The sequence below is a fragment of the Rubellimicrobium mesophilum DSM 19309 genome, assembly GCF_000600335.2.
In the GTDB taxonomy this organism is placed as follows: Bacteria; Pseudomonadota; Alphaproteobacteria; order Rhodobacterales; family Rhodobacteraceae; genus Rubellimicrobium; species Rubellimicrobium mesophilum.
The window spans coordinates 1-103018 of the sequence record NZ_KK088555.1 but is presented as its reverse complement, the minus strand read 5'-3'; the positions used below and the strand labels follow the sequence as shown (position 1 = coordinate 103018).

Annotated in this window: 104 protein-coding genes, 7 pseudogenes and 1 riboswitch; of the genes and pseudogenes, 73 read left to right on the top strand and 38 right to left on the bottom strand. The window is 71.6% G+C overall.

The genetic code is table 11. The features are described 5' to 3' along the window. The coding region (locus RUMESO_RS04865) for an AAA family ATPase (protein ID WP_037278496.1) at positions 1-790 on the bottom strand (790 nt) is incomplete at its 3' end. Between the two features lie 28 nt (positions 791-818). Beyond that, complete coding sequence (locus RUMESO_RS04860) at positions 819-2033, bottom strand: SAM-dependent methyltransferase (protein WP_342670723.1); 1215 nt, start codon at positions 2031-2033, stop codon at positions 819-821. 115 nt (positions 2034-2148) lie between these two features. Continuing rightward, positions 2149-2370: riboswitch (cobalamin riboswitch) on the top strand. Between the two features lie 35 nt (positions 2371-2405). Between RUMESO_RS04860 and RUMESO_RS23935 the strand changes: the two genes are divergently transcribed. Both RUMESO_RS23935 and RUMESO_RS04855 read left to right on the top strand, forming a co-directional pair. After that, the gene (locus tag RUMESO_RS23935) at positions 2406-2573 is read left to right on the top strand and encodes a CbtB domain-containing protein (protein ID WP_082483362.1); all 168 of its coding nucleotides are present in this window, start codon (positions 2406-2408) and stop codon (positions 2571-2573) included. Between the two features lie 13 nt (positions 2574-2586). Continuing rightward, the gene (locus RUMESO_RS04855) at positions 2587-3303 is read left to right on the top strand and encodes a CbtA family protein (protein WP_037278494.1); all 717 of its coding nucleotides are present in this window, start codon (positions 2587-2589) and stop codon (positions 3301-3303) included. Here RUMESO_RS04855 and RUMESO_RS04850 read toward each other — a convergent pair. Next, on the bottom strand, positions 3300-3611 hold the full coding sequence (locus RUMESO_RS04850) for a DUF1636 family protein (RefSeq protein WP_037278525.1): 312 nt from the start codon (positions 3609-3611) through the stop codon (positions 3300-3302). The genes RUMESO_RS04855 and RUMESO_RS04850 overlap by 4 nt on opposite strands. Before the next feature lie 25 nt (positions 3612-3636). Here RUMESO_RS04850 and cobW point away from each other — a divergent pair, with 25 nt between their 5' ends. Together cobW and RUMESO_RS04840 are read left to right on the top strand one after the other, a co-directional pair. Next, positions 3637-4656 (top strand): cobalamin biosynthesis protein CobW, encoded by a 1020-nt coding sequence (cobW, locus tag RUMESO_RS04845; RefSeq protein WP_037278492.1) that lies wholly within the window; start codon positions 3637-3639, stop codon positions 4654-4656. Continuing rightward, on the top strand, positions 4653-5120 hold the full coding sequence (locus RUMESO_RS04840; RefSeq protein ID WP_037278490.1) for a GNAT family N-acetyltransferase: 468 nt from the start codon (positions 4653-4655) through the stop codon (positions 5118-5120). Before cobW ends, RUMESO_RS04840 begins: the two co-directional genes overlap by 4 nt. A 227-nt stretch (positions 5121-5347) precedes the next feature. Here RUMESO_RS04840 and RUMESO_RS25660 read toward each other — a convergent pair whose 3' ends face one another. Further along, positions 5348-5524, bottom strand: coding sequence for a hypothetical protein (locus RUMESO_RS25660; protein ID WP_037278488.1), 177 nt, complete (start codon positions 5522-5524; stop codon positions 5348-5350). Positions 5525-5580: 56 nt separating this feature from the next. Between RUMESO_RS25660 and cobN the strand changes: the two genes are divergently transcribed. The 6 genes and pseudogenes from cobN to RUMESO_RS04815 all read left to right on the top strand — a co-directional run bounded on the left by cobN (position 5581) and on the right by RUMESO_RS04815 (position 11270). Further along, positions 5581-8514 (top strand): cobaltochelatase subunit CobN, encoded by a 2934-nt coding sequence (cobN, locus tag RUMESO_RS04830; protein ID WP_281177537.1) that lies wholly within the window; start codon positions 5581-5583, stop codon positions 8512-8514. Further along, on the top strand, positions 8511-9245 hold the full coding sequence (locus tag RUMESO_RS27690) for a cobaltochelatase subunit CobN (protein WP_281177536.1): 735 nt from the start codon (positions 8511-8513) through the stop codon (positions 9243-9245). The genes cobN and RUMESO_RS27690 overlap by 4 nt, the downstream gene beginning before the upstream one ends. Further along, positions 9242-9682: a GNAT family N-acetyltransferase gene (locus tag RUMESO_RS04825; RefSeq protein ID WP_037278486.1), complete on the top strand. Its 441-nt coding sequence runs from the start codon at positions 9242-9244 to the stop codon at positions 9680-9682. The genes RUMESO_RS27690 and RUMESO_RS04825 overlap by 4 nt, the downstream gene beginning before the upstream one ends. Next, positions 9679-10062 (top strand): annotated as a pseudogene (locus RUMESO_RS28065) (GNAT family N-acetyltransferase); the annotation flags it as partial. The gene RUMESO_RS04825 and the pseudogene RUMESO_RS28065, both read left to right, overlap by 4 nt. An 81-nt stretch (positions 10063-10143) precedes the next feature. Further along, positions 10144-10776 (top strand): cob(I)yrinic acid a,c-diamide adenosyltransferase, encoded by a 633-nt coding sequence (gene cobO / locus RUMESO_RS26130; protein WP_037278524.1) that lies wholly within the window; start codon positions 10144-10146, stop codon positions 10774-10776. Positions 10777-10841: 65 nt separating this feature from the next. Next, positions 10842-11270, top strand: coding sequence for an NUDIX domain-containing protein (locus tag RUMESO_RS04815; RefSeq protein WP_037278484.1), 429 nt, complete (start codon positions 10842-10844; stop codon positions 11268-11270). A gap of 22 nt (positions 11271-11292) precedes the next feature. Here RUMESO_RS04815 and RUMESO_RS04810 read toward each other — a convergent pair whose 3' ends face one another. The 3 genes from RUMESO_RS04810 to RUMESO_RS04800 form a co-directional block, all read right to left on the bottom strand. Next, entirely contained in the window at positions 11293-11865 is a 573-nt protein-coding gene (locus RUMESO_RS04810) for an NADPH-dependent FMN reductase (protein WP_037278482.1), read from the bottom strand. A gap of 296 nt (positions 11866-12161) precedes the next feature. Continuing rightward, positions 12162-13820, bottom strand: coding sequence for a thiamine pyrophosphate-binding protein (locus RUMESO_RS04805; protein WP_037278480.1), 1659 nt, complete (start codon positions 13818-13820; stop codon positions 12162-12164). A 561-nt stretch (positions 13821-14381) separates the two neighbouring features. Beyond that, positions 14382-15371, bottom strand: coding sequence for an NAD(P)/FAD-dependent oxidoreductase (locus RUMESO_RS04800; protein WP_037278478.1), 990 nt, complete (start codon positions 15369-15371; stop codon positions 14382-14384). Between the two features lie 50 nt (positions 15372-15421). Between RUMESO_RS04800 and mnmC2 the strand changes: the two genes are divergently transcribed. From mnmC2 to RUMESO_RS04785, 3 genes are read left to right on the top strand one after another with little or no spacing between them, the layout of a single operon-like run. Further along, positions 15422-16087, top strand: coding sequence for a tRNA (5-methylaminomethyl-2-thiouridine)(34)-methyltransferase MnmC2 (mnmC2, locus tag RUMESO_RS04795; protein ID WP_037278476.1), 666 nt, complete (start codon positions 15422-15424; stop codon positions 16085-16087). Further along, positions 16084-16980 carry a DMT family transporter gene (locus tag RUMESO_RS04790; RefSeq protein ID WP_037278473.1) on the top strand — a complete coding sequence of 299 codons (897 nt, stop codon included), beginning with the start codon at positions 16084-16086 and terminating at the stop codon, positions 16978-16980. The genes mnmC2 and RUMESO_RS04790 overlap by 4 nt, the downstream gene beginning before the upstream one ends. Further along, the gene (locus tag RUMESO_RS04785) at positions 16977-17909 is read left to right on the top strand and encodes a 2-hydroxyacid dehydrogenase (protein WP_037278471.1); all 933 of its coding nucleotides are present in this window, start codon (positions 16977-16979) and stop codon (positions 17907-17909) included. Before RUMESO_RS04790 ends, RUMESO_RS04785 begins: the two co-directional genes overlap by 4 nt. Positions 17910-18025: 116 nt before the next feature. On the opposite strand, the gene RUMESO_RS04780 is transcribed toward RUMESO_RS04785, so the two are convergent. From RUMESO_RS04780 to RUMESO_RS04765, 4 genes are all read right to left on the bottom strand, one after another. Then, a complete protein-coding gene (locus RUMESO_RS04780) occupies positions 18026-18778 on the bottom strand; it encodes a PRC-barrel domain-containing protein (protein WP_051521032.1) in 753 nt (250 codons plus the stop codon). Positions 18779-18896: 118 nt separating this feature from the next. Continuing rightward, on the bottom strand, positions 18897-19865 hold the full coding sequence (gene denD / locus RUMESO_RS04775; RefSeq protein ID WP_037278469.1) for a D-erythronate dehydrogenase: 969 nt from the start codon (positions 19863-19865) through the stop codon (positions 18897-18899). 2 nt (positions 19866-19867) lie between these two features. Then, positions 19868-20605: an SDR family oxidoreductase gene (locus RUMESO_RS04770; protein WP_037278466.1), complete on the bottom strand. Its 738-nt coding sequence runs from the start codon at positions 20603-20605 to the stop codon at positions 19868-19870. Positions 20606-20660: 55 nt separating this feature from the next. Next, complete coding sequence (locus RUMESO_RS04765) at positions 20661-21590, bottom strand: glycosyltransferase family 2 protein (protein WP_037278464.1); 930 nt, start codon at positions 21588-21590, stop codon at positions 20661-20663. A 216-nt stretch (positions 21591-21806) separates the two neighbouring features. Between RUMESO_RS04765 and RUMESO_RS04760 the strand changes: the two genes are divergently transcribed. Further along, a complete protein-coding gene (locus RUMESO_RS04760) occupies positions 21807-23402 on the top strand; it encodes a KpsE/RkpR family capsule polysaccharide export protein (RefSeq protein WP_245639149.1) in 1596 nt (531 codons plus the stop codon). Positions 23403-23474: 72 nt separating this feature from the next. Here the strand turns inward: RUMESO_RS04760 and efp are convergent, their stop codons facing one another. Next, complete coding sequence (efp, locus tag RUMESO_RS04755; protein WP_037278462.1) at positions 23475-24041, bottom strand: elongation factor P; 567 nt, start codon at positions 24039-24041, stop codon at positions 23475-23477. Between the two features lie 189 nt (positions 24042-24230). Between efp and epmA the strand changes: the two genes are divergently transcribed. Next, entirely contained in the window at positions 24231-25265 is a 1035-nt protein-coding gene (epmA, locus tag RUMESO_RS04750; RefSeq protein WP_037278460.1) for an EF-P lysine aminoacylase EpmA, read from the top strand. A 647-nt stretch (positions 25266-25912) separates the two neighbouring features. Then, positions 25913-26179 (top strand): annotated as a pseudogene (locus RUMESO_RS04745) (YciI family protein); the annotation flags it as partial. Positions 26180-26878: 699 nt separating this feature from the next. Here the strand turns inward: RUMESO_RS04745 and RUMESO_RS04740 are convergent. From RUMESO_RS04740 to RUMESO_RS04700, 9 genes are all read right to left on the bottom strand, one after another. Further along, positions 26879-27346: a PTS sugar transporter subunit IIA gene (locus tag RUMESO_RS04740; protein WP_037278458.1), complete on the bottom strand. Its 468-nt coding sequence runs from the start codon at positions 27344-27346 to the stop codon at positions 26879-26881. A 3-nt stretch (positions 27347-27349) separates the two neighbouring features. Next, complete coding sequence (hpf, locus tag RUMESO_RS04735) at positions 27350-27955, bottom strand: ribosome hibernation-promoting factor, HPF/YfiA family (protein WP_037278456.1); 606 nt, start codon at positions 27953-27955, stop codon at positions 27350-27352. Positions 27956-28093: 138 nt separating this feature from the next. Beyond that, positions 28094-28900 (bottom strand): LPS export ABC transporter ATP-binding protein, encoded by an 807-nt coding sequence (lptB, locus tag RUMESO_RS04730; RefSeq protein WP_082483360.1) that lies wholly within the window; start codon positions 28898-28900, stop codon positions 28094-28096. Further along, positions 28897-29379, bottom strand: a complete 483-nt coding sequence (locus RUMESO_RS04725) for an LptA/OstA family protein (protein ID WP_037278454.1) — start codon at positions 29377-29379, stop codon at positions 28897-28899. The genes lptB and RUMESO_RS04725 overlap by 4 nt, the downstream gene beginning before the upstream one ends. Next, positions 29376-30026 (bottom strand): LPS export ABC transporter periplasmic protein LptC, encoded by a 651-nt coding sequence (gene lptC / locus RUMESO_RS04720; RefSeq protein ID WP_051521031.1) that lies wholly within the window; start codon positions 30024-30026, stop codon positions 29376-29378. Before lptC ends, RUMESO_RS04725 begins: the two co-directional genes overlap by 4 nt. Before the next feature lie 2 nt (positions 30027-30028). Next, complete coding sequence (locus RUMESO_RS04715) at positions 30029-30640, bottom strand: ribonuclease D (RefSeq protein ID WP_037278451.1); 612 nt, start codon at positions 30638-30640, stop codon at positions 30029-30031. 123 nt (positions 30641-30763) lie between these two features. Next, positions 30764-31663 carry an acyl-homoserine-lactone synthase gene (locus RUMESO_RS04710; protein ID WP_082483359.1) on the bottom strand — a complete coding sequence of 300 codons (900 nt, stop codon included), beginning with the start codon at positions 31661-31663 and terminating at the stop codon, positions 30764-30766. Positions 31664-31801: 138 nt separating this feature from the next. Continuing rightward, positions 31802-32506 carry an autoinducer binding domain-containing protein gene (locus RUMESO_RS04705; RefSeq protein WP_037278518.1) on the bottom strand — a complete coding sequence of 235 codons (705 nt, stop codon included), beginning with the start codon at positions 32504-32506 and terminating at the stop codon, positions 31802-31804. Positions 32507-32549: 43 nt separating this feature from the next. Continuing rightward, positions 32550-32969 carry a helix-turn-helix domain-containing protein gene (locus tag RUMESO_RS04700; RefSeq protein WP_037278449.1) on the bottom strand — a complete coding sequence of 140 codons (420 nt, stop codon included), beginning with the start codon at positions 32967-32969 and terminating at the stop codon, positions 32550-32552. A 576-nt stretch (positions 32970-33545) separates the two neighbouring features. On the opposite strand from RUMESO_RS04700, the gene RUMESO_RS04695 reads away from it, so the two are divergent. From RUMESO_RS04695 to RUMESO_RS04590, 24 genes and pseudogenes are all read left to right on the top strand, one after another. After that, complete coding sequence (locus RUMESO_RS04695) at positions 33546-34202, top strand: cytochrome c3 family protein (RefSeq protein ID WP_037278447.1); 657 nt, start codon at positions 33546-33548, stop codon at positions 34200-34202. After that, a pseudogene (locus RUMESO_RS28360) lies at positions 34186-34341 on the top strand (TAT-variant-translocated molybdopterin oxidoreductase); the annotation flags it as partial. The gene RUMESO_RS04695 and the pseudogene RUMESO_RS28360, both read left to right, overlap by 17 nt. A 2045-nt stretch (positions 34342-36386) precedes the next feature. Next, positions 36387-36677 (top strand): annotated as a pseudogene (locus RUMESO_RS28355) (4Fe-4S dicluster domain-containing protein); the annotation flags it as partial. Between the two features lie 33 nt (positions 36678-36710). Further along, positions 36711-37091: a 4Fe-4S dicluster domain-containing protein gene (locus tag RUMESO_RS25655; RefSeq protein ID WP_169791132.1), complete on the top strand. Its 381-nt coding sequence runs from the start codon at positions 36711-36713 to the stop codon at positions 37089-37091. Continuing rightward, positions 37084-38448: an NrfD/PsrC family molybdoenzyme membrane anchor subunit gene (gene nrfD, locus RUMESO_RS04680; protein WP_037278444.1), complete on the top strand. Its 1365-nt coding sequence runs from the start codon at positions 37084-37086 to the stop codon at positions 38446-38448. The genes RUMESO_RS25655 and nrfD overlap by 8 nt, the downstream gene beginning before the upstream one ends. Then, entirely contained in the window at positions 38445-38648 is a 204-nt protein-coding gene (locus RUMESO_RS04675; RefSeq protein ID WP_051521028.1) for a quinol:electron acceptor oxidoreductase subunit ActD, read from the top strand. Before nrfD ends, RUMESO_RS04675 begins: the two co-directional genes overlap by 4 nt. Next, on the top strand, positions 38615-38974 hold the full coding sequence (locus tag RUMESO_RS04670; RefSeq protein ID WP_051521027.1) for a DUF3341 domain-containing protein: 360 nt from the start codon (positions 38615-38617) through the stop codon (positions 38972-38974). Before RUMESO_RS04675 ends, RUMESO_RS04670 begins: the two co-directional genes overlap by 34 nt. After that, positions 38971-39483 (top strand): c-type cytochrome, encoded by a 513-nt coding sequence (locus tag RUMESO_RS04665; protein WP_037278442.1) that lies wholly within the window; start codon positions 38971-38973, stop codon positions 39481-39483. Before RUMESO_RS04670 ends, RUMESO_RS04665 begins: the two co-directional genes overlap by 4 nt. Next, positions 39480-40544, top strand: coding sequence for a hypothetical protein (locus RUMESO_RS04660; RefSeq protein WP_037278439.1), 1065 nt, complete (start codon positions 39480-39482; stop codon positions 40542-40544). The genes RUMESO_RS04665 and RUMESO_RS04660 overlap by 4 nt, the downstream gene beginning before the upstream one ends. Next, positions 40534-40971 carry a hypothetical protein gene (locus RUMESO_RS04655; RefSeq protein ID WP_037278438.1) on the top strand — a complete coding sequence of 146 codons (438 nt, stop codon included), beginning with the start codon at positions 40534-40536 and terminating at the stop codon, positions 40969-40971. The genes RUMESO_RS04660 and RUMESO_RS04655 overlap by 11 nt, the downstream gene beginning before the upstream one ends. Beyond that, on the top strand, positions 40968-41684 hold the full coding sequence (locus RUMESO_RS04650) for an SCO family protein (protein WP_051521026.1): 717 nt from the start codon (positions 40968-40970) through the stop codon (positions 41682-41684). Before RUMESO_RS04655 ends, RUMESO_RS04650 begins: the two co-directional genes overlap by 4 nt. Continuing rightward, a complete protein-coding gene (gene coxB / locus RUMESO_RS04645; protein ID WP_037278436.1) occupies positions 41681-42613 on the top strand; it encodes a cytochrome c oxidase subunit II in 933 nt (310 codons plus the stop codon). Before RUMESO_RS04650 ends, coxB begins: the two co-directional genes overlap by 4 nt. After that, complete coding sequence (locus RUMESO_RS04640) at positions 42610-44226, top strand: cytochrome c oxidase subunit I (RefSeq protein ID WP_037278435.1); 1617 nt, start codon at positions 42610-42612, stop codon at positions 44224-44226. The genes coxB and RUMESO_RS04640 overlap by 4 nt, the downstream gene beginning before the upstream one ends. Next, positions 44223-44873 carry a cytochrome c oxidase subunit 3 gene (locus RUMESO_RS04635; RefSeq protein WP_051521025.1) on the top strand — a complete coding sequence of 217 codons (651 nt, stop codon included), beginning with the start codon at positions 44223-44225 and terminating at the stop codon, positions 44871-44873. Before RUMESO_RS04640 ends, RUMESO_RS04635 begins: the two co-directional genes overlap by 4 nt. After that, a complete protein-coding gene (locus RUMESO_RS04630) occupies positions 44870-45130 on the top strand; it encodes a cytochrome C oxidase subunit IV family protein (RefSeq protein ID WP_037278433.1) in 261 nt (86 codons plus the stop codon). Before RUMESO_RS04635 ends, RUMESO_RS04630 begins: the two co-directional genes overlap by 4 nt. Positions 45131-45197: 67 nt before the next feature. Next, complete coding sequence (locus RUMESO_RS04625) at positions 45198-46346, top strand: aminotransferase class V-fold PLP-dependent enzyme (RefSeq protein WP_037278432.1); 1149 nt, start codon at positions 45198-45200, stop codon at positions 46344-46346. Positions 46347-46629: 283 nt separating this feature from the next. Next, a complete protein-coding gene (locus RUMESO_RS04620) occupies positions 46630-47703 on the top strand; it encodes a transporter substrate-binding protein (RefSeq protein ID WP_037278430.1) in 1074 nt (357 codons plus the stop codon). Then, positions 47700-48299, top strand: coding sequence for an ANTAR domain-containing response regulator (locus tag RUMESO_RS04615; protein WP_037278429.1), 600 nt, complete (start codon positions 47700-47702; stop codon positions 48297-48299). The genes RUMESO_RS04620 and RUMESO_RS04615 overlap by 4 nt, the downstream gene beginning before the upstream one ends. Beyond that, positions 48277-48369, top strand: a pseudogene (locus RUMESO_RS28060) (hypothetical protein); the annotation flags it as partial. The gene RUMESO_RS04615 and the pseudogene RUMESO_RS28060, both read left to right, overlap by 23 nt. A gap of 94 nt (positions 48370-48463) precedes the next feature. Further along, positions 48464-49156, top strand: a complete 693-nt coding sequence (locus RUMESO_RS04610) for an ABC transporter permease (RefSeq protein ID WP_342670721.1) — start codon at positions 48464-48466, stop codon at positions 49154-49156. Then, positions 49156-50076, top strand: a complete 921-nt coding sequence (locus RUMESO_RS04605) for an ABC transporter permease (RefSeq protein WP_037278427.1) — start codon at positions 49156-49158, stop codon at positions 50074-50076. The genes RUMESO_RS04610 and RUMESO_RS04605 overlap by 1 nt, the downstream gene beginning before the upstream one ends. 22 nt (positions 50077-50098) lie before the next feature. Next, entirely contained in the window at positions 50099-51730 is a 1632-nt protein-coding gene (locus RUMESO_RS04600; RefSeq protein WP_037278426.1) for an ABC transporter substrate-binding protein, read from the top strand. 45 nt (positions 51731-51775) lie between these two features. Beyond that, positions 51776-52735, top strand: coding sequence for an acetamidase/formamidase family protein (locus tag RUMESO_RS04595; RefSeq protein WP_037278424.1), 960 nt, complete (start codon positions 51776-51778; stop codon positions 52733-52735). Positions 52736-52752: 17 nt separating this feature from the next. Then, entirely contained in the window at positions 52753-54495 is a 1743-nt protein-coding gene (locus tag RUMESO_RS04590; protein WP_245639148.1) for an ABC transporter ATP-binding protein, read from the top strand. Between the two features lie 236 nt (positions 54496-54731). Here RUMESO_RS04590 and RUMESO_RS04585 read toward each other — a convergent pair whose 3' ends face one another. Continuing rightward, a complete protein-coding gene (locus RUMESO_RS04585) occupies positions 54732-56519 on the bottom strand; it encodes a thiamine pyrophosphate-requiring protein (protein ID WP_037278421.1) in 1788 nt (595 codons plus the stop codon). 177 nt (positions 56520-56696) lie between these two features. Here RUMESO_RS04585 and RUMESO_RS04580 point away from each other — a divergent pair, with 177 nt between their 5' ends. From RUMESO_RS04580 to RUMESO_RS04565, 4 genes and pseudogenes are all read left to right on the top strand, one after another. Beyond that, positions 56697-57947 (top strand): sarcosine oxidase subunit beta family protein, encoded by a 1251-nt coding sequence (locus RUMESO_RS04580; RefSeq protein WP_037278419.1) that lies wholly within the window; start codon positions 56697-56699, stop codon positions 57945-57947. A gap of 9 nt (positions 57948-57956) precedes the next feature. Beyond that, positions 57957-58238, top strand: coding sequence for a sarcosine oxidase subunit delta (locus RUMESO_RS04575; RefSeq protein WP_037278416.1), 282 nt, complete (start codon positions 57957-57959; stop codon positions 58236-58238). A gap of 71 nt (positions 58239-58309) precedes the next feature. Beyond that, positions 58310-61244, top strand: a pseudogene (locus tag RUMESO_RS04570) (sarcosine oxidase subunit alpha family protein). Continuing rightward, entirely contained in the window at positions 61237-61800 is a 564-nt protein-coding gene (locus RUMESO_RS04565) for a sarcosine oxidase subunit gamma (protein ID WP_037278414.1), read from the top strand. Before RUMESO_RS04570 ends, RUMESO_RS04565 begins: the two are co-directional and overlap by 8 nt. A gap of 12 nt (positions 61801-61812) precedes the next feature. Here the strand turns inward: RUMESO_RS04565 and RUMESO_RS24920 are convergent, their stop codons facing one another. Further along, positions 61813-62061 (bottom strand): type 1 glutamine amidotransferase family protein, encoded by a 249-nt coding sequence (locus tag RUMESO_RS24920; RefSeq protein ID WP_156362688.1) that lies wholly within the window; start codon positions 62059-62061, stop codon positions 61813-61815. Between RUMESO_RS24920 and RUMESO_RS04560 the strand changes: the two genes are divergently transcribed. Continuing rightward, positions 62060-62737: a helix-turn-helix domain-containing protein gene (locus RUMESO_RS04560; protein WP_037278412.1), complete on the top strand. Its 678-nt coding sequence runs from the start codon at positions 62060-62062 to the stop codon at positions 62735-62737. The two genes, RUMESO_RS24920 and RUMESO_RS04560, sit on opposite strands and share 2 nt — an antisense overlap. Here the strand turns inward: RUMESO_RS04560 and RUMESO_RS04555 are convergent. The 6 genes from RUMESO_RS04555 to RUMESO_RS04535 form a co-directional block, all read right to left on the bottom strand. Further along, positions 62715-62984: a hypothetical protein gene (locus tag RUMESO_RS04555; protein WP_037278408.1), complete on the bottom strand. Its 270-nt coding sequence runs from the start codon at positions 62982-62984 to the stop codon at positions 62715-62717. The two genes, RUMESO_RS04560 and RUMESO_RS04555, sit on opposite strands and share 23 nt — an antisense overlap. After that, on the bottom strand, positions 62981-63655 hold the full coding sequence (locus RUMESO_RS04550; protein ID WP_051521024.1) for a hypothetical protein: 675 nt from the start codon (positions 63653-63655) through the stop codon (positions 62981-62983). The genes RUMESO_RS04555 and RUMESO_RS04550 overlap by 4 nt, the downstream gene beginning before the upstream one ends. Before the next feature lie 50 nt (positions 63656-63705). Beyond that, complete coding sequence (locus RUMESO_RS04545; protein WP_245639147.1) at positions 63706-64746, bottom strand: APC family permease; 1041 nt, start codon at positions 64744-64746, stop codon at positions 63706-63708. A 375-nt stretch (positions 64747-65121) separates the two neighbouring features. Beyond that, positions 65122-65289 (bottom strand): hypothetical protein, encoded by a 168-nt coding sequence (locus RUMESO_RS25650; protein ID WP_037278407.1) that lies wholly within the window; start codon positions 65287-65289, stop codon positions 65122-65124. Between the two features lie 4 nt (positions 65290-65293). After that, positions 65294-65674: a hypothetical protein gene (locus RUMESO_RS04540; protein WP_037278405.1), complete on the bottom strand. Its 381-nt coding sequence runs from the start codon at positions 65672-65674 to the stop codon at positions 65294-65296. 2 nt (positions 65675-65676) lie between these two features. Then, positions 65677-65934, bottom strand: coding sequence for a hypothetical protein (locus RUMESO_RS04535; protein ID WP_082483363.1), 258 nt, complete (start codon positions 65932-65934; stop codon positions 65677-65679). A 253-nt stretch (positions 65935-66187) separates the two neighbouring features. Between RUMESO_RS04535 and RUMESO_RS04530 the strand changes: the two genes are divergently transcribed. From RUMESO_RS04530 to RUMESO_RS04510, 5 genes are all read left to right on the top strand, one after another. Further along, the gene (locus RUMESO_RS04530) at positions 66188-67084 is read left to right on the top strand and encodes a class II glutamine amidotransferase (protein ID WP_037278400.1); all 897 of its coding nucleotides are present in this window, start codon (positions 66188-66190) and stop codon (positions 67082-67084) included. Positions 67085-67139: 55 nt separating this feature from the next. After that, positions 67140-67871: a GltB/FmdC/FwdC-like GXGXG domain-containing protein gene (locus RUMESO_RS04525; RefSeq protein WP_051521023.1), complete on the top strand. Its 732-nt coding sequence runs from the start codon at positions 67140-67142 to the stop codon at positions 67869-67871. A gap of 10 nt (positions 67872-67881) precedes the next feature. Then, positions 67882-69213, top strand: coding sequence for an FMN-binding glutamate synthase family protein (locus RUMESO_RS04520; RefSeq protein ID WP_037278399.1), 1332 nt, complete (start codon positions 67882-67884; stop codon positions 69211-69213). A 92-nt stretch (positions 69214-69305) separates the two neighbouring features. Further along, positions 69306-70655, top strand: a complete 1350-nt coding sequence (gene glnT, locus RUMESO_RS04515; RefSeq protein ID WP_281177535.1) for a type III glutamate--ammonia ligase — start codon at positions 69306-69308, stop codon at positions 70653-70655. A gap of 126 nt (positions 70656-70781) precedes the next feature. Next, positions 70782-71804, top strand: a complete 1023-nt coding sequence (locus tag RUMESO_RS04510; protein WP_051521022.1) for a TIGR03885 family FMN-dependent LLM class oxidoreductase — start codon at positions 70782-70784, stop codon at positions 71802-71804. On the opposite strand, the gene RUMESO_RS04505 is transcribed toward RUMESO_RS04510, so the two are convergent. From RUMESO_RS04505 to RUMESO_RS04490, 4 genes are read right to left on the bottom strand one after another with little or no spacing between them, the layout of a single operon-like run. Then, positions 71744-72028 carry a hypothetical protein gene (locus RUMESO_RS04505; protein ID WP_037278398.1) on the bottom strand — a complete coding sequence of 95 codons (285 nt, stop codon included), beginning with the start codon at positions 72026-72028 and terminating at the stop codon, positions 71744-71746. The genes RUMESO_RS04510 and RUMESO_RS04505 overlap by 61 nt on opposite strands. Further along, the gene (locus RUMESO_RS04500) at positions 72018-73067 is read right to left on the bottom strand and encodes a hypothetical protein (RefSeq protein WP_037278397.1); all 1050 of its coding nucleotides are present in this window, start codon (positions 73065-73067) and stop codon (positions 72018-72020) included. The genes RUMESO_RS04505 and RUMESO_RS04500 overlap by 11 nt, the downstream gene beginning before the upstream one ends. Beyond that, complete coding sequence (locus RUMESO_RS04495) at positions 73064-73504, bottom strand: DUF4383 domain-containing protein (protein WP_037278396.1); 441 nt, start codon at positions 73502-73504, stop codon at positions 73064-73066. Before RUMESO_RS04495 ends, RUMESO_RS04500 begins: the two co-directional genes overlap by 4 nt. Position 73505: 1 nt before the next feature. Further along, the gene (locus RUMESO_RS04490; protein WP_156362686.1) at positions 73506-74981 is read right to left on the bottom strand and encodes an FAD-binding oxidoreductase; all 1476 of its coding nucleotides are present in this window, start codon (positions 74979-74981) and stop codon (positions 73506-73508) included. Positions 74982-75218: 237 nt separating this feature from the next. Between RUMESO_RS04490 and RUMESO_RS04485 the strand changes: the two genes are divergently transcribed. From RUMESO_RS04485 to phoB, 6 genes are all read left to right on the top strand, one after another. Further along, complete coding sequence (locus RUMESO_RS04485; protein WP_037278394.1) at positions 75219-76256, top strand: substrate-binding domain-containing protein; 1038 nt, start codon at positions 75219-75221, stop codon at positions 76254-76256. 63 nt (positions 76257-76319) lie between these two features. Continuing rightward, positions 76320-77744 (top strand): phosphate ABC transporter permease subunit PstC, encoded by a 1425-nt coding sequence (gene pstC, locus RUMESO_RS04480; protein ID WP_037278393.1) that lies wholly within the window; start codon positions 76320-76322, stop codon positions 77742-77744. Continuing rightward, on the top strand, positions 77741-79105 hold the full coding sequence (gene pstA, locus RUMESO_RS04475) for a phosphate ABC transporter permease PstA (RefSeq protein WP_051521020.1): 1365 nt from the start codon (positions 77741-77743) through the stop codon (positions 79103-79105). Before pstC ends, pstA begins: the two co-directional genes overlap by 4 nt. Positions 79106-79118: 13 nt before the next feature. Further along, positions 79119-79916 (top strand): phosphate ABC transporter ATP-binding protein PstB, encoded by a 798-nt coding sequence (gene pstB / locus RUMESO_RS04470; RefSeq protein WP_051521019.1) that lies wholly within the window; start codon positions 79119-79121, stop codon positions 79914-79916. 10 nt (positions 79917-79926) lie between these two features. Beyond that, positions 79927-80649 (top strand): phosphate signaling complex protein PhoU, encoded by a 723-nt coding sequence (gene phoU / locus RUMESO_RS04465; RefSeq protein ID WP_037278392.1) that lies wholly within the window; start codon positions 79927-79929, stop codon positions 80647-80649. A 14-nt stretch (positions 80650-80663) separates the two neighbouring features. Next, positions 80664-81365 carry a phosphate regulon transcriptional regulator PhoB gene (gene phoB / locus RUMESO_RS04460; RefSeq protein ID WP_037278391.1) on the top strand — a complete coding sequence of 234 codons (702 nt, stop codon included), beginning with the start codon at positions 80664-80666 and terminating at the stop codon, positions 81363-81365. A gap of 287 nt (positions 81366-81652) precedes the next feature. Here the strand turns inward: phoB and tal are convergent, their stop codons facing one another. After that, positions 81653-82618: a transaldolase gene (tal, locus tag RUMESO_RS04455; RefSeq protein ID WP_037278504.1), complete on the bottom strand. Its 966-nt coding sequence runs from the start codon at positions 82616-82618 to the stop codon at positions 81653-81655. Positions 82619-82752: 134 nt separating this feature from the next. Between tal and RUMESO_RS04450 the strand changes: the two genes are divergently transcribed. The 3 genes from RUMESO_RS04450 to RUMESO_RS04440 all read left to right on the top strand — a co-directional run bounded on the left by RUMESO_RS04450 (position 82753) and on the right by RUMESO_RS04440 (position 85532). After that, the gene (locus tag RUMESO_RS04450) at positions 82753-83520 is read left to right on the top strand and encodes a sulfite exporter TauE/SafE family protein (RefSeq protein WP_051521018.1); all 768 of its coding nucleotides are present in this window, start codon (positions 82753-82755) and stop codon (positions 83518-83520) included. Between the two features lie 69 nt (positions 83521-83589). Beyond that, positions 83590-84378: a ThuA domain-containing protein gene (locus RUMESO_RS04445; protein WP_037278389.1), complete on the top strand. Its 789-nt coding sequence runs from the start codon at positions 83590-83592 to the stop codon at positions 84376-84378. Then, positions 84375-85532: a Gfo/Idh/MocA family protein gene (locus tag RUMESO_RS04440; protein ID WP_245639146.1), complete on the top strand. Its 1158-nt coding sequence runs from the start codon at positions 84375-84377 to the stop codon at positions 85530-85532. Before RUMESO_RS04445 ends, RUMESO_RS04440 begins: the two co-directional genes overlap by 4 nt. A gap of 502 nt (positions 85533-86034) precedes the next feature. On the opposite strand, the gene RUMESO_RS04435 is transcribed toward RUMESO_RS04440, so the two are convergent. Together RUMESO_RS04435 and RUMESO_RS04430 are read right to left on the bottom strand one after the other, a co-directional pair. Then, positions 86035-86367, bottom strand: a complete 333-nt coding sequence (locus tag RUMESO_RS04435; RefSeq protein WP_037278388.1) for a hypothetical protein — start codon at positions 86365-86367, stop codon at positions 86035-86037. Further along, positions 86357-86632 carry a rod-binding protein gene (locus RUMESO_RS04430; protein ID WP_037278387.1) on the bottom strand — a complete coding sequence of 92 codons (276 nt, stop codon included), beginning with the start codon at positions 86630-86632 and terminating at the stop codon, positions 86357-86359. Before RUMESO_RS04430 ends, RUMESO_RS04435 begins: the two co-directional genes overlap by 11 nt. A 104-nt stretch (positions 86633-86736) precedes the next feature. Between RUMESO_RS04430 and RUMESO_RS04425 the strand changes: the two genes are divergently transcribed. After that, on the top strand, positions 86737-88356 hold the full coding sequence (locus tag RUMESO_RS04425; protein WP_037278386.1) for a flagellar hook-length control protein FliK: 1620 nt from the start codon (positions 86737-86739) through the stop codon (positions 88354-88356). 9 nt (positions 88357-88365) lie between these two features. Beyond that, positions 88366-89037, top strand: coding sequence for a flagellar hook capping FlgD N-terminal domain-containing protein (locus tag RUMESO_RS04420; protein ID WP_245639145.1), 672 nt, complete (start codon positions 88366-88368; stop codon positions 89035-89037). Between the two features lie 130 nt (positions 89038-89167). On the opposite strand, the gene ubiB is transcribed toward RUMESO_RS04420, so the two are convergent. Together ubiB and ubiE are read right to left on the bottom strand one after the other, a co-directional pair. Next, entirely contained in the window at positions 89168-90694 is a 1527-nt protein-coding gene (ubiB, locus tag RUMESO_RS04415; RefSeq protein WP_037278384.1) for a 2-polyprenylphenol 6-hydroxylase, read from the bottom strand. After that, the gene (gene ubiE / locus RUMESO_RS04410; protein WP_037278380.1) at positions 90694-91449 is read right to left on the bottom strand and encodes a bifunctional demethylmenaquinone methyltransferase/2-methoxy-6-polyprenyl-1,4-benzoquinol methylase UbiE; all 756 of its coding nucleotides are present in this window, start codon (positions 91447-91449) and stop codon (positions 90694-90696) included. The genes ubiB and ubiE overlap by 1 nt, the downstream gene beginning before the upstream one ends. A 121-nt stretch (positions 91450-91570) precedes the next feature. Between ubiE and mutM the strand changes: the two genes are divergently transcribed. The 12 genes and pseudogenes from mutM to RUMESO_RS04355 all read left to right on the top strand — a co-directional run. Further along, positions 91571-92428: a bifunctional DNA-formamidopyrimidine glycosylase/DNA-(apurinic or apyrimidinic site) lyase gene (gene mutM / locus RUMESO_RS04405; protein WP_037278378.1), complete on the top strand. Its 858-nt coding sequence runs from the start codon at positions 91571-91573 to the stop codon at positions 92426-92428. Between the two features lie 78 nt (positions 92429-92506). Next, on the top strand, positions 92507-92797 hold the full coding sequence (gene rpsT, locus RUMESO_RS04400) for a 30S ribosomal protein S20 (RefSeq protein WP_037278376.1): 291 nt from the start codon (positions 92507-92509) through the stop codon (positions 92795-92797). Positions 92798-93362: 565 nt separating this feature from the next. Beyond that, positions 93363-94744, top strand: a pseudogene (gene dnaA, locus RUMESO_RS04395) (chromosomal replication initiator protein DnaA). Positions 94745-94823: 79 nt separating this feature from the next. Then, entirely contained in the window at positions 94824-95942 is a 1119-nt protein-coding gene (gene dnaN, locus RUMESO_RS04390; RefSeq protein WP_037278372.1) for a DNA polymerase III subunit beta, read from the top strand. Next, positions 95939-97048: a DNA replication/repair protein RecF gene (recF, locus tag RUMESO_RS04385; protein ID WP_037278371.1), complete on the top strand. Its 1110-nt coding sequence runs from the start codon at positions 95939-95941 to the stop codon at positions 97046-97048. Before dnaN ends, recF begins: the two co-directional genes overlap by 4 nt. 14 nt (positions 97049-97062) lie before the next feature. Beyond that, on the top strand, positions 97063-97491 hold the full coding sequence (locus RUMESO_RS04380; protein ID WP_156362692.1) for a VOC family protein: 429 nt from the start codon (positions 97063-97065) through the stop codon (positions 97489-97491). Between the two features lie 4 nt (positions 97492-97495). After that, complete coding sequence (locus RUMESO_RS04375; protein WP_037278369.1) at positions 97496-98116, top strand: LysE family translocator; 621 nt, start codon at positions 97496-97498, stop codon at positions 98114-98116. 113 nt (positions 98117-98229) lie between these two features. Beyond that, positions 98230-100668: a DNA topoisomerase (ATP-hydrolyzing) subunit B gene (gene gyrB, locus RUMESO_RS04370; protein WP_037278368.1), complete on the top strand. Its 2439-nt coding sequence runs from the start codon at positions 98230-98232 to the stop codon at positions 100666-100668. 52 nt (positions 100669-100720) lie between these two features. Continuing rightward, the gene (gene pncA / locus RUMESO_RS04365; protein ID WP_037278366.1) at positions 100721-101326 is read left to right on the top strand and encodes a bifunctional nicotinamidase/pyrazinamidase; all 606 of its coding nucleotides are present in this window, start codon (positions 100721-100723) and stop codon (positions 101324-101326) included. Between the two features lie 34 nt (positions 101327-101360). Next, positions 101361-102653, top strand: a complete 1293-nt coding sequence (gene pncB, locus RUMESO_RS04360) for a nicotinate phosphoribosyltransferase (RefSeq protein WP_037278364.1) — start codon at positions 101361-101363, stop codon at positions 102651-102653. A gap of 43 nt (positions 102654-102696) precedes the next feature. Continuing rightward, entirely contained in the window at positions 102697-102843 is a 147-nt protein-coding gene (locus tag RUMESO_RS25645; RefSeq protein ID WP_169791133.1) for a hypothetical protein, read from the top strand. Beyond that, positions 102830-103018, top strand: a 189-nt coding sequence (locus tag RUMESO_RS04355) for a transposase (RefSeq protein ID WP_211262752.1), incomplete at its 3' end; no start/stop codon positions are given. The genes RUMESO_RS25645 and RUMESO_RS04355, both read left to right, overlap by 14 nt.

Sequence of the window (103018 nt, the reverse complement as noted above, 5' to 3'; positions counted from 1 at the left end):
CCTCCCGCGCCAGCGCCGCCCGCGCCGCCTCCTCCTCCGCCCGCGCGGCGAGACCCCCGCGAGTCCGCGCCGCCCCCTCCGCCGCCGCCAGCGCCTCCTCGGCCGCCGCCCAGCCGCGCCAGAGGAGCTGCCCCTCCGCCACCCGGATCGCCGCCGCGACCTCCCGGAACCGCTGGGCGTTCCGTGCCTGCCGCTCCAGACCCCGCAGCCGCTCGGCCAGCCCCGCCGTCACCTCCGCCACCCGCGCGAGGTTCGCCTCGGCCGCCGCCAGCCGCTGCGAGGCCTCTCCCCGCCGCGCCTGAAGCCCCGCGACGCCCGCCGCCTCCTCGATCACCCGCCGCCGGGCGTTGGGCTTCTGCCCGATCAGCTCCGAGATCTGTCCCTGCCGCACCAGCGCCGGCGACTGGGCACCCGAGGCCGCGTCCGCGAACATCACCTGGATATCCCGCGCCCGCGCCTCGCGCCCGCCCAGCCGATAGGCCGAGCCCCCGTCCCGCGCGATCCTCCGGACGAGCTCGGTCTCCTTCCCCTCCCTCTCGAAGGCGAGCGCCACCTCCGCCCAGGCCCGCGCGCCCCTCCGCGAGGTCCCGGCGAAGATCACGTCCTCCATCCCCGACCCACGCATCTGCGTGGGCCGCGTCTCCCCCATCACCCAGCGCAGGGCCTCGAGGAGGTTCGACTTCCCGCAGCCGTTGGGACCGACCACGCCGGTCAGCCCCGGCGCGATGCTCAGCTCGGTCGGGTCGGCGAAGCTCTTGAAGCCGTTGAGGCGCAGCCGGGTGAGGCGCATGGGGGCTCCGGTGGGATGCCCCCTTCTGTCAGCCCACCAGCCGGTTCGTCAATTCGTAGAGGTAATCCCGGGTGATCGGCACCGAATCGGCCTTCCGCGAGAGCTGGAACTGCCACACGTCCTGGTTCCCCCAGCGGAACGTCGCCTCCGAGGCCGCGAGGTAGAACTTCCACATCCGTACGAAGCGCGCGTCGTGCATGGCCTCCGCCTCCGCCGCCCGCGCGGTGAAGCGGTCGAACCAGTTCCGCAGCGTGTGCGCGTAATGGAGCCGCCAAGCTTCGAGGTCGCAGAGCCTGAGCCCCGCCCTCTCGATGGCGGGGGTGATCTCGGACAGCGCCGGGATGTAGCCGCCGGGAAAGATGTATTTCGTGATCCAGGGGTTCGTGGGCGACGGCGTGCCCGGGTTGCCGATGGTGTGGATCAGCGCCACCCCGTCCGGCGCGAGCCTGTCGTGCACCGCCTGGAAGTAGGTCCCGTAGTTCGGCCGCCCCACGTGCTCGAACATCCCGACCGACACCACCCGGTCGAAGGTCTCAGTCACCAGCCGGTAGTCCTGCAGCCGGAACTCGATCCGGTCCGAGAGCCCCGCCTCCTCCGCCCGCCGCCGCGCGACGGCGAGCTGCTCCTCCGACAGCGTGATCCCCACCACCTTCGCCCCGAAATCGCGCGCGAGGGTGAGCGCGAGGCCCCCCCAGCCGCAGCCGATGTCGAGCACGCGCATCCCCGGCCGGATCAGCAGCTTGCGGGCGATGTGCGCCTTCTTCTGCGCCTGCGCCTGCTCCAGCGTGTCGTCGGGCGTGCGGAAGTAGGCGCAGGAATACTGCTTGTCCGCGTCGAGGAAGAGGTCGTAGAGCGCCGGCGTCAGGTCGTAGTGCGCCGCCACGTTGGCCTTGGACCTCCGCAACCCGTTGATCTGCCGGAACCACCCGGTCATGTTCCCGATCGCCTGCCGCGCGCGGAACCAGCCGGCTTCCCTGGCCGCCGTGTTGGGCACCACCTGCGCCAGCACGCCGTGGAGGTCGTCGCCCTCGATCTCGATGGCGCCCTCCATGTAGCCCTCGCCGAGCGCGAGCTGCGGGTTCGTCACCAGCGCCCGGACGGTCGCCTCGTCCCGCAGGGCGACGACGGGCCCTTCCCCCGTCCCGTAGCGCCGGACCGTCCCGTCAGGATAGCGGACCGCCAGCCCGCCGCGGCGCATGAGCGACCGGAGCATCCGGTCCAGAAGTCCTTGCCAGATCGTCATCTTAGGCTCGTTCCGCTTCCCGTTCCCAGCATCCGCCCGCCGCCCGAGGCAAGTCAACGGCCGGTCGCGGCATCCGACATGTCGGAATCGCGCTTGACCCCCGGTCCCCCGGCGCGCAGAACGGACCGTGCATGGTTCCCCGACACCGCCCCAGGCGGCAGGGGACGAACAGGGAATGCGGAAGGACCCGACCCAGCCCGGGGGGACCCGCCCGCAGCCGCCCCCGCGACTGTCAGCGGAGAGCGCCCGTCAACGTGCCACTGGGCCCCAGGCCCGGGAAGGCGGCGAGGCGCAGCGATCCGCGAGCCAGGAGACCTGCCATGCGCGATGAAACGCCAACCCCGTCGGTGGGACGGGAGCAGGAGCCTACTTATGTTCTTCTCGATCGCGCGCGCCCGTTTCGACGCCGAGACCCTGTCCATCGCCTTCGCCGCCGTCCTCGGCCTGTCGCTGGTCTTCGTCGCGGGCTTCGCCAACGCGACGGTGATCCACGACACCGCGCACGACCAGCGGCACGCCATCGCCTTCCCCTGCCACTGACGCCCCCACGCCAGTGACATCGCGGATCCTGACCGGCGCGTTGATCGCCGGCCTCGCGGCGGGATTCCTCGCCGCGCTCCTCAACCTTTGGATGCTCACGCCGCTGATCCTCGAAGCCGAGGTCTTCGAGGGCGCCGCTGGCCACACCCACGCCGGCGAGGCCGAGACCCACACCCACGAGGACGGGACCGAGCACGCCCATGAGGCCACGGAAGAGCCCGGGGGCCTGGCCCGCACCTTCGGCACCGTGACGATGACGCTCGTCGCCTATGCGGGCTTCGGGCTCGTCCTCGGCGCCGCCATGTCCGCCGCCGCGCGGACCGGCCATCGCATCGATGCCCGCGCCGGCCTCCTTTGGGGCTTCGCGGGCTTCGCGGCGGTGCAGCTCGCCCCCGCCGTGGGCCTCCCGCCCGAGCTACCGGGCATGGAGGCCGCCGGCCTCGGCGCGCGGCAGGCCTGGTGGGTGCTCTGCGTGGGCTTCACGGCGCTGGGCCTCGCGGCGATGGCCTTCGGGCGCGGCCTGCCCTGGCTCGCGGTCGGGGCTGTGCTGATCCTGCTGCCCCACGCCTTCGGCGCGCCACAGCCGCCCACGCATGACGGCCTCGTCCCGCCCGGGCTCGCGGCCGCCTTCGCCACCCGCTCCCTCGGCGTGGCCGCGCTCTCCTGGGCCTTCCTGGGCGTCCTCTCCGGCGCCCTCTCCGAGCGGGCCCCCGCCCGCCGGACCGCCTAGGCCGGGATGCGCCCCCTCAGGCAGAATCGCAGGTTCCCGCAGGGCCGGGCATCCGCGACCTCGCCGCGGGGCGCATCCCGATACAGCGCCGCAAAGGCCACGACCTCCTCCGCCTGGGCCTCCGGGTCCACACCCGTGAAGAGGTACGTGGCCTTTCCCTCGCCCGTCACCGCCAGCGCGAGTGGCGCCGAGCAGGCGTTCAGGCACTCCACCAGCCGGACCGCGACGCCCTTTTCCCTCAGGTGATCCGCCAAGGCCCGGCCCGCCCCCTCGCGGCAGGTCGCGCAGACTGTTATGCGGTCGCCCAACGTCCCTCCTGACCCGGAGCCCACGATGCCCCAGAAGATTCCCGCCACCGTCATCACCGGCTTCCTCGGCAGCGGCAAGACGACGATGATCCGCCACCTCCTCGACAACGCGGAGGGCCGCCGCATCGCCCTCGTCATCAACGAGTTCGGCGAGACCGGGGTGGACGGCGACCTTCTCAAGGGCTGCTGCGCCGAGGACGACATCATCGAGCTGTCCAACGGCTGCATCTGCTGCACCGTCGCCGACGACTTCCTCCCCACCATGGAGAAGCTCCTCGCCCGCCCCGACAAGCCCGACCACATCGTCATCGAGACCTCCGGCCTCGCCCTCCCGCAGCCCCTCGTGCGCGCCTTCGCCTGGCCCGGCATCTCGACCCGCGTGACCGTGGACGGCGTGGTGACGGTCGTGGACGGCAAGGCCGTGGCCGAGGGCCGCTTCGCCGAGGACGAGAGCGCCATCGAGGCCCAGCGCCAATCGGACGACAGCATCGACCACGAGACGCCGCTCTCCGAGCTCTTCGAGGACCAGATCGCCTGCGCCGATATGATCGTCCTCAACAAGGCCGACCTCCTGAGCGGCACCGAGGCGGCTGATGTCGCCCGGCAACTCGCCGAGGAGGCCCGCCCCGGCGCCCGCGTCCTCGTCGCCCAGAAGGGCGCGCTGCCGCTCGACGTCATCCTCGGCATCAAGGCCGCCGCCGAGACCGACATGGAGACCCGCTCCGCCCCCCACCACGACAACGAGGAGGAGGGCCACGACCACGACGAGTTCGAGTCCTTCGTGCTCGACCTCCCCGAGGTCCCCGACGTCGCCGCCCTCACCCAGCGCCTCGCAAGCGCCATCGAAGCCCACGACATCCTCCGCCTCAAGGGCTTCGTCGCCGTCGCCGGCAAGCCCCTGCGCCTCACCGTCCAAGCCGCCGGCCCCCGGATCGAGACCTACTTCGACCGCCCCTGGGGCACCTCGCCCCGCGAATCGAAGCTCGTGGTGATCGGCGAGGCCGGCCTCGACCGCACCGCCATCGAGGAGGCCATCCGGGGATGACCCCGACGGTCCGCGAGATCACCGTCAGACTGGGCGACCCCTGCTCCGAGGAGGCCCGCCGCCTCCTCGGCCAAAGCCACGCGCTGCTCGCGTCGCTCTACCCGCCCGAGCACAACCACTACCTCTCGGTGGACGAGCTCGCGCAGCCCCACATCGACTTCTGGATCGCCGAGGCGGACGTCCAGCCCCTCGGCTGCGTCGCCCTCGCTAGGCTCGATGGCTACGGCGAGGTGAAGTCGATGTTCGTGGACCCCGCCGCGCGAGGTCGGGGCGTCGGCGCCGCCCTCATGGCCGCCCTTGAGCAGCGTGCCCACGCAACGGGCCTGCCCCTCCTCCGCCTCGAGACCGGCGACGACCTTCACGCCGCCCACCGCCTCTACCACCGCCACGGCTTTTCCGATTGCGGCCCCTTCGGCGACTACGAGGAGGGTCCCCACTCCGTCTTCATGGAGAAGCGGCTGTGACCGGACCCGTAGGGCGGGCTTCAGCCCGCCAGACCTCGCCGGCCATGGTCCTGCCAGCGGCCGATATTGCATGGCGGGCTGAAGCCCGCCCTACGGCGTCCCTGACGGGGCGCAACTCCACGAGGCGCCGTCATCGATCCGTAGGGTGCGCTTCAGCGCACCATGACCCGGCCATTGCCCGGAACGCGCGGCGCGCTGAAGCGCACCCTACTGCCGACGTGCGTCCCTCACTCCTGCCCAGCGTCCTTCCCCTTCTGCGCATTCGCCTTCATCCGTTCCAGCAGAGCCGCCTTGTCGTCCTTCTTCCCGAAGGGGTTCGCCGGGCCGCCGGGCTGGTTGTGCTCCCTGTGCCGGGGCTGGTTCTTCTGCGGCTTGCCACTCTTCTGCTTGCTGTAGTCGGCCATTCCTGCCTCTCCTTCGTGACCCGCTTGGGCCACCCATATAAGCCAGCCGCTACCTGATGCACCTCCTCGCCGCCACCCCCGGCGCGCTCGACACCGGAGCGCAGCCCGTCGATCCCCGCCAGACGCCCGCCGACCTCGTGGTCCTCTCGGCGGCCGACAGCGAGCTCGCCCTCCTCTCCGCCGCCCACGCCGACCTGGGCGAGGACTCCCCGAGCCTCCGCCTCTGGAGCCTCCAGAACCTCGCGCACCCGATGTCGGTGGACCTCCACCTCGCCCAATGCGCGTCCAGGTCGCGCATGGTCGTCGCCCGCATCCTCGGCGGCCAGAGCTACTGGCCCTACGGCCTCGCCCAATACTCCGCCGCGCTCCACGCGCGCGGCATCCCCTTCGTCGCCCTCCCCGGCGACGACAAGCCCGACGCCGAGCTCCGCGCCCTCTCCACCGTCTCCGACACCGACTACGCCGCCCTCTGGTCCCACCTCGTCGAGGGCGGCCTGGAGAACGCCCGCCGCTTCCTCCTCCATGCCCGCTCCATGCTCGACGGCACCGAGGCCCCGCCCCCGGCGAAGCCCCTCCTCAAGGCCGCCCCCTTCTGGCCCGGCCTCCCCGAGGCCGACCTCGCCACCATCCGCCAGCTCTGGACCGAGGGCGCCCCGGTCGTCCCCCTCGTCTTCTACCGCGCCCTGGTCCAGTCCGGCGCGACCGCCCCTGTGGCGCACCTGACCCGGGCCCTCCTCCGCCAGGGCCTCAACCCGCTGCCGATCTACGTCGCCTCCCTCAAGGACCCGCTCAGCCGCGCCACCCTCGCCGCGCTGTTCTCCGAGGCCCCGCCGACCGTCATCCTGAACGCCACCAGCTTCGCCGTCGGCACCCCGGAGAATCCCGGCGACAACCCCCTCGCCTCGCCGGAGGCCAACGCCGCCCCCGTCCTCCAGGTCGTCTTCTCCGGCTCGTCGGAGGAGCAGTGGGCCAGCGGCACGCGCGGCCTCTCCGCCACCGACATCGCCATGAACGTGGCGCTCCCGGAGATCGACGGCCGCCTCCTCACCCGCGCGGTGTCGTTCAAGGACGAGGCCCACTTCGACGACGCCACCCAGTGCCCCATCGTCACCTACGTCCCGAAGTCCGACCGCATCCGCTTCGTGGCCGACCTCGCCGCCAACTGGACCCGCCTCCGCACCACCCCCCCGAGTAACCGCAAGGTCGCCCTGGTCCTCGCCAACTACCCCAACAAGGATGGCCGCCTCGCCAACGGCGTGGGCCTCGACACCCCCGCCTCGACCGTCCACGCCCTCCGCCTGATGCGGGACGCGGGCTATGCCGTGGACGCCCCCGAGGACAGCGCCGCCCTCATGGCCCGCCTCCTCGCCGGCCCGACCAACTGGCTCCCCGACCGCAAGGACAAGCAGGGCGGAGAGCGCCTGCCCCTCGCCACCTACCGCGCCTGGTTCGACAGCCTCCCCTGGGAGACGCGCCTCCAGGTCACCGACCGCTGGGGCGCGCCCGAGGCCGACCCCTACCTCGACGGCGACTCCTTCGCCCTCTCCATCCACCGCTTCGGCCACGCCGTCGTCGGGCTGCAGCCGTCGCGCGGCTACGACATCGACCCCAAGGCGACCTACCACGCCCCCGACCTCGTCCCGCCGCACCACTACCTCGCCTTCTACCTCTGGCTCCGCGAGGAGTTCGGCGCCCACGCCCTGATCCACATGGGCAAGCACGGCAACCTCGAATGGCTTCCCGGCAAGGCCGTCGCCCTCTCCGCCGACTGCTGGCCCGAGATCGCCCTCGGCCCGCTCCCCCATCTCTACCCCTTCATCGTCAACGACCCCGGCGAGGGCACCCAGGCCAAGCGCCGCGCGCAGGCCGTCATCCTCGACCACCTGACGCCCCCGCTCACCCGCGCCGAGGCCTACGGCCCCCTGCGCGACCTCGAGGTGCTGCTGGACGAACTCGCGCAGGCCCAGTCCACCGACCCCCGCCGCGCGGATCACCTCAAGCGCGAGATCGTCACCACCGCCCAAGCCACCGGCATCGCCGCCGACGCCGGCCTTTCGGATCAAGGCGACATCCAGAAGCTCGACGCCTGGCTCTGCGACCTCAAGGAGGCACAGATCCGCGACGGCCTCCACATCTTCGGCCAGTCGCCCACCGACGATCAGGAACGCGACCTCGCGCTCGCCCTGGTCCGGGTCCCGCGCGGCGACAAGCCCTCGCTCCTCCGCGCTCTGGCGAGCGACATGGACCTAGGCTTCGACCCCCTCGACTGCGACATGGCCGAGCCCTGGACCGGCCCACGCCCCAAGGGCCTCTCAGCCATGTCCATCACCGAGCCCTGGCGCACCACCGGCGACACCGTCGAGCGTCTCGAATGGCTCTCCAGCCAGCTTCTCGCCAGCACGCGCGACCTCGACCACCGCTGGCCCAAGACCCGCCCGGTCATCGAGGAGTTGCACGGGAGCATCCTCCCGAACTTGCGTGCCTGCGGCCCCGCCGAGTCCGCCGCCCTCCTGACGGCGCTCGACGGCAAGGCCATCCCTCCCGGCCCGTCCGGCGCGCCGACCCGAGGTCGCCCCGACGTCCTCCCCACAGGGCGCAACTTCTTCTCCGTCGACGCCCGCGCGCTGCCCACCCCCGCCGCCTGGACCTTGGGGCGCGCCAGCGCCGAACTCCTCGTGGAGCGCCACCTGCAGGACCAAGGCGACTACCCCAAGTCGCTCCTCCTCACCGCCTGGGGGCACCGCCAACATGAGGACCGGGGGCGACGACATCGCCCAGGGCCTCGCTCTTATGGGGGTGAAACCCCAGTGGGAGCCCATGTCCAGCCGCGTCACCGGCTTCGAGGTCCTCCCCTCACCCTCCTCGGCCGCCCGAGGGTGGACGTCACCCTCCGCATCTCCGGCTTCTTCCGCGACGCCTTCCCGCAGCTCGTGGCCCTCTTCGACAGCGCCGCCCGAGCCGTCCAGGCCCTGGACGAGCCCGAGACATGAACCCCGCCGCCGCGAAGGCCCGGCAAGGCGAGTCCCAAAGCCGCGTCTACGGCTCCAAGCCCGGCGCCTACGGGGCCGGCCTCCAGGCTCTCATCGACGAGCGGGTCTGGTCCGACCGTGCCGACCTCGGCAACAGCTACCTCGACTGGGGCGGCTACGCCTACGGCGCCCACGCCGAGGGCAAGCCCGACCGCGACGGCTTCGCGACCCGCCTGAAACACGCCGACGCCGTCGTCCAGAACCAGGACAACCGCGAGCACGACCTGCTCGACTCGGACGACTACTACCAGTTCGAAGGCGGCGCCCTCGCCGCCATTGAGACGCTCAAGGGCCAGCCCGTCCCGGCCTACCACAACGACCACTCCCGCCCCGAGCGGCCCGTGATCCGCACCCTGGACGAGGAGGTCGCCCGCGTCCTGCGCTCGCGCGTCGTGAACCCCAAGTGGATCGCCGGCGTCATGCGCCACGGCTACAAGGGCGCCTTCGAGATCGCGGCGACGGTGGACTACCTCTTCGCCTTCGCCGCCACGACCCACGCCGTCCGCAACCACCACTTCGACGCGGTGGAGCAGGCCTTCCTGGAGGACGACGCCGTCCGCGACTTCATCCGGGACAACAACCCGAGCGCCCTGCGCGAGATCGCCCAGCGGCTGTCCGAGGCCATCGACCGCGGTCTCTGGACCCCTCGCTCGAACTCCGCCCGCGCCCGGCTCGAGGAGCTTTCCGCATGACCGTCGAGATCCGCCCCGCCCCCTCCGACATCTCGGCGGCCCGCGACCGCATCCTCGCCGTGATCTTCGAGCAGGCCCGCGACGCCGCCCTCCCCTTCACGCCCAAGGAACTCGCCTTGGAGGCCTGGGACGGCGACCGCTGGCTTGGCGGCCTCACCGCCCGCATCACCCAGCGCTGGATGTTCCTCCACCTCCTCGGCGTCGCCAGGCACGCCCAGGGCACCGGCGTCGGCAGCAGGCTCATGCAGGCCGCCGAGGACGAGGCCCGCGCCCGCGACCTCATCGGCCTCTGGCTCGACACCTACAGCTTCCAGGCCCCCGGCTTCTACGCGAAGCTCGGCTACGAGGAGGTCGGCCGCATCCCCGACTATCCGCCTGGCCAGGCCCGCATCTTCCTCGCCAAGCGCCTCGACGGCCGCCCGGTCCAGGCCCCATGACCCCGCGCCGCCTCCTCCCGACCGACCCCGCCCTCCCGCAGGTCCTCTCCCTGATCCGCACGGCCTTCGCCGAGCTGGAGAGCGTCATCGACCCGCCCTCCTCCATGCACCTGATGACCGAGACCGACGTCCTGCGCCTCGCCACGGACGGCGAGGTCTGGACCATCGGCGACCCCCTCGCCGCCGTCATCATCCTGACCCCCGAGGAGGGCGGCCTCTACGCCGGCCGCCTCTCCGTCCACCCCGACCACCGCCGCCGGGGCCACGCCCGCGCCCTCCTGCGCCTCGCCGAGGCCCGCGCCAAGGCCCTGGACAAGCCCCGCGTCACCCTCGGCTGCCGGGTGGAGCTCACGCAGAACCACGCCCTCTTCCGCTCCGAGGGCTACGTCGAAACCCACACCAGGACGCACGAGGGCTACGACCGCCCCACCTCCGTCTGGTTCGAGAAGCGAGTGACCCCCATGACCGACGCGACCCCCGAGGCCCCCGAGCACGACGACGCCCGCCACGCCGCGAAGATGGCCAAGAAAAAGGCCGCCCGCGACAAGATCATGTCCACCAAGACCGAGGAGAAGGGCCTCGTCATCGTCCACACCGGCAAGGGCAAGGGAAAATCCTCCGCCGCCTTCGGCATGATCTTCCGCTGCATCGCCCACGACATGCACTGCGCGGTCGTCCAGTTCATCAAGGGCGCCATGTCCACCGGCGAGCGCGACCTCATCCAGGCCCACTTCGCCGACCTCTGCGAGTTCCACACCATGGGCGAGGGCTTCACCTGGGAGACGCAGGACCGCGCCCGCGACGTGGCCGCCGCCACCCGCGCCTGGGACAAGGCCAAGGAGCTGATCCGCGACCCCGCGAACCGCATGGTCCTCCTCGACGAGATCAACATCGCGCTGCGCTACGACTACATCCCGCTCGACGACGTGCTGGCCTTCCTCGCCGCCGAGAAGCCCCCCACCACCCATGTCGTCCTCACGGGCCGCAACGCCGCCGAGCGCCTGATCGAGCAGGCCGACCTCGTGACCGAGATGGAGCTCGTCAAGCACCCCTTCCGCTCCGGCGTGAAGGCTCAGGCGGGGGTGGAGTTCTGAGCTCGCCCGCGCCGCGCCCGCGCGGCGCCGTTAGGCGGGCCGCCGCGCTCGCGCTCCGGGCGGCGATGTCCTCCTTCCAGGCCAGTCGCCGCGCCGTCTGGTTCGTCACCCGTCCCCTCTCGCCCGGCGCCCACGCCGTCCCCCTGACCGCCGGTGGCGAGCTTGTCCTCGTCCGCCTCACCTATGCGCGCGGCTGGCGCCTGCCCGGAGGCGGCCTCAAGCGCGGCGAGGACGCCCAGGCCGCCGCCCTGCGCGAGCTGCGCGAGGAGATCGGCCTCTTCCGTCACGGCGCCGTCACATGGATCGGCGAGTTCCACCATAGGCCCGACTTCCGCCGGGGCATCGCCCAGGTCTTCCTCGTCAGGGACGTCGCCTACGCCCCGCCCGCTTGGTCCCTCGAGATCGCGGAGGTCCGCGCCTTTCCGCTCTCCGCCTTGCCCGACCTGCCCGAGGTCACGGCCGCGCAGCTTCGCATGGCGGGCCTCCTGCCGTGACCCGCCCGCAGGTCGCCCCCGCTCACGCCGACCGGGGCAGCGCCGTGTAGACCCGGCCGATGAAGTCGCTGAACTCCTGCATGTAGTTGGTCAGGAAGTCGCGAGTGGAGGCGTCGCTCACCTCGCCGTCCTCCGAGATCAGGTCCGGGGTGAACTGGATGTAGGCCTCAATGGCGTTCATCATGGGCGAGTTGCAGAAGCTCAGGATGCTCTTGAGGTGCTGCTGGCCCACGGCGGTGCCGATCTTGCCGGGCGAGGTGCCGATGATGCCGCTCGGCTTGCGGGTGAAGGAGTTCTGCCCCCAGGGCCGGCTCGCCCAGTCGATGGCGTTCTTGAGCCCTCCGGGGATCGAGCGGTTGTACTCCGGCGTCACGAAGAGCACCGCGTCCACCGCCGCGATGGCCGCCTTGAACTCCCGCGCGACCGGCGGATAGTCCGCGTCGTAGTCGTAGCTGTAGAGCGGCAGCGACCCGAACGGGATCTCCCGCATCTCCAGGCTGTCGGGCGCGAGGCGCACCAGCGCCTTGGCGAGCCGCCGGTTGATCGAGGCCTTGGCGAGGCTTCCGACGAAATAGCCGACCGAGAAGTTGGACATGGCTCGTCCTCCCATGGGGAATCGGGGAAGCGCGCCCCGCCCCCACGGCCCCACGATGGGCGCCTCGGGACGGGCGCCGGCGCAGGACCGGACCGGCCTGCTCGCCGATAGACCTAGGGCCCCCGGGAGGGGCGGCCAATGCGGGCGGGCGCTCGATCCCCCAGGCCCCGAGGAATCTGCCCTCGGGGATCGGGAACGTTCCCAGGCACGGCCGCCCGAGCGCGGGCGGGGCGAAGCCCCCCGCGAGGTCCTATGCGTCCCTCGCCGCCCCGGACGGTCGGGGTCGCCCGCCTGCGTCAGCCCCGCGCCTTCATCCCCTGCGCCCGCGCCGCGCTCAGCGTCTGCGACGGCGTCAGCGCCTCCGAATCCACGCGGCACTCGAGGATCGCCACCGTCCCCCACTCCCGCGCCCGAAGGAACGCGTGGGGGAACTCCTCCATCCGCGTCACGACCTCCCCGTAGCCGCCATAGGCCCTGGCCAGCGCGGCATAGTCCGGGTTGGCGAGGTCCGTCCCCGAGACCCGCCCCGGATAGGTCCGCTCCTGGTGCATCCGGATCGTCCCGTAGCGGCCGTTGTTCATCACGATCACGACCGGCTTCGCGCCGAACTGCACGGCGGTGCTCAACTCGTTCAGCGTCATCTGGAAGTCGCCGTCGCCCGCCACGCAGACCACGCAGCGGTCCGGGCATTCCAGCGAGGCCGCCACCGCCGCCGGGAAGCCGTAGCCCATCGACCCGGAGGTCGGCGCGAGCTGCGTCCGATACCCCTTGTAAGTGAAGTAGCGGTGCAGGAAGGCGGCGAAGTTCCCCGCCCCGTTGGTCAGGATCGCGTCCTCGGGCAGGTTCGCGGAGAGCCAGGCGATCACTTGCTCCTGCTTGACGGTGCCCGGCGTTTCCTGCGGCGTGCGCCACCATTCGTAGTCGGCGCGCGCGCCCTTCACCCACTCGCCCCAGTCGCCCCCCGCGCCGTTCAGTTGCGCCAGCGCCGCCACGAAGTCCGGCGCCCTCGCCGCCACGGCAAGCTCCGTTCCCCAGACCCGCCCCGGCTCGTCCGCGTCGGGATGGACATGGACGATGCGCTTCCCGTGCCCCCGGGGGTCCAGAAGCGTATACCCCTGCGTCTCGATGTCCCCGAGCCGCGTGCCCAGCAGCAGCAGCGCATCCGCCTCCCGCAGCCGCTTGGCGAGGCGCGGGTTCACCCCCACGTTCAGGTCGCCGACGTAGTTCGGGTGCCGGTTGTCCATGTAGTCCTGCCGCCGGAACCCCGCCGCGACCGGCAGGCCCTGCGCCTCCGCGAACCGCACTAGGTCCGCCCCGGCCTCGGCCGACCAGTGCGGCCCGCCGACGACGACCAGTGGCCGCTCGGCGCCCCGCAGCACCTCCATCGCCTCCCGCGCCGCGCCCGACCAGTCGGGCCCCAGCGTGGGCCCGGCGGGTGCGCGGTCCGGCACCTCGGCCTCCTCGTTCAGCACGTCCTCCGGCAGCGACAGCACCACCGGCCCTGGCCGCCCGGAGGTCGCGACCCGGAAGGCCCGCGCGACGTATTCCGGGATGCGCTCGGTCGTCTCGATCTCGGCCGCCCACTTGGCGAGGGGGCCGAACATCGCGCGGAAGTCCACCTCCTGGAAGGCCTCGCGGTCGCGGTGCCCTTGGTCGATCTGCCCGATGAACAGGATCATGGGCGTCGAATCCTGCCGCGCGACGTGCACGCCCGCCGCCGCGTTGGTCGCCCCGGGCCCGCGCGTCACGAAGCAGATGCCGGGCTCGCCGGTCATCTTGCCCTGCGCCTCGGCCATCATCGCGGCCCCGCCCTCCTGCCGGCAAACGACGTTCCGGATGCCCGATTCGTGCAACCCGTCCAGCACCGCGAGGAAGCTCTCCCCCGGGACAGAGAACACCCGTCCCACGCCATGGAGCCGAAGCTGGTCCGCGAGAATCTGTCCACCGTGCCGCATGAAGGGTCCCCCTTTTCCGTCGCGGCGCACCTTGGTCCAGAGGGCCGGGAGCCTCAAGGGATGACGCGGAGGCGCCGGATGGAGCCGTCGTGCGGGCTCCGCCCCTGCGCGCGCGGCGCGACTCCCCCGGGACATTTGCGGCCAGGTAAGGGAGCAGGGGGTCATCCCCCTCGGCACGAGCCCGAAGGGGGCCTTTACCTGGCACGGTCATCGTTCCTCGCTGACGATCCTCCACCGGAGGATCGTCCGGGCGCTCGTCACCCCCGCCTGTACCGTGCGATCAGTATGGCAGAAGAAGATTGACGAAGCGTTACCTTATCTGGCGCCCAAATGATCCGGGGGGTCGCGCCTCGCGTGGCGGGGGCAGCGCCCCCTCCCAGCGCGTAAACCCTTTCTTAACCATCTTCTGCGAAACACCGAATCACCCCGCGCAGGGCAGGCATCGCGCGGGACATCGACGAACGGCCGCCCCGGGACGAAGCCCGCGCCAGAAAGGCCGGGCCGGCGGCCGCGTCACCCAAGGGCCCCCCGCGCGGCGAAGCCGCCGGGGGGCCGAGCGCCTCAGGCCCGGAATGCCGCCGTGATCGCGTCCCGCCCCTCCAGCACCAGGTCCGCCATCCACCGCCCTGCCAGCGGCGCCATCCCGAAGCCCGTGCGGAACCCCCCGTTCGCCACGAAGGCCCCCGACTCGTCCCGCCCGAGCCACAACTGCCCCGTGGCCGCCCGGGGCCGCACCGCCGCCCAGCGCTCGACCACCGGGGCCTCCCCCAGCGCCGGCACCAGCGCCCGAGCCTTGGCGATCACCGCCTCCAGCTTCTCGTCCGTGCCGGTCGGGTCGCTCCACTCCTTCTCCGCCGTGGACCCCACCGCCACGGTCCCATCCGCGTGCGGCACCACATAGACCCCGCCCGCGTAGACCTGCGGCTCCGCCTCGACCCCCGGCAGCCGCAGCACCGCCGCCTGCCCCTTCACCCCCGCGCCGCCCAGGCCCGCCACCCCGGTCGCGAGGATCACCGCTCCTTCCTCCGCGCCGTCGCGCACCACCTCCCCGCCCTTCGCCCGGATCGCCGCCACCAGCGCCGAGAGTCCCCGTCGGGGCGCCACCCGCGCCGCCAGCGTGTCCCGCACCCGGACGCCCGAGGCCGACACCGGCCCCCAGCCCTCCGCGACCGGCTCGACGCGCCACTCCCCCGAGCCGCCCCACAGCTCCCGCGCCGCCACCTCCCGCCGCCGCGCCGCCTCCAGCCCCTTCTCGTCCGCCATCGGCATCAGCCGCCCCGTCCGTGCATAGCCAGGGTCCTCCTCCCCGGCCTCCCGCACACGCGCCCAGAACCCCTCCTGCATCCGCAACGATTCCAACTGCGCCGCCTTCCCCTCGTCCCAGCCCTCCGGCGCGTGCGGCGACAGCGCCCCCATCACCCCGCCGCTCGCCCCCGCGCCCACGCCGAAGGGGTCCACCACGCGCACCCGCGCGCCCCTCTCCGCGCAGCTCCACGCGCAGGCGAGCCCCAGCACCCCGGCCCCCCGCACGGTCACGTCGATCCTTGCCATTCCCGCCCCCTCGACCCATACCCGGCGCCGACCTTCAACCACGCGCGCCCATGCCGGACCAGACCGCCCAGATCGACTGGCGCGACGCCACCCCCGTCTCGCGCCGCTTCGACGACCCCTACTTCTCCCTCCAGGGGGGGCTCGAGGAGACGCGCCACGTCTTCCTCGCCGGAAACGGACTGCCCGCCCGCTTCCGCCCCGGGTTCTCCATCCTCGAATTGGGATTCGGCACCGGCCTCAACTTCCTCGTGACCCTCCGGGCCCACCGCGCCACGAACCCCGGCCCCCTCGCCTACACGAGCTTCGAAGCCTTCCCGATGTCGCCCGAGGACCGCGCCCGCGCCCTCTCGGCCTTCCCCGAGATCGCCCCGGAGGCCGCCGAGCTCACGCAGGCCCTCCGCGCCCCCGGCCCCTGGACCTTCGGCGACGTGACCCTCCGGATCGTCGAGGGCGACGCAAGAGAAACCCTTCCCGCCTGGGAGAGCCGGGCCGACGCCGCCTACCTCGACGGCTTCTCCCCCGCCAGGAACCCCGAGATGTGGGAGCCCGCGCTCCTCCAGGCCGTCGCACGGCGCCTGAAGCCCGGCGGCACCCTCGCCACCTACAGCGCCGCCGGCCACGTCCGCCGCGCCCTCGCCGACGCCGGCCTCGCGGTCGAACGCCGCCCCGGCTTCGGCACCAAGCGCCACATGTCCGTTGCAAAGGCTCCCGCATGACCGTCGCCATCGCCCAGCGCAACGATCCCCGCCTCGGCATCGCCCTGATGGCGCTGACCTCCTTCGTCTTCTCCGCGCAGGACGGCCTCTCGCGCCACCTCGCCGAGGCGACCAACGTCTACATGGTCGTGATGATCCGCTTCTGGTTCTTCGCGGGCTTCGTGATCCTCCTGGGCCGCGCGCAGCAGGGCTCGATCCGCGCCGCCGCCGCGACCTCGCAGCCCTTCGTCCAGATCTTCCGCGCCGTGCTCCTCGTGGCCGAGATCTGCGTGACGGTCTACGGCTTCACCCTCCTGGGCCTAGCGCAGAGCCACGCCCTCTTCGCCGCCTGCCCCCTCATCATCGCCGCCCTCTCCGGCCCCGTGCTGGGCGAGAAGGTCGGCTGGCGCCGCTGGGCCGCGATCGGCGTGGGCTTCCTGGGCATCGTCGTGATCCTGCGCCCGGGGGTCGCCGTCTTCGACCTCGCCGCCGTGGTGCCGCTGATCGGCGCCGCCATGTTCGCGCTCTACAGCCTGCTCACCCGCCTCGTCTCCCGCCGGGACAGCGCGGCGACCAGCTTCTTCTGGACGGGCGTCGGCGGCGCCGTCGCCATGACCTTCGTGGGCCTGCCGATGTGGGAGCCGATGTCCCCCGCCGACTGGGCCATGATGGCGGTCCTCTGCATGACCGGCGTGCTCGGCCACTGGCTCCTCATCAAGACCTACGAGGTCGCCGAGGCCGCCATCGTCCAGCCCTTCGCCTACCTCCAGCTCGTCTTCGCCTCCGCCATCGGCGTCACCGTGTTCCACGAGACGCTGCACACGACCACCGTGATCGGCGGCGGCATCGTGGTCGCCGCCGGCCTTTTCACCCTCTGGCGCGAGCGCGTCCGTCGGCTCAAGGAGTCCGCATGATCCCCGCCGTCCTCGTCCTCCAGCCCCTGAGCCCCGCCCGGCAGTCCGAGCTCGAGGCCGCCTGCGAGGTCCACCGCCTCGACCTCTCCGACGAGCCCGACCTGCTCCTCGACCGCTTCGGGCCCCGCATCGAGGCGGTCGTCACCGATGGCCACAAGGGCCTGACCGCCGCGCAGATCGGGCGCCTCCCCAACCTCCGCCTCGTGGCCTCCGGCTCGGCCGGCCTCGAAGGCATCGACCGCGCCGCCCTCAAGGCCCGCGACATCCCCCTCACCAACCCCGCCGTCGCCCTGGCCGAGGAGGTCGCCGACGTCGCGCTCATGCTCCTCCTCGCCGGCTGGAAGGCCCTCCCCGCACTCGACGCCCACGTCCGCACCGGCGCCTGGGCCAATGGGGAATTCCCCCTCGGCCGCGCCCTCCAGGGCCGGACGCTTGGCATCCTCGGCCTCGGCACCATCGGCAGCGCCGTGGCGAAGCGCGCCGAGTCCTTCGGCCTCCGCATCGCCTACACCACCCGCACCCCGCGCGAGGTCCCCTACGAGCACGAGCCCTCCCTCTTCCGCCTTGCGGAGCGGTCGGACATCCTCGTGGTCATCGTTCCCGGCGGCCCCGAGACGGCGAAGATGGTGAACGCCGAGGTCCTCGACGCCCTCGGCCCCGAGGGCCTCCTCGTCAACGTCGCGCGCGGCAGCATCGTGGACGAGCCCGCCCTGATCGAGGCCCTCGCCACGGGCCGCCTCGGCGGAGCCGCCCTCGACGTGATGTGGAACGAGCCCCGACCCGACCCGCGCCTCACCGGGCTCCCCAACGTCGTCCTCACCCCCCACGTCGGCAGCGCCACGCGGGAGACCCGCGACGCCATGTCCGCGAACGTGCTGGCGAACCTTCGCGCGCACTTCGCGGGGGAGCCGCTGGTGAGCGAGGTCTGACGCATCGCGAGGGCGCGGCTCCGTCCCGGCGCGCGCCCCCCCTCCCGAAGCCGTTCGCGATCCCGGGCCGGCTCGCGAGTGGGCGGCCCTCGGGGGGACCGCCCGGCCCGGTCGCCTCAGTCCTCGGCCAGGCGATCCTCCTCGAAGGGTTGCCGCCCCTCGACCTCGGTCCGGTCATAGGGCAGGTCGTAGTAGCCCGTCCCCGGCATCCAGCCGACGCTGTAGGGGTAGGCATAGGCGCCCGGCGTCCCCCAGGTCACGTCCGGGCTCACCACCACGGCCTCGATCCGCCCGTCGCGCAGGATCGCGTCCTCGACATAGCCGTAGTTGGCCAGGCTCCCGCCGTCGAGCAGCCGCGCATAGTCGCCGACCAGATCCGTCGCCCGCCAGACCCGTGGCCCGGTCCCCACCACGCCGGCGTTGTCGCCGCTCACCTGCTGGACCTCCTGCACGTCCCCGAGGCTCACGACCGCGTCCGAGAACAGCGTGTAGTCCCTCACCGACTCCTCGGTGACCGGCACGCGCACCTCGTCCCCGCCGTCCATCACCTCCACCTGATCCCAGGGGATGCTCACATGGGTGTCGCCGAGCTCCAGGAACCCGCCGATCTCGGCCACCACGGCCAGCGCCTGCCCGTCCGGCCCGAAGAGCACGTTCTCCACGTCGCCGATGTCCTCGTCGCCCTCCGGCCCGATGACCTCGGCCCCGATCAGCTCGTCGAGGCTGATGCCGGTGGCATAGAGCTCGTCCTGGTTCCACTCCGCGAGGGGCACGACCTGCGCCTCGACGACAGGCTCCTGCTGCGCGAGGGCCGCTGACGGCAGCGCGAGGGCGACAGGGGCCAGGAGAAATCGAAGGGGAATACGCATGAAAGCGCCTCCTTTATGTCTGGGTCCAATGGGTTGCGTGAAGGCACAACGCCTCCCGGCAGCGAACCGAAGCCGCGCCTCGCGTCCCCGTGAAGGCCCGACAGCAACCGGGAAGAACTCAGCCCGGCACCCGTCTCCTCAACTCGTCCTCGATATGCACCCGGAGGATCTCCCCGAAGCTCCCCTCCGCCTCGAACCCCAGCTCCTGTCCGCGCTTCGCCTCGAAGGCCTTCGCCCAGGTCGAGACGATCGCCCAGACCGCCGGGTCCGGCCGCTCCTCGATGAGCTGGACCGCCTTGTCCCCCGCCACCTCCCGCAGCGCCTCGATTTCCTCGCCCACGCTGACCGCGACCCCCGGAGGGATCACCGCCCGCCGCCCGCCCAGCGCCCCCGTGTCCATCGTCGCCGCATGGAGCACGAACCCCACCGCCGCGCGGGGCGAGGCCATCGTGTGCACCACGTCCCGCGGCACCGGCAGCACGGCGGGCAGCCCCACCAGCGGCTCCCGCACGATGCCCGAGAAGAACCCGCTCGCCGCCCGGTTGGGCTTGCCGGGCCGCACGCAGATCGTCGGGAACCGCAGCGACACCCCGTCGAGGAATCCCCGCCGCGACCAGTCGTTCACCAGCGCCTCGCTGATGAGCTTCTGCGTCCCATAGGACGTCAGCGGCTGCGGCGCGAGGTCGTCCGGGATCACGTCCGGGAACGGCGCCCCGAACACCGCCTCCGTGGAGGCGAAGACGAAGCGCGGATGCAGCCCCGCCCCCCGCACCGCCTCCAGAAGCGCCCGCGTCCCGTCGAGGTTGACCCGATACCCCTTCTCGAAATCCGCCTCGGCCTCACCGGACACCACGCCGGCCAGATGCACGATCACGTCCGGCCGGTGCGCGACCAGCGCCTCCACCGCGCCCGGGGCGGACAGGTCCCCCTCCAGCGCTGTCACGCCCGGCCCCTCGGTCCCAGGCCGCACCACGTCGTGCAGCACCAGCGCCTCCAGGCGCCTCCCCCCCAGATGCCCGTCCCGCACCAGCCGCTCCGCGACCTTGCGCCCGATCATCCCGGCCGCGCCGGTGATGAGAATCCGCATCCTCAGCCCCTCCCCACCAGCGGCATCTTCGTCGCCATCACCGTCATCGTCAGCACGTTGGCCGAGAGCGGCAGCCCCGCCATGTAGAGCACCGCGTCCGCCACCGCCCGCACGTCCATCACCGGCTCCGCCCGGATGCTCAGGTCCGCCTGCGGCACGCCCACGGTCATCGCCTGCGCCATCTCGGTCAGCGCGTTGCCGATGTCGATCTGCCCGCAGGCGATGTCCCAGGGCCGCCCGTCCAGCGCCAGTGACTTCGTCAGCCCCGTGATCGCGTGCTTGGTCGCCGTGTAGGCCACCGACCCCGGCCGGGGCGCCTGCGCGCTCACCGAACCGTTGTTGATGATCCGCCCCCCCGGAGGGCTCTGCCGCCGCATCTGCCCGAACGCCGCCCGCGCGCAGAGGAAGCTCCCCGTCAGGTTCACCGCCACCACGTCCAGCCATTCCTCCACCGGCGTCTCGTCGATGGTCGCCGCCTTGAACCCCCGCCCGGCGTTGTTGAACAGCAGGTCCAGTCGCCCCCACTCCTGCACGACCCGCGCCACCGCCGCCTCGACCTGCGCGGCATCGGTCACGTCGCAGGGCAGCGCGAGGCCGCCCCCCGCCTCGGCCACGGCCTCCCGCAGCGGCGCCTCCCGCCGCCCCACGAAGCCCACGCGCCAGCCCGCGCCCACGAGCGCCCGCGCCACTGCCCGCCCGATCCCGGTCCCCGCCCCGGTGACGATCGCCACGCCTGCCATGAGAATCCTCCCTGTCCGGGGCGACCCTACCCCGCCCGGCCCGGAGGTCCAGCGCCTACATCCACCCCAGCGCCGCCATCGCCGCCAGGATCGCGTCGCCCCGCCGCGACTGCCGGTGGATGCCCGCCGCCCGCAGCGCCCGCGCCCGCGCGACGCCCCGCGTCCCCGACCGGATCGCCTGGAACCGCCCGAGCAGCGCCCGCGCCTCCGGCGTCAGCACCTCGCCCGCGGCCTCCAGCGCCCGGCCGTTCCGGTCGGCCCAGTCGTTCCAGACCCCGCCCCGCAGCGCCTGCAACCGCGCGAGCGCCCCCCGCGCGTCGCGGTGCGCGCCCATGTGGTTCCCCTCGTGCTGGCGGTAGAGCACCCCCGGCTCCGGGTCGATCGCGATCCGCGCCCCCGCGCCCGAGGCGACCAGATACACCCACCAGTCATGGTGCCGCACGCCCGCCCCCAGCGCCGCCGGCACCGTCCGCCGCAGCAGCCGCAGCGCCGCCCCGTCGAGGATCAGCGTGTTCCCCGCCAGGATGTTCTGCACCAGCGCGTTGGCGAAGACCGGCTCGCGCCGGTGGTCGATGGAGGGGCCGAGCGGCTCCAGGTCCTCCGTCACCCGGATCGTCCGGCTCGCATAGACCGTGGGCCGCCCGTCCCCCTGCCCGAGCCACGAGAGCCCCCGCTCCAGCCGGTGCGGCAGCCACACGTCGTCCTGGTCCGCGAGCGCCACGATCCCCTCGGGCAGCTCGGCCCGAGCCATCAGGCTCAGGAAGTTCGCGGCGCTCCCCCGCCTCGGCCCCTCGAACAGGTGCACCCGCCCCGGCCGCGCCGCCGCGTAATCGGCGAGGATCGGCCCCGTGCCGTCCGTGGACCCGTCGTCCGAGACCCAGAGCGACCAGTCCCCGTGCGTCTGGGCCTCGAAGGACGCCAACTGCTCGCGCAGATGGGCGGCGCCGTTCCAGGTCGCCATCAGGACATGGACATGCGGCGCCATCGCCCCCGCTCCCTCCCCGGCCCCGCGCCCGGCTCGACCTCCGCGCCCCTGGCGGAGGCGGCGTCATCGTGCCGTCTGGCCTTCCGTCCCGGGCCTATGTAGAAATGGCCCCCGAAGTGCAACCCGATCCGACGGCGCGGCCCCCGCCGCCGGCTCGTTCCGCGTCCTGGGGGCGCCGCCGGGCCACCGACCCCTTTCCCAAGCTGTCAGGTTCTCATGAGCGCACCCGCCGACACGCCTCCTCCCCGCGACGGCAAGTCCCCCGAGGCCGCCCCCGCCCCCGACCACGTCGGCCCCGCCGAGACCCCGGTCCTCTCTCTCGAGGACCGCAAGGCCGAGCGTCAGCGCCAGCGCGCGGCCGAGATCGGCGACATCTCGCCCCAGCAGGCCAAGCTCCTCCGCATGGAGGCCCGGCGCCAGAGCGGCAACCGGATCCGCAACGGCCGGACCCGCGCGCCCGACCCGCTGCTGGCCCCCGGCGGCGAGGTTCCGCCCCTTCCGCAGGTCGCCGCCCCCTCGGCCCCCGCCCCGGTCCCGCCCTCGGCTCCGGCCGTCGCGCCGGTCGGGCCCGTGCGCCGCGACATGGACGACGACGACGGCTTCCAGCCGCGCCCCGGCGCCCGGCTGACGAACCCGCTGCGCCGTCCCGCCCGTGCCGCCCGGGCGCGGGCCCGCCACTGGGGCGTGCTGGTGACCTTCCTCCTCCTCGTGGTGCTGCCGACCGGCGTCACCGCCTGGTACCTCTGGGAACGCGCCTCCCCGCGCTACGCCTCGTCCGTCGGCTTCTCCGTCCGCACCGAGGAGGCCGCCTCGGCCGCGTCCCTTCTGGGCGGCCTGGTGGGCATGGGCGGCAACTCCTCCTCCTCGGACACCGACATCCTTTACCGCTACATCCAGAGCCAGGAGATCGTGGAGAAGATCGACGCCAGGCTCGACCTCCGCGGCCTCTGGGCCAAGGGCGACCCCGACTGCGACCCGATCTTCGCCTATCACTCCCCCGGCACCATCGAAGACCTCGTCGGCTACTGGCAGGGCATGGTGGCGGTTTACAACGACAGCTCCACCGGCCTCCTCGACGTCGAGGTGCAGGCCTTCACCCCGGAGGACGCCCAGGCCATCTCCCAGGCGATCTTCGAGGAGTCGCAGCGCCTCATCAACCAGCTCTCGGACATCGCCCAGTCCGACAAGACCCGCCTCGCCCGCGAGGAGCTCGACGAATCCATCGAACGTCTCAAGGACGCCCGCGCGGCCCTGACGCAATTCCGCAACGTCAACCAGCTCGTCGACCCCGAGGCCAACCTCCAGACCCAGATGGGCCTGCTGGGCCGGCTCCAGGACCAGCTCGCCCAGGCCCTGATCGAGCTCGACCTCCTGCGCGAGAGCGCCGCCGACGACGACCCCCGGGTCGGGCAGGCCATGGACCGCGTGGACGTGATCCAGGCCCGCATCGCCGACGAGCGCGCCAACCTCGGCCTCGGCCGCGGCACCTCGACCGAGGGCGACCCCGACGCCGCCCCCGAGGATGCCTCGGGCGGCACGGCCTTCGCCGACCTCGTGGGCGACTACGAGAAGCTCCAGGTCGATCAGGAGTTCGCGCAGAGGGCCTATATCGCGGCCATGGCCTCCTACGACGGCGCCCTTGCCGAGAGCCGCCAGCAGAGCCGCTACCTCGCCGCCCACGTCGAGCCCACGCTCGCCCAGCGCGCCGAGTATCCCCAGCGCTGGGAGCTCACGCTGCTGACCGCGCTCTTCGCGTCGCTGGCCTGGATGATGCTCACGCTCGCCGCCTACGCCTTCCGCGACCGCCGCTGAGCCTCCTCACCGCCCCGAAACGCGAAGGGCGCCCCGAGGGGCGCCCTTCGTCCGTTCGCGGGGGGTGGGGCCTCAATCCTGCGCCCGGCTCACGTAGGAGTTGTCCTCGGTGTTGATGATGACCCGGGTCCCCACGCCGATATGCGGCGGCACCATGATCCGGAGCCCGTTCCCCGCCATCGCCGGCTTGTAAGAGGACGACGCCGTCTGCCCCTTCACCACCGGCTCGGTCTCGACGATCTCCACGGTGATCTTCTGCGGATACTCGATCCCCACCGCGACGCCCTCGTAGGTCTTGAGGAAGACGCGCATCCCCTCCTGCAGGTAGACCTTGTCGTCCCCGATCAGGTCGGCGCCCACGGTCACCTGCTCGTAGGACTCGGGCTGCATGAAGTGGAAGCCCTCGCCGTCCTCGTAGAGGAAGTCGTATTCCCGCTCGTCCACGTTGACGCGCTCGACCTGCTCGACGGTGCGCCAGCGCTCCGAGACCTTGACGCCGTCCGACAGGCGACGCAGGTCCGCCGAGGTGGTGGGCGTCCCCTTGCCGGGGTGGAAGTTCGACACGGTCAGCACGGCATAGAGCTTGCCGTCGATCTCGAGCACGTTGCCCTTGCGGAGGGAGGAGGCGATGACTTTCACGGGTCTGATCCTTGGATGGCGACGAATTCGGCCCCGCGCGGGGACCAGCCGACCCGCCGGGGAATCGTCGTGACCCCACCGCCCGGGACGCATCAGGCGGCCCCCTAGCGCATCTTGCCTTCATCCGCCAGAGGAGCCCCGCATGACCGCCCCCCGGCGCCGCCCCCTGTCCCCCCGGAGACACCCCGCATGACCGACCCCTGGTGGACCCCCGCGCGCCACGAGACGCGCCGCCCCCTCCTCCTCGCCCGCAACCGGCTCCAGTCCGCCCTCCGCGCCTGGTTCGACGACATGGGCTTCCTCGAGGCCGACCCCTCCGCCCTCCAGACCTCGCCGGGCAACGAGGCGCACCTCCACGCCTTCTCCACGACCGCCATCGGCAACGATGGCGGCACGCGCACCCTCCACCTCCACACGAGCCCCGAGTTCGCCCTGAAGAAGCTCCTCGCCGCCGGCGAGACGCGCCTGTTCAGCTTCTCCCACGTCTGGCGCAACCGCGAGCGCGGCCCCCTGCACCACCCCGAGTTCACCATGCTCGAATGGTATCGTGCCGGGGACCCCTACGACGCCCTCATGCAGGACTGCGCCGCCATCCTCCGCATGGCCGCCGAGGTCGCCGGCACGCCCGTCCTCCGTTGGCGCGACGCCACCTGCGACCCCTTCGCGCCCCCGGAGCGTCTCTCCGTCGCCGAGGCCTTCGACATCCACGCCGACGTGGACCTCCTCTCCACGATCCGTGATGACGGCACCACCGACGCGGACCTCCTGCGCGAGCAGGCCGCCGCCATCGGCCTCCGCCCCTCCGCCGACGACACCTGGTCCGACCTCCTCGCCAAGATCCTCACGGCCCATGTCGAGCCCAACCTCGGCCATGGCCGTCCCACGATCCTCGACCGCTACCCCTCCCCCGAGGCCGCGCTCGCCCGCAAGGCCCCCGACGACCCCCGCGTGGCCGAGCGGTTCGAGCTCTACGCCTGCGGGGTCGAGCTCGCCAACGGCTTCGGCGAGCTCACCGACCCCGAGGAGCAGCGCCGCCGCTTCATCGCCGAGATGGACGAGAAGCAGCGCGTCTACGGCGAGCGCTACCCCCTCGACGAGGACTTCCTGAGCGCCCTCGCCCATATGCCCCCGGCGAGCGGCATCGCCCTGGGCTTCGACCGCCTCGTGGTCCTCGCCACCGGCGCCCCCCGCATCGACGAGGTCCTTTGGGCGCCGGTGCCCTGAGCCACGGGCCTCCGGCGGGCCACCCGCCCGCCGAAGGCCCTCGCCTTACCCTCGCCCGCGCGACATGCTGGGCAGGCGAATGGGCTTTCCCTTGGGACCCTTCGGCCCGTCCGGGACACGCGATGCCGGTCCGCCGGGGTCGAAGCCCGCGCGGTGCGGCAGGACCCAATGGGACGGCTGGGGCGCGCGAACGAACTCGATCCGCCCCGGCTTGGGGTGAAATGTCGGCTTGTCGGTCATGATGTGCCTTCGTCTGACGAGTTGCAGCCAAAGGCGGGCGCGGGACGCAGCCCCGACCGCCCGCAAGCCACCCCTCACGGGCGGCTCAGCGACGGATGTCCATTCTCGGGGCACTCCTCGGGCGGGACGTTGGGACGGACCGCACCCTGTCAGGGCACGGCGGCGGCTGGCCATCAGGCGGTCAGGCGAATGTCCACGACACGATCTCCTCGTCAGAGGCCGGAACACTAGTGCACAGGCCCCCTCCGGTCAACCTTGGCCGCCCCGCGGGGAACCGGCGAGCTGCAGCGGACCTTGTGCCCCCGTCATCGCGGAGGGTTCCCATGCCGAAGTTCGTGACCATCGGCTACGGCGACGAAGCCGGCTACGCCCGCACGCCCTGACCTGTCCGCGATGCCGCCCACGCCCACGACGCGCGGCTCCAGGAGGACGGCGCCGTGATGGGCCGCGCCGGCACCCCCGTCCAGGTCCGCAACCCCGACGCGACCGGAGCCCGGACCACCAAGGGCCCCTTCCTGACCGCCGCACTCCCCCTCGCCGGCTTCGGGATCATCGAGGCCGCGACGCTGGAGGAGGCCATCGAGATCGCCTCGAAAAGCCCCTGCGCCGTCGCCCACGGCGTCATCGAGGTCTGGCCGCTCGACGACGGCTCCCCGGAGTCGCAGCCCACCTAGGGCGAGGGTCCCTGCCCCGGCCCCCCGAATCGCCCCCTGTGTCCCCCGCGCCACGCCCAAGCCCGTCCTCGGGGGGCCACGCAACGCCCGTTGCTGTAACGGATCGTTAACCTCCCTCCGGCATCCTGAGGCGCAACCCGCCCTCTCCCTCTCGCCCCGGATGCCGCCCCCATGCCCGTCACCTACACCGCCGCCGAGCTCGCCCTCATCCACCTGCCCGTGCCCTACCACGTCCCGCGCGGCCAACGCCGCATCGCCGACCCCGAGCTCGAAGCCCTCGCCGCCTCCCGCTGGCACTGGCGCCGGGGCTGGGAATCCGAGGGCTTCGTCTTCCCCGACCATCCCCGCCCGCGCGTGCCGGCCGGCCTGCGCCGCGACTTCCCCGAATGGGCCGCCGAGGACGACGCCCGCGACGCCGAGGCCGCGCGGCAGGCGGCGGAGGCCGCCGAGCCCGAGGCGGTCGGGGATCCTGCCCCCACCGACGACTCCGCCACAGGGGGCGCTCCCGCGCACCGGTCCACGCTGGCCGATCCCGGCACGCCGGACGACACCATCGTAGGGCGGGCTTCAGCCCGCCACGCCCCGACCACCACCGACGCTCCCCTGCCCGACAAGGCATGGCGGGCTGAAGCCCACCCTACGACGACTCGCCCCAACCCCCGCGCCGCCGCCCTCGCCCGGCGCGACGCGCGGCGGGCCTCAGGCCGCGAGGTTCCGGGGCCCGCTCTCGGTCAGGATCGTGTGCAGCGTCGCCGGGTCGCTGTTGGCCCGCAGCTTGGCGCAGAGCGCCGGGTCCCGCAGCGTCCGCGACACCAGCGCCAGCGCCTTGAGATGCTCCACCCCCGCGCTCGCGGGGGCGAGCAGGCAGAACACGAGATCCACCGGCTGCCGGTCCACCGACTCGAAGTCCAGGGGCTTCTCCAGCCGAAGGAACAGCCCTCGCACCCGGTCGAGGCCATGGAGCCGCGCGTGCGGCAGGGCGATGCCCTGGCCCACGCCCGTGGGGCCCAGCCCCTCGCGCTCGAGCAGCGCCTCGTTCACCTTCGCGGGGTCGAGGCCCCAGCAGGCCCCGGCCATCTCGGCCAGGTCCTGGAACAGGCGCCGCTTGCTGGGGGAGGAGGCCAGGACCTTGACGCCGTCCGGCCGGAGAATCTCGGCGAGCTGCATGGATCAGCCTTGCGCTGCGCCACCGGATTCGACCCGGGGGTCGATCCAGCCGATGTTGCCGTCCTCGCGCCGGTAGACGACGTTGATCGCGCCGCCCTTCTCGTTGCGGAACACGAGCACGGGCGCGTGGGCCAGCTCCATCTGCATGACCGCCTCGCCGACCGACAGCGACAGGACGCTGAGCTCGGTCTCGGCGATGATGGTCGGCCCGGGCGCCGTGCCGTTGGCGCCCTCCGCGTGCTCCTCCTCCTCGTCGAAGGGGGCCAGCACGAAGGACCCGGCCGGGACGGTGTCCACGGGGCTCACGCGCTCCTTGTGATGGTCCTTGAGCCGGCGCTTGTGGCGGCGGAGCTGCTTGTCCACCTTCTCGCGGGCGACCTCGAAGCCCGCATAGACGTCGGCCGCGCCGCCCTTGGCCTGCACCACGAGGCCGGTGGAGAGATGCACGAAGATCTCGCAGCAGAAGAGGTGGCCGTCCTTGGAAAAGGTCACGGTGGCGTCGGTCGGACGCCCGGCGTACTTGCCCAGGGTCTCGCCGAGCTCCTGGTTCACATGCGTCTGGAGGGACTCGCCGATGTCGATGTCCTTGCCGCTCACTCGAATGCGCATGTCATCTCCTCGGATCGTGCCGGGGCCCTTGGCGGGCGGCCGGTCGTTGCTCTGCTTGTCCTCGGCCGTCGCCGGCCGATTCTCCCTGCGGCCTCGCGGCCCGTTCGACGCGGCCCTTCGCTTGCCCCGGCCGCCGCGTCAAGGCCATGGGCTCCGCCGACCCCCCACGACGTTGAGGCCGGACAACTTTCCGCCCTCGGGCGGGGGGGCGAAGGTCTGTCCCAGGTAGACGCGCCGCACGTCCTCGTCCCGGACCACCTCGGCCACGGTGCCGGACTTGAGCACCCGCCCGTCGTGCAGGATGTAGGCCCGGTCCACGATGCCGAGGGTCTCGCGAACGTTGTGATCGGTGATGAGCACGCCGATGCCACGCCCCTTCAGCCCCTCCACGAGGGACCGGATCTCGCCCACGGCGATCGGATCCACGCCCGCGAAGGGCTCGTCAAGGAGGACATAGGAGGGCCGGGCGGCGAGGCAACGCGCGATCTCGACCCGCCGCCGCTCCCCCCCGGAGAGCGCCAGGGCCGGCGCGCGCCGCAGATGGGCGATGCCGAACTCCGAGAGCAGCTCCTCGAGCCGCGCCCGCCGCGCCTTGGGCTTCTCGGAGAGCTCCAGGATGGCGAGGATGTTGTCCTCGACGGTCATGCCCCGGAAGATCGACATCTCCTGCGGCAGATAGCCCAGCCCCAGCCGCGCGCGGCGGTACATCGGCAGGCCGGTCACGTCCTGCCCGTCGATCACCACCTGCCCGCCCTCGGGCGTGATGAGCCCGGCGATGGCGTAGAAGCAGGTCGTCTTGCCCGAGCCGTTGGGCCCGAGCAGCGCCACCACCTCGCCCGGCGCGAGCTCCAGGCCCACGTCGCGGATCACCGGCCGGCGGCGGTAGCTCTTGCGGAGCGAGCGGACGACCAGGCCCGTCCTTGGGGGCGCAGCCTCCGCGCTCATGGCTCCGGCCTCTGCAGGATCGTGCGCACGTTGCCCTCCATCCGGGCGGTCCCGGCGTTCAGGTCCACCACCAGACGGTCGCCCGAGATGGCGCTGGGCCCCTGGGTGAGCAGCACCTCGCCGGTCATCGTCAGCGTCCCGGAGCCGAGGTCATAGTCCGCCTCCCGCGCCTCGGCCGCCTCCTGGGGCGTGGCGAGCGTCACGCCCCCGGTGGCGAGGAGCCGCGCGATGCCGCCCGTCGCCTCGTCGTAGCGGACCTCGACCTCGCCGGCCTGCACCCGCAGGTCGCCCTGGCCGATGGTCACGTGGCCGGTGAAGACCGCCGCGCCCGTGGCCTGATCGACGGAGAGGCTGTCCGAGGTCACCTCGACCGGCGCGGACGGGTCGGCCGCGAAGGCGCCCCCGAGCTGCACCCCTTGGGCGGCCACGACCGTGGGAAGGCTCAGGAGCGCAAGGAGGGCGGCGCGCAGGGGGATCATCGCGGGGCCTCGGCGGGCGGTGGGCGTTCCGGCTGATATAACAGTCGCACGCCGCGATTGAAGACCAGCCGCGCGCCGTTCCCCTCTCCCTGCTCCAGGGTGAGCGCGCCGGCCACGATGGAGCCCATGGGCGACTCGGCGGTGACCGCCCCCGCGACCAGCGTCCCGGTGGCGAGGTCGGCCGTGAGCTCGGGCGTCTCGACCACGATGCCGGGCTCGGCCTCGACATGCACGCCGCCCGACAGGCGCAGGCTCCGCGACGGGCCGTCCACCTCGCCGGACCCGGCGGCGAGCCGCGCCTCGCCCCCCTCGGGGCTCCGCGTCTCCAGGCGGGGCGCGGTCAGCGCGAAGGTGTCGGGCCGGTCGGGCAGGGGGGTGATCCGGTTGGCGGTCAGCGCCAGCGTGGTCCCGTCCTCGGTCACGCCGGCCAGGCGCGGCTTGTCCATGCGCGGCTCCTTCGCGATCTCCTCGATGCGGGCGAAGGGGATCTCCACCTCCGAGCCGGGCCCACGCGCCACCAGGAAGACCGTGGAGAGGAGCGCCAGCGCCGCGAGGGGCAGCAGCACCTTGGCCCAGGCCACCACGCGCGAGCGGCGGCGGAACGGGACGCGGGGCGGCGCCTCGGGGGCCGGAGGGCGCCCGTCCATTGCTAGTGCGCGAAGATGTCGATCTCGGGCCAGCCCGCGAGGTCGAGCTGCGCCCGGTACGGCAGGAAGTCGAAGCAGGCCTGCGCAAGCTCCGTCCGCCCCTCGCGCGCCAGCAGCCTGTCGAGAGCGCCCCGGAGCCGGTGGAGATGGAGGACGTCCGAGGCCGCGTAGTCGAGTTGCGCCGGCGTCAGCTCCGCCGCGCCCCAGTCCGACTGCTGCTGCTGCTTGGAGATGTCGACGTTGAGGAGGTCCTGCAGCAGGTACTTGAGCCCGTGCCGGTCGGTGAAGGTCCGCACGAGCTTGGAGGCGATCTTGGTGCAGTAGACCGGCGCCGTCAGCACGCCGAAGGCGTTGTCGAGAGCGGCGATGTCGAAGCGGCCGAAGTGGAATAGCTTGAGCACGTCCGGGTCGGCCAGCATCCGGCAGAGGTTCGGCGCCTGCGCCTGGCCGGGCGCCACCTGCACGAGGTGGCAGTCGCCGTCGCCGGCGGACATCTGGACCAGGCAGAGCCGGTCGCGGCCGGGCACCAGGCCCATGGTCTCGCAGTCGATGGCGACGACGGGCCCGAGATCGAGGCCGTCCGGCAGGTCGCCCTTGTGGAGGTGGTTGGCCATGCTGCCCCCGCTATCCGTGCGGGACGGGGCTTAAGGCCAATGCGCCCCTTGCGCAACCGACGGCGCCGGAGCCGTCGCGGGATGCGCCCGGTCCTGTTCGGGACCGGCGCATCCCGCGCCCGGTCAGTGGGCCTTGGACAGCGTGACCTCGTGGGCCTTCGGTGCCGCGGCCTTCTCGGCGCGGGCGGCCTCGGTCGCCTTGAGCACCTCGCGGACGACGGCCAGGGCGGCCGAGCGCTCCTCCAGGGTCTTGGCGGAGCGGATCTGGTCCACGCAGTAGGCCATGACGTCGTCGAGGCTCACGGTGCTGCGGGGCGGCTCGGCCGAGGTGTCGCGGCGGAGCGGCACCACGTTGGTCGCGGCCGCCTTGGCCTGGCTCCGCTCGACGAGCGCGAGCGCCTCGTCCTCGGTCAGGAACACGTTGCCCTCGATGCCGGCGAAGCGGCGCACCTTCTCGATCCGCTCCTCGGTGCAGTCGAGGAGGGCGGCCATGGCCGGCACCTTGCCCATCTGCTTGGTCGTGCCGACGTAGTCGTAGGGCGCGTTGTCCGACCGCTTCAGCACGCGGTCCATCACCGGGTCGATGACGGTGACGATGTCGCTGATCCCCGACCTCATGCAGAACTCGAGCGAGCCCACCATCAGCTCGCAGGTGGCGTAGCTGACCGAGTTCCGGCCACGGCCGGCGCCCAGGCGCTGGGTGTCCACGCAGAAGCGGGTCGATTCCCAGAGCGTGGCGCTGCGCAGCGGCGGCTCGCCGTCGAGGATGGAGTGGAACACGTCCGCCAGCATGTGCGGGCCCGTCGTCTGCAGCGCCCGGGCGCAGGAGATGACGTGGCCCTCGTCGTCCAGGCCGACCACGTAGGCCGGGTCGAGCGCGTCGAAGCGGTCGATCTCCTTGCCGTCCTTGACTTCCACCTCCCAGCCGAGGCGGTCGCCGAAGACCCGGGCGCGGAGCCGGAACATCTCGTCCAGGATGGCACCGAACTTCTTGCGGTTGATTGCGTCGATAACGATGATCATTGGCCAGTCCCCCTTGGCTCGATTGAGTTTCCCCAAGATCAGAAGACACCAGGAGGGGGCCCCGCGGTATTGTGGGAATCCCGTAAGGCGGTGCTTGCGGGCATGTGGGAATCCCGTAGTCCGCGGGATTCCGCCGGCTCAGAGCGGGTAGATGAGCCCCATGGCGATCGCCCGGCCCACGGCCTGCGGCGTGGTCAGGGCGTAGAGCTTCTCCCGGCCGGAGCGGAGGTGCACCTCGACGGTGCGCTGGGAGATCGACAGGATGTCGGCCACGTCCTGCTGCGACTTGCCCGCGGCGATCCATTGGAGGATCTCCTTCTCGCGGGTGGAGAGCGCCGGGAAGCGCAGCGACCGCATCAGCACGTCCGACCGCATCACCGTGTCGTGGACGTGGACCGCCACCGACTGCAGGTCGCCGATCACGTGATGGACGAGCTTGTCCCACTCGGCCGGGCCGCAGTTGCGGGTGACGCTGAGCATCCCCACGTCGCCGTAGGGGCCGCGCACCGGGATGGTGAGGCCCCGGTCGGTGATGCCGAAGTCGTAGGCGTCGCGGAACACCGCCTTGAAGTTCTCGTCGTGCTCGAGCCGGCGCCAGTCCACCGGCGCGATGCTGCGGGCCGCCATCAGGATCGTCGGGTCCGTCCGGTGGAAGCCCTGCCTGACGTAGTGCTCCTTCCAGGCGTCGGGATAGGTGACGTGACCGTGGACGCCCTGGCCCACGGGGCTCATGCCGGCATAGGCGGCGTGGTCGAACTCGAAGCGCTCGCGGACCTCGTTCAGGAACCCGGTGAGGTCCTTCGCGCCCTCCGGCAGGGCACCCAGGTCGAGAAGGTCCGTCATCGCCATCCGCTTCAGCCCCCCGGACGCCTGTCCCGCCGCGCGCTCAGGGACCGAGCAGGCGGCCGGGCGCGGCCTCCTGCCCTTCGGTCAGGGAGCGCACGAGCGCGAGCACGGCCTCCCTCTGGCGCGCGGTGAGCCTGGGGAAGTCGCGCGCCAGGGTCATGAACTGCTCGTCCACGAGCAGGTCCGCGAGGGGGCCGCCGGTCTGGGCGCCCGTCGCGCCCGGCCCGGCCTGTCCCTCGCCCGAGGCCCCGAGTCCGTCGAAGAAGTGGCTCACCGGCACGCCGAGCGTCTGCGCCAGGGCCAGCAGCCGCGACGCGCTGACCCGGTTCGCCCCGCTCTCGTATTTCTGGATCTGCTGAAACCTCACGCCCACCTTCTGTCCCAGCTCGGCCTGGCTCATCCCCTGCGCGGCGCGAAGCGCACGTATGCGCTGCCCCACGAGGACGTCGATGCGATCCATGAACTCACTTCCCCTCGGGGCCGCGCACGACCAGGGCCCCTGACAGGCATCTAGCCGATAGCAGGCCCTCGATACAACCGCAGAACGAGGAAAGGTCTATGAATCGCGCAGGACCGTGCCCCGAAAGGCATGGCGCCCGGGGCGGGTCGAGGAGGAGCCCGGTCGGGGAAGGTTTCCGGCCTCGCCGGGGCACATAGCGCCGGCCCTCCGACCTGGCAAGTCCTCGGCGTCCCCGGCCCGAGGGGGCCCGGCGCCAGGATGAGCGGGCGGCCGCCGGACGGCGGATCGCAGGTCGGTCGGGGACCTCGCGCCACGGCAGGCCCGGTCTTCGGGGAACCCGGAATCGACCTGCGGTGTTGGCTCGCCGACGTGCCGGATCAGCGCAGGGGGCGCCGGTGGCTCGAACGGGTGGAAACCTCTTGCTGTGCCGTCTTCGGATCCGGGGCAGCCGGTCGGCCGGCGGCCTGTCGCGTGGCGCCCTCCCCCTTGCCGGACCCGCGACGACCGCGGGTTCGTTCCCGACGCGGTTCCCGGCATGAGGGGGAGAGCGGGCCCGCTCGGGGACGGCGCCGTCCCATGACGCAGGTCTTCCGCCCCTCCGCCAACGGCATCGCCCGCCTGGTCCTCTGGTCCTTGGGCGTCGGGCTCCTGGTGCTGGTCGCCGTCTCGGTGATCTACGTCCGCTCGGGCTGGGCCACGGGGGCCGAGAGGGCGCCGGCGCAGCCCGTCCCCTTCAGCCACGCGCACCATGTGGGGGGCCTCGGGCTCGACTGCCGCTACTGCCACACGGGGGTCGAGGTCTCGGCCAGCGCCGGCCTGCCGCCGACCGAGACCTGCATGACCTGCCATTCGCAGCTCTACACCAACGCCGACATGCTGGCCCCCGTGCGCGAGAGCCTCGCCACCGGTCAGCCGATCGCCTGGGTCCGCGTCCACGACCTCGCCGACTTCGTCTACTTCAACCACTCGATCCACGTCGCCAAGGGCGTCGCCTGCGAGACCTGCCACGGCGAGGTGGATGCCATGCCCATACTGCGGCAGGAGGCGCCGCTCACCATGGGCTGGTGCCTGAGCTGCCACCGCGACCCCCAGCCGAACCTCCGGCCGCCGCAGGACGTGTTCCTGATGCACTGGCGCCCGCCGGCCGACCTCGCCAGGCTCCAGTCCTGGCTGATGGAAGCGGGCGGCATCCATCCCGAGGACATGACGGACTGCTATGTCTGCCACCGCTGACCGCCCCGACCTCGCGTCCCTGCGGGACCGCCCCTGGCGGAGCCTCGACGAGGCCGCGGACTCGCCGGAGTTCCGCCGCTGGCTCGACGCCGAGTTCCCCTCCCTTGCCGACCTCGCCTACCGGGGCCCCGACCGCCGGAGCGTCCTCAAGCTCATGGCGGCGGCCTTCGGCCTCTCGGGCCTCGCCGCCTGTAGGCCCGAGGAGAACATCCTTCCCTACGTCGTCCAGCCGGAGCGGACGACCCCTGGCCTTGCCCGCCTCTACGCCACGACGCTGGCCTCCGAGGGCTGGGGCATGGGCGTCGTGGTCACGACGCGCGAGGGGCGGCCCATCAAGATCGAGGGGAACCCCGACCACCCCGCCTCGCGCGGGGCGACCGACGCGGTGATGCAGGCGGCGGTGCTGTCGCTCTACGACCCCGAGCGGCTGCGGAGCCCGCGCTACCTGGGCGAGCCCGCCGCCTGGGGGGAGTGGCGGGGCGCGGTGGCCGGGCTGCGGGACCGGCTGCGGCCCTCGGGCGGGGCGGGGCTCGCGCTGCTCCTGGAGCCCACGACCTCGCCGACGCTCAACCGCCTCGTCGAGGCGCTGCGGGGCGAATACCCGGCGATGCGGGTCTATGAGCACGCCCCCCTCGGCCGCGACCCGCTACCCGAGGCGGCGCGGCGGCTCTGGGGACGGCCGCTCGCGGCGGTCTGGCGGCTTGACCGGGCGCGGCGGGTGCTGACGCTGGACGCCGACGTGCTGGCCGAGGGACCGGGGCGGTTGGCTTACGCCCGCGACTTCATCGACGGGCGGCGGGTGAGGGGGCCGGAGGACGGCATGTCGCGCCTCTGGGCCGTGGAGTCCACGCCCACGATCACCGGCGCCAAGGCGGACGAGCGCCGGGCGGTGCGTCCCTCGGAGGTCCTGCCGATGGCGCGGGCGCTCCTCGCCGCCGTCGAGGGCGGGGCGGTGCCGGACGACGCGCCGCAGGCCGACTGGCTGCGCCGCGCCGCCCGCGACCTCCTCGCGGCGGGGCCCGAGGCGCTGGCGATCCCCGGCGAGCACCAGCCGCCCGAGGGGGCCGAGGCCGCGCTGCGGATCAACGCCCGTCTCGGCAGCCTGAGCCGCGCGGCGCTCCTCATCGAGCCGTCCCTGCCCGAGCCCGCCGAGGGCGACCTGTCCGCGCTCGCCCAAGCCATCGAGGGTGGCAAGGTGCGGCACCTCCTCAGCCTCGCCCCCGACCCGGTCGGCACCGCGCCGGGCGGTCTGGACCTCGCGGCGGCGCTCGGGCGGCTGGAGACGTTCCACCACTGGACGCTTCATCCCGACGCCACCTCGCCCTTCGCCCACTGGCTCCTCCCCGCCGCGCACGACCTCGAAGCCTGGGGCGACCTGCGCGCCTTCGACGGCACGGCCTCGCTCCAGCAACCGATGATCCAGCCGCTCTACGAGGGGCGGACGGCGCTTGAGGTGCTCGCGGCCTGGGGCGGGCGCTACGACCTGTCGGCGCAGGACATCCTGAGGGCGAACTGGCCCGGGCTCGACGACCGCGCCTGGGCCGGGGTGCTGCAGAGGGGCGTCGTGGAGGGCACCGCCGCCGCCCCGGTCGAGGTCCCCGCGCCCGCGCCGCCCGCGCCCGTCGCCGATCCCGAGTCCCCGGCGGGGCTGGAGCTGCGCCTCGTCCCCGACCCCTTCCTCCGCGACGGCCGCCACGCCAACAACGCCTGGCTGCAGGAGCTGCCCCGCCCCCTGACCAAGATCGTCTGGGGCAACGCCGCGCTGCTCTCGTCGCGAACCGCCGGGGACCTCGGCCTCGCCAATGACGACGAGGCGCTCCTGCGGCTGGACGGCCGGGAGTTGCGGACCCGCGTCTGGATCGTCCCCGGCCACCCGGACGGGACCGTGACGCTGAGCCTCGGCTACGGGCAGGGCGAGGGCTCGGTCGCCGGGATGGCCAGGGGCGCCAACGCCTTCGCCCTGCGCCATGCCGGGGAGTGGTTCGCGACCGGGCTGGAGATCGAGCCCGCCGGCCCCGGCGGCGTGCCCGTCCTCACCACCCAGGAGCATGGCTCCATGGAGGGCCGCGACATCGTCCGCCACGCGAGCCTCAAGGAGTTCCAAGAGGACCCCACCTCGGCATCCCGCCCGATCCGACCGAGTCGCTCTATCCCGACTGGGACTATCCCCGCGAAAGCTGGGGGATGTCCGTGGACCTCACCGCCTGCATCGGCTGCATGGCCTGCGTCGCCGCCTGCCAGAGCGAGAACAACATCCCCACCGTCGGCCCCTCCGAAGTGGAGCGCGGGCACGAGATGCACTGGCTCCGCGTGGACCGCTACTACCAGGGCACCCCGGAGGCGCCCGAGACGCTGTTCCAGCCCGTCCCCTGCATGCACTGCGAGAAGGCCCCCTGCGAGGCCGTCTGCCCGGTCAACGCCACGGTGCACACCCATGACGGGCTCAACGCGCAGGTCTACAACCGCTGCGTCGGCACCCGCTACTGCTCGCAGAACTGCCCCTACAAGGTGCGGCGCTTCAACTGGCGCGAATACACCGACTTCAAGCTCCCCGTGGACCCGCAGGCGGACCGGAGGAACCCCGAGGTCACGGTGCGCTCGCGCGGGGTGATGGAGAAGTGCACCTACTGCGTCCAGCGCATCTCGGCCGCCCGGATCGAGGCCCAGAGGGAGGGCCGCCCCATCGCCGACGGCGAGGTCACGACCGCCTGCGCCCAGGCCTGCCCGACGCGGGCCATCACCTTCGGCAACCTCCACGACCCCGCCGCGCGCGTGGTGGCCGACAAGGCCGCGCCCCACGACTACGCGCTGCTCGCGGAGCTCAACACCCGCCCGCATACGACCTACCTCGCGCGGCTCTCGAACCCGGCGGAGGACGGCGATGACTGACGCGCCGCTGCCCGAGCGCATCCCCGTCCTCGCCGGCCACCACTCGCGCCCCGAGGTCTCGGGCCGCATCGGCTCCATCGTGCTCCAGGGCAAGATGCCGAGGGGGTTCTGGCTGGCCTTCGCCGGGCTCTTCGTCCTGATCCTGGTGTTCTTCGCCGCCGTGGCCCGGATGCTGACGGTCGGCATCGGCGCCATCGGCGTGGACATCCCCGTGGCCTGGGGGACGATGATCGGCAACTTCGTCTGGTGGATCGGCATCGGCCACGCCGGGACGCTGATCTCGGCCGTGCTCCTGCTGCTGCGGCAGGAATGGCGCAACTCGATCAACCGCTTCGCCGAGGCGATGACGCTCTTCGCCGTGGCGATGGCGGGGCTCTTCCCGATCCTGCACCTCGGGCGGCCCTGGTTCTTCTACTGGCTGCTGCCGCTGCCCAACACGCATATGCACTGGCCCCAGTGGCGAAGCCCGCTCGTCTGGGACTTCGCCGCCATCGCCACCTACGCGACGGTGTCGCTGCTCTTCTGGTTCATGGGGCTGATCCCCGACCTCGCCATCCTGCGCGACCGCGCGAAGAGCCGTCCGGCCCAGCTCTTCTACGGCATCCTGGCGCTCGGCTGGCGCGGCTCCGCGACCCACTGGCGGCGCTACCACGCGGTCTACTTCCTGATGGCCGTGATCGCGACGCCGCTCGTCGTCTCCGTCCACTCCATCGTCTCGCTCGACTTCGCCTACGGGATGATCCCGGGCTACCACTCCACGATCTTCCCACCCTACTTCGTCGCGGGCGCGCTCTACTCGGGCTTCGCCATGGTGGTGACCATCGCGATCCCGCTCCGCCGCCTCTTCCACGTCGAGGACCTCATCACCGAGCGGCACATGGAGAACGCGGCCAAGCTCATGCTCGCCTCGGGCATGGTCGTGGCCTACGGCTACGCCATCGAGTTCTTCATGTCCTGGTACTCCGGCGAGGACTTCGAGCGCCGCATGATGTGGGAGCGCTTCTTCGGCCCCTATGCCTGGATGTCCTGGCTCTACCTCGCCTGCAACGTCGGCGTGCTGCAGCTCCTCTGGTTCCGGCGAATCCGGCTGTTCATGCCGGCCTTCTTCGTCATCGCCCTCCTCATCAACCTCGGGATGTGGACCGAGCGCTACATCATCGTCGTCACCGGGCCGAGCCGCGACTACCTGCCCTCCTCCTGGGGCGAGGCCTGGCTGAACTGGACCGACCTCGGCGTCCTCTTCGGCTCCATCGGCACCTTCTTCGCGCTGGTGTTCCTGTTCGTCCGCATCCTCCCCGCGATCACGATCTTCGAGGTCGAGGAGGAGGCGGAGAAGAAGGAGGAGGGCAAGCTGTGACCCGCGGCCTCCTCGCCACCTACGACGACCCCGAGGCGCTGAAGGACGCGGCCCGGCGGATGCGCGGGCATGGCTACAGCCGCCTCGAAGCCTTCTCCCCCTTCGCCGTCGAGGGCATCGACGAGGCGCTGGGGGCACCCCCACGACGACGCGCCTGCCGCTCGCCATGCTGGTGGGCGGGATCGTCGGCGCGGCCATGACCTACGGGCTGATCCTCTGGTCGGTGCTGGTGGACTATCCCGTCGACGTGGGCGGGCGGCCGCTCCACGCCTGGGGTCCCTTCGCGGTGCTGGCCTTCGAGGGCGGCATCCTCGGCGCGGCGCTGGCGGGCTTCGCGGGGCTCCTCTGGGCCAACGGGATGCCGGAATACTACCACCCGGTGTTCAACGCGCCCTCCTTCACCTACGCCAAGGGCGGGCGCTTCTGGCTGCTGGTCGAGGCCGGGGACCCCGCCTTCGACCCCGCGCGCACTCGGCGCGAGCTGGACGCCACCGATCCGGCCGCCGTCGAGGAGGTGGCGCCATGAGACGGGCGCTCCTTCTCCTGATGCTCCTCGCCGCCTGCAAGCAGGACATGGCCGACGGCCCGCATCGCGAGGCCCTGGAGGCCTCGGCCACCTTCCCGGACGGCGCCTCGGCCCGGCCTCAGGTCCCCGGCACCGTGGACCGGACCGAGGATCTCTCGCCCGTCCCCGACACCATCCCCGTCCCGGTGGACATGGCGCTGCTGGAGCGGGGCCGCGAGCGGTTCGGCATCTTCTGCACGCCCTGCCACGGCCTTGCGGGCGACGGCGACGGGATGATCGTCCGCCACGGCTTCCCCCATCCCCCGAGCTACCACACCCCCGCGCTCCGCGCCGCGACCGACCGGCACCTCTTCGACGTCATCACCGACGGCTACGGCGTGATGTATCCCTACGGCTCGCGCGTGCCGCCCGCCGACCGCTGGGCCATCGTCGCCTACATCCGCGCGCTCCAGCTCTCGCGCCACGCGCCGGTCGCGGACCTCGGAGCGCCGGCGGGGAGCGCGGGATGAGCCGGGGCCTCCTCCTCTGCGCCGCCCTCGGGGCCGTCCTGACGGTCCTGGCGGCCCTCGTCGCTCCCGGCGCGCTGGCGCGGGGCTGGCTCGCCGGGGCCCTGCTCGTCCTGGGGCTCGGGCTCGGCGCGATCTGGCTCCTCCTGATCTTCGCCCTGACCGGCGGGCGCTGGGGCGAGGGCGCCCGGCCTCTCCTCCACGGGATGCTCCTCCTCGTGCAGCTCGGCCTCCTCGCACTCCTGCCGCTCCTCCTCGTCCTGCCGGCGCTCTTCCCCTGGACCGCCCCGGCGGAGACGCTCCCCGAGACGGTGCGCCACAAGCTCGCCTACCTGAACGTCCCGTTCCTGCTCCTCCGCGCCGCCGCCTGCGCCGTCGTCTGGCTGGGCCTCCTCCCCTTCGTCCGCCGCTGGACGCAGCCAGGCGTCCGGGCGCCTGGCGGCGGGGTCTCCGTCGCGCTGATCCTCCACACGCTCGCCGTCTCGGTCCTCTCAGTGGACTGGATGATGTCGCTCGAGCCCGACTTCGTCTCCACCATCTACCCGATGATCGAGGCCTCGGCCGAGGCCACCGGCGCCCTAGCCCTCGCGCTCCTCCTCGCCGCCCTCGCGGCCCCGGTCGAGCGGATGCCGGGCGGGGAGAAGGACGAGCCCCTGGGCGAGGACCTCGCCAACCTGCTCTTCGGCTTCCTGATGGCCTGGGGCTACATGGCCTTCATGCAGTACCTGATCGTCTGGGCGGCGGACCTCCCGGACGAGATCGGCTGGTATCTGAGGCGCAACGACGGCGGCTGGGAACTCGTCGTCTGGCTCATGCTGGCGCTGCACCTCGTCCCCGGCGCGGCGCTCATGTGGCCACGCCTCAAGAAGACCCGCCCGGGCCTGATCGCCCTCGCGGCGCTGATCCTCGCCGGGCACGCCGTGGACGTGGTCTGGCGCATCGCCCCCGCCGGGCCGGGGCCGGGCTGGGCGGCGCTGGGGCCGGTGCTGCTGCTGGGTGCGCTCGGCGGCGCGCTCCTCACCGGGCGCGGGCTCCCGAGGCGGAGGGCGGCCCATGCCGGATGACCCCCGCCCGCACGAGACCCGCGACATCCACACCGGCAACCTCGCGCTGGCGGCCCTCGCCATGCTCCTCTTCATCGCGGCGATGCTCTGGATCCTCTACACGGCCTATGGCGGAAGGGGGGAGCGCTGGCCGCCCCCGGGCCGCGCGGCGCAGGACAACGCCGTCTCCCCCGCCTTCCGCACCGAGCCCGAGACCGAGCTCGCGGCCGTCACCGCCGAGCAGCAGGCGCGTCTCGCCGAGTCCGGCCCCCTCCCGGAGGAGCCCGGCTTCGCCCGCATCCCCATCGAGGACGTCATGAACTTGATCGCCGAGCACGGCCTGCCGGACTGGAGCGCGGAAGGCCCCGGCGGCGAATGCGCCCTCCTCGCGCAGGCCGTCCCCCGCAGCCCACAGGCCGCCGAATGCCGCCGGGAGGACCCGCCGTGATCCGGCTCCTCCTGCTCCTCCTCGCCCTCGCCGCCCCGGTCTCGGCCCATGAGGGCGCGGTGCCCGCCTTCGCGCCTCGCCTCGGCGCGACGCTCCCCGACCTCGCGCTCGCCGCCGAGGACGGGCAGGCGGTCACGCTGCGCGCGGCGCTGGGCGGGCGCCCCACCGTTCTCCTCTTCGGCCTCATGGACTGCGACAACCTCTGCGACCTGAGCGAGGACGCCGCCGCGACCGCGCTCGACGCCACCGGCCTCGGTCCTGGAGAGGCCGGCGCCCTCTTCGTCTCGCTCGACCCCCGCGAGGGGGTGCCAGAGGCCCAAGCGGCGCGCGAGCGTCTGCATCCCGGCCCGGCCTGGGCCTTCCTGACCGGCCCGAACGGCGCCGGCCTCGCCCGCGCCGCCGGGATGGAGTTGGTCGCCGACGAGGACGCCCATCCGCTCGCCCTCCTCGTGCTGACTCCTGAGGGGACCCTCTCGCGCGTGCTGCCCGGCCTCGACGTCCAGCCCCGCGACCTCCGCCTCGCGCTCGTGGAGGCCGCCGGGGGCCGGATCGGCACGCTCAGCGACCGCATCACCCTGCTCTGCTCGGGCTTCGACGACGCCACGGGGCGCTACACCCCGCTCATCCACCGTCTGGTGCAGGCCGGGGTCGTCGTCACGGTGCTGACCCTGGGCGCCTTGATGCTCCTCCTCGAACGGGGGAGGCGCACATGACCGGCATCGCCTTCGGCCCCGGGGACGCCTCGACCCTCGCGCCGCAGGTCAACGCGCTCTTCTACGCGCTCCTGGCCTTCTCGCTGGCCCTGGGGACGTTCCTCACGCTCCTCGTGGTCGTCTACTCGGTCAAGTACCGCAAGGGCTCCGACGTCCCGCGCGAGGGGGGGCGTCTCCGCCCCATGCCGGTCGAGATCGGCTGGACCTCGGCCACGCTCCTCACCGCCTTCGCCATCTTCGCCTGGAGCGCCCATGTCTACATGGACCACGTCAACCCGCCCCCCGGCGCCATCGTCATCTCGGGCCTCGCCAAGCAGTGGATGTGGAAGTTCCGCCACCCCGGCGGCCAGCGCGAGATCGACGAGCTGCACGTCCCCCTGGGCCGCCCCGTGGTGCTTGAGCTGGGCTCGCAGGACGTGATCCACTCCTTCTTCGTCCCCGCCTTCCGGGTGAAGCAGGACGTGGTGCCGGGGCGCGGGAACCGCCTCTGGTTCACGGCGTCCAAGGTCGGCCGCTATCACCTCTTCTGCGCCGAATACTGCGGGACCGAGCATTCCGAGATGATCGGCTCCATCGAGGTCATGGAGCCCGAGGACTACGCGAGCTGGCTCGCCGCCCAAGGCGAGGGCGAGACCCTGGCCGAGGGGGGCGAGCGGCTCTTCCATTCCTTCGGCTGCTCGGGCTGCCACGGCCAGTCCGCGCAGGTGCGCGCCCCCGACCTCGCCGGCATCTGGAACCGCCCCGTGGCGCTGGCCTCCGGCGAGACCGTGATCGCCGACGCCGCCTATGTCCGCGACTCGGTGCTGATGCCCGACAGGCAGGTCGCCGCCGGCTACCGTCCCATCATGCCCAGCTTCGCGGGGCTCATCGACGAGGAGGAGCTCCAGATGATCCAGGCCTACGTCGAGAGCCTCGGAGGCCAGCCATGACCGACCAGGCGGCCTCGGGCTACATCGGCGGGCGGATGCGCCCGCTCGACTGGCTCCTCTCCACCGACCACAAGCGCGTGGCCTGGCTCTACCTCGTCAGCCTCACGGGCTTCTTCTTCCTGGGCGGTCTCATGGCCGTGCTCATGCGGCTGGAGCTCGCGACCCCGGCGGGCGACCTCGTGGGGGACGACACCTACAACCGGCTCTTCACGATCCACGGCATCATCATGGTCTGGTTCTTCCTGGTGCCGTCGATCCCGGCGACGCTGGGGAACTTCCTCCTGCCGCTGATGATCGGCGCCAAGGACCTCGCCTTCCCCAAGCTCAACCTCGCCTCGTGGTACGTCTTCCTGCTGGGCTCGCTCTTCACGCTGTTCTCGGTGGTCAAGGGCGGCGTGGACACCGGCTGGACCTTCTACACGCCTTTTTCGAGCCTCTACTCCAACAGCTACGTGAGCGCCGCCGCCTTCGGCGTCATCGTCGTGGGCTTCTCCTCGATCATGACGGGGATCAACTTCATCGTCACCACGCACCGCCTGAGGGCGCCGGGCCTCACCTGGTTCCGCCTGCCCATCTTCGTCTGGACGATCTACGCGACGGCCCTCGTCATGGTGCTGGCGACCCCGGTCCTCGCGGCCTCGCTGACCCTGATCGTGATGGAGCGCCTCTTCGGCATCGGCGTCTTCGACCCCAACCTCGGGGGCGACCCGCTGCTGTTCCAGCACCTGTTCTGGTTCTACTCGCACCCGGCGGTCTACATCATGATCCTGCCGGGCATGGGCGTGGTCTCCGAGATCATCCCCTGCTTCGCGCGCCGCCCGCTCTTCGGCTACACGGCGGTGGCCCTCTCGACCATGGCCATCGCGCTCTTCGGCTTCCTCGTCTGGGGCCACCACATGTTCGTCTCGGGCCTGTCGCCCTACGCGGGGGTGGTGTTCTCGTTCTTCTCATTCCTCGTGGCGATCCCCTCGGCGATCAAGGTCTTCAACTGGTCGCTCACGCTGCGGAAGGGCCATGTCAGCTTCGAGCCGCCGATGCTCTACGCCCTGGGCTTCGTCGGGCTCTTCACCTTCGGGGGGCTTGCGGGGCTCTTCGTGGCGGCCATCGCCGTCGACGTGCAGCTCCACGACACCTACTTCGTGGTGGCGCATTTCCACTACATCATGGTGGGCGGCATGGTGACGGCCTTCATGGGCGGCCTGCACTTCTGGTGGCCCAAGATGACCGGGCGGATGTACTCCCAGCTCTGGGGGACGATCGCCGCCGGGACCATGTTCGTGGGCTTCAACCTGACCTTCCTGCCCCAGTACGTGCTGGGCTGGGCCGGGATGCCGCGCCGCTACCACCAGTACCCGCCCGAGTTCCAGTTCTGGCACGACCTCTCCTCGGCGGGCGCGGTGGTGCTGGCGCTGGCCTACGCCATGCCCCTGTTCTACTTCGGCTGGTCGCTCCTCTACGGGCCGCCCGCGCCGCCGAACCCCTGGCTCGCCACCGGGCTCGAATGGCAGACCTCCTCGCCGCCGCCCAAGCACAACTTCGACCGCGTGATCGTGGTCAAGGGACCGCCCTACGACTACCCGCACGAGGCCGACGACCCGGAGGTCAAGCGGTGACGACGCATCCCGACCCCGACGTCCCGGTCATCGAGACCGAGACCGACGAGGAGCGCGAGGTCTCCGCGAGCTTCGGGATGTGGGTGTTCCTCGTCTCCGAGGGGATGCTCTTCGGCGGGCTGGTGCTGGCCTTCCTCGCCATGCGGCTGCGCTTCGCCCCGACCTTCGGCGACGCCTCCGACCGCCTGAGCCTGCCGCTCGGCACCCTCAACACGGCGGTCCTCCTCACCAGCAGCCTGCTGATGGCCGAGGCCCACAAGGCCGCCGAGAGGGGCGAGGCGCGGACGACCCGCCGCTTCCTGGCCTTCACGGCGGTCCTCGGCACGGTGTTCCTCGGCATCAAGGGCACCGAATGGCTCATGGAGGCCTCCGAGGGCCTCGCCCCCGTCCTCGGCCTCCCTTTCCACTGGGACGGCGAGGACGCCCCCCAGGCCGCGCTCTTCTTCCGCTTCTACTTCGGCCTGACCGCGCTCCACGCCGTTCACCTGATCACCGGGATCGGCATCATCCTCGCCACCTTCCTCATCCTCCCCCGCCGCGACCCCGCCGGGCGCGAGCGATGGGTGCGGGGCCTCGGCCTTTACTGGCACTTCGTGGACGTGGTCTGGGTCTTCCTCTTCCCCTTCCTCTACCTGATCCAGCGATGAGCTCGCGCGCCCTCAACATCCTGATCTGGCTGGCGCTCCTCGGGCTGCTGGCGCTCACCGTGGGGCTGGCGCTACTCGACCTTCCCGACCGAACGGGCCTGATCCTCGGCGCGCTGATCGCCGCGACCAAGGCCGCGCTGGTCGTCGGCGTCTACATGGAGGTCCTCAAGCGCGGGCACCTGCCCCGCATCGCGGGGGTGACGCTCCTGTTCTTCCTCGCCGTGATGTTCGGGATCACGCTGGAAGTGGGCTACTGACGGCCCGGGCTTCCCGGCGGCGCGGCGGCGCCCTAGTGTTCCCCGCGCAAAGGAAGGAGCCCTCGCCATGGACGACGCCCACGCGTTCCGGTCCGCCGTCGACCCCGACGGCCTCATGGAGTTCTCGGTGGTCTTCACCGACCGCTCGCTGAACCATATGTCGAAGGCGTTCCAAGGGGTCATGCGCGACCTCTCGTCGGGCCTGCGCGAGGTCTACGGCGCCGACGCGGTCGCCATCGTGCCCGGCGGCGGGACCTACGCCATGGAGGCGGTCGCGCGGCAGTTCGGCGGCGACGCCCATGCCCTGATCGTCCGCAACGGCTGGTTCTCCTACCGCTGGACGCAGATCTTCGAGGCTGGCGGCTTCACCGCGAAGACGACGGTGTTCAAGGCCCGCGCGCAGGGCAACGCCGCGCCGGCCCCCTACGCCCCCGCGCCCATCGAGGAGGTGACCGCCGCGATCCGCGAGGCCCGCCCCGACGCCGTCTTCGCCCCGCACGTCGAGACCTCGGCCGGCATCATCCTCACCGACGACTACGTCCGCGCGCTGGCCGACGCGGCCCACGAGGTCGGCGCGCTGATGGTCCTCGACTGCATCGCCTCGGGCTGCGTTTGGGTGGACATGAGGGCGACCGGCGTCGACGTCCTCATCTCCGCCCCGCAGAAGGGCTGGTCCTCGACCCCGGCGGCGGGCCTCGTGATGATGTCCGACCGGGCGAAGGCGCGGCTCGAGGCCACCACCTCGGACAGCTTCGCGCTGGACCTGAAGAAATGGGCCTCGATCATGGCGGCCTACGAGGGCGGCGGCCACGCCTACCACGCCACCATGCCCACCGACTCGCTCCGCCAGCTCCGCGACGCGATGGAGGAGACGCAGGCCCTGGGCTGGGACCGCGCCAAGGCCGCGCAGTGGGAGCTCGGGAAGCGCATCCGCGCCCTCCTGGCCGAGAAGGGCCAGAAATCCGTCGCCGCCCCCGGCTGGGAGGCGCCGAGCGTCGTCGTCAGCTACACCGAGGACCCGGAGGTCCAGACCGGCCGCGCCTTCGCCGCCGAAGGGATGCAGATCGCCGCCGGGGTGCCGCTCCAGGTGGACGAGCCCGCCAGCTTCCGCAGCTTCCGCATCGGCCTCTTCGGCCTCGACAAGCTCAAGGACGTGGACGGCACCGTGGAGCGCTTCCGCGCGGTGGCCGACCGCGTCCTCGGCCAGGGCCTCTGAGCCCGGGACCTCCGACCCGCGCCGAGCGAAGGAGGGGCGGCCCGGCATCCTCGACGACGGGGCCGCGCAACCGGCGGCCCGAGCCCCGGGAGCTTCGAGGGACGCCCGGACGTTCCGCCGCCTTGCGGTCTGCCGCCACGGAAGATGCACGGGGCGCTTGACGCAGGCGCCCCGTCTCGGATCAACTGGCGGAAACATCGGGCCCTGCCCGGACGGCATCCGAGCCTCGCATCGCGTCCCGCTCCCGGGCGGTCGCGTGCGGGGCTCTTTTGTTTGGGACGACATGCAGAGAGTCGAGATCGGCCTCCTCTTCTCCCGCTCCGGCAGCTACCGGCTGCTCGCGGAGGCCTGCCGCGCGGGGGCGCTGCGGGCCATCGCGGAGGTGAACGCGGACCCCGCGCTGGGGCTGGAGCTCGTCCCGGTGGAGCGGGACCCGGGCGGCGAGGCGGACGCCTATGCGCCGCTCTGCGCGGAGATCCTCTCCACCAGCACGGCCCGGCACGTCGTGGGCTGCGTCACCTCCTGGAGCCGCAAGGAGGTGATCCCGGCCCTGGAGCGCCTGGGCGGGTTCCTCTGGTATCCCTGCCCCTACGAGGGCTTCGAGGCCTCGGGCCAGGTCGCCTACGCCCATGCCTGCCCGAACCAGCACCTCGTGCCGCTGCTGCGCTGGGCCTTCGCGCGCCATGGCCGGCGGGGCTACCTGACGGGCTCCAACTACATCTGGGGCTGGGAGGTGAACCGCGTCGCCCGCGGCCTGATCGGGGAAGCCGGCGGCGAGGTGCTGGGCGAGCGCTACCTGCCCATCGGCGACACCGACGTGGGCCGCATGGTCGAGGAGATCCGCGCGACCCGGCCCGACTTCGTGCTGAACAACCTGATCGGCGCGTCGAGCTACGAGTTCGTGCGGGCGCTGCGGCGGCTGGCCGAGGAGGACGCGCGCTTCGCGCCCGAGCGCTGCCCCGTCCTGTCCTGCAACCTCACGGAATGCGAGCTGCCGGCGCTGGGCGGGGCCGCCGAGGGGCTGGTCTCGGCCGGGCCCTACTTCCGGGGCGGGGCGGGGCGGTTCGGCTCCTCCTTCGAGGCGGCGGCCTTCGCGTCGGTGCGCTCGCTGGCGGCGCGGCTGGCGCGGGCCGGCGATGCGGGGGCGTCGCTGGACGACCTCCTCGATCTGCCGGATGGGGGCGAGTTGAGGATCGACCCGGCGACCCATCATGCCACGCTGCCCGTCGTGATCGCCCAGGTCGAGGGCGGGGCCTTCCGGGTGCGGGAGCGGTGGGAAGCGGTGCCGGCCGATCCCTATCTCGCGCGTCGGGAGAGGCTGGCGATGCGCCCCCACCTCCGGGCGGTGACGCCATGAGGCGGCGGCTCACGGTCCCCGATCTGGGCGGCGCGCGGGCGGCGATCCTGCACCGGCCGCACGCCACCGTGCAGGCGCTCACGCGCCAGCTCGCGGCCATCGGCCTCACGGCCGAGGCGCACTGGCCCGACCTCGGGCCCTCGGCGCTGGGGGCGGACTACGCGTTCTTCGACGCCGACATGGGCCACGACGCGCAGTTCCCCTGGGCACCCGGCGCGGCGCCGATGCCGACCGTCGCGCTGATCGGGTCCGAGGCGCCGGGCCGGGTCGAATGGGCGTTGGGCATGGGGGCCGATGCGCAGCTCCTGAAGCCCGTGGGCGACAACGGCGTCTATAGCGCGCTCCTGATCGCGCGGGCGTCCTTCGAGGCGCGCCGCGCGCTGGCGGCCGAGATCGCGGGGCTGCGATCGCGGCTCGCGGAGCGGCAGACGGTGATCCGCGCGGTGACGATGCTGGCGGCCGAAGGACGGGACGAGGACTCGGCCTATGCCTGCCTCAGGCAGCGGGCGATGGATTGGCGCGTGACCATCGAGGAGGCGGCGGCGCGGCTGCTCGCCGGAGGGGAGGGCAAGCATGGCCGACGCCACGGTTCCTGAGCCGCGCCGGCGGGGGGCGCTCGGGCGGCTCGCGCGCCGGCCGCTGGCGCTCCTGGGGCTCCTCATCATCGCGCTGACCGTCGCGGCCGCCGTCGCGGCGCCCTGGATCGCGCCCTCGGCGGGACGAGCAGCTCTTCGAGGGGCTGACGCTGGAGGGCGCGCCGATGCCGCCCGGGGGGCAGTTCCTGCTGGGGACCGACCTCCTCGGGCGGGACCTCCTCACGCGCATCCTCTACGGGGCGCGGACCTCGCTGGTGATCGGGGTGGTAGCGAACGGCATCGCGCTGCTGATCGGGACCCTGGTGGGGGTGACGGCGGGCTACTTCCGGGGCTGGCTCGGCAGCATCCTCATGCGCTTCACCGACCTGATGATGGCCTTCCCGGCGCTGCTCCTCGCCATCGCGCTGGCGGCGATCTTCTCGCCCTCGCTCTGGATCGTGGCGCTGGTGATCGCCTTGGTGAACTGGGTGCAGGTGGCCCGCGTCCTCTACACCGAGACGACCTCGCTCGCGGAGCGCGACTTCGTGCAGGCCGAGAGGGCCATCGGCGCGGGGACCGGGCGCATCCTCGGGCTCCACATCCTGCCGCACCTGCTGCCGACGATCATCGTCTACGGCACGCTCGGCATCTCGACGACGGTGCTGCTGGAGGCGACGCTGAGCTTCCTCGGGATCGGCGTGCAGCCGCCGCAGCCGTCCTGGGGCAACATCATCTTCGAGAACCAGACCTACTTCCAGGCGGCGCCCTGGCTCGTGTTCTTCCCCGGCGTGGCGATCCTGCTCCTGGCGCTCGCCTTCAACCTCGTGGGGGACGCGCTGCGCGACGTGCTCGACCCGACGCAGAGGGGGCGCGGCTGATGGCGGGCTACCTCCTGCGGCGGCTCGTGCAGTCGGTGCTGATCCTCCTTGGCGTGACGCTGGTCACCTTCTTCCTGCTCTACGTCCTGCCCGCCGATCCGGTGCGGCAGATCGCCGGGCGCTCGGCCACGGCCGAGACCGTGGAGAGCATCCGCAGGCAGCTCGGCCTGGACCAGCCCTTCTGGGTCCAGTACGGGCGCTACCTCTGGAACCTGCTCCACCTCGACCTCGGCCGCAGCTACCTCCAGCGGAGCGAGGTGGCCGAGCTGATCCGGGCGCGGCTGCCGCCGACGCTCCTCCTGATGGCCGGCGCCATCCTCTGCGAGCTGGTCCTGGGCCTGACCATGGGGATCGTCGCCGCGCTGCGGCCCGGCACCGCCACCGACAACGGCTTGATGATCGCGAGCTTCGTCGGCGTCTCGGCCCCGCAATTCGTGGTGGGGCTGCTGCTCCTCTATCTCTTCGGGGTCAGGCTCCACTGGCTGCCGATCTCGGGCTACGGCACCTTCGCGCACCTCGTCCTGCCCTCGCTCACCTTGGGCATCCTCGGCGCGGGCTGGTACTCGCGGATGATGCGGTCGAGCATGGTGGAGGTGCTGCGGCAGGACTTCATCCGCACCGCCCGCGCCAAGGGCCTGACCCGCCGCCGCGTGATCCTGCGCCACGCGCTCCCGAACGCGATCCTGCCCATCGTCGCCATGATCGGCATCGACATCGGCGTCTTCATGGGCGGCATCGTCGTGGTGGAGAGCGTCTTCGGCTGGCCCGGCATCGGGCAGCTCGCCTGGCAGGCGATCCAGCGCGTCGACATCCCGATCATCATGGGCGTCACCATCGTGTCCGCCGTGGCCATCGTGCTGGGGAACCTGCTGGCCGACCTCGTGGCGCCCTTCATCGACCCGCGCATCCGACTTCGCTGAACGACCAACAAGGGAGAGAACAATGACACGCCTCCTCGCCTCGACCGCGCTGCTGCTGGCCCTCGCCGGGCCGGCGCTCGCGCAGGCCACGGACACCTACACGCCGGACCCGAACGCCAGGGAGGGCGGGTCCATCACCATCACCTACAAGGACGACGTCTCCACGCTGGACCCGGCCATCGGCTACGACTGGCAGAACTGGTCGATGATCAAGTCGATCTTCGACGGGCTCATGGACTACGTCCCCGGCACGACCGACCTGCGCCCCGGCCTCGCCGAGAGCTACGAGATCAGCGAGGACGGCCTCACCTACACTTTCCACCTGCGGCCCGGCGTCAAGTTCCACAACGGCCGCGAGATGACCTCCGAGGACGTGGTCTATTCGCTGAACCGCGTGACGGACCCCGAGACGCAGTCCCCCGGCGCGGGCTTCTTCGGCGCCATCGAGGGCTACGACGCCCAGATCGCCGGCGAGGCCGAGGGGCTGTCGGGCGTGACCGCGCCGGACCCGCAGACGGTGCAGATCAAGCTGAGCCGCCCCGACGCCACCTTCCTGCACCTCATGGCGCTCAACTTCTCCTACGTCGTCCCGCGCGAGGCGGTGGAGGAGTTCGGCGCCGACTTCGGCCGCAACCCGGTCGGGACCGGGGCCTACAAGCTGGCCGAATGGACGCTGGGCCAGCGGCTCGTCTTCGAGAAGAACCCCGACTACTGGACCCCGGGCGTGCCCTATCTCGACCAGATCACCTTCGAGATCGGGCAGGAGCCGGTCGTGGCGCTGCTGCGGCTCCAGAACGGCGAGGTGGACATCCCCGGCGACGGCATCCCGCCCGCCAAGTTCCAGGAGGTCATGTCCGACCCCGCCCAGGCCGAGCGCGTGGTGCAGGGCGGGCAGCTCCAGACCGGCTACGTCACGATGAACGTCACGCAGCCGCCCTTCGACAACGCGGACGTGCGCCACGCGGTCAACATGGCGATCAACAAGGACCGCATCGTCCAGATCATCAACGGCCGCGCGATCCCCGCGAACCAGCCGCTGCCGCCGTCGATGCCGGGCTACACGCAGGACTACGAGGGCTATGCCTACGACCCCGAGGGGGCCAAGGCGCTGCTCGCGCAGGCCGGGTTCGCCGACGGGTTCGAGACCGAGCTCTACGTGATGAACACCGACCCGAACCCGCGCATCGCCCAGGCGATCCAGCAGGACCTCGCGGCCATCGGCATCGACGCCTCGATCCAGGCGCTGGCGCAGGCCAACGTCATCGAGGCGGGCGGGGCGGGCACCGCGCCGATGATCTGGTCGGGCGGCATGGCCTGGATCGCGGACTTCCCGGACCCGGCGAACTTCTACTACCCGATCCTCGGCTGCGCGGGCGCCGAGCCCGGCGGCTGGAACTGGGCCAAGTACTGCAACGAGGAGCTCGACGCCCAGGCCGCGCAGGCGGACAGCATCTCCGACCCGGCGCGCTCGGCCGAGCGGCTCCAGATGTGGTCCGACATCTACATGAAGGTGATGGAGGACGCGCCCTGGGCGCCGGTCTTCAACGAGGAGCGCTTCACCATGAAGTCGCCGCGCATGGGCGGGGCCGACAACCTCTACGTCGATCCGGTGTCGATCCCCGTGAACTACGACTACGTCTACGTGACCGAGTAAGAGCGATGTGCAAGCTCCACTCCGCTAACGGTTGCAGGTGAGATCATGTGCAAGGCCTGCGACTACACGATCCACGGCCGCCAGAGCCATTTCGGCTGGGACAACACGCTTGCCCCGGCCGAGAGGGTGGCCCCCGGATCGACCATCCTGTTCCACTGCCACGATTCCTCGGCGGGCCAGCTCGGCCCGTCGAGCACCCTGCAGGACGTGATCGACCTCGACTTCGGCAAGATCAACCCGGTCTCCGGGCCGATCTTCGTCGAGGGGGCCGAGCCCGGCGATGCGCTGAAGGTCACCATCGAGAGCTTCGCGCCGCAGTTGCGCGAGGGGACGGCCTGGGGCTGGACGGCGAACATCCCGGGCTTCGGGCTGCTCGCGGACCAGTTCACCGACCCGGCGCTGATCGTCTGGACCTATGACGCCCAGACCATGGCCCCGGCCATGTGGGGCTCCCAGGCGAAGATCCCGCTGAAGCCCTTCAGCGGCACCATCGGCAACGCGCCAGCGGAGCCCGGCCACCACTCCGTCGTGCCGCCACGCCGGGTGGGCGGCAACCTCGACATCCGCGACCTCGCGGCGGGGACGACGCTCTACCTGCCGGTGGAGGTCGCGGGGGCGCTGTTCTCCGTGGGCGACACCCATGCCGCGCAGGGCGATGGCGAGGTCTGCGGCACCGCCATCGAGAGCCCGATGGACGTCGTCCTGACGCTCGACCTCGTGAAGGGGGCGAACCTCCGGACGCCGCGCTTCACCACGGACGGCCCGGTGACGCGGCACCTCGACGCCAAGGGCTACGAGGTCACGACCGGCATCGGCCCGGACCTCATGGCCGGCGCGCGGGACGCGGTCATGAACATGGTGGACCTCCTCTGCGCCACGCGAGGGATGTCGGCGGTGGAGGCCTACATGCTCTGCTCGGTCTGCGGCGACCTCCGGGTGTCCGAGATCGTGGACATGCCGAACTGGGTGGTGAGCTTCTACTTCCCCCGCGCCGTGTTCGAATGACGCTGGCCGAGGCGCCCATGGCCGAGGCCGCGGCCGAGACCGTCCTCTCGGTCGAGGGGCTCACCGTCTCGGTCGCGACCGAGGGCGGGCTCCGGCCGCTCGTCCGCGACGCCTCCTTCGCGCTCCGGCGCGGGGAGACGCTGGCCATCGCGGGCGAGTCGGGGTCGGGCAAGTCGATCACCTCGCTCGCCGTCATGGGCCTCCTGCCCGTCAACGTCCGGGCGACGGCGGGGGCGGTGCGGCTGGGCGGCACGGACCTCCTGCGGCTGCCCGAAGGGCGGCTGCGGGGCCTCCGGGGCGACCGCATCGCCATGATCTTCCAGGAGCCGATGACCTCGCTCAACCCGGTGATGACCGTGGGGGCGCAGCTCGTCGAGGCCATCGAGGCGCACGAGCCGCTCCCCCGGCGCGAGGCGCAGGCGAGGGCGCTGGAGGCGCTTCGGGCCGTGCGGCTGTCGGAGCCCGAGCAGCGACTGCGGCAGTATCCGCATGAATTATCGGGCGGGATGCGCCAGCGGGTGATGATCGCCATGGCCATCGCGCTCCGCCCCGACGTGCTGATCGCGGACGAGCCCACGACCGCCCTCGACGTGACGGTGCAGCGCGAGGTGCTGGACCTGCTGCGGGACCTGCGGCGCGAGATGGGGACGGCCATCGTCCTCATCACCCACGACATGGGCGTGGTGGCCGAGATGGCCGACCGCGTCGTCGTCATGAAGGACGGCGCCATGGTCGAGGAGGGGCCGGTCCGCCGGATCTTCGAGGCCCCGCGCGAGGACTACACCCGGGCGCTCCTCGCCGCCGTGCCGCGCATGGGGAGCCGGCCCGCCGAGGCCCCGCGCCCCCGATCCGCGCCGGTCTGCGCGCTGCGCGACCTGACGGTGCGCTTCGACCTGCACCGGGGCCTCCTGGGGCGCGCGACCCACCGGGTCCATGCCGTCGAGGGCGTGTCCTTCGACATCCGCGCGGGCGAGACCTTCGCGCTGGTGGGCGAATCGGGCTGCGGCAAGTCCACCATCGCCAAGGCCATCGCCGGCCTCGTCCCCTTCGAGGGGGAGATCGAGGTCGCGGGACGCAAGCTCCACGGCCAGGGGGACGTGACGCGCGCGGTGCGGCGCGACGCGCAGATCGTGTTCCAGGACCCCGCCGCCTCGCTCGACCCCCGGATGCGGGTGGGCGACCTCGTGGCCGAGCCGCTGGTTGTCCACGGCGTAGGCCACCGCGAGGAGCGGCGCGCGACCGTCGAGCGGCTCTTCGAGCAAGTGGGCCTGTCGCGCGCCCAGGCGGACCGCTACCCGCACGAGTTCTCGGGCGGGCAGCGCCAGCGCATCTGCATCGCCCGGGCGCTGGCCTTGCGCCCCAAGCTGATCGTCGCGGACGAGAGCGTCTCGGCGCTCGACGTGTCGGTGCAGGCGCGGGTGCTGGCGCTGCTCAGGGACCTCCAGCAGGCGACGGGCGTGTCCTTCCTGTTCATCTCGCACGACATGGCGGTGGTGGACTCCATCGCCGACCGGGTCGCGGTGATGTTCCTCGGTCAGATCGTCGAGATGGGCACGCGCGCGCAGGTCTTCGGCGACCCGCGCCACGCCTACACCCGCCGCCTGATCGAGGCCGTGCCGGTCCCCGACCCCACCCATGTCCGCCCCCCGCGCGAGCGGATGGCCTCCGAGGTCCCGAGCCCCGTGCGCCTGCGGACCGACCCGCCGGTGCGCCTCACCCTCAGGGACCTGGGCGGGGGACACCTCGTCGCCGTGGGCTAGGGCGGCGCGACCGGACCGAGGACACCCTTTTCTGCGATCCGGCCCCCGCCTGTTAACCGTTTCTCAACATTCCTCTGCCAAGGTGGCCCCGTCCCTGGGAGGCCACCCGGCGGGGTAGGGGAAGCTACGTCCAACGCCCAACGTAGGGCGGGCTTCAGCCCGCCACGCTCGGTCGGCCACGGCGCAACTGGCTCATGTGTCGCGTGGCGGGCTGAAGCCTGCCCCACGACAACCTTCTACCCCTTCTCGGGCCATAGGCTCCCCAGCAACTGCCGCGTGGTCTGCCTCAGGACCCCGCCCGCCTCCGGGTCGCCGCCGACCATTGAGCCGAGGAACCCCCGCGCCTGCTTGAGCGTGATGTGCGGCGGCAGCGGCGGCACGTCGGGGTCCGTGACCATGTCGAGCACGAAGGGCCGGTCGGCCGACAGCGCCTCCTCCCAGGCGGGGCCGACCTCCTCCGGCGCCTCGACCCGCCGCCCACCCAGACCGATGAGCTTCGCGAACTCGGCATAGGGCACGTCGGGCAGGTCCTGGCTCCCCTCCCACTTGGGGTCGCCGGCCTGGATGCGCTCCTCCCAGGTCACGTAGGCGAGGTCGCGGTTGTTCAGGACCATCACGATCAGGCGCGGGTCCGTCCAGCGACGCCAGTATTTCGAGATGGTGATGAGCTCGGTCAGGCCGTTCATCTGCATGGCGCCGTCCCCCGCGAGGGCGATGGCCGGGCGCTCGGGATGGGCGAACTTCGCGGCGATGGCGTAGGGCACCGCGCAGCCCATGGTGGCGAGCGTCCCCGACACGGAGCCCATGTTCCCGCGCCTGAAGCGCAGGTTCCGGGCATACCACACCGTCGTCGTGCCGCTGTCGGCGGTGACGACGGCGTTCCCGGGCAGCCGCTCGGACAACTCGTGGGCGACGCGCTGCGGGTTGATGGGGTTCGCATCCGTCATGGCCGTGGCCTTGGCCTCCGCCCAGGAATCGGCGGTCGCGGCCTCGATCTTCTGGCGCCAGCTCCGGTCCGTCTTGGGCGTCAGCAGCCGGAGGAGGGCCCGTAGCGTGGCGGCCGAATCGCCGATCAGGTTCGCCTCCATCGGGTAGCGCAGGCCCAGCATCCCGGGGTCGATGTCGATCTGGACCCCCCTCGCCTGGCCCACCGGAGGCAGGAACTCGGTGTAGGGGAAGCCCGAGCCCACCATGAGGAGCGTGTCGCAGCCCTGCATGAGGTCCCAGCTCGCCTTGGTGCCCAGAAGCCCGATGGAGCCCGTGCAGAAGGGCAGGTCGTCGGGCAGCACCGCCTTGCCGGGGAGCGCCTTGGCGACGCCCGCGCCCAGCCGGTCGGCCACGGCGATGACCTCGTCGGTGGCGTTCAGCGCCCCGGCGCCCACCAGCATCGAGACGCGCTGGCCGGCGTTCAGGACCTCGGCCGCGTGCATCAGCGCGCTCGCGTCCGGCACGATGGGGGAGAGGTCGAGGCCCACGCCCGAATGGGTCATGCCGTGCTCGCGCGGGGGCTCCTCCATCCTGGCCAGTTGCACGTCGTTGGGGAGGATGACGCAGGTGACGCGCCGCTCGGCCTTGGCGATCCGGTAGGCGCGGTCGATCAGGTGCGGGACCTGCGTCGCCGTGAAGGCGGTCTCGATGTAGGCGCCGGCCACGTCCTTGAAGAGCGACTGGAGGTCGAGGTCCTGCTGGTAATGCGAGCCCAGCGCCGACCGCGCCTGCTGGCCCACGAGCGCCAGCACCGGCTGGTGGTCGAGCCGGGCGTCGTAGAGGCCGTTGAGGAGATGCGCCGCCCCCGGCCCGGAGGTCGCCATGCAGACGCCGACCTCGCCGGTGAACTTGGCGGTGCCGGAGGCCATGAGCGCCGCCATCTCCTCGTGCCGGACCTGGACGAAGTCGATGGCGCCCTCGGTCCGCGCCAGCGCGCCGACGAGGCCGCCGATCCCGTCGCCCGGGTAGCCGAAGACGCGCCGCACGCCCCAGGCCCGGAGCCGCTGCCAGATGAAGTCGCCGACGGTCTGGGCCATGGGGTCCCCCTTTTTGCTCTCGGTGCGACCAACGCCGGGAGGAGGGAACGGTTCACCCCGGCATGGGCGCCTTCACGGGACGGGGAGGTGACCGAAACGGCGGGGTTCATGTCGGAAACGCCCGGGTCTGTCGGTTTCCAGCGGTGGTATCCCGGGGCGAAACCGGGGGATTCACGGATGCGCTATTCGGGACTGCGGGTCTTCCGCGAGGCGATGACGGGGCACAAGGGCTGGACGCCGGCCTGGCGCGACCCCGATCCGCAGCCGTCCTACGACGTGGTGATCGTGGGGGGCGGGGGCCACGGCCTCGCGGCGGCCTATTACCTCGCCAAGGAGTTCGGGCAGCTCCGCGTCGCGGTGCTGGAGAAGGGCTGGATCGGCGGCGGCAACGTCGGGCGGAACACCACGATCATCCGCTCGAACTACCTGCTCGACGGCAACCAGCCCTTCTACGAGTTCTCGATGAAGCTCTGGGAGGGGATGGAGCAGGACTTCAACTACAACGCGATGGTCAGCCAGCGCGGCATCCTGAACCTGTTCCACTCGGACGCCCAGCGCGACGCCTACACCCGGCGCGGCAACGCCATGATCCTGCACGGGGCGGACGCGGAGCTCCTCGACCGGGAGCAGGTGCGCAGGATGTATCCCTTCCTGAACTTCGACCACGCGCGGTTCCCCATCAAGGGCGGCCTCCTGCAGCGGCGGGGCGGCACGGCGCGGCACGACGCGGTGGCCTGGGGCTACGCGCGCGGCGCCGACCAGCGCGGCGTGGACATCATCCAGAACTGCCAGGTGACGGGCTTCCGCATCGTCAACGGGCGCGTGACGGGGGTGGAGACGACGCGCGGCTTCATCGGCGCGCTCAAGGTGGGCGTGGCGGTGGCCGGCAACTCCTCGCGCGTGATGGCCATGGCCGGGATGCGTCTCCCCATCGAGAGCCACGTCCTCCAGGCCTTCGTCTCCGAGGGGCTGAAGCCGGTGATCGACGGGGTGATGACCTTCGGGGCGGGGCACTTCTACGTCAGCCAGTCGGACAAGGGCGGCCTCGTCTTTGGCGGCGACATCGACGGCTACAACTCCTACGCCCAGCGGGGGAACCTGCCGGTGATCGAGGACGTGGCCGAGGGCGGCATGGCGCTGATGCCGATGATCGGCCGGGCGCGGCTGCTGCGGACCTGGGGCGGCATCATGGACATGAGCATGGACGGCTCGCCCTTCATCGACCGCACGGGGATCGACGGCCTCTACTTCAACGGCGGCTGGTGCTACGGCGGCTTCAAGGCCACGCCCGCCTCGGGCTTCTGCTTCGCGCACCTGATCGCGAAGGACGAGCCGCACCCCACCGCGAGCGCCTACCGGCTCGACCGCTTCCGGCGCGGCGCGATGATCGACGAGAAGGGCCAAGGGGCCCAGCCGAACCTCCACTAGGACAGACCCATGCTGATCCCCCATCCCCTCCTGGGCCCGCGCGACGCGCAGGAGTTCACCTACCTGGGCGACGCCGCCCTGATCGACCGGCCCGACGGCCTGCGGGAGCCCGAGGCCTTCCACGACTACCTCTACCTCCGCGACAACCCGGCGGGGGTGCACCGGGAGCTCTGGTTCCACGAGCAGGGCGACCGCTCCTGGCTCGTGGTGACGCGGAACACCGTGACGCACGAGATCCTGGGGGCGGAACTGGCGCGGGATGTCGCGCGCGGACGGGGGAGGTCGAAATGACAGAGGTCCTGCGCGATACCGCCGGTCTCGCCGGCGAGCCCGTCCGGGCACCCATGGCCCCCTCGCAGCCGATGCGCGTAGCCCTGGGCCGCGTGGACCGGAGCCGCACGCTCGGCTTCACCTTCGACGGGAAGTCCTACCAGGGGCACCCGGGCGACACGCTGGCCTCGGCGCTCCTCGCCAACGGCGTCAGGCTCGTCGGGCGGAGCTTCAAGTATCACCGCCCGCGCGGTCTCCTGTCCGCCGGGCCGGAGGAGCCCAACGCGCTGGTCGAGCTGCGCTCGGGCGCGCGGCAGGAGCCCAACACGCGGGCGACCGTGGCCGAGCTCTACGACGGCCTCGAGGCGCAGAGCCAGAACCGCTGGCCCTCGCTTGCCTTCGACGCGCTGGGGGTGAACGACCTCTTCTCGCCGTTCTTCACGGCGGGCTTCTACTACAAGACCTTCATGTGGCCGGCCGCCTTCTGGGAGAAGCTCTACGAGCCGATCATCCGCCGCGCCGCGGGCCTGGGGAGCCTGTCCAAGGAGGCGGACCCCGACGCCTACGACAAGGGCTTCCTGCACTGCGATCTCCTCGTCATCGGCGCGGGGCCCTCGGGCCTGATGGCGGCGCTGACGGCGGGCCGCGCGGGCGCTCGGGTGATCCTCGCGGACGAGGACTTCCTGCTGGGCGGGCGGCTCAACGCCGAGACCCTCGCGATCGGCGCGCAGTCCGGGGCCGACTGGGCCCGCGGCGCCGTTGCCGAGCTCGCCTCCATGCCGAACGTCCGGGTCATGCCGCGCACGACCGTCATGGGCGTCTTCGACCACGGCGTCTTCGGCGCGGTCGAGCGGGTGTCCGACCACCTGCCCGCACCGGCGGCCGGCAAGCCGCGCCAGGTGCTCTGGCGGATCTACGCCCGGCGGTCGATCCTCGCCGCCGGCGCTATCGAGAGGCCCATCGCCTTCCGCGACAACGACCGGCCCGGCGTGATGCTGGCGGGCGCCGTTCGCGCTTATGCCAACCGCTGGGGCGTGGCGGCGGGCAAGCGCGTGGCCCTCTTCGTCAACAACGACGACGGCCTTCGGACCGCGCGCGACCTCGAGGCCCGGGGCGTCGACGTGGTCGCCGTCATCGACTCGCGCCGCGTGGGCGAGCGGCTGCCCGGCATCCGCCACCTGCAGGGCGCCGTCGTGACCGCCGCGCACGGGAAGCTCGGCCTCACCGGCATCACCGTGCGGACCGCCGACGGGCGCGAGGAGCGGATCGCCTGCGACGCCCTGGGCGTCTCGGGCGGCTGGAACCCGACGCTGGCGCTGACCTCGCACCACTCGGCCCGGCCCGTCTGGGACGAGTCCATCGCCGCCTTCGTCCCGAGCCCGAGCGGCCCCGCCGGCCTGTCGGTCGCCGGCGCGGCCGCCGGGGCCCTCTCCACCCACGGCGCGCTCGCCACCGGTGCCGCCCGGGCCGCCGAGGCGCTGGAGGACCTCGGCTTCGCCGCCTCCCCGGCCGACATCCCGCAGGCCGAGGACGCGCCGCTGCGCCTCTCGCCGCTCTGGCACGTCCCGGGCCAAGGGCGCGCCTGGGTCGACTTCCAGAACGACGTGACCGTCAAGGACATCAAGCTCGCCCATCAGGAGAACTTCGTCTCCGTCGAGCACCTGAAGCGCTACACGACGCTCGGCATGGCGACCGACCAGGGCAAGACCTCGAACGTCGTGGCCCTCGCCGTCATGGCCGAGCTGACCGGCAAGGGCATCCCCGCGACCGGCACCACCGTCTTCCGCCCGCCCTACACGCCCGTGTCGATGGGCACGCTGGCCGGCCGGTCGCGGGAGGAGGAGTTCAAGCCCACCCGCCTGACCCCTCGCACCGCTGGGCGGCACAGCAGGGCGCCGTCTTCGTCGAGGTCGGGATGTGGCTCCGCGCCCAGTGGTATCCCCGCCCCGGCGAGACCACCTGGCGCGAGTCGGTCGACCGCGAGGTCCTCGCCACCCGCAAGAGCGTCGGCTTCTGCGATGTGACCACGCTGGGCAAGATCGACATCCAGGGCACCGACGCGGGCGTCTTCCTCGACCGCGTCTACGCCAACACCTTCTCGACGCTCCCCGTGGGCAAGGTCCGCTACGGGCTGATGCTGCGCGAGGACGGGATCGTCATGGACGACGGCACCACCGCGCGGCTGGGCGAGAACGAGTATGTGATGACCACGACCACCGCCAACGCGGTTGGGGTCTTCCGGCACCTCGAGTTCTGCCGCCAGTGCCTCTGGCCCGACCTCGACGTGCAGCTCATCTCCACGACCGAGGCCTGGGCGCAGTTCTCGGTCGCGGGGCCGAACGCGCGGACTCTGCTGCAGCGGATCGTGGACCAGGACATCTCGGACGCGGCCTTCCCCTACATGGCCTGCGGCAACGTCACCGTCTGCGGCGGCCTGCGGGCCCGGCTCTTCCGGATCAGCTTCTCGGGCGAGATGGCCTACGAGATCGCGGTGCCGACGCGCTACGGCGACGCCCTGGCGCGCGAGATGATGGCGAAGGGCGCGGACCTCGACGTCACCCCTTACGGCACCGAGGCGCTGGGCGTCATGCGGGTCGAGAAGGGCCACGTCGCCGGGAACGAGCTCAACGGCCAGACGACCGCGCTCAACATGGGCCTGGGCAAGATGGTGTCCAAGAAGAAGGACGCCATCGGCATGGTCCTCTCGCAGCGCGAGGAACTGGCGCGGGGGACGGGCTGCGGATCGTCGGCGTGAAGCCGGTCAACCCGGTCGACACGCTCAAGGCCGGAAGCCACTTCATCGCCAAGGGCAAGGAGCCGGTCGCCGCGAACGACGACGGCTGGATCACCTCGCTGGTGTTCTCGCCGCACGTCGGCTCCCAGATCGCTCTGGGCTACCTCAAGAACGGCTCGGCGCGGCTGGGGGAGCGGCTCCGGGCCGTGAACCTACTGGCCAGGACCGAGGTCGAGGTCGAGATCGTGTCGCCGCATTTCGTCGATCCGGAAGGGGAGCGCCTCCGTGGCTAGCCATAACCTGAAGCCCCTCTCGGCGCTGGGCCGGGAGACCCTGGCGGTCGAGACCATCGGCCCCGTCAGCACCGCCGAGGACGCGGACACGGCGCTGGCCTCGCTCGCCATCCGCCGGGGCCGCGAGGCCGAGGTCATGGAGCGGGCGGCCCAGGCCGGCCTCCCGCTGCCGGAGCCCGGCCGGGCCGAGTCGCAGGGCGACTGGGGCGCCTTCTGGGTCAGCCCCGGGATGTGGATGGTCGAGGCGCCCTTCGCCACCCACGAGGACATCGTCGCGCATCTGAAGCCCCTCTTCGGCGAGTCCGCCTCGATCACCGAGCAGACCGACGCCTGGGCACGCTTCGAGGTCGCGGGCCCGCTGCAGCCGCTGTTCGAGCGGCTCTGCAACCTCGACCTCGAGCGATTCGGCCCGGGCTCGGCCACCCGAACGATGATGGAGCACCTGGGCGTCTACGCGATCCGGCGCGCGCCGGACCGCATGACGCTGCTGGGGGGCCGGTCCTCGGCCTATTCGCTCCACCACGCGCTGGTGACGGCGGCGCGGAGCGTGTTCTAGCGCTGCTTCGGGTCAGGGCCCCTCGTAGCACCAGTGCACCGAGGGGCGATGCCGGCCCATGGCCTGCGCGCGCATGAGCGGGAAGACCCCGCCCGAGAAGCCGCCCAGCGTCACGCCCTGGCGCGCGAGGAGCCGCAGCGCCGCCTCCGAGCGGCGCGGGTCGGCGAAGCGAGCTGACGGGCCGCTGGCCTTGACACCTCGGCCGGAGTGGCGACATGTTTCATGCGAAGAAACATACGGCCGGAGAGCGCCGAGCGCCATGCCCCAGGACCACGAGCCCGAGCCCGAGGACGCCGCCCCGGCCCCCGCGCGCCAGAAGCCGGGGCTGACCCAGGACCCCCACCGCGTCCGCGAACTCGCGGAGCGCAACCTCGAGACCGCCATCGGCCGCGAGGTGCGCACCTTCCGCCGCAGCCAGGGCATGACCGTGGCCGACCTCGCCCAGGCCACCGGCCTTTCCATCGGCATGCTCTCCAAGATCGAGAACGGCCTCACCTCGCCCTCGCTCACCACCCTGCAGATCCTGAGCCACGCGCTCTCCGCCCCCCTCACCGCCTTCTTCCGCCGCTACGAGGAGCGCCGCGAGGTCCAGCACGTGCGCGCCGGCGAGCACCTCGAGATCGAGCGCCGCGGCACCCGGGCCGGCCACCAGTACCACCTGCTGGGCCACATCGGCTCCAACACCTCCGGCGTCGTCGTCGAGCCCTACCTCATCACCCTCACCGGGCAGTCCGACACCTTCCCCACCTTCCAGCACGACGGCATCGAGCTCCTCTACATGCTCGAGGGCGAGGTCACCTACCGCCACGGCGACCAGCTCTTCCACCTGAAACCCGGCGACAGCCTCCTCTTCGACGCCGACGCCCGCCACGGCCCCGAAGAGCTCAACCAACTCCCCGCCCGATACCTCTCCGTCATCTCCTACCCGCAGAGTTGAGGAGCTCGGTGCGGATGCGGGCGTGCTTGTAGGCGTCGAGCACGGCGAGGGCGTGCACGAAGAGGCCGCCCGAGAGCTTGCCGACCCAGGAGACGCCCGGGTCCGCCGTGACCAGCGTGAAGGCGCCGAGGAGGAGCGTGAAGAACGCGAAGATCAGGCCGCGCGTCGGCTGGCGGTTCAGCACCTGCCCCATGCCGGGCAGGACGAGCGCGACGGCGAGGACCAGGGGCGGAGGCAGGGGCTTCATGCGCGGCGCCGTTCCGGCTGGAGGCCCGCGCGCAGGTCGAGGAGGGCGTCGAGGAGCGGCGCCAGGGTGTCGGGCGGCAGCGGCTCCAGCCCCATCTCAGCGTCCCGGAAGATCAGGTAGCGGCCGCGATTCGCCTCCTCGGCGAGCCAGGTGATTCGCAGGCCCTTGGGCGAGAGGACGACCTCCTTGAGGCGGTCCTCGCCCAGGCGTGCGACGATCTCGGCCAGGACGGGCGGGGGCGTGCCGCCCGAATCCGTGCGGATCTGGCTGTCCTCCGGCAGGCCGGGCTGCGGGGGCAGGATGTGGGGCAGGCGATCGAAGGCGGAGAAGGTCTCGGTCCCCCGGGGGCGCAGCATCAGGTGCCAGGTCGCGGGCAGCGGCAGGGGCTCGGTCAGCGTGACGAGCAGCCAGAGGGCGGGGAGCTTGCGGGTCGTCAGGGTGTCGGGCACCACGCGGAGGTCGAAGCGGGCGCCCCCCGAGGCGCCGGCGAGGCGCGGGAAGCCGTCGGGCTCCACCCGCTTGCGGGTGTCGGAGAGGAGAGTGGCGCAGGCGTCGAGGAACCCCGCGCGGGCCGCCCGCCGCGCGGCCGAGGCGCGCGACAGCCGGCGGGCCTGCCAGCCGAGGATGCCTAGGCCCAGCGCGGCGACGAGGAGGAGGGCGATGTCGTCCACGGGTGGTCCCCTTCAGGCGGAGAGGGCCCCCGGAGGGGCCCCCTTCGGGTTCAGTAGCCGCGCGGCTTGGGCCAGGGCATCGTGAACTGGTCGGAGCGCTTGACGAACTTGTAGCGCCGGAAGTGGAACCAGAGCGAGGCCACGATGTAGAAGCTCACCATGGCGATGAGCTGCGTCCCGTAGCCCAGGAACACCGCGAAGTAGGTGATCGCGCAGAGCGTGATGAGCACGATGGCCGGGATCGGGTGGAAGGGGTGCACGTAGCCCCGCTTGATCGTGTCCAGCGGCCACTTGCGCCGGAACAGGGTCATGTTGATGGGCATGAAGGTGTAGCCCAGAAGGCCCGACAGGATCGAGAAGGTGATGACCTGGTCGAGCGGCGCCCCCAGCGCGAAGATGAGCGCGATGGGAACGAGGAAGACGATCGAGCGGTAGGGCGTCCGGTAGACCGGGTGCACCGCCCCGAACCACTGCGGCAGGTAGTGGTCGCGGCCCATCGAGAACCAGGCCCGCGAGGCGTCGTTGATGCAACCGTTGGCCGAGGCCAGCGTCGCGAAGAGCGTCCCGATCCCGAGGAACACCATCAGCGCCGTCGAGCCCGTCATCCGCGCCGCGTCGAAGAGCGGCACGCCCGACTGGCCGAGGTACTCCCAGGGCATGAGGCCCACGCAGACGTACCACGTCAGCGTCGCCGCGATTATGAGCGTCATGATGCCCGTCAGCGTGCCGAAGGGCAGCGAGCGGGCCGGCGAGCGCACCTCCTCGGCCGCCTGCGTTGTGCCCTCGATGCCGAGGTAGTACCAGAGCCCGAAATGCATCGCCGCCAGGATGCCGAGCCAGCCGTAGGGCAGCGGCGCGGCCAGCGTCCCATGAGCGAGGGGCGAGGCGTCGCTCCAGGGACGGGTGCCGAGGAACAGGGTGATGACGGCCACGAAGGCCACCGCCGTGATCACGAGGCTGAAGTTCAGCGTCGCCAGCACGCCGCGGTAGTTCAGCCAGGCGAGGAACATGATCGCCAGCACGATGAAGGCCCGCACGTCCAGCCCCGTGTGCCCGGTCATCCCGGCGACGGTCTCGACGAGGAAGCCCACGGTGATGGCGTTCCCCGGCCTCGAGCATCGTGTAGGCGAAGACGAGGTAGAGCCCCACGTTGAAGGCCATGAGCGGCCCGATGATGTGCTTGGCCTGCGTGTACTGGCCTCCGGCGGCGGCGACCGTGGAGGTCACCTCCGAGTCGATCATGGCCACGCAGGTGTAGAGGATCCCCGCGAACCAGCAGGCGATGAGCGCCGCATAGGCGCCGCCCTTCGCCACGCCGAAGTTCCAGCCCATGTACTCGCCCACGAGCACGATGCCGACGCCCAGCGCCCAGACATGGGCGGGGCCGAGGACGCGCGCGAGGCCCACCTTGGTCGCGTGCACCATCCCATCGGCGACGGGGGAGGTGATGTCCGTCATCTGCTGCGTCACAGCCGGTGCTCCTCGGTCATCGCCTCGAGCTCGCCCTCGCGCGAGGACATCAGGACGTCCTCGGAGTAGGTCGAGTCGGTGCGGATCCAGTCCGTCACGATCAGCACGGCGAAGAGCGCCGAGAGCGCCCAGGCCGCGTATTCCAGCAAGGTCCAGAAATCCACGGTCTCACTCCCTTCCGAACTTCTCGGCGATGACCTCGCGATATTCCTTCTCGCTCAGCCGCAGCATCATCGCGAAGTAGCCGACCAGGACCACGACCATGACGACGAGGCTGACCACGCTGAAGGAGTAGTCGAAGCGCGAGGTGATGACGTCCTGGGCCGAGGCCGGATCGGCGTAGCCCAGCAGATTCCAGCGCTCGACCATGGTGGCGTTCTGGCCGAGGCTCTCCCAGGTCGGGTTGTCCTGGGGATGGGGCGCGGCCGCGCTGCCGGCGAGGCCCATGTAGAGCGGGAGGTAGAGCGCGGCGACCGTCAGCACGAGGAGCACGATCACGTCGAGGATCTGCCCGAGCTTCGACTGCTTGGGTGGTTGGTAGCGGGCCATCCTCACCTCCTCCCGTTCCGGAGTTCGTCGAGGAACTTGAGGTCCAGGCCGTACATGAAGTCCCGGTCCTCGCGGTAATGGGCCAGCATCGCCATGATGGCGGCGGTGTTGAAGGCCAGGACCACGATGCCCCCGACCATGAGAAGCGTCCGGGCCGGACCCGAGGGCGCGATGTCCCAGACCGCCCAGAACACGAACAAGATCGCAAACCACAAGCCGATGACGAAGGCCCATGCGATGCCGACGTCCCGTCGGTGCATGGTGTCGATTCTCGGATCCGATGCCGGCATCCCATCCTCCTCCTTGTTGATGAGCCGAGGTTCTCCCGGTCAACTTTTTTGCCTGAGAAGAAACCCGGCCCAACCCCACGTCAAGGAAATCCTCTGCCGCGCTGCGGCATCACGTCACGGTGATCTTCATCTTCCTCTTGCCCCCTGGTTAAAAAAGTTTCACAGTGGTTGAGACTGGGGGGCCGGGGCTGGGACCGGCGGGCTGGAGAGGAGGTCCGGGGAGATGTGCGGGATCGTGGGGCTGTTCCTGAAGGATGCGCGTCTGGAGCCGCATCTGGGGGAGATGCTGGCGGACATGCTGATCACCATGACGGACCGGGGGCCGGACAGCGCCGGGATCGCGATCTACGGGCGGGGGCAGGCGGGGCGGGGCAAGCTGACGGTGCAGTCGGCGGATCCGGAGGCGGACTTCGCGGGTCTCGATCGCGACCTCAGGGCCGAGGTCGGCGGCCATGTGGGGCTGGAGGTCAAGGACACGCATGCGGTGATCGAGGTGGAGGCGGACCGTCTGGCGGCGGCGCGCGAGGCGGTGCGGGCCTTGCGCCCGGGGCTCAAGGTGATGAGCGCGGGCGAGGGGATCGAGATCTACAAGGAGGTGGGTCTGCCCCGTGACGTGGCGGCGCGCTTCGAGATCGCGCGGATGGCGGGGACGCACGGCATCGGCCACACGCGGATGGCGACCGAGTCGGCGGTGACGACGGCGGGGGCGCACCCGTTCTCGACGGGCGCCGACCAGTGCCTGGTGCACAACGGGAGCCTGTCGAACCACAACGCGGTGCGGCGCGGGCTGAGGCGCGCGGGGATGCGCTTCGAGACCGAGAACGACACCGAGGTGGCGGCGGCCTATCTGAGCCACCGGATGGAGGAGGGCGCGGGGCTCGGGGAGGCGATGGAGGGCACGCTCCGGGACCTCGACGGCTTCTTCACCTTCGTGGTGGGGACGAGGAACGGCTTCGGGGTGGTGCGCGACCCCATCGCCTGCAAGCCCGCGGTGATGGCCGAGACCGACCAGTACGTGGCCTTCGGCTCGGAGTACCGGGCCATGGTGGGGCTGCCGGGGATCGAGGCGGCCCGCGTCTGGGAGCCCGAGCCCGCCACCGTCTACTTCTGGGAACGCTGAACCTCCCGACGGGCCTCCTCGGAGAGGGCCCGCGGCTCGCCAACAGGGAACGCCGATGCTGCACGCCACCGCCAACCGCCTCGACGCCGAGAGCGTCCAGACCTTCGACCTGGCCGCCCGGGGGCTGAGGGCCCTCAACGAGACGCTGCACGCGCTCAAGGGCCAGCCCACCAACCAGACGGTCTGGGAGATCGTCAACACCAAGGGGGCGCACGCCATCGCCGTGGGGCTCGACGCGCCCCTCGACGTCACCGTGCGCGGCACCACCGGCTACTACTGCGGGGGCATGAACAAGCAGGCCACGATCCGCATCGACGGCTCGGCCGGGCCGGGGGTGGCCGAGAACATGATGTCGGGGACCGTCATCGTCGAGGGCGACGCCAGCCAGTACGCCGGCGCCACGGGCCGCGGCGGGCTTTTGGTCATCAAGGGCAACGCCTCCTCGCGCTGCGGCATCTCGATGAAGGGCATCGACATCGTGGTGCACGGGAGCATCGGCCACATGTCGGCCTTCATGGCGCAGTCCGGCAACCTGGTGGTGCTGGGCGACGCCGGCGACTCCCTGGGCGACTCGCTCTACGAGGCGCGGCTGTTCGTGCGCGGCTCGGTGAAGTCCCTGGGCGCCGACTGCGTCGAGAAGGAGATGCGGCCCGAGCACCACGCGCTCCTCGAGGACCTGCTGCGGCGCGGCCTCGCCGAGGGCAAGGCCGACCCCTCGCAGTTCCGCCGCTACGGCTCGGCCCGGCGGCTCTACACCTTCCACGTCGACAACGCGTCGTCCTACTGAGGTCTGATCCATGACCGAGTTCCTGCGCACGCCCCCCAAGCAGTCCGCGACCTTCTCGAACGACCAGAACGCCGAGATCCGGCGCGCGGCCGCCACCGGCATCTACGACATCCGCGGCGGCGGCTCGAAGCGGAAGCTGCCGCACTTCGACGACCTCCTGTTCCTCGGCGCCTCGATCTCGCGCTACCCGCTCGAGGGCTACCGCGAGAAGTGCGCGACCGACGTCTGGCTGGGCACCCGGCACGCCAAGCAGCCGATCCACCTCGACATCCCGGTCACCATCGCCGGCATGAGCTTCGGCTCGCTCTCGGGCCCGGCCAAGGAGGCGCTGGGGCGGGGCGCGAGCGAGGCGGGGACCTCGACCACGACGGGCGACGGCGGCATGACCGAGGAGGAGCGCGGGCACTCGCGGACGCTGGTGTACCAGGTGCTGCCCTCGCGCTACGGCATGAACCCCGACGACCTGCGCCGCGCCGACGCCATCGAGGTGGTGGTGGGGCAGGGCGCCAAGCCCGGCGGCGGCGGCATGCTGCTCGGCCAGAAGATCTCCGACCGGGTGGCGGAGATGCGCAACCTCCCCAAGGGCATCGACCAGCGCTCGGCCTGCCGGCACCCGGACTGGACCGGGCCCGACGACCTCGAGATCAAGATCCTGGAGATCCGCGAGATCACCGACTGGCAGAAGCCGATCTACGTCAAGGTGGGCGGCGCGCGGCCCTACTACGACACCGCGCTCGCCGTGAAGGCCGGCGCCGACGTCGTCGTGGTGGACGGCATGCAGGGCGGCACCGCGGCCACGCAGGACGTGTTCATCGAGCACGTGGGCCAGCCGACGCTGGCCTGCATCCCGCAGGCGGTGAAGGCGCTGCAGGACCTCGGGCTGCACCGCGAGGTGCAGCTCATCGTCTCGGGCGGCATCCGCTCGGGGGCGGACGTGGCCAAGGCGCTGGCCTTGGGCGCCGACGCGGTGGCGATCGGCACGGCGGCGCTGGTCGCGCTGGGCGACAACGACCCCTCGCTCGAGGCCGAGTACCGCCGCCTCGGCACCACGGCGGGCGCCTACGACGACTGGCACGAGGGCCGCGACCCGGCGGGCATCACCACGCAGGACCCCGAGCTCTTCGGCCGCTTCGACCCGGTCCTGGGCGGGCGGCGCCTGAAGAACTACCTGCGCGTGATGACGCTGGAGGCGCAGACCATCGCCCGCGCCTGCGGCAAGTCGCACCTGCACAACCTCGAGCCCGAGGACCTCTGCGCGCTCACCATCGAGGCCGCCGCCATGGCCGGGGTGCCGCTCGCGGGCACGAGCTGGATCCCCGGGCGCGGGGCGGCGCCGTATTGACGCCCGCGGGGCCGTCCCGCATCGACCCAACCTTCAGGGGGAGCCCCGGCCGAACCGGGGCCCCCGGCCAAGCACACAGGGAGTCAGCCACCGTGTTCCAGGATCTGCACAAGGGGCCGTGGGAGGCCGAGGAGGCCGTCATCGACCTCGCCGAGTTCGCCCGCGCCCACGGCGTCAAGTACTTCATGATCTCCTACACCGACCTGTTCGGGGGCCAGCGCGCCAAGCTGGTCCCGGCGCAGGCCATCGCCGACATGGCGGTCGAGGGGGCGGGCTTCGCCGGCTTCGCCACCTGGCTCGACCTCACCCCGGCGCACGCCGACCTGATGGCGATCCCCGACCCGTCCTCGGTGATCCAGCTCCCCTGGAAGCCCGAGGTGGCCTGGGTCGCCGCCACCGCCACCATGGAGGGCGAGCTGGTGGAGCAGGCGCCCCGCAACGTCCTGCGCCGGCTCATCGACGAGGCCGCCCGCGAGGGGCTGCGGGTCAAGACCGGGGTGGAGCCCGAGTTCTTCCTGCTCACCGCCGACGGCCAGCAGATCTCCGACCCCTTTGATACCGCGGTGAAGCCCTGCTACGACCAGAACGCGGTGATGCGGCGCTACGACGTCATCGCCGAGGTCTGCGACTACATGCTCCAGCTGGGCTGGGAGGCCTACCAGAACGACCACGAGGACGCGGTGGGCCAGTTCGAGATGAACTGGAAGTACGACGACGTCCTCAAGACCGCCGACAAGCACAGCTTCTTCAAGTTCATGATGCGCAGCATCGCCGAGAAGCACGGCCTGCGCGCCACCTTCATGCCCAAGCCCTTCCCCGGCCTCACCGGCTCGGGCTGCCACGCCCACATCTCGGTCTGGGACCTCGACGGCAAGCGCAACGCCTTCGCCGACCCCGCCCGCGAGCTCGGCCTCTCCGAGCCGGGCCGGCACTTCCTGGGCGGCATCATGACCCACGCCTCGGCCTTGGCCGCGATCACCAACCCCACGGTGAACAGCTACAAGCGCATCAACGCGCCCCGCACCACCTCGGGCGCCACCTGGGCCCCCAACTCGGTGACCTGGACCGGCAACAACCGCACCCACATGGTGCGCGTCCCCGGCCCGGGCCGCTTCGAGCTCCGCCTCCCCGACGGCGCCGCCAACCCCTACCTCATGCAGGCCGTCATCCTCGCCGCCGGCCTCGACGGCGTGCGCACCAAGGCCGACCCGGGCCCGCGCCACGACATCGACATGTACAAGGACGGCCACACCGTCCAGGGGGCGCCCAAGCTCCCCCTCAACCTCCTCGACGCCCTGCGCGCCTACGACCAGGACCCCACCCTCAAGGCCATGATGGGCGAGGCCTTCTCCTCCGCCTACCTCAAGCTCAAGACCGACGAGTGGAACCGCTACTGCTCCCACTTCACCCAATGGGAACGCGACAATACCCTCGACGTGTGAGGGGGGCCTCGGGACCTTCGGAGGCGGCCAGACCCCCGGGTCTGGCCGTTGCCGTTCGTGGGCTCCGGCGCGGCCAAGGAACCTCCGCTATGTAGGCCGGTTTCTCCGCTCCACAGGAGGACCGCCATGCCCCGCTTCGGCTACCACGCCTCGCACGAGCAGTTCCCGCCCTCCGAGCTCCTGGGCCTCGTCCGGATCGCGGAGGAGGCGGGGTTCGACGCGGCGAAGTGCTCGGACCATTTCCGCCCCTGGGGGCCGTCGCAGGGGCAGTCGGGCTTCGCCTGGTCCTGGCTGGGCGCGGCGCTGGCACGGACGAGCTTCCCCGTGGGCTCGATCACCGCGCCGGGCTACCGCTACCATCCCGCCGTCGCGGCCCAGGCGGCGGCGACGCTGGCCGAGATGTTCCCCGGCCGCTTCTGGCTGGCGCTAGGGAGCGGACAGCGGCTCAACGAGGACATCACGGGCCTGCCCTGGCCCGAGAAATCGGAGCGGAACGCGCGCCTGGAGGAGTGCGCCGGGATCATCCGGGCGCTGCTGAACGGCGACGCGGTGTCCCACCATGGTCGCGTGACGGTGGTCGACGCGAAGCTCTACTCCCGCCCCGCGACACCGCCCCCGATCCTCGGCGCCGCCGTGACCGAGGAGACAGCCGGGTTCGTGGGCGGCTGGGCCGACGGGCTCCTGACCACGAGCGGCGAGCCCGGGCAGGTCCGCAAGGTGGTCGAGGCCTTCCGGCGCGGGGGAGGCGAGGGCAAGAAGCTCGTGATGCAAGTGGGCCTGAGCTGGGCCGAGAGCGAGGACGCGGCGCTCCGGGGCGCACATGAGCAGTGGCGCTACAACGTGCTCGGCGGCGAGGTGAACTGGGAGCTCCGGAGCCCGGAGCAGTTCGATACGGCCACGAAGCACGTCCGGCCCGAGGACATGGCGGAGTCGCTCCTCGTCTCGTCGAGCCTCGACCGGCACGTCGAATGGATCGGCCGCTATCGCGAGCTGGGGTTCGAGGAATTCTACCTGCACAATGTCGGGCGCAACCAGGAGGACTTCATCGAGGCCTTTGGTGGGAAGGTCCTGCCGCAGCTTCGCGACGTTCAGAGCCGGAGGCAGGAGGCGAGCCCCGCCGGCAGCACCAGCGGCGCGCCGGCGGCATAGAGCTCGGCCACGAGGCCCGGGCCACCCGTGGCCGTGAGGCCCAGGATGTTGCGGGAAGTGACGCTGACCTCCGGTGGCAGCGCGCGCAGGAACCCTTCGGGCGGGAGCACCACGAGGGCGGCCGGCGCGGGGCCGCCGAGCCGCATCGTCAGCGCGAGGACGGCGATCCAGCCGAGGAGCAGCAGCGGCACGCCGATCAGCAGGTGGCGGGCCCTAATAGTCATGGATGTGCTCGACGATGGGGCCGTCGTCGCGAAGGACCTGGGCGAGATCGGTGACCTCGACGAGCCGCAGGAGGCGGACGCCGGGACTCCCCTGTCGGGGCAGGGCGGCGATCACTGTCGGACCGTCCGGGGGCGGCGAGGCGGCGATGGAGGTGACGAGGATGTCGTCGTTGCCGGCGATCTCCACGAAGTCGGCGCCTTGGGTGGCAAGGGTCCGGGCGACCTCGGTGAAGGCGGCGTAGCGCGGGGTCTCGATCTCGATGCCCTCGGGGCGCTCGCCGATGACGGTCACGCCCTCGATTCGGCCGAGGTCCTCCGGCGAGAGGCCTGCGACGATGCTGCGCATGGTGAGCTCGTCGTTTCCGGTCGCGGCCACGGCGGCGGCGATGGCTTGGGCATAGGCTGCCTTGGCGCGGTATTCGAGCCCGAGCGCCAGGTCCCGCTCGCGGTCGCGGAAGGCCGCCGTCGCGGCGTCGTCCAGCTCCGTGGCCGACCTGAGGAAGTCCCAGCGGTACCAGGGCACCTGCTGGAGGAACGCGGCGTAGTCCGCGGCCTGCCGAGCGGACAGGCCGTCCAGCGGGGTCCGCCCCTCGCCGCGAACCCAGGTGGCGATACGGCCCAGGGTCTCCTCGTAGCCTGCCTTCAGGAGGAGCTCGGCCGTGAAGCTCACGCCGATCACGTCCACCATGGTCCGGTAGTCGCGGTCGGCCCCGCCGTGGGCGGCGGTGGCGCGGCTCAGCGCGCAATAGGAGGACCAGAATCCGCCGATGGCGGAGAGGTATCCGAAGTCCTGCGGGTCGCCGGTGCGGATGACCTCGGCGTAGTCCTCGTAGGCGTGGACGATGTGCCATTCGGGGTAGGTGAGCAGCGTGGCCGACTCGGGCCGCCGGTGCTCGGGCGGCAGGATCGGTTCGTAGCCGTCGGCGACGGGCGTGCCACGGCAGGCGAGCTCGACATAGGCCACGGGGGAGAGCAGGGCGATCGCGACGAGGAGGAGGGCGAGGAGGAGCCGGCCCGCCCAGCGCAGGAGGGTGCTCACCGTAGCGCCTCGCGTCGGCCGCGCCGGAGGCCGGTGGCCAGGGCGATGCCGCCCAGGGCGATGTGGGGCAGGTTGGCGAGGATGCGGAAGGTCAGCGGCAGGTCCTGGATGCCGGTGTTCAGGATGCCGAGGTCGAGGTAGCCCGACCCGAGCGTCAGCCCCATGAGCCCGTCGAGGAGGTAGGCCGCCCCGAAGAGGAGGAGGAACAGCCGCGCTGCGCGCGCCGAGATCAGCGCCGCCGCCAGCGCCCAGAGCGCCGAGGCGAGGTGCAACGCGTCGTCGTAGACGTCGAGCGCGAAGATGCCGAAGACCGCGCCGTCCGGGCGCGGGATACCAGGGACGTAGTTGAGCGCGGCGACCCCCGCGAGGACGAGGAAGTAGCCCAGCGCCATCGCTCGATGGAGACCGAAGCGTCTGCTGGTGGGAAGGGGCTGCATCTCAGGCCTCCGCCAGGTAGTTGTCCCAGAACCCGTTCCGCAGCCGCAGCCCCGGGTCCGCCCGGCGCTTGAGCGCCACGAACTCCTCCCAGCGGGGGTAGGCGCGGCGGAACTGCTCGCGGGTCGCATGAGGCCGATAGGGCAGGTAGTAGGTCCCGCCGATGGCCGTCACGGCGTCGATCATCTCGCGCGTGATCCGCGCCATGTCGGCCTCGGCCCGCGCGGTCATCTCCTGGCTGAAGAGCAGCACCGAGGCGATGCGCGGCCCGTCGGGCGCGTAGGCGAGGAGCGAGTCGGGGTCCTGCTCGACCCAGCGGAGGGTGATGTTGAGGAGCTCCTGATAGCTCGCCGGGATGATCTGCCGCGCCGCCGTCAGGAAGTCGCCGTAGCGGTCGGGCGCCACGAAGTACTCGTGCAGGATGTCGGTGCGCGAGGGGTCGCGGTCGTCGAGCGTCGCCACCGGCTCGTTGAGGAGCGAGTTGCGCGTGGCGGTCCCGGCGAGGCGCGGCCCCAGCTCCGTCTCGATCCACCAGCGCCGCCGCTTGACCCAGTCCGAGCCGACCTGCGCGCGGAAGATCGGCCGCGAGGCGCGGCTCACGAGGCCCGACCCCTCGGCGGCCGGGAGCTCGCCCTCGACGGGGGCATAGGTCACGAGGAGCGCGTCCTCGAAGAACCTTTCCCGGTCCACGCTGAGCCGTCCGTAAGCCATCGGCACCGCGCGCGCCGCCTCGGCGAAGGCGGCCGCGAAGTCGGCGGCCGGCAACTCGCGGAAGCGGGGCTCGAGGAGCAGGTTCGGCTCGACCTCCACCTCCATCTCGGTGACGAGGCCGATCAGCCCGTAGCCTCCCATCGCGGCGGCGAAGAGGTCCGGGTTCTCCCTGCGCGAGGCGGTCACCAGGCTGCCATCGGCGAGGACCAGGCGGAGGCTCCGCACCGTGGACCCCATGGGTCCGAAGGCGGTGGGCCAGCCATGGGCGTTCACCGAGAAGGTCGCCGCGACGCCGAAGTCGTTGTTGGACTGCATGACCTTGGGCGAGAGCCCAAGCGGGTCGAGCGCCGCGATCACCTCGCGCCAGCGCGCGCCCGCATGGACGCGCATCGCGCGGGTCTCGCGGTCGGGCTCGATCCAGCCGGACTCGTAGGTGATGGCGTGGCCGCCGCGCGGGATCGCGTGGCCGCCCATCGAATGTCGCGCCGCGCCGACGTTGACGGGGCGCCTCTCTGCCTGGGCCGCCCGCAGCTCGGCCCGGAGCGCGGCGACCAAGGCCTCGCCCGGGTCCTCGCGCAGGGTGACGTGCCGCGCGACGGGGGTCTCGGAGAGGAGCGAGGCGTCGTTGAGCAACCCCTCGCCCTCGCGCGGCACGATCAGGCCTGCGCCCTGCAGCGACGGCGCCGTCAGCGCCCGCGTCCCCACCGCCCCCACGACCCCGCCCGCGCCCAGCAGGAAGGCCCGTCGCGTCCACCCCATGACCGTCATCCCCTCGGATCCTCTCGGCCCGGGGCATAGCATCGCCGGGGCGGGCCGCAGCAGTCGGGTTTTCCGCCAGAGCCCAGGCTGCGGACGCGGCGTCACGGCGACGAGGGTCCGCGCTCTGGCCGAGGACTGTCATCAAACTATTACACAACCGTCACAGAAGCATTGCCGACCGCCCTTAGCGGGGGCACCGAGGGCCGGCGGCGCGTCGGCCCACAGGACCAACCCAGGAGCTTCTCCATGTTTCATGTGAAACATCCGGCCACCGCCCTCGCGCTGATGATCGCCGCCACGCCGGCGCTTGCGCGGGACAACATCCAGGTCGCCGGGTCCTCGACGGTGCTGCCCTACGCCACCATCGTGGCCGAGGCCTTCGGCGACAACTTCGACTTCCCGACCCCGGTGGTCGAGGGCGGCGGCACGGGGGCGGGGATCGCCCGCTTCTGCGGGGGCGTGGGCGAGGACCAGATCGACATCGCCAACGCCTCGCGCCCGATGAAGGCCTCCGAGTTCGAGTCCTGCCAGCGGAACGGCGTGACCGACATCGAGGAGGTCCGCATCGGCTACGACGGCATCGTCTTCGCGAGCCGGAAGGACGGTCCCGCCTTCGCCTTCACGCCCGAGCAGTGGTACGACGCGCTGGCCGCCGAGGTCGTGCAGGATGGCCAGCTCGTCGCCAATCCCTACACCAACTGGTCGCAGATCGACCCCAGCCTGCCCGATCAGGAGATCCTGGCCTTCATCCCGGGCACCAAGCACGGCACCCGCGAGGTCTTCGAGCAGAAGGTGATCGATGCGGGCTGCGAGGCGTCGGGTGCCAAGGAGGCCTTCGCGGCCACCGGCCAGGACGAGGACGCGGTGACCGAGTCCTGCGCGGCTCTCCGCACCGACGGCCTGTCGAACGACATCGACGGCGACTACAACGAGACGCTGGCCCGCCTCGAGGCGAACCCCGATGCCATCGGCGTCTTCGGCCTCGCCTTCTACGAGAACAACACCGACAAGCTGCAGGTCGCGACCATGTCGGGCGTGACCCCCTCGACCGAGACCGTCTCCTCGGGCGAGTACCCGGTCTCGCGCCCGCTCTTCTTCTACGTGAAGAAGGCCCATGTCGGCGTCATCCCCGGCCTGCAGGAGTTCGTCGAGTTCTTCGTCTCCGACGACGTCGCCGGCGAGGGCGGCCCGCTCGCAGAATACGGCCTGGTCTCGGACCCCGAGCTCGCCGCGACGCAGGCGGCCGTCGCCGACGAGGCCGTGATGGCGGCCCCGACCAACTGACCTGACCCTCCCGGGGCCGGCGCGCCACCACGCGCCGGCCCGTCCTCCTTCCGGACCGATCCCATGCCCGCTGGCTGGCTCCTCCTCCTCGTCCTCCTGATCGCCGCGCTGGGCTACGGCCTCGGGCGCCGCCGCGCCCTCGTCTCGGCCGGCGGCAACATCCGCGTCCTGCACTCCCTTCCGGCCGCCTACGGCTGGAACGTGGCCATGGCGGTGCTGATCCCCTCCCTCCTGGTCCTCGCGCTCTGGTCCTTCGCCGCGCCCCGGGTCATCGGCGCCATGGTGGTGCCGCTCCTCGGCGCCGGGGAGGGCGAGGTCTCGCTCCTGATGGGCGACGTGCGCCGGGTCGCCGAAGGCCTCGTCCGCCTGGGCGTGGATGTCTCGACCGTCGCGCCCGAGGGCCTGCGCGAGCGGCTGGGCGAGGTCGGCATCGCGCTGGGGCAGGACGTCTCGCCCGCCACCCTCGCCGCCGCCGCCCGCTACGACGTGCTCGCCGCCCGGTCCGACTGGCTCATGACCGTCCTCGTGCTCGCCATTGCGCTGGGCGCCGCCGCCTGGACGATCCGGCGTACCACCTCGGCCCTGCGCGCCCGCAACGAGGTCGAGCGGGGCGTCCTCGGGCTCCTCGTCGCCGCCGCGCTGGTGGCCATCGCCACCACGGTCGGCATCGTCCTCGCGCTCATCTCCAACACCATCAAGTTCTTCGGGCTCTACCCCGCCACGGACTTCTTCTTCGGCACGACCTGGAGCCCCTCGTTCGGCGGCGGCTCCGAGCTCGGCATCCTGCCGCTGGTCTGGGGCACGCTCTACATCTCGGCCATCTCGCTCCTCGTGGCCGTGCCGCTCGGGCTGCTGTCCGCGATCTACCTCTCCGAATACGCGAGCCCGCGCGTCCGCGCCTGGGCCAAGCCGATGCTCGAGGTCCTCGCGGGGATCCCCTCCATCGTCTACGGCCTCTTCGCGCTCCTGACCGTGGGGCCGGCGCTCCTCGTCGTCTTCGGCGACGGGGGCCTCGGCATCATGCAGGGCGGCACGGCGGTCATCACGGCGGGGCTCGTGATGGGGATCATGCTGATCCCCTTCGTCTCCTCGCTCTCGGACGACATCATCAACGCCGTGCCCCAGGCGATACGGGACGGCTCCCTGGGCCTCGGTGCCACGCCGTCCGAGACCATCAGGCAGGTGGTCATCCCCGCCGCGCTGCCCGGCATCATGGGCGCGATCCTCCTCGCGGCCTCGCGTGCCATCGGCGAGACGATGATCGTGGTCCTGGGGGCCGGGGCGGCGGCGCGGCTCTCGCTCAACCCCTTCGACGCGATGACCACGATCACCGCCAAGATCGTGAGCCAGCTCACCGGCGACTCCGACTTCAACTCGCCCGAAGCGCTCGTCGCCTTCGCGCTGGGCATGACGCTCTTCGTGGTGACGCTGGCGCTCAACGTCCTCGCGCTCTGGATCGTGCGCCGCTACCGGGAGCAGTACGAATGACCGACCTCCCCGCGAACGGGCCCGCCGGGTCCATCCCCGTCCACCGCCCCGCCCGCTCGATCCTCGAGACCGACGCCCGCACGCGCGCCCGCAACCGCGCCGAGGCCCGCTTCCGGGCCTACGGGCTGGGCGCGCTCCTCGCGGGCCTCGCCTTCCTCGCGATCCTCCTCGCCTCGATCCTCTGGAACGGCCTCGGCGCCTTCACGCAGACGCGCCTCGCGTTGCCCGTGGAGCTCACCGAATCCGAGCTCGACCCCGAGGGCACCCGCGACCCCGCCGCCTTGGCCAAGGTGTCGACCTTCGGCTACGAGGACCTCCTCGAGGCGGCGATGGCCCGCCTCGTCGCCGAGGAGGGCATCGCGACCGAGCTCGAGCCCGGCGACCTCGCGGACCTGCTGTCCTCCGGGGCCGCCGCCCAGGTCCGGGACGCGGTGCTCGCGGATCCTTCGCTGATCGGCCGGACGGTCACCTTCGACGTCCTCGCCGCCTCGCGGGTGGACGGCTACGTCAAGGGCCGCGTCACGCGCGAGAGCCTCGCGGACGACAGGAATCTCTCGCCCGCGCATCTCGACGTGGCCGACGCGCTGATCGCCGACGGCGACCTGACGCGGGGGTTCAATCCCGCCTTCGTCCTCGGCGCCGACGCCTCGGAGAAGCGGCCCGAGGCGGCGGGCATCGGCATCGCCATGCTGGGCTCGCTCTACATGATGCTGGTGGTGCTGGGGCTCTCGCTCCCCATCGGGGTCGCCGCCTCGATCTACCTCGAGGAGTTCGCGCCCAAGAACCGCTTCACCGACTTCATCGAGGTCAACATCGCCAACCTCGCGGCCGTGCCGTCCATCGTCTTCGGCATCCTGGGCCTCGTGGCCTTCATCCAGTTCGCGGGCCTGCCGACCTCGGCTCCGCTGGTGGGGGGCCTCGTCCTCACGCTGATGACGCTGCCCACGATCATCATCGTGACGCGCGCGAGCCTCAAGGCCGTGCCCCCCTCGATCCGCGACGCGGCGCTGGGCGTGGGCGCCTCGCGGATGCAGGCGGTGTTCCACCACGTCCTGCCGCTCGCGATCCCGGGGATCATGACCGGCACTATCATCGGCATGGCCCGCGCGCTCGGCGAGACGGCGCCGCTCCTCCTCATCGGCATGGTGGGCTTCGTCGCCTCGAACCCGCCGGACGGGGTGCTGGACGGCTTCGTCTCCCCCAACTCGGCCATGCCCGCCCAGATCTACGAATGGGCCAAGCGCGCCGATCCCGCCTTCTACGAGCGCGCCTGGGGGGGAATCATCGTGCTCCTCGTGTTCCTGCTCCTGATGAACCTCGCGGCCGTGCTGGTGCGCCGCCGCTTCGAACGGCGCTGGTGAAAGGATATATCCCATGAACGACCTGCGACTGTTCGAAAGGGCCCAAGCCGTGGACGAGACCAAGATTTCGGCGAAGGGCGTGAACGTCCACTACGGCGCGGCCCATGCGCTCAAGGACGTGTCGGTGGAGATCGGCGACCGGCGCGTGACGGCCTTCATCGGCCCCTCGGGCTGCGGCAAGTCCACCTTCCTGCGCTGCCTGAACCGGATGAACGACACGATCCCCTCGGCCCGCGTCACGGGCCGGATCGAGCTCGACGGCCAGGACATATACGACCCGCGCGTGGACCCGGTGCAGCTCCGCGCCAAGGTCGGCATGGTGTTCCAGAAGCCGAACCCCTTCCCGAAGTCCATCTACGAGAACGTGGCCTACGGCCCCCGCATCCACGGCCTCGCCCGCTCCCGCGCCGACATGGACGCCATCGTCGAGAAGGCGCTCCGCCGCGCCGCGCTCTGGAACGAGGCCAAGGACCGCCTCAACGCCCCCGGCACCGGCCTCTCGGGGGGCCAGCAGCAGCGGCTCTGCATCGCCCGCGCCGTCGCCACCGAGCCCGAGGTCCTGCTGATGGACGAGCCCTGCTCGGCGCTCGACCCCATCGCCACGGCGCAGGTCGAGGAGCTGATCGACGAGCTGCGGCAGAACTACTCGGTGGTGATCGTCACCCACTCCATGCAGCAGGCCGCGCGGGTGAGCCAGCGCACCGCCTTCTTCCACCTGGGCCACCTCGTCGAATACGGCGAGACCGGCCAGATCTTCACCAACCCCCGGGACCCGCGGACCGAGTCCTACATCTCCGGCCGGATCGGCTGAGGAGCGCCCCATGAACGACCAGCACATCCTGCGCGCCTACGACCGCGACCTCGAGGCGATCCAGGCCCATGTCCTCAAGATGGGTGGCCTCGTGGAGGACGCAATCCTCAAGGGGACCGACGCGCTGACCGCCCGCGACGTCGAGGCGGCCGAGCGGGTGCGCCAGGGCGACAAGGTGATCGACGCCCTGGAGGAGAGCCTCAACGACGAGGTCGCCCGCATCATCGCGCTCCGCGCGCCCATGGCCCGCGACCTCCGCGTGCTGCTGTCGGTGCTGCGCCTCTCGGCCTCGCTGGAGCGGGTGGGCGACTACGCCAAGAACATCGCCAAGCGCGTCACCGTCCTGGCCGAGAGCCCCGGCCTCGGCGGCGCCGACGCGAGCCTCAAGCGCATGGCGCGCGAGGTGCAGGGAATGCTGCGCGACACGCTCGACGCCTTCGTGCGTCGCGACGCCGAGCTGGCGCGGGACGTGCTCACCCGCGACGAGGGCGTGGACCAGATGTACAACGCGCTCTTCCGCGAGATCCTGACCTTCATGCTCGAGGACCCGCGCACCATCACGCCGTCCATGCACCTCCACTTCATCGCCAAGAACCTGGAGCGGATGGGCGACCTCGTGACCAACATGGCCGAGCAGGTGATCTACCTCGTCACCGGCGAGAAGCCCCAGGACGAGAGGCCCAAGGGCGACCGCACCGCCTTCATGGGCAGCCCCGGCGCGAACGGCGCCTGAGCGGCGGGGACGCCATGGCCTCTGCCCGCGCCCCCCTCGCGCCCCATGTGCTGCTGGTGGAGGACGAGCCCGCCCAGCGCGAGATGCTGGCCTACAACCTCGAGGCCGAGGGCTTCCGCGTGACGCAGGCCGCGAGCGGCGACGAGGGGCTCGCGGCCGTGCAGGACGACCCGCCCGACGTGCTGGTGCTCGACTGGATGCTGCCCGGCGTCTCGGGCATCGAGGTCTGCCGCCGCCTGCGCGCCCGGCCCGAGACGCGGGGCCTCCCCGTCATCATGCTCTCGGCCCGCTCCGAGGAGGTGGACCGCGTGCGGGGGCTGGAGATCGGGGCGGACGACTACGTGACCAAGCCCTACGCCGTGGCCGAGCTCCTCGCCCGCGTGCGCGCCCAGCTCCGCCGCGTGCGCGCCTCGGCGGCCGGGCAGGTGCTGGAATGGCAGGACATCCACCTCGACCCCGAGACCCACCGCGTCACGCGCGGCGGCCAGCCCCTGAAGCTCGGCCCCACCGAGTTCCGGCTCCTCGCCACGCTGATGGAGCGCCCCGGCCGCGTCTGGTCGCGCGAGCAGCTCCTCGACCGCGTCTGGGGCCGCGACATCTACGTGGACACCCGCACGGTGGACGTCCATGTCGGTCGCCTCCGCAAGGCGCTCATGGCCGAGGGCGGCGAGGACCCCCTGCGGACGGTGCGCGGCGCGGGGTATTCGCTCGGCTAGGACGGGCCCCCCTCGCAGCGCGGGCCGAGGACGCAGCTTCCCCTACCCCGCCGGGCGGCGACCCAGGGACAGGCTCACCATGGCCCAGAAAGGTTGAGAAACCGTTAACGGGTCGAGAAATCTCGCACCCGGAGCGCTCCCGGATCGGGTCGCGGCGGCGGCGCGATGCCGGAGGGTGCGCTTCAGCGCACCGTGCCGCGCCGGCTGGCTCGGTGGCCTGGTGCGCTGAAGCGCACCCTACGGGCCCGTCCGATCCGGCGCGACCTTCCGCAGCCGGAGACGTCGCCTCACTCCGCCGCCGGCGCCACGGCCCCGCTCGCCAGCCGCTCGCCGATCAGCTTCTCCAGCTTCAGGGCGTCGGCGTGGAAGTTGCGGATGCCCTCGGCGAGCTTCTCGGTCGCCATCGCATCCTCGTTGTGCTCCCAGCGGAACTCCGCCTCGGAGATGGGCTCGGCCTTGCCTTGCGCCTGACCGGGCGTGAGCTGGCGCTTGAGCTCCCCCTGGTCCTCCGAGAGTTTCTGCATCAGGTCCGGCGAGATGGTCAGCCGGTCGCAGCCCGCCAGCGCCTCGATCTGCCCGGTGTTGCGGAAGGAGGCGCCCATCACCACGGTCGGGATGCCGTGCGACTTGTAGTGGTCGTAGATGCGCTTCACGGACTGGACGCCCGGATCGGTCTCGGGCGTGTAGGTCTGGCCCGTGCTCTTGGCGAACCAGTCGGTGATCCGGCCGACGAAGGGCGAGATCAGGAACACGCCCGCATCGGCGCAGGCCTTGGCTTGGGCCATCGAGAACAGCAGCGTCAGGTTGCAGTCGATCCCCTCCTTCTGGAGCCGCTCCGCCGCGCGGATGCCCTCCCAGGTAGAGGCGAGCTTGATGAGGATGCGCTCCCGGCCCACGCCCAGCCTGTCGTAGGCCGCGATCAGGTCCCGCGCCTTGGCGACGGAGGCCTCCTCGTCGAAGGACAGGTTCGAATCGACCTCGGTCGAGACCCGCCCGGGGACGATCTTCGACAGCTCCACGCCCAGGCCCACCGTCAGCGCCTCGGCGATGGTGGCGAGCGGGTTCTCGGCCTGGCGGCCCTGCTCCACGGCGCGGGCGACGTGCTCGCCCATCGCCGGGTTCTGGATGGCCTTGAGCACCAGCGAGGGGTTCGTGGTGCAGTCCTGCGGCTGGAGCCGCCGCACCGCGTCGAGGTCGCCGGTGTCGGCCACCACCACCGTCATCTCGCGGAGCTGCTCGAGCTTGCTGGCCATGGCGTTGTCCTCCCTGCTGTCGACCTCTTCCATCTAGGTCATCCGCGCGCCCGGTGCAAACCCGCCGCGGCCCGTTGACCCTCCCCGGGGAAGGGTGAACAAACCCCGGGCCGGGCAGGGAGAACGGGCGACCCATGGACACCATCGCATTCCACGATCCCGGGACGATCCTCGTCCTCGCGCTGGCGGCGGTCATCGTCGGCCTGTCCAAGGGCGGCCTCGCGGGGCTGGGAGTCATGGCCGTGCCGGTCCTGGCGCTGGTCCTGCCGCCCGTGCAGGCGGCGGCGATCCTCCTGCCGATCCTCTGCCTCACCGACCTCGTGGCCACCTGGAACTGGTGGGGCACCTGGAACCGCCGGACGCTGCTGCAGATGCTGCCCGGCGCGCTCCTCGGCATCGGCGTGGGCTGGCTCACGGCGGCGGTGGTCCCGGACGCCGCGGTCCTCCTGATCGTGGGCGTGGTGGCGCTGGCCTTCGTCGGCCGGTGGCTCTGGCAGGTGCTGCACCGCCGCCCGCAGGCGCCCCGGCCCGAGGCCCCGGCCAAGGCCTCGTTCTGGGGCGGCCTCGCCGGCTACACGAGCTTCGTGGCCCATGCCGGTGGCCCGCCCTTCCAGGTCTACACGCTGCCCCTGGGCCTCGATCCCCGCATCCTGACGGGAACCTCGGTCGCCTTCTTCGCCATCGTCAACTACGTCAAGCTCATCCCCTACGCCGCGCTGGGCGAGTTCGACACCCAGAACCTCGGCACCTCCGCCGCCCTGGCGCCGCTCGCCGTCGCCTTCACCTTCGTCGGCGCCTGGATCATCCGGCGGATGCGGGCCGAGGTCTTCTATCCGATCACCTATGCCCTCACCGCGCTCGTGGGGCTCAAGCTCGTCTGGGACGGGATCGCGGGCCTCTGAGGCCGGTTGCGCTAACTGTGTCCGCCGTGCCATAGCCGGCCCGATCCTCGACACCCAAGGGAGCCCATGATGCCCATCCGCGCCGTCGTCTGGGGCGAGAACGTCCACGAGCAGAAGAACCGCATCGTCGCCGGGGTCTACCCCAAGGGGATGCACCAGGCCATCGCCGACGCCCTGAACCAGGACCCCGCCATCCAGGCCACCACCGCCACCCTGCAGGAGCCCGAGCACGGGCTCCCCGAGGCGCGGCTTCGGGAGACCGACGTCCTCCTCTGGTGGGGCCACGCCGCGCACAAGGAGGTCTCGGACGAGGTCGTTGAGCGCGTGGCCGAGGCCGTCTGGTCCGGCATGGGCCTCCTCGTCCTGCACTCGGGCCACTTCTCCAAGATCTTCAAGCGCCTGATGGGCGCGCCCTGCAACCTCACCTGGCGCGAGGCCGGGGAGCGCGAGCGCCTCTGGGTCACCTCCCGCAACCACCCCATCGCGGCGGGCCTGCCCGACCACTTCGAGCTGGAGCAGGAGGAGATGTACGGCGAGCCCTTCGGCGTCCCCGAGCCGCTCGAGACCGTGTTCGTGAGCTGGTTCCAGGGCGGCGAGGTCTTCCGCTCGGGCCTCACCTACAAGCGCGGCGCGGGCAACGTCTTCTACTTCCGCCCGGGCCACGAGACCTATCCGACCTACCACGACGCCAACGTCCAGCTCGTGCTGAAGAACGCCGTGAAGTGGGCCCACAACCCGGCGGCCCGCATTCCGGGCGACGTGACCGCGGCCCCGAACGTCCCCGTGGGCAAGGCGCTCGAGCCCATCGAGGAGCGCGGCCCGAAGCTCCACCACGCCGGCGAGGAGGGCTACCGGTGACCACCGAGGACGCGACCGCCACGAGTGCCGCCACCCGGCCGGCCGACAGCGCCGTCATGGCCCCGCAGGAGGAGGCCGCGCCTTCTCCCGCCGCGCCCGAGACGCCGGTCCGTCTGCTGATCGTCGGCACCGGCGGCATGGCCCGCCACCACGCCACCCACTTCGGCGACATCCCCGGCGTGACCGTGGTGGCCGGCATCGACACCAACCCCGAAAGGCTCACGGCCTTCCAGGAGGCGCACGACATCCCGAAGGGCTTCGCCTCGGTGCAGGAGGCGCTCGACTGGGGCGGGTTCGACGCCGTCACCAACGTGACGCCCGACGCGGTGCACTACGTCACCACGCTGCCCTTCCTGTCCGCCGGCAAGCACGTCATGTGCGAGAAGCCGCTCGCCGCCAACTACGCCCACGCGGCCGAGATGGCGCAGGCCGCCTCGCTCGCCGGCGTGGTCAACATGGTGAACCTCACCTACCGCAACGTCCCCGCGATCAACGAGGCCGCGCGCCTCGTGGCCGAGGGGGCCATCGGCGAGGTGCGGCACTTCGAGGCCTCCTACCTCCAGTCCTGGCTGACGCAGCCCGCCTGGGGCGAGTGGAGCACCTCCTCCACCTGGCTCTGGCGGCTCTCGAAGTCGCACGGGTCCATGGGCGTGCTGGGCGACGTGGGCGTCCACATCCTCGACTTCGCCACCTTCGCGGCGGGCTCGATCCCGACCAACGTGTCCTGCCGCCTCGCCACCTTCGACAAGGCGCCGGGGGGCCGGATCGGGGAATACGTGCTCGACGCCAACGACTCGGCGGTGATGCACCTCAGGCTCGCCAACGGCGCGACCGGCGTCGTCCATGCCTCGCGCTTCGCCTCGGGCCACCTCAACGACCTGTCGCTCAAGCTCTTCGGCACCAAGGGCGGCCTCGAGGTCCTGGGCAACAACGAGAAGAGCATCCTGCGCGGATCCTTGGGCGAGGACATGCTGGCCGGCGTCTGGAAGGACCTGCCGGCGCCCGCCGTTCCGACCAACTACCAGCGCTTCATCGCCGCGATCCGCGCCGGCACGCCGGTGCTGCCCGACTTCGCGCGGGGCGCGGCGCTCCAGAAGGTGCTGGACCAGGCCGTCGCCTCGGACGAGGCGCGCTCGCTCGACATGGCCGTCTGAGGGGCGCGGGCGGCGGCGCCCGAAGATGGCGCCGCCGTGACCTTTCCCTCGCATTCGATCCGTTAAGGGAATCCAAAGCCTTGCCGCGCTAGCCCCTCCCTGTGAGGCAAGGGGGAAGCGCGCCATGGCCAGGGAGCCCGGGACGCCCATCATTCTCAAGCGCAAGAAGGTCACGGGGGGCGAAGGCCACCACGGCGGCGCCTGGAAGGTGGCCATGATGTTCCTGTGAAGGGATGGCGCGTTTTGCGCCGGAGTTTCGAGACGCCGAAGCCCAGAGGGCCGGGCCGGCATGGTGGGGTCCTTCTGACATCTGCCGGCGGTTTGATCCGCCTGCGCCATCCATCGGATGCAGGGACACATTGCCGTCCGAGTCGTGAACGCGGGCTTAACGGCGCTGGAGGAGATGCGCGCAGTTTGACTCAAGCAACCTGGGGATAGGCGCCCCTGGAAACGTCAACGGTCGCCCGGGGGTCGGGCGGCCGTCGTGCGAGGGGCGGAAGGCTCAGGCCTTGCGCTCGAACCGGGGCGGGGCGGTGGGCAGCTCGGCGCGGGTGCCGCTGGCGGTGTAGGTGACGAGGCCCCGGCGCGCCGAGGCCAGCGCGGCGCGGCGGCGGGTGGCGTCGCGCAGCCCGTCGAGGGCGGCGCGCAGCAGGGCCTGGTTGCGGGCGAGCCCGGCCGCGAGAGGGCCCAGCCGCTCCGGGTCGGCCTCCAGGGAGCGCAGGCAGCGCTCCTTGCGGGGAGCGAGGGCCCGGAGGCCGGCCCAGCCGCCGGAGAGGATCAGCGCCCGCTCCTCCTCGAGGAGGTGGGAGAGGTCGTCGTGGGGATCAGCCGGCATCGCGGGCCTTCAGCGATTCGTAGATCGATTCGGCGAGGCCGATGCCGCCGGACCTGGCGAGGCGGAGCGCCTGCTCGTCGAGGAGGAAGGAGGAGAACTGGTCCTCCCCCTCCTCCCCGCCGAAGCTCGAGGGCGCGTGGCCCAGGCCTGCGGCCGAGAGCATCTCCTTGAGGAAGCCGGCCTCGAGCCGCTGGGCCGCGTCGCGGAGGCGGGCGTCGCGGGACGGGTCGGCGGCGGGCTGGGACGGGAGGGCGGGGGGGATCATCGGGGGCCTCGGCTTCGTGGTCCCGGCAAGAATACAGGCCAGCGGTAAAGGATTCGTAATCTTCCTGTGGAAAGCTGGGCCTCGAAAGCGAAGAGGCGAAGCGGATGCCGAGCAGCGTCGTCTGGGCCAGGATGGCCCCCGAGATACCCCGCCCGGGTGGGCTGGTCCCGTCGGGGCGGGCGATGGAGTCCCGCGCCTCGCCGGCTGGCCAGGACTTCGCGGCGCTCGTGGACGACCCGGGCGAGATGGCGCCGACCGGGTCCAAGGTCTGGGCCGTGCCGGAGGACGGTCCGGCCTCCGAGGCTGGGGAGGATCGGAACGAGGTCGAGGAGGACGGTCTGGACGACGACGAGGTGGGGCCCGGGCTGCCCCCAGCCGGCCCGGGGCTGCCGCTGCCGGAGGTCGGGCACCCGGCCGCCGACATGGAGGACGAGGCGGAGGTCTCCGCGCCGGGGGACGACCAGCGGGCGGCGACCTGGGCGGCGGGCGGAAGCGGACCGCTGGGGGAGGATCTGGCTTCGGCTCCCCGGTCGCCGGAGGGCGGGCCTGTCGGTCAGGCCGGGACGCTCGCCGGTGGGAGCCCGCTCGCAGGGGCCGCTGACGAGGAGAGGCCCGCCGGTCAGGGGCCCGGACGCCCGGTGGCCTCCGGGGAGATGCCTTCCGCCGGGCCGTCCTTGGCCGAGGCCGACGGGGCCGGAGAGGGCGAGGGGCTGCCGCCAGGGGGAAGGGGTCCCGTGGAAGCCAGCAGGATCCTTGCCGACCAGTCGGGAGACCTCGGAGGCTCCCGGGCCGGGGGCTCCAAGCCGCCCGACGGCGAAGAGGCCGGCCGGACGTCGATCGCGCCCCCTGCTGCCGAGGCCAAGCCCCGTTTCGATGGTCGAGTCGCTCTCCGCGCTGGGACCGGGCGGGGCGTGGGGAGGGACGCGAGCCCCGCGGAAGCGCGGCTGGGAGCCGAGGCTGCCGCAGGAGCGGTCGGACCAGCATCCCGGGCCCAGGAGGGCAGCATCAAGGAAGCGGTCACGACGAGGAGGAGGCAGGACCCGGATCCGGGCCTTGCGAAGCCGGGGCCTCTCGGGACAGGGCGGGAACGGCAAGGTGAGTCGCAGGAAGCGGGTCAGCCGAGCCGTCCGGCCCCGACCACGTCAGGCTGGAAGGAGGCGAGCCGCGCCACCGTGGCTCCGTCGCACCGGCGTGGGGTGCCCCGTGGCGGCCCCGTCGGAGGGGAGCCGGAGGCGCCGGCCGTCCTCGCGTCCTCCCCTGGGGTGGCAGGGCCGTCGCTTCCGGCATCGGCCGACCCACCGGTGGAAGCCCACCGGATCGCCCGGCAGGTCGCGGCGCATCCGGTCCTGCGGGCCGGCGGATCGGCCGAGATGAGCCTCGCGCCCGAGGAGCTGGGACACCTGCGTCTCAGCGTCGAGACCAGCGACGCCGGCCTGCGCGTCGTCATCGAGGCGGCCCGACCCGAGACGGCCGACCTCATGCGCCGCCACGTGGAGGCCCTGCGTCACGAGCTTCGCCAAGAAGGGCTGGGTTCCGTCAGCGTGTCCATCGGCGGCGGAGATGGGCAGCGCGGCGAATCGGCTCCGGAGCGCGGACCGGGCAGGGGCTGGTCCGCCCCATCCGCCTGGATGGCGGGCCCGGAATCGGCTGCGGCGCTCTCTCCGGCCTCATCTGCCACCGCCCGGGCGACCGGCTCGTCCGGCCGCATCGACCTGCGCTTCTAGGAGAATCCCTTGGACACCACGACCCTGGCCCCCTCGACGGGCTCCACCGCGACCACCACCGCCACGACGTCCGCCTCCTCCCAGAAGGCCCTGTCGAGCGACTTCACGACCTTCCTGAAGATGCTGACGGTGCAGATGCAGAACCAGGATCCGCTCGACCCGGTCGATTCTGCCGATTATGCGGTGCAGCTCGCCACCTTCTCCGGCGTGGAGCAGCAGGTGAAGACGAACGACCTGCTCGGCTCGATCTCGGGGCAGCTCACGCTGTCGGGCCTGTCGGACATGGCGGGCTGGGTGGGTCGGCAGGTGCGGGCCGCCATGCCCGCCTGGTTCGACGGCGCGCCCGTCACCGTCTCGCCCAACCCGCTCGCCCTGGCCGATGGGGCGGAGCTGGTGGTCCGGGATGCCCAGGGCAAGGAGGTCGACCGCCAGGCGATCCCTGTCTCCTCGGACCCCATCGAGTGGGCGGGGGTCGGGGCCGACGGGAGCCCGATGGCTTCGGGCCTCTACAGCTTCGAGGTGGTCAGCACGTCGGGCGGGGAGGAGGTCAGCACCGATCCGGCGGAGGTCTACGGGACGGTGACCGAGGTGCGCGCCGTGGATGGCAAGGCCGTCCTCGTGACCCAGGGCGGAAGCATGGTGGCCGCCGATTCGGTGACGGCGCTGCGGATGGGGAGCTGAGGTCCGGCCCGCGCAGGGGTCGAGGTCCCGCCAGGCGTGCTCCGGCCTGGGCCACGGTGGGCTTTCGGCATGAGCGGAAGGGGACGGGTCCGGCGTGCCGGAACCCGTGGCGCGCCGGGTGGGGTGGGCTTCAGAAGACCGTCGCGATCAGGACGCCGAGGAGGCCGAGGGCCGCGCCCGCCGCCATGTAGAGGGCTGCCAGCAGCAGGCCCGGGCGCCAGGCGGGCGTGGGCGTAGCGCTGCGGACCAGGGCCGTCCGGGCGAGCTCGGGCAGGCGGGGGGAGAAGCGGGCGAGGATCCAGGCCGACTTGGCGAGGTCGCGGGCGAAGGCCTTGGGGCCGAGGCTGTCGCGAATGTAGCCCTCGACCACCGGGCGGGCCGCGTCCCAGATGTTCATCCGCGAATCGAGCGTGCGGGCCACGCCCTCGACCACGACCATCGTGCGCTGGAGGAGGATGAGCTCGGTCCGCGTCTGCATCCCGAAGCGCTCGGTCACCTCGAAGAGGTGGGCGAGGAGCCGACCCATGGAGATGCGCGAGGCGTCCATGCCGAAGATGGGCTCGCCCACCGCCCGCAGCGCCTGCGCGAAGGCGTAGACGTCGCGGTCGGCGGGGACGTAGCCCGCCTCGAAATGGACCTCGGCCACGCGGAGGTAGTCGCGACGGATGAAGCCGATCAGGATCTCGGCGTAGATGCGGCGGGTGTACTCGTCGATGCGCCCCATGATGCCGAAATCGTAGGCCACGAGGTTCCCGGCGGCGTCCACCTTGAGGTTGCCCTGGTGCATGTCGCCATGGAAATAGCCGTCCCGCAGGGCATGGCGCAGGAAGAGCTGGAGCACGCGACGGGACAGGAGGCTCGTGTCGTGGCCGGCGGCGCGGATCGCCTCCACGTCCGCCGCGTTGATCCCCTCGACCCAGTCGAGCGTCATCACGCGGCGTCCCGAATAGCCCCAGCGGACGGCAGGAACGCGGAAGCCCTCGTCATCGGCGGTGTTGTCGGCGAACTCGGAGGCGGCGGAGGATTCGAGGCGCAGGTCGAGCTCGCCCCGCACGACGCTCTCGAAATGGGCGATGACGTCGAGAGGGCGCAGGCGCCGCGTGGCGGGCACGAAGAGGTCGAGGAGGCGCGCGGCGAAGCGGAAGGCATCCACGTCGCGGCGGAACGCCCTCTCGATGCCGGGGCGGAGGACCTTGACCGCCACCTCCTCGCCCGTGGTGCGCAGGCGCGCGCGGTGGACCTGGGCGATGGAGGCGGCGGCGACGGGCTCGGAGAACTCGCCGAAGAGCGCCTCGACGGGCTGGTCGAGCTCGCGCGCGACCTCGGCACGGGCCAGGGCCGTGGGAAAGGGCGGCAGGCGGTCCTGCAGGACGCGGAGCTGGAGGGCGAGCTCGTCCCCCACCACGTCGGGCCGGGTGGCGAGGGTCTGGCCGAACTTGATGTAGGCGGGGCCGAGCGCGGTGAGCGCCCGCGGCACCGGTGGCGTGGAGGGGTCGCCCGCGTAGCCCAGCCAGCGGAAGGGCCAGACCAGCCCGCGCAGGACGAGGCGCAGCGGCCGGGGCGCGCGAAAGGCGTCGAGCGCGACCTCCATGGCGCCCGTGCGCTCGAAGGTCGCACCCGTGCGCAGGAGGCGCAGGATGTTTATCGGACCCCGCATCAGATCTTCCAGGCGGAGTGGAGGCAGGCCACGCCCAGGGACAGGTTGCGGTAGCCCGCGTTCGAGAACCCCGCGTCGCGGATCATGCGGAGGAAGGTCTCCTGGTCCGGGAAGCGGCGGATCGATTCGACGAGGTACTGGTAGGAGGCGCGGTCCCCGGCCACGGCCTGGCCCATCCGGGGGATCACGTTGAAGGAGTAGGCGTCGTAAGCCTTCTCGAGGAGGGGCACGGGGACCTTGGAGAACTCGAGCACGACGAGGCGCCCGCCGCGCTTGAGGACCCGGAAGGCCTCGGACAGCGCGACCTCGGGGCGGGTCACGTTCCGGATGCCGAAGGAGATCGTGTAGCTGTCGAAGCTCGCGTCCGGGAAGGGCAGGGCCATGGCGTCCGCGGTGACCCAGGACAGGCGGTCGCGGAAGGCCAGCGCCTCGGCCCGGCGGCGGCCCTCGACCAGCATGGATTCGGTGAGGTCGAGCACGGTGACCTGGGCCGAGGGGGCGCGCCGCAGGATACGGAAGGCGATGTCGCCCGTCCCGCCCGCGACGTCGAGCGCCCGCATCCCGGGACGGGGCGCGAGCCAGTCGATCATGGCGTCCTTCCAGACGCGGTGGAGGCCCCCCGACATCAGGTCGTTCATCAGGTCGTAGCGCGAGGCGACCGAGGTGAAGATGCCCTGGACGCGCCCGGCCTTCTCGGCCTCCCGGATGGTCTCGAAGCCGAAATGGGTGGTCTTGTCGTCGGGCGTCTCGGGCACGGGGTCCCCTCGCGGATTGCAGGCAGGGGAGGATGGCGCGCGAACGTGACGCGCCAAGCCTTGCGGGGCCCCCCGCGCCGGGCTCCTTATAGGGGACAGCCCCCTCAGGAAAGGACCCTTGATGCCCGAGCTGCCCGAGGTCGAGACCGTCCGGCGCGGTCTCCTGCCCGTGATGGAGGGCCGCCGGATCGCGCGCGCGGAGGTCCGCCGCCCGGACCTGCGCTGGCCGTTCCCGGAGCGGATGGCGGAGCGGCTGACCGGCGCCCGGGTCGAGGGGATCGGGCGGCGGTCGAAGTATCTCCTGGTCGGCCTCGACACCGGCGAGACGCTGATCGTGCATCTGGGGATGTCGGGACGGATGCTGGTCGGTGGGCAGGTGCTGGGCGAGTATGTTCACGACACAGGGGCCGAGGAAGGAAGCCCGCACGACCACGTCGTCTTCCACATGGAGGACGGGGGGCGTGTGACCTTCAACGACGCGCGGCGGTTCGGGGTCATGGATCTCTGGCCTACGCAGGACATCGCCAACCACCGCCTGCTGCGGAGCATCGGACCCGAGCCGCTGGGCAACGGCTTCTCGGCCGAGACTCTGGCGCAAGCGTTCAAGGACAAGGCCGCGCCGGTGAAGACGGCGCTCCTCGACCAGGGGATCGTGGCGGGCCTGGGCAACATCTACGTGTCCGAGGCGCTGGCGCGGGCGGGCATCCATCCGACGCGGGCGGCGGGGCGCATCGGGCGCGAGCGGCTGGAGCGGCTGGTGCCCGCGATCCGGCAGGTGCTGGAGGAGGCCATCGAGGCGGGGGGCTCGACGCTGCGCGACCACCGGCGGGCGGACGGGGAGCTGGGCTATTTCCAGCACTCCTTCCGGGTCTACGATCAGGAGGGGAAGCCCTGCCGCACCGAGGGCTGCGGGGGCACGATCCGGCGCATCGTGCAGTCGGGGCGCTCCACCTACTATTGCCCGGATTGCCAGCGGTAGGCCGGTTGACACTTATCCACTTCCCGTCTAGGGACGCGGCTTCAAGAATTCCAACCCCCTGCCGCGGGACGACATCACATGGCCAATACGCCCCAGTCCGAAAAGCGCGCCCGCCAGAGCGAGGCCCGCTTCAAGATCAACAAGATGCGCCGCTCGCGCATCCGCACCTTCCTCCGCCGTGTCGAGGAGGCGATCGCCTCCGGCGACAACGCGGCCGCCCGCGAGGCACTGCGTCAGGCCCAGCCGGAGCTGATGCGCGGCGTCAGCAAGGGCGTCGTCAAGAAGAACACCGCCTCGCGCAAGATCTCGCGCCTCGCGGCCCGCGTGAAGGCCACCGGCGCTGCCGTGGCCCCGGCGGCCAACGCCTGATCCGATTCTAACTCGCGGCATGATTAGGGGGCGCGTCCGAAAGGGCGCGCCCTCTTCGCTTGTCCAGAGCCCGAAGAGCCAGTTCCCGCCTGTGGACGAAATATTCACAGGCTTTGGCGACTCCGTCACAAGCCCGTTACGCGACTCGTGTGAATCCTGAGGAGTCGCGCGAGTCCCCCACGGCCCGCTTCGACTCGGAATCGCCGAGTCCCGAGTCAAGCGCGTTGTTCCGTTGCGGGACCTCACGGTCTTGCTAGCTTCACTCCTGCGATTCCGGTCGTTCCTGGGGGAATGAAGGGATCGGCGCGGCCGTTCCGGCGCCCCTGCCAGGGTGTCGGGGCACCTGCGACCCCGGACCCTGCCAGGTCTGGCCGTGGGATTCATGTCGCGCTGGTCAGAGGTTGGGGCTGCGCTGCCACGCGGTCCCTGTCGCTGCGCGCCGTCCGGTTGGATGGGGCACGGTTCCTTGCGTCATCCCCCGACGAGCGTCCCGGGCGTGGAACTGGGCAAGGTCCTCTGGGGGGACCGGCGGACGAACCTGTCCGCTCGACGCGAGGACGATGACATGGCGGATGGTGCTGGCTTCGGAACGATCCTGGACGCAGGCGTGGACTCGGTCTGGGCGCAATGCCGCTCGGCGCTGCGGGACCGGGTGGGCGCGGGCAGCTTCCAGAGCTGGATCGCGCCGCTGAGCCTGGGCTCGCTGGAGGGGGCGTGGCGACCCTGGTCGTGCCGACGGCCTTCCTCGGCTCCTACGTGGCCCGCAACTTCGAGGACGACATCCTTGCGGCCCTGGCGCAGGCCGGCGCCCCGGTCAGCCGCCTGATCTTCGCGCCCCAGGCCCGCGCGGTCGCCGCGGCCCCCGTGACCGCTGCTCCGGCCCCCGCGCTGCCGCCCGAGGCGCCCGAGGGCGAGAGCACCCGGCTCGATCCCCGCCTGACCTTCGACCGCTTCGTGGTGGGCAAGTCGAACGAGCTGGCCCATGCCGCCGCCCGCCGCGTGGCCGAGGGGCACACGGGCTTCAACCCGCTGTTCCTCCATGGCGGCGTGGGGCTCGGCAAGACCCACCTCATGCAGGCCATCGCCCAGGAGATGCGGGCGCGCCAACCCCAGGCGCGCGTCCTCTACCTCTCGGCCGAGCAGTTCATGATCCGCTTCGTGAGCGCGCTGCGCGACCGGCGGATGATGGACTTCAAGCAGGCGTTCCGCGCCGTGGACGTGCTGATGGTGGACGACATCCAGTTCATCGCCGGCAAGGACTCCACGCAGGAGGAGTTCTTCCATACATTCAACGCGCTGGTGGATCAGGGCAAGCAGATCGTGCTGACCGCCGACCGCTCGCCCGTGGAGATCACCTCCCTGGAGGAGCGCGTGACCTCGCGGCTCCAGTCGGGCCTCGTGGTGCAGGTGAACCCGGCGGACTACGAGCTGCGCCTCGGCGTGCTGCAGTCCAAGCTCGCCTCGGCCCGCGCCGCCGATCCGTCGCTGAAGATCGCCGATGGGGTGCTGGAGTTCCTGGCCGCGCGGATCACCTCGAACCTCCGCGTCCTCGAGGGGGCGCTGACCCGGCTCTGCGCGCAAGGCAACCTCGTCGGGCGCGAGATCACGCTGGACCTCGCCCGCGACTGCCTGGGCGACGTGCTGCGCCATTCGGACCGCAAGGTCTCCATCGAGGAGATCCAGCGCAAGGTGGCCGAGCACTACCACATCCGCCTCGCTGACCTCGTGGGCCCCAAGCGCCTGCGGAGCTTCGCGCGGCCCCGGCAGGTCGCCATGTACCTCGCCAAGACCATGACGAGCCGGTCGCTCCCCGATATCGGGCGGCGCTTCGGCGGGCGCGACCACACGACCGTCATCCACGGCGTCCGCAAGATCGAGGAGCTGAAGGTCTCGGACGCGCAGATCGCCGACGACCTGGATCTGCTGCGCCGAGCCTTGGAGGCCTGAGAAGCCTCTTGAGGGAAAACTGAAAGGCTGGCAGGGTCCGCGTCCCGGACAGGGGCGCTGGCACGAGAGGGACGAGACCATGAAGTTCAGCATCGAGAAGGCGACCCTCTCCAAGGCCGTGGCGCAGGCGCAGTCCGTCGTGGAGCGGCGCAACACGATCCCGATCCTCGCCAACGTCCTGATTGAGGCCGAGGGCGACGGTGTCCGCTTCCGCGCGACCGACCTCGACGTGGAGGTCGTGGACCGCGCGCCCGCCCGCGTGGACCAGAAGGGCGCGACGACGGTCGCGGCGCTGATGCTGAACGAGATCGTCCGCAAGCTGGGCGACGGCGCGCTGGTGACGCTCTCCACCCAGGGCGCCCCCGGGCGGCTGACCATCGACGCAGGGCGCTCGACGTTCCAGCTCTCGACGCTGCCGGTCGAGGACTTTCCGCAGATGGCCTCGCCCGACTACACGACCACCTTCGAAGCTCCCGCGCCCTTGCTGCGCCGGCTCTTCGACAAGTCGAAGTTCGCGATCTCGACCGAGGAGACGCGCTACTACCTGAACGGCGTCTACTTCCACGTGGCCCAGGGGTCGGACGGCCCGATGCTGCGCGCCGTCGCGACCGACGGCCACCGCCTCGCCCGGATCGACGCCGCCCTGCCCGAAGGCGCGGCCGGGATGCCCGGCGTGATCGTGCCCCGCAAGACCGTGGCAGAGCTGCGCAAGCTCCTCGACAGCGACGAGGCGGTCATCAAGGTCTCGGTCTCGGACACCAAGATCCGGTTCGAGACGCCGGACATCACCCTCACCTCCAAGGTGATCGACGGGACCTTCCCCGACTATACGCGCGTGATCCCGCAGGCCAACGCGCGCCGGCTGGAGGTGGACGCCAAGGAATTCGCGCAGGCCGTGGACCGGGTGGCGACGGTGTCGTCGGAGCGCTCGCGCGCCGTGAAGATGAACCTCGACGAGGACCGGCTGATCCTCTCGGTCAACGCCCCCGACCAGGGGACCGCCGAGGAGGAACTCGCCGTGGCCTACGGCGACGACCGGCTCGAGATCGGGTTCAACGCCAAGTATCTCCTCGAGATCGCGCATCAGGTGGACCGCGAGAACGCGGTGTTCCTGTTCAACTCCTCGGGCGATCCCACGGTGATGCGCGAGGGCGATGACCAGTCCGCGCTCTATGTCGTGATGCCGATGCGGGTGTGAGCCAGCCGCACCTCAGGCACCTCGCGCTGTCGCAGTTCCGCAGCCACGCCCGCGCGCGGCTGCTGTTCGACGGGCGCCCCGTCGCTCTCTGGGGGCCGAACGGGTCGGGCAAGACGAACCTGCTGGAGGCTGTCTCCTTCCTGTCCCCGGGGCGAGGCCTGCGGCGCGCGGCGTCGGAGGAGGTCGGGCGTCGGGCCGAGGGGGTGGGCTGGAAGGTCGCGGCGAACGTCGCGCTTGGGCCCACGGACCACGAGGTCGAGACCCAGGCGCTGCCGGGCGAGGCGCGCACGGTGCGGATCGACGGCAAGGCCGCCTCGCAGCTCGACCTAGCCAGGCTCATTCCCGTCCTCTGGCTGGTGCCCGCCATGGACCGGCTCTGGACCGAGGGGGCCGAAGGGCGACGGCGCTTCCTCGACCGCGCCACCATGAGCCTCTTCCCCGACCACGGCGAGGCCTCGCTCGCCTACGAGAAGGCGATGCGGGAGCGGAACCGGCTGCTCAAGGACGGCTCGCGCGACGCGCACTGGTACGCCGCCCTCGAGTCGCAAATGGCGCAGGCCGGGACGCAGGTTGCGCGGAACCGGGAGGCGACCATCGCCCGCCTCATGGCCGCGCAGGGGCAGGCCGAGACCGCGTTCCCGGCCGCCGCCCTGGCCATTACCTATCCCGAGGACCCGCTGCCGCCGACGGAGGAGCTCTACGCGCAAGGGCTGGAGCGGGTCCGCTGGCGCGACATGGCGGCGGGGCGTAGCCTCCTCGGCCCCCACCGCGCCGACCTCGAGGCCGTCTGGGCCGCCAAGGGCGTCGCCGCCCGCGACTGCTCCACCGGGGAGCAGAAGGCGCTCCTCGTCTCGCTGATCCTCGCCAATGCCCGGGCGATTGAGGAGGACGGGACCGCGCCGCTCCTCCTCCTCGACGAGGTGGCGGCGCATCTCGATCCCGGCCGCCGCGCGGCGCTCTACGACGAGGTCTGCGGGCTGGGCCTGCAGGCCTTCATGACGGGAACCGAGCCGGGCCTCTTTGCGGAACTGGGGAATCGGGCGCAATACTGGGAGGCCGCCGAGGAGGGCGGCGTCTCGCATCTCACCGAACGGAGTCCCGCATGAGCCCCCACCACCGCCTGCCCGAGCAGCGCGTGACCCTCATCACCCTGGGCGTGCGCGACCTGCAGGCCTCGCGCGCCTTCTACCGCGCCCTGGGCTGGCGCCCGGCGCAGGAGCAGGAGGGGGTGTCCTTCTACCAGATGCACGGGGCGGCGCTGGCGCTGTTCGGGCTCGACGACCTCGCCGACGATATGGACCGCCCGGTGGGGGAGCTTCGGACCGGCGCGGTGACGCTCGCGCAGAACTTCGCGTCCGAGGAGGACGTGGACGAGGCCTGGCACCGCGCCATGCAGGCGGGCGCCAAGGCGATCAAGGTGCCGCAGGCGACCTCCTGGGGCGGCTACTCGGGCTATTTCGCGGACCCGGACGGCCATGTCTGGGAACTGGCGATGAACCCGTTCTGGCCGCTGGCGGCCGACGGAAGCCTGACGCTGCCCCCGCGCTGAACCCATGACCATCTCGGCGTCCGACCTGGGCCTCTACGCCCTGGGCATCCTTCTCCTGTGGCTCACGCCCGGGCCCGTCTGGGTCGCGGTGACCGCACGGGCCCTGTCTGGCGGCTTCCGCGCCGCCTGGCCGCTCGCGGTCGGGGTGACGCTCGGCGACCTGCTCTGGCCGCTCTGCGCGATCCTGGGCGTGAGCTGGATCCTGTCGGTCTGGGGCGGTTTCCTCCACGCGCTGAAATGGGTCGCGGCGCTGACCTTCCTCGTCATGGGCGCGCTGGTGGTCCGCAGCGCGGGCAAGCCCATCGGGGCGGATTCGCGGCTCACACGGCCCGGGATGTGGGCGGGGTTCCTGACCGGCGTGGCGGCGGTCCTCGCCAATCCCAAGGCGATCCTGTTCTACATGGGGATGCTCCCTGGCTTCTTCGACGTGACGCGGCTCGGCTGGCCCGACATCGCGGCGATCCTCGCCGTCTCCGTGACCATCCCGCTCATGGGCAACCTGCTCCTCGCGCTCCTCGTGGGGCGCGCGCGGGCCTTCCTGTCCTCGCCCGGCGCAGTGCGGCGAACCAACGTCACTGCGGGAAGCCTGCTGATGGCCGTGGGGCTCGTGATCCCCTTCCTGTGACCCCCTCCAGGGGTAGCAATTCGGCGCGAAAACCCCATATCTGCAAGGGCCAAGGGGTGACATTCCCCCTCCTCCCCCTATAAGATCGACGACTTTCAGAAGGGCTTTCGAGCATGTCCGACGCCACCGCCGCGGCCGCCGCCTATGGCGCCGAATCCATCAAGGTTCTCAAGGGCCTGGATGCCGTGCGGAAACGCCCGGGCATGTACATCGGCGACACCGACGACGGCTCGGGCCTTCACCACATGGTCTACGAGGTCGTGGACAACGGCATCGACGAGGTGCTGGCCGGCCATGCGACCGAGGTGCGGGTCCGCATCCACGCCGACAACTCCGTCTCGGTTCGCGACAACGGGCGCGGCATCCCCGTGGACATCCACAAGGAGGAGGGGGTCTCGGCCGCCGAGGTCATCATGACCCAGCTCCATGCCGGGGGTAAGTTCGACCAGAACAGCTACAAGGTCTCGGGCGGCCTGCACGGCGTGGGCGTGTCGGTGGTGAACGCGCTCTCCGACTGGCTCGACCTGCGCATCTGGCGCAACGGCAAGGTCCACTACGCCCGCTTCGAGAACGGCGACACCGTGATCCCGCTGCGGGTCGAGGGCGACGCCCAGCCGGGCGAGAAGGGGACCGAGGTCCGCTTCCTCGCCTCGGCCAAGACGCACCGGCCGGACGGGACCTTCTCCAACCTCGACTACAGCTTCAAGACGCTCGAGACGCGCCTGCGCGAGCTCGCCTTCCTGAACTCCGGCGTGAAGATCACCCTGGAGGACAACCGCGGGGCCGAACTCCAGCGCGCCGAGCTCTTCTACGAGGGCGGCGTGAAGGAGTTCGTGAAGTATCTCGACCGCTCCAAGTCCTCCACCATGCCCGAGCCCATCCACATCGCGGGCGAGCGGGCGGGCATCGGCGTCGAGGTCGCGATGTGGTGGAACGACTCCTACCACGAGACGGTCCTGCCCTTCACCAACAACATCCCCCAGCGAGACGGCGGCACACACCTCCAGGGCTTCCGCGCGGCGCTGACGCGGACGATCACCAAGTACGCGCAGGACAGCGGCATCGCCAAGAAGGAGAAGGTGGACTTCACCGGCGACGACGCGCGCGAGGGGCTGACCTGCGTGCTCTCGGTCAAGGTGCCGGACCCGAAATTCTCCTCCCAGACCAAGGACAAGCTCGTCTCCTCCGAGGTGCGCCCGGCGGTCGAGAACCTCGTGGGCGAGAAGCTGGCTGAATGGTTCGAGGAGAACCCGCACCACGCCAAGGCCATCGTCGGCAAGATCATCGAGGCCGCGCTGGCGCGGGAGGCTGCCCGCAAGGCGCGCGAGCTCACCCGCCGCAAGTCGGCGCTCGACGTCAACTACCTCGCCGGCAAGCTCAAGGACTGCTCCGAGAAGGACGCCTCCAAGACCGAGGTCTTCCTGGTGGAGGGCGACTCGGCCGGGGGCAGCGCCCAGACGGGCCGCGACCGGCGGACCCAGGCCGTGCTGCCCCTGCGCGGCAAGATCCTGAACGTGGAGCGGGCGCGCTTCGACCGGATGCTGTCCTCGCAGGAGATCGGCAACCTCGTCATGGCGCTCGGCACCGGAATCGGGCGCGACGAGTTCAACATCTCCAAGCTCCGCTACCACAAGATCGTCATCATGACGGACGCCGACGTGGACGGCGCGCATATCCGGACGCTGCTGCTGACGTTCTTCTTCCGCCAGATGCCCGAGCTGATCGAGGGCGGCTATCTCTATATCGCGCAACCCCCGCTCTATAAGGTCTCGCGCGGGAAGTCCGAGGTCTACCTCAAGGATCAGGCGGCGCTGGACGAGTACCTGATCCAGCAGGGGGTGGAGGGCGCCATCCTGCGCCTGGGCACCGGTGCCGAGATCGCCGGCGCCGACCTCATGCGCGTGGTGGAGGAGGCGCGGGCCGTCAAGCGCAGCCTCGACGCCTATCCCACCCACTACCCGCGCCACATACTCGAGCAGGCCGCTATCGCCGGCGCCTTCCGCACCGGCGCGGTGGACGCCGACCTTCAGGGCGTGGCCGAGAAGGTGGCCGAGCGGCTCGACCTCATCGCGCTCGAATACGAGAAGGGCTGGCGCGGCCGCGTCACCCAGGACAAGGGCATCCGCCTGTCCCGCGTCCTGCGCGGCGTGGAGGAACTGCGCACCCTCGACGGCGCGATGCTGCGCTCGGGCGAGAGCCGGCGCTTGGGCTCGCACTCCGACACCCTGGCCGAGACCTACGACCAGCCCGCGACGCTGGTCCGCAAGGATCGCTCGCAGGCGATCTTCGGGCCGCTCGACCTTCTCAAGGCGATCCTGGCCGAGGGCGAGAAGGGCCTCACGCTCCAGCGCTACAAGGGCCTGGGCGAGATGAACCCCGAGCAGCTCTGGGAGACGACGCTCGACCCCGACGCGCGGACGCTGCTGCAGGTCCGCATCGACGACGTGGCCGAGGCCGAGGACATCTTCTCGCGCCTGATGGGCGACGCCGTGGAGCCGCGGCGCGAGTTCATCCAGCAGAACGCCCTCGCGGTCGCGCATCTGGACACCTGACGGCCCCCTCCTTACCCATGAGGGACAATTTCATGGGGAGGGAGGCCCGCCAATGCGCCCCGCGAACGAAGCCCTCGTCGTCATCGACGTCCAGAACGACTTCTGCCCCGGCGGCGCGCTGGCCGTGTCACGGGGCGACGAGATCGTCCCTGGCATCAACGCCCTGATGGACGAGTTCCGGGCCGTCATCCTGACGCAGGACTGGCACCCGGCGGGCCATTCCTCCTTCGTCACCTCCCACTGGGGCCGTCGGCCCTACGAGGAGGTGGAGATGCCCTACGGCCCGCAGGTGCTCTGGCCCGACCACTGCGTCCAAGGCACCCCCGGCGCCGACTTCCACCCCGCCCTGCGCACCGACGCCGACCTGATCCTCCGCAAGGGCTTCCGGCGCGACGTCGACAGCTACTCCGCTTTCTTCGAGAACGACCACCGCACGCCCACGGGCCTCGGAGGCTACCTGCGCGAGCGGGGGATCGACGCGATCACCCTCGTCGGCCTCGCCACCGACTTCTGCGTCAACTACTCGGCGCGGGACGGCGCTCGCCTGGGCCTCCGCGTCACCGTGCGCGAGGACCTGACCCGCGCCATCGACCTCTCGGGCAGCCTCGCCGCCGCCCACGCAGACTGGGCCCGGGCCGGCGTGACGGTGACGAAATGATCGCCACCCGCGCCCGCCCCGCAAGGAGCCCCGCATGATCGACATCGCCACCCGCGTCTGGAACCACACCTGGAAGATCGACCCGATCGTCCGGTCGCTCCTCGACACCGACTTCTACAAGCTCCTGATGTGCCAGTCGGTCTACCGCAACAAGCCCGACGTGCGCGTCACCTTCCAGCTCATCAACCGCGCCAAGCACATCCGTCTCGCCGAGCTCATCGACGAGGGGGAGCTGCGCGAGCAGCTCGACCATATCCGCACCCTCCGCCTCTCGCGCGGCGAATCCACCTGGCTCCGCGGCAACACCTTCTATGGCAAGCGCCAGATGTTCTCGCCCGCCTTCATGGAGTGGTTCGAGAACCTGACACTGCCCCCCTACCACCTCGAAAAGCGCGACGGCCAGTTCCAGCTCACCTTCGAGGGCCTCTGGCCCGAGGTCATGCTCTGGGAGATCCCGGCCCTCGCCGTCATCATGGAGCTGCGCTCCCGTGCCGTCCTCAAGGGCATGGGCCGCTTCGAGCTGCAGGTCCTCTACGCCCGCGCCATGACCCGCGTCTGGGAGAAGGGCGAGCGCCTGCGCAGGATCGAGGGCCTGCGCCTCGCCGACTTCGGCACGCGGCGGCGGCACGGCTATCTCTGGCAGGACTGGTGCGTGCAGGCGATGATCGAGGCGCTGGGCGACAAGTTCACCGGCACCTCCAACTGCCTGATCGCCAAGAAGCGCGACCTCGAGGCCATCGGCACCAACGCCCACGAGCTGCCCATGGTCTACGCGGCCCTCGCCGACAGCGACGAGGAGCTCGCCCGCGCGCCCTATCAGGTGCTGGAGGAGTGGCAGGAGGAGCACGAGGGCAACCTCCGCGTCATCCTCCCCGACACATTCGGCACCAAGGAGTTCCTGCAGCGCGCGCCCGACTGGCTGACGCAGTGGACCGGCATCCGCATCGACTCGGGCGACCCCATTGAGAACGCCGAGGCCGCGATTCGCTGGTGGAAGGCCCACGGCCAGGACCCGCGCGAGAAGCTCCTGATCTTCTCGGACGGGCTCGACGTGGAGGAGATGGCCCAGCTCCAGGCGCGCTTCGCGGGCCGGGTGAAGATCACCTTCGGCTGGGGGACGCTGCTGACGAACGACTTCGGCGGCCTCGTGGAGGGCGACGCGCTGGCCCCCTTCAGCCTCGTCTGCAAGGCCGTCGAGGCCAACGGCCGCCCCACCGTCAAGCTATCGGACAACCCGGAGAAGGCGATGGGGCCGAAAGGGGAGGTGGAGCGGTACAAGCGGGTGTTCGGGGTGGGGGAGCAGGTGGGACGGGAGGTGAGGGTGTGACCAGGCCGCAATCCAATTCATTGAGCAAGGAAAGCATGTGTGAATGATTAACTTCGTCGACTCACTTGAGATTGAAGGCTTCTGGGGCACAAAGAAGGTCAACATTAAGTTCCACGGCTCTGTTGCGCAAATCCTGCGGGATTCCTCTTGGAGGCTGAGTGGGTTAGTGGATGAGGATGCCCAAGCCTGACCCTCCGACCTACCGCACGACCAACTGGCGCGCCTACAGTGAAGCCCTGAAGCAGCGCGGCTCGCTTTTGGTCTGGTTTGATCCCGAGATGGAGTGGATCGCCGCCCCGAGTGGCCGGCGCGGGCGTCCGACCACCTTCTCGGATGCTGCCATCCAGGCGTGCCTGATGTTGAAG

Excerpts from the sequence above, each read along its gene's own strand:
- RUMESO_RS04625 (WP_037278432.1), top strand. The coding sequence starts at position 45,198 with ATGGACGACGCCCACGCGTTCCGGTCCGCCGTCGACCCCGACGGCCTC.
- gyrB (WP_037278368.1), top strand. The coding sequence starts at position 98,230 with ATGTCCGACGCCACCGCCGCGGCCGCCGCCTATGGCGCCGAATCCATC.
- RUMESO_RS04555 (WP_037278408.1), bottom strand. The coding sequence starts at position 62,984 with ATGAAGCCCCTGCCTCCGCCCCTGGTCCTCGCCGTCGCGCTCGTCCTG.
- RUMESO_RS04495 (WP_037278396.1), bottom strand. The coding sequence starts at position 73,504 with ATGCAGCCCCTTCCCACCAGCAGACGCTTCGGTCTCCATCGAGCGATG.
- RUMESO_RS27690 (WP_281177536.1), top strand. The coding sequence starts at position 8,511 with ATGAACCCCGCCGCCGCGAAGGCCCGGCAAGGCGAGTCCCAAAGCCGC.
- lptB (WP_082483360.1), bottom strand. The coding sequence starts at position 28,900 with ATGAGCGCGGAGGCTGCGCCCCCAAGGACGGGCCTGGTCGTCCGCTCG.
- denD (WP_037278469.1), bottom strand. The coding sequence starts at position 19,865 with ATGCGGATTCTCATCACCGGCGCGGCCGGGATGATCGGGCGCAAGGTC.
- RUMESO_RS04760 (WP_245639149.1), top strand. The coding sequence starts at position 21,807 with ATGAGCGCACCCGCCGACACGCCTCCTCCCCGCGACGGCAAGTCCCCC.
- RUMESO_RS04450 (WP_051521018.1), top strand. The coding sequence starts at position 82,753 with ATGGACACCATCGCATTCCACGATCCCGGGACGATCCTCGTCCTCGCG.
- RUMESO_RS04660 (WP_037278439.1), top strand. The coding sequence starts at position 39,480 with ATGAGCCGGGGCCTCCTCCTCTGCGCCGCCCTCGGGGCCGTCCTGACG.
- RUMESO_RS04615 (WP_037278429.1), top strand. The coding sequence starts at position 47,700 with ATGAGGCGGCGGCTCACGGTCCCCGATCTGGGCGGCGCGCGGGCGGCG.
- RUMESO_RS04810 (WP_037278482.1), bottom strand. The coding sequence starts at position 11,865 with ATGTCCAACTTCTCGGTCGGCTATTTCGTCGGAAGCCTCGCCAAGGCC.
- RUMESO_RS04580 (WP_037278419.1), top strand. The coding sequence starts at position 56,697 with ATGCGCTATTCGGGACTGCGGGTCTTCCGCGAGGCGATGACGGGGCAC.
- pstC (WP_037278393.1), top strand. The coding sequence starts at position 76,320 with ATGCCCGCTGGCTGGCTCCTCCTCCTCGTCCTCCTGATCGCCGCGCTG.
- mnmC2 (WP_037278476.1), top strand. The coding sequence starts at position 15,422 with ATGCCGGACCAGACCGCCCAGATCGACTGGCGCGACGCCACCCCCGTC.
- mutM (WP_037278378.1), top strand. The coding sequence starts at position 91,571 with ATGCCCGAGCTGCCCGAGGTCGAGACCGTCCGGCGCGGTCTCCTGCCC.
- RUMESO_RS04710 (WP_082483359.1), bottom strand. The coding sequence starts at position 31,663 with ATGATCATCGTTATCGACGCAATCAACCGCAAGAAGTTCGGTGCCATC.
- RUMESO_RS24920 (WP_156362688.1), bottom strand. The coding sequence starts at position 62,061 with ATGGCGCTCGGCGCTCTCCGGCCGTATGTTTCTTCGCATGAAACATGT.
- RUMESO_RS04630 (WP_037278433.1), top strand. The coding sequence starts at position 44,870 with ATGAGCTCGCGCGCCCTCAACATCCTGATCTGGCTGGCGCTCCTCGGG.
- RUMESO_RS04520 (WP_037278399.1), top strand. The coding sequence starts at position 67,882 with ATGACCGAGTTCCTGCGCACGCCCCCCAAGCAGTCCGCGACCTTCTCG.
- RUMESO_RS04605 (WP_037278427.1), top strand. The coding sequence starts at position 49,156 with ATGGCGGGCTACCTCCTGCGGCGGCTCGTGCAGTCGGTGCTGATCCTC.
- RUMESO_RS04805 (WP_037278480.1), bottom strand. The coding sequence starts at position 13,820 with ATGCGGCACGGTGGACAGATTCTCGCGGACCAGCTTCGGCTCCATGGC.
- RUMESO_RS04840 (WP_037278490.1), top strand. The coding sequence starts at position 4,653 with ATGACCCCGACGGTCCGCGAGATCACCGTCAGACTGGGCGACCCCTGC.
- dnaN (WP_037278372.1), top strand. The coding sequence starts at position 94,824 with ATGAAGTTCAGCATCGAGAAGGCGACCCTCTCCAAGGCCGTGGCGCAG.
- pncA (WP_037278366.1), top strand. The coding sequence starts at position 100,721 with ATGCGCCCCGCGAACGAAGCCCTCGTCGTCATCGACGTCCAGAACGAC.
- RUMESO_RS04825 (WP_037278486.1), top strand. The coding sequence starts at position 9,242 with ATGACCGTCGAGATCCGCCCCGCCCCCTCCGACATCTCGGCGGCCCGC.
- RUMESO_RS04800 (WP_037278478.1), bottom strand. The coding sequence starts at position 15,371 with ATGGCAAGGATCGACGTGACCGTGCGGGGGGCCGGGGTGCTGGGGCTC.
- RUMESO_RS04540 (WP_037278405.1), bottom strand. The coding sequence starts at position 65,674 with ATGGCCCGCTACCAACCACCCAAGCAGTCGAAGCTCGGGCAGATCCTC.
- lptC (WP_051521031.1), bottom strand. The coding sequence starts at position 30,026 with ATGGACGGGCGCCCTCCGGCCCCCGAGGCGCCGCCCCGCGTCCCGTTC.
- RUMESO_RS04770 (WP_037278466.1), bottom strand. The coding sequence starts at position 20,605 with ATGGCAGGCGTGGCGATCGTCACCGGGGCGGGGACCGGGATCGGGCGG.
- phoB (WP_037278391.1), top strand. The coding sequence starts at position 80,664 with ATGGCCTCTGCCCGCGCCCCCCTCGCGCCCCATGTGCTGCTGGTGGAG.
- RUMESO_RS04595 (WP_037278424.1), top strand. The coding sequence starts at position 51,776 with ATGTGCAAGGCCTGCGACTACACGATCCACGGCCGCCAGAGCCATTTC.
- RUMESO_RS04590 (WP_245639148.1), top strand. The coding sequence starts at position 52,753 with ATGGCCGAGGCCGCGGCCGAGACCGTCCTCTCGGTCGAGGGGCTCACC.
- nrfD (WP_037278444.1), top strand. The coding sequence starts at position 37,084 with ATGACTGACGCGCCGCTGCCCGAGCGCATCCCCGTCCTCGCCGGCCAC.
- RUMESO_RS04375 (WP_037278369.1), top strand. The coding sequence starts at position 97,496 with ATGACCATCTCGGCGTCCGACCTGGGCCTCTACGCCCTGGGCATCCTT.
- RUMESO_RS04695 (WP_037278447.1), top strand. The coding sequence starts at position 33,546 with ATGACGCAGGTCTTCCGCCCCTCCGCCAACGGCATCGCCCGCCTGGTC.
- RUMESO_RS04530 (WP_037278400.1), top strand. The coding sequence starts at position 66,188 with ATGTGCGGGATCGTGGGGCTGTTCCTGAAGGATGCGCGTCTGGAGCCG.
- RUMESO_RS04505 (WP_037278398.1), bottom strand. The coding sequence starts at position 72,028 with ATGACTATTAGGGCCCGCCACCTGCTGATCGGCGTGCCGCTGCTGCTC.
- cobO (WP_037278524.1), top strand. The coding sequence starts at position 10,144 with ATGACCGACGCGACCCCCGAGGCCCCCGAGCACGACGACGCCCGCCAC.
- RUMESO_RS04790 (WP_037278473.1), top strand. The coding sequence starts at position 16,084 with ATGACCGTCGCCATCGCCCAGCGCAACGATCCCCGCCTCGGCATCGCC.
- RUMESO_RS04430 (WP_037278387.1), bottom strand. The coding sequence starts at position 86,632 with ATGATCCCCCCCGCCCTCCCGTCCCAGCCCGCCGCCGACCCGTCCCGC.
- cobN (WP_281177537.1), top strand. The coding sequence starts at position 5,581 with ATGCACCTCCTCGCCGCCACCCCCGGCGCGCTCGACACCGGAGCGCAG.
- RUMESO_RS04815 (WP_037278484.1), top strand. The coding sequence starts at position 10,842 with ATGTCCTCCTTCCAGGCCAGTCGCCGCGCCGTCTGGTTCGTCACCCGT.
- RUMESO_RS04535 (WP_082483363.1), bottom strand. The coding sequence starts at position 65,934 with ATGCACCGACGGGACGTCGGCATCGCATGGGCCTTCGTCATCGGCTTG.
- RUMESO_RS04525 (WP_051521023.1), top strand. The coding sequence starts at position 67,140 with ATGCTGCACGCCACCGCCAACCGCCTCGACGCCGAGAGCGTCCAGACC.
- phoU (WP_037278392.1), top strand. The coding sequence starts at position 79,927 with ATGAACGACCAGCACATCCTGCGCGCCTACGACCGCGACCTCGAGGCG.
- RUMESO_RS04435 (WP_037278388.1), bottom strand. The coding sequence starts at position 86,367 with ATGCCGGCTGATCCCCACGACGACCTCTCCCACCTCCTCGAGGAGGAG.
- RUMESO_RS25645 (WP_169791133.1), top strand. The coding sequence starts at position 102,697 with ATGATTAACTTCGTCGACTCACTTGAGATTGAAGGCTTCTGGGGCACA.
- tal (WP_037278504.1), bottom strand. The coding sequence starts at position 82,618 with ATGGCCAGCAAGCTCGAGCAGCTCCGCGAGATGACGGTGGTGGTGGCC.
- RUMESO_RS04705 (WP_037278518.1), bottom strand. The coding sequence starts at position 32,506 with ATGACGGACCTTCTCGACCTGGGTGCCCTGCCGGAGGGCGCGAAGGAC.
- epmA (WP_037278460.1), top strand. The coding sequence starts at position 24,231 with ATGACCGACCCCTGGTGGACCCCCGCGCGCCACGAGACGCGCCGCCCC.
- RUMESO_RS04490 (WP_156362686.1), bottom strand. The coding sequence starts at position 74,981 with ATGACGGTCATGGGGTGGACGCGACGGGCCTTCCTGCTGGGCGCGGGC.
- RUMESO_RS04670 (WP_051521027.1), top strand. The coding sequence starts at position 38,615 with ATGCTGGTGGGCGGGATCGTCGGCGCGGCCATGACCTACGGGCTGATC.
- RUMESO_RS04640 (WP_037278435.1), top strand. The coding sequence starts at position 42,610 with ATGACCGACCAGGCGGCCTCGGGCTACATCGGCGGGCGGATGCGCCCG.
- RUMESO_RS04425 (WP_037278386.1), top strand. The coding sequence starts at position 86,737 with ATGCCGAGCAGCGTCGTCTGGGCCAGGATGGCCCCCGAGATACCCCGC.
- RUMESO_RS04560 (WP_037278412.1), top strand. The coding sequence starts at position 62,060 with ATGCCCCAGGACCACGAGCCCGAGCCCGAGGACGCCGCCCCGGCCCCC.
- RUMESO_RS04700 (WP_037278449.1), bottom strand. The coding sequence starts at position 32,969 with ATGGATCGCATCGACGTCCTCGTGGGGCAGCGCATACGTGCGCTTCGC.
- pstB (WP_051521019.1), top strand. The coding sequence starts at position 79,119 with ATGAACGACCTGCGACTGTTCGAAAGGGCCCAAGCCGTGGACGAGACC.
- RUMESO_RS04740 (WP_037278458.1), bottom strand. The coding sequence starts at position 27,346 with ATGCAGCTCGCCGAGATTCTCCGGCCGGACGGCGTCAAGGTCCTGGCC.
- RUMESO_RS04715 (WP_037278451.1), bottom strand. The coding sequence starts at position 30,640 with ATGGCCAACCACCTCCACAAGGGCGACCTGCCGGACGGCCTCGATCTC.
- RUMESO_RS04620 (WP_037278430.1), top strand. The coding sequence starts at position 46,630 with ATGCAGAGAGTCGAGATCGGCCTCCTCTTCTCCCGCTCCGGCAGCTAC.
- RUMESO_RS04765 (WP_037278464.1), bottom strand. The coding sequence starts at position 21,590 with ATGGCGCCGCATGTCCATGTCCTGATGGCGACCTGGAACGGCGCCGCC.
- RUMESO_RS04785 (WP_037278471.1), top strand. The coding sequence starts at position 16,977 with ATGATCCCCGCCGTCCTCGTCCTCCAGCCCCTGAGCCCCGCCCGGCAG.
- RUMESO_RS04610 (WP_342670721.1), top strand. The coding sequence starts at position 48,464 with ATGCCGCCCGGGGGGCAGTTCCTGCTGGGGACCGACCTCCTCGGGCGG.
- RUMESO_RS04725 (WP_037278454.1), bottom strand. The coding sequence starts at position 29,379 with ATGATCCCCCTGCGCGCCGCCCTCCTTGCGCTCCTGAGCCTTCCCACG.
- ubiB (WP_037278384.1), bottom strand. The coding sequence starts at position 90,694 with ATGCGGGGTCCGATAAACATCCTGCGCCTCCTGCGCACGGGTGCGACC.
- pstA (WP_051521020.1), top strand. The coding sequence starts at position 77,741 with ATGACCGACCTCCCCGCGAACGGGCCCGCCGGGTCCATCCCCGTCCAC.
- RUMESO_RS04600 (WP_037278426.1), top strand. The coding sequence starts at position 50,099 with ATGACACGCCTCCTCGCCTCGACCGCGCTGCTGCTGGCCCTCGCCGGG.
- RUMESO_RS04860 (WP_342670723.1), bottom strand. The coding sequence starts at position 2,033 with ATGACGATCTGGCAAGGACTTCTGGACCGGATGCTCCGGTCGCTCATG.
- cobW (WP_037278492.1), top strand. The coding sequence starts at position 3,637 with ATGCCCCAGAAGATTCCCGCCACCGTCATCACCGGCTTCCTCGGCAGC.
- RUMESO_RS04510 (WP_051521022.1), top strand. The coding sequence starts at position 70,782 with ATGCCCCGCTTCGGCTACCACGCCTCGCACGAGCAGTTCCCGCCCTCC.
- RUMESO_RS04575 (WP_037278416.1), top strand. The coding sequence starts at position 57,957 with ATGCTGATCCCCCATCCCCTCCTGGGCCCGCGCGACGCGCAGGAGTTC.
- hpf (WP_037278456.1), bottom strand. The coding sequence starts at position 27,955 with ATGCGCATTCGAGTGAGCGGCAAGGACATCGACATCGGCGAGTCCCTC.
- coxB (WP_037278436.1), top strand. The coding sequence starts at position 41,681 with ATGACCGGCATCGCCTTCGGCCCCGGGGACGCCTCGACCCTCGCGCCG.
- RUMESO_RS25660 (WP_037278488.1), bottom strand. The coding sequence starts at position 5,524 with ATGGCCGACTACAGCAAGCAGAAGAGTGGCAAGCCGCAGAAGAACCAG.
- RUMESO_RS04585 (WP_037278421.1), bottom strand. The coding sequence starts at position 56,519 with ATGGCCCAGACCGTCGGCGACTTCATCTGGCAGCGGCTCCGGGCCTGG.
- RUMESO_RS04485 (WP_037278394.1), top strand. The coding sequence starts at position 75,219 with ATGTTTCATGTGAAACATCCGGCCACCGCCCTCGCGCTGATGATCGCC.
- RUMESO_RS04665 (WP_037278442.1), top strand. The coding sequence starts at position 38,971 with ATGAGACGGGCGCTCCTTCTCCTGATGCTCCTCGCCGCCTGCAAGCAG.
- rpsT (WP_037278376.1), top strand. The coding sequence starts at position 92,507 with ATGGCCAATACGCCCCAGTCCGAAAAGCGCGCCCGCCAGAGCGAGGCC.
- RUMESO_RS23935 (WP_082483362.1), top strand. The coding sequence starts at position 2,406 with ATGTTCTTCTCGATCGCGCGCGCCCGTTTCGACGCCGAGACCCTGTCC.
- pncB (WP_037278364.1), top strand. The coding sequence starts at position 101,361 with ATGATCGACATCGCCACCCGCGTCTGGAACCACACCTGGAAGATCGAC.
- RUMESO_RS04780 (WP_051521032.1), bottom strand. The coding sequence starts at position 18,778 with ATGCGTATTCCCCTTCGATTTCTCCTGGCCCCTGTCGCCCTCGCGCTG.
- RUMESO_RS04655 (WP_037278438.1), top strand. The coding sequence starts at position 40,534 with ATGCCGGATGACCCCCGCCCGCACGAGACCCGCGACATCCACACCGGC.
- RUMESO_RS04445 (WP_037278389.1), top strand. The coding sequence starts at position 83,590 with ATGCCCATCCGCGCCGTCGTCTGGGGCGAGAACGTCCACGAGCAGAAG.